99 protein-coding genes, 3 tRNA genes, 1 other RNA gene, 3 pseudogenes and 1 riboswitch are annotated in these 89,824 nt (G+C 36.1%); of the genes and pseudogenes, 8 read left to right on the forward strand and 98 right to left on the reverse strand.

The window, feature by feature from the left end:
• Positions 1-33 precede the first annotated feature (33 nt).
• The 44 genes and pseudogenes from THEBR_RS11110 to THEBR_RS11320 all read right to left on the reverse strand — a co-directional run bounded on the left by THEBR_RS11110 (position 34) and on the right by THEBR_RS11320 (position 34,105).
• The gene (locus THEBR_RS11110) at positions 34-297 is read right to left on the reverse strand and encodes a DUF1657 domain-containing protein (protein ID WP_003867368.1); all 264 of its coding nucleotides are present in this window, start codon (positions 295-297) and stop codon (positions 34-36) included.
• 80 nt (positions 298-377) lie between these two features.
• A complete protein-coding gene (locus tag THEBR_RS11115; protein WP_003867369.1) occupies positions 378-650 on the reverse strand; it encodes a pro-sigmaK processing inhibitor BofA family protein in 273 nt (90 codons plus the stop codon).
• Between the two features lie 55 nt (positions 651-705).
• Positions 706-978, reverse strand: coding sequence for a DUF2508 family protein (locus THEBR_RS11120; protein WP_003867370.1), 273 nt, complete (start codon positions 976-978; stop codon positions 706-708).
• A gap of 49 nt (positions 979-1,027) precedes the next feature.
• Complete coding sequence (locus THEBR_RS11125) at positions 1,028-2,200, reverse strand: HD-GYP domain-containing protein (protein WP_012269786.1); 1,173 nt, start codon at positions 2,198-2,200, stop codon at positions 1,028-1,030.
• Between the two features lie 54 nt (positions 2,201-2,254).
• Positions 2,255-2,638, reverse strand: a complete 384-nt coding sequence (gene crcB, locus THEBR_RS11130; RefSeq protein WP_012269787.1) for a fluoride efflux transporter CrcB — start codon at positions 2,636-2,638, stop codon at positions 2,255-2,257.
• A complete protein-coding gene (gene crcB, locus THEBR_RS11135) occupies positions 2,635-3,039 on the reverse strand; it encodes a fluoride efflux transporter CrcB (RefSeq protein WP_009052031.1) in 405 nt (134 codons plus the stop codon). Before crcB (THEBR_RS11135) ends, crcB (THEBR_RS11130) begins: the two co-directional genes overlap by 4 nt.
• A 61-nt stretch (positions 3,040-3,100) precedes the next feature.
• A riboswitch (Fluoride riboswitch) is annotated at positions 3,101-3,160 on the reverse strand.
• Between the two features lie 48 nt (positions 3,161-3,208).
• Positions 3,209-3,808 carry a recombination mediator RecR gene (gene recR, locus THEBR_RS11140; RefSeq protein ID WP_003869947.1) on the reverse strand — a complete coding sequence of 200 codons (600 nt, stop codon included), beginning with the start codon at positions 3,806-3,808 and terminating at the stop codon, positions 3,209-3,211.
• 9 nt (positions 3,809-3,817) lie between these two features.
• Positions 3,818-4,153, reverse strand: coding sequence for a YbaB/EbfC family nucleoid-associated protein (locus tag THEBR_RS11145; RefSeq protein ID WP_004399453.1), 336 nt, complete (start codon positions 4,151-4,153; stop codon positions 3,818-3,820).
• A 66-nt stretch (positions 4,154-4,219) separates the two neighbouring features.
• The gene (gene dnaX, locus THEBR_RS11150; RefSeq protein ID WP_012269788.1) at positions 4,220-5,776 is read right to left on the reverse strand and encodes a DNA polymerase III subunit gamma/tau; all 1,557 of its coding nucleotides are present in this window, start codon (positions 5,774-5,776) and stop codon (positions 4,220-4,222) included.
• Between the two features lie 62 nt (positions 5,777-5,838).
• Positions 5,839-7,737 carry an HD domain-containing phosphohydrolase gene (locus THEBR_RS11155; protein ID WP_012269789.1) on the reverse strand — a complete coding sequence of 633 codons (1,899 nt, stop codon included), beginning with the start codon at positions 7,735-7,737 and terminating at the stop codon, positions 5,839-5,841.
• Between the two features lie 133 nt (positions 7,738-7,870).
• Positions 7,871-8,137, reverse strand: an RNA gene (gene ffs / locus THEBR_RS11940) — signal recognition particle sRNA large type.
• Between the two features lie 19 nt (positions 8,138-8,156).
• Positions 8,157-8,250 (reverse strand) — tRNA-Ser (locus THEBR_RS11160).
• 14 nt (positions 8,251-8,264) lie between these two features.
• Positions 8,265-8,355: transfer RNA gene (locus THEBR_RS11165), tRNA-Ser, on the reverse strand.
• Between the two features lie 4 nt (positions 8,356-8,359).
• Complete coding sequence (gene tadA / locus THEBR_RS11170; protein WP_003867379.1) at positions 8,360-8,806, reverse strand: tRNA adenosine(34) deaminase TadA; 447 nt, start codon at positions 8,804-8,806, stop codon at positions 8,360-8,362.
• A gap of 118 nt (positions 8,807-8,924) precedes the next feature.
• Positions 8,925-9,134, reverse strand: a pseudogene (locus tag THEBR_RS11945) (DUF1646 family protein); the annotation flags it as partial.
• Between the two features lie 15 nt (positions 9,135-9,149).
• Positions 9,150-9,875 carry an SGNH/GDSL hydrolase family protein gene (locus THEBR_RS11175; RefSeq protein WP_003867381.1) on the reverse strand — a complete coding sequence of 242 codons (726 nt, stop codon included), beginning with the start codon at positions 9,873-9,875 and terminating at the stop codon, positions 9,150-9,152.
• Between the two features lie 306 nt (positions 9,876-10,181).
• Positions 10,182-11,594, reverse strand: a pseudogene (ltrA, locus tag THEBR_RS12180) (group II intron reverse transcriptase/maturase).
• 448 nt (positions 11,595-12,042) lie between these two features.
• The gene (locus THEBR_RS11190) at positions 12,043-12,846 is read right to left on the reverse strand and encodes an Rpn family recombination-promoting nuclease/putative transposase (RefSeq protein WP_012269794.1); all 804 of its coding nucleotides are present in this window, start codon (positions 12,844-12,846) and stop codon (positions 12,043-12,045) included.
• 65 nt (positions 12,847-12,911) lie between these two features.
• Positions 12,912-13,307, reverse strand: a complete 396-nt coding sequence (locus tag THEBR_RS11195) for a prepilin peptidase (RefSeq protein ID WP_012269795.1) — start codon at positions 13,305-13,307, stop codon at positions 12,912-12,914.
• Positions 13,304-16,573, reverse strand: a complete 3,270-nt coding sequence (locus THEBR_RS11200) for a peptidoglycan-binding domain-containing protein (protein WP_012268852.1) — start codon at positions 16,571-16,573, stop codon at positions 13,304-13,306. Before THEBR_RS11200 ends, THEBR_RS11195 begins: the two co-directional genes overlap by 4 nt.
• Positions 16,574-16,664: 91 nt before the next feature.
• Positions 16,665-17,333 carry a hypothetical protein gene (locus tag THEBR_RS11205; RefSeq protein WP_012268851.1) on the reverse strand — a complete coding sequence of 223 codons (669 nt, stop codon included), beginning with the start codon at positions 17,331-17,333 and terminating at the stop codon, positions 16,665-16,667.
• Between the two features lie 79 nt (positions 17,334-17,412).
• The gene (locus tag THEBR_RS11210; RefSeq protein ID WP_012269797.1) at positions 17,413-17,994 is read right to left on the reverse strand and encodes a type II toxin-antitoxin system MqsA family antitoxin; all 582 of its coding nucleotides are present in this window, start codon (positions 17,992-17,994) and stop codon (positions 17,413-17,415) included.
• A gap of 13 nt (positions 17,995-18,007) precedes the next feature.
• Positions 18,008-18,361, reverse strand: a complete 354-nt coding sequence (locus THEBR_RS11215) for a type II toxin-antitoxin system MqsR family toxin (protein ID WP_012268849.1) — start codon at positions 18,359-18,361, stop codon at positions 18,008-18,010.
• Between the two features lie 85 nt (positions 18,362-18,446).
• On the reverse strand, positions 18,447-18,635 hold the full coding sequence (locus THEBR_RS11220) for a hypothetical protein (RefSeq protein ID WP_244261808.1): 189 nt from the start codon (positions 18,633-18,635) through the stop codon (positions 18,447-18,449).
• Positions 18,636-19,024: 389 nt separating this feature from the next.
• On the reverse strand, positions 19,025-19,843 hold the full coding sequence (locus tag THEBR_RS11225; RefSeq protein WP_009052209.1) for a CpaE/TadZ family protein: 819 nt from the start codon (positions 19,841-19,843) through the stop codon (positions 19,025-19,027).
• Positions 19,843-20,250 carry a hypothetical protein gene (locus tag THEBR_RS11230; RefSeq protein WP_009052208.1) on the reverse strand — a complete coding sequence of 136 codons (408 nt, stop codon included), beginning with the start codon at positions 20,248-20,250 and terminating at the stop codon, positions 19,843-19,845. The genes THEBR_RS11225 and THEBR_RS11230 overlap by 1 nt, the downstream gene beginning before the upstream one ends.
• Positions 20,247-20,630 (reverse strand): TadE/TadG family type IV pilus assembly protein, encoded by a 384-nt coding sequence (locus THEBR_RS11235; RefSeq protein ID WP_244261807.1) that lies wholly within the window; start codon positions 20,628-20,630, stop codon positions 20,247-20,249. The genes THEBR_RS11230 and THEBR_RS11235 overlap by 4 nt, the downstream gene beginning before the upstream one ends.
• 16 nt (positions 20,631-20,646) lie before the next feature.
• Complete coding sequence (locus THEBR_RS11240; protein WP_012268847.1) at positions 20,647-20,868, reverse strand: hypothetical protein; 222 nt, start codon at positions 20,866-20,868, stop codon at positions 20,647-20,649.
• A 33-nt stretch (positions 20,869-20,901) separates the two neighbouring features.
• Complete coding sequence (locus THEBR_RS11245) at positions 20,902-21,651, reverse strand: type II secretion system F family protein (protein WP_012268846.1); 750 nt, start codon at positions 21,649-21,651, stop codon at positions 20,902-20,904.
• Positions 21,648-22,553, reverse strand: a complete 906-nt coding sequence (locus THEBR_RS11250; RefSeq protein ID WP_012268623.1) for a type II secretion system F family protein — start codon at positions 22,551-22,553, stop codon at positions 21,648-21,650. Before THEBR_RS11250 ends, THEBR_RS11245 begins: the two co-directional genes overlap by 4 nt.
• Position 22,554: 1 nt before the next feature.
• The gene (locus THEBR_RS11255) at positions 22,555-23,712 is read right to left on the reverse strand and encodes a TadA family conjugal transfer-associated ATPase (protein WP_009052203.1); all 1,158 of its coding nucleotides are present in this window, start codon (positions 23,710-23,712) and stop codon (positions 22,555-22,557) included.
• Positions 23,681-24,397 carry a CpaE/TadZ family protein gene (locus tag THEBR_RS11260; protein ID WP_012269799.1) on the reverse strand — a complete coding sequence of 239 codons (717 nt, stop codon included), beginning with the start codon at positions 24,395-24,397 and terminating at the stop codon, positions 23,681-23,683. Before THEBR_RS11260 ends, THEBR_RS11255 begins: the two co-directional genes overlap by 32 nt.
• 5 nt (positions 24,398-24,402) lie before the next feature.
• On the reverse strand, positions 24,403-24,948 hold the full coding sequence (locus tag THEBR_RS11265; RefSeq protein WP_012269800.1) for an SAF domain-containing protein: 546 nt from the start codon (positions 24,946-24,948) through the stop codon (positions 24,403-24,405).
• Positions 24,932-25,465, reverse strand: coding sequence for a hypothetical protein (locus tag THEBR_RS11270; protein ID WP_012269801.1), 534 nt, complete (start codon positions 25,463-25,465; stop codon positions 24,932-24,934). Before THEBR_RS11270 ends, THEBR_RS11265 begins: the two co-directional genes overlap by 17 nt.
• 14 nt (positions 25,466-25,479) lie before the next feature.
• Positions 25,480-26,544, reverse strand: coding sequence for a hypothetical protein (locus THEBR_RS11275; protein WP_013570863.1), 1,065 nt, complete (start codon positions 26,542-26,544; stop codon positions 25,480-25,482).
• 10 nt (positions 26,545-26,554) lie between these two features.
• Complete coding sequence (locus tag THEBR_RS11280) at positions 26,555-28,180, reverse strand: peptidoglycan DD-metalloendopeptidase family protein (protein WP_012269803.1); 1,626 nt, start codon at positions 28,178-28,180, stop codon at positions 26,555-26,557.
• A gap of 100 nt (positions 28,181-28,280) precedes the next feature.
• A complete protein-coding gene (locus tag THEBR_RS11285; RefSeq protein ID WP_009052197.1) occupies positions 28,281-28,556 on the reverse strand; it encodes a hypothetical protein in 276 nt (91 codons plus the stop codon).
• Between the two features lie 96 nt (positions 28,557-28,652).
• Entirely contained in the window at positions 28,653-30,221 is a 1,569-nt protein-coding gene (locus THEBR_RS11290; protein WP_009052196.1) for a hypothetical protein, read from the reverse strand.
• On the reverse strand, positions 30,184-32,019 hold the full coding sequence (locus THEBR_RS11295) for a VirB4 family type IV secretion system protein (protein WP_012269804.1): 1,836 nt from the start codon (positions 32,017-32,019) through the stop codon (positions 30,184-30,186). The genes THEBR_RS11290 and THEBR_RS11295 overlap by 38 nt, the downstream gene beginning before the upstream one ends.
• Positions 32,006-32,614, reverse strand: a complete 609-nt coding sequence (locus tag THEBR_RS11300) for a hypothetical protein (protein WP_012269805.1) — start codon at positions 32,612-32,614, stop codon at positions 32,006-32,008. Before THEBR_RS11300 ends, THEBR_RS11295 begins: the two co-directional genes overlap by 14 nt.
• Positions 32,587-32,907 carry a PrgI family protein gene (locus THEBR_RS11305; RefSeq protein ID WP_012269806.1) on the reverse strand — a complete coding sequence of 107 codons (321 nt, stop codon included), beginning with the start codon at positions 32,905-32,907 and terminating at the stop codon, positions 32,587-32,589. Before THEBR_RS11305 ends, THEBR_RS11300 begins: the two co-directional genes overlap by 28 nt.
• A 22-nt stretch (positions 32,908-32,929) precedes the next feature.
• A complete protein-coding gene (locus THEBR_RS11310; RefSeq protein ID WP_012269807.1) occupies positions 32,930-33,184 on the reverse strand; it encodes a pilin in 255 nt (84 codons plus the stop codon).
• Positions 33,181-33,513, reverse strand: a complete 333-nt coding sequence (locus THEBR_RS11315) for a DUF7768 domain-containing protein (RefSeq protein WP_009052191.1) — start codon at positions 33,511-33,513, stop codon at positions 33,181-33,183. Before THEBR_RS11315 ends, THEBR_RS11310 begins: the two co-directional genes overlap by 4 nt.
• A gap of 157 nt (positions 33,514-33,670) precedes the next feature.
• On the reverse strand, positions 33,671-34,105 hold the full coding sequence (locus tag THEBR_RS11320; protein ID WP_009052189.1) for a hypothetical protein: 435 nt from the start codon (positions 34,103-34,105) through the stop codon (positions 33,671-33,673).
• A gap of 252 nt (positions 34,106-34,357) precedes the next feature.
• On the opposite strand from THEBR_RS11320, the gene THEBR_RS11325 reads away from it, so the two are divergent.
• On the forward strand, positions 34,358-35,023 hold the full coding sequence (locus tag THEBR_RS11325) for an ABC transporter ATP-binding protein (protein ID WP_009052188.1): 666 nt from the start codon (positions 34,358-34,360) through the stop codon (positions 35,021-35,023).
• Here the strand turns inward: THEBR_RS11325 and THEBR_RS11330 are convergent.
• From THEBR_RS11330 to THEBR_RS11350, 6 genes are all read right to left on the reverse strand, one after another.
• On the reverse strand, positions 35,000-35,548 hold the full coding sequence (locus THEBR_RS11330; RefSeq protein WP_012269808.1) for a stalk domain-containing protein: 549 nt from the start codon (positions 35,546-35,548) through the stop codon (positions 35,000-35,002). The two genes, THEBR_RS11325 and THEBR_RS11330, sit on opposite strands and share 24 nt — an antisense overlap.
• 54 nt (positions 35,549-35,602) lie before the next feature.
• On the reverse strand, positions 35,603-35,944 hold the full coding sequence (locus THEBR_RS11335) for a hypothetical protein (protein ID WP_009052186.1): 342 nt from the start codon (positions 35,942-35,944) through the stop codon (positions 35,603-35,605).
• Between the two features lie 44 nt (positions 35,945-35,988).
• Positions 35,989-36,429: a helix-turn-helix domain-containing protein gene (locus THEBR_RS11340; RefSeq protein WP_012269809.1), complete on the reverse strand. Its 441-nt coding sequence runs from the start codon at positions 36,427-36,429 to the stop codon at positions 35,989-35,991.
• A 59-nt stretch (positions 36,430-36,488) separates the two neighbouring features.
• Positions 36,489-36,617, reverse strand: a complete 129-nt coding sequence (locus THEBR_RS12665) for a hypothetical protein (RefSeq protein ID WP_013570865.1) — start codon at positions 36,615-36,617, stop codon at positions 36,489-36,491.
• Complete coding sequence (locus THEBR_RS11345) at positions 36,617-36,946, reverse strand: helix-turn-helix domain-containing protein (RefSeq protein ID WP_012269810.1); 330 nt, start codon at positions 36,944-36,946, stop codon at positions 36,617-36,619. The genes THEBR_RS12665 and THEBR_RS11345 overlap by 1 nt, the downstream gene beginning before the upstream one ends.
• A gap of 142 nt (positions 36,947-37,088) precedes the next feature.
• Positions 37,089-37,313 carry a helix-turn-helix transcriptional regulator gene (locus tag THEBR_RS11350; RefSeq protein ID WP_012269811.1) on the reverse strand — a complete coding sequence of 75 codons (225 nt, stop codon included), beginning with the start codon at positions 37,311-37,313 and terminating at the stop codon, positions 37,089-37,091.
• 175 nt (positions 37,314-37,488) lie between these two features.
• On the opposite strand from THEBR_RS11350, the gene THEBR_RS11355 reads away from it, so the two are divergent.
• The 4 genes from THEBR_RS11355 to THEBR_RS11370 are packed head-to-tail and all read left to right on the forward strand — an operon-like array spanning position 37,489 to position 40,176.
• Positions 37,489-37,878, forward strand: a complete 390-nt coding sequence (locus THEBR_RS11355) for a helix-turn-helix domain-containing protein (protein ID WP_012269812.1) — start codon at positions 37,489-37,491, stop codon at positions 37,876-37,878.
• A gap of 5 nt (positions 37,879-37,883) precedes the next feature.
• The gene (locus THEBR_RS11360; RefSeq protein ID WP_013570866.1) at positions 37,884-38,237 is read left to right on the forward strand and encodes a hypothetical protein; all 354 of its coding nucleotides are present in this window, start codon (positions 37,884-37,886) and stop codon (positions 38,235-38,237) included.
• A gap of 25 nt (positions 38,238-38,262) precedes the next feature.
• The gene (locus THEBR_RS11365; RefSeq protein ID WP_012269813.1) at positions 38,263-39,030 is read left to right on the forward strand and encodes a phospholipase D family protein; all 768 of its coding nucleotides are present in this window, start codon (positions 38,263-38,265) and stop codon (positions 39,028-39,030) included.
• 27 nt (positions 39,031-39,057) lie between these two features.
• Positions 39,058-40,176 (forward strand): site-specific integrase, encoded by a 1,119-nt coding sequence (locus tag THEBR_RS11370; protein WP_012269814.1) that lies wholly within the window; start codon positions 39,058-39,060, stop codon positions 40,174-40,176.
• A 75-nt stretch (positions 40,177-40,251) separates the two neighbouring features.
• Here THEBR_RS11370 and THEBR_RS11375 read toward each other — a convergent pair.
• From THEBR_RS11375 to THEBR_RS11420, 10 genes are all read right to left on the reverse strand, one after another.
• Positions 40,252-40,327: transfer RNA gene (locus THEBR_RS11375), tRNA-Thr, on the reverse strand.
• A gap of 91 nt (positions 40,328-40,418) precedes the next feature.
• Entirely contained in the window at positions 40,419-42,212 is a 1,794-nt protein-coding gene (locus THEBR_RS11380; RefSeq protein ID WP_009052094.1) for a S9 family peptidase, read from the reverse strand.
• 96 nt (positions 42,213-42,308) lie between these two features.
• Positions 42,309-43,589, reverse strand: coding sequence for an adenylosuccinate synthase (locus THEBR_RS11385; RefSeq protein WP_009052093.1), 1,281 nt, complete (start codon positions 43,587-43,589; stop codon positions 42,309-42,311).
• A 15-nt stretch (positions 43,590-43,604) separates the two neighbouring features.
• On the reverse strand, positions 43,605-44,987 hold the full coding sequence (locus THEBR_RS11390; RefSeq protein ID WP_009052092.1) for an NAD(P)/FAD-dependent oxidoreductase: 1,383 nt from the start codon (positions 44,985-44,987) through the stop codon (positions 43,605-43,607).
• A gap of 205 nt (positions 44,988-45,192) precedes the next feature.
• Positions 45,193-46,440 carry a methyl-accepting chemotaxis protein gene (locus tag THEBR_RS11395; RefSeq protein WP_012269815.1) on the reverse strand — a complete coding sequence of 416 codons (1,248 nt, stop codon included), beginning with the start codon at positions 46,438-46,440 and terminating at the stop codon, positions 45,193-45,195.
• 57 nt (positions 46,441-46,497) lie between these two features.
• On the reverse strand, positions 46,498-46,668 hold the full coding sequence (locus THEBR_RS11400) for a XapX domain-containing protein (RefSeq protein WP_003871185.1): 171 nt from the start codon (positions 46,666-46,668) through the stop codon (positions 46,498-46,500).
• 166 nt (positions 46,669-46,834) lie between these two features.
• Positions 46,835-48,193 (reverse strand): FAD-dependent oxidoreductase, encoded by a 1,359-nt coding sequence (locus THEBR_RS11405; RefSeq protein WP_012269816.1) that lies wholly within the window; start codon positions 48,191-48,193, stop codon positions 46,835-46,837.
• Positions 48,194-48,489: 296 nt separating this feature from the next.
• Positions 48,490-50,298, reverse strand: coding sequence for an oligoendopeptidase F (pepF, locus tag THEBR_RS11410; RefSeq protein ID WP_013570867.1), 1,809 nt, complete (start codon positions 50,296-50,298; stop codon positions 48,490-48,492).
• 203 nt (positions 50,299-50,501) lie between these two features.
• Positions 50,502-51,020, reverse strand: a complete 519-nt coding sequence (locus tag THEBR_RS11415) for a chromate transporter (protein ID WP_012269818.1) — start codon at positions 51,018-51,020, stop codon at positions 50,502-50,504.
• Positions 51,017-51,601, reverse strand: coding sequence for a chromate transporter (locus THEBR_RS11420; protein ID WP_013570868.1), 585 nt, complete (start codon positions 51,599-51,601; stop codon positions 51,017-51,019). Before THEBR_RS11420 ends, THEBR_RS11415 begins: the two co-directional genes overlap by 4 nt.
• A gap of 279 nt (positions 51,602-51,880) precedes the next feature.
• Between THEBR_RS11420 and THEBR_RS11425 the strand changes: the two genes are divergently transcribed.
• Positions 51,881-53,062, forward strand: a complete 1,182-nt coding sequence (locus THEBR_RS11425; protein ID WP_012269583.1) for an ISL3 family transposase — start codon at positions 51,881-51,883, stop codon at positions 53,060-53,062.
• A 302-nt stretch (positions 53,063-53,364) separates the two neighbouring features.
• On the opposite strand, the gene THEBR_RS11430 is transcribed toward THEBR_RS11425, so the two are convergent.
• The 10 genes from THEBR_RS11430 to THEBR_RS11475 form a co-directional block, all read right to left on the reverse strand.
• Positions 53,365-53,994: a V-type ATP synthase subunit D gene (locus THEBR_RS11430; protein ID WP_012268796.1), complete on the reverse strand. Its 630-nt coding sequence runs from the start codon at positions 53,992-53,994 to the stop codon at positions 53,365-53,367.
• Complete coding sequence (locus THEBR_RS11435) at positions 53,994-55,373, reverse strand: V-type ATP synthase subunit B (RefSeq protein ID WP_012269820.1); 1,380 nt, start codon at positions 55,371-55,373, stop codon at positions 53,994-53,996. Before THEBR_RS11435 ends, THEBR_RS11430 begins: the two co-directional genes overlap by 1 nt.
• A complete protein-coding gene (locus THEBR_RS11440; protein WP_012269821.1) occupies positions 55,366-57,138 on the reverse strand; it encodes an ATP synthase subunit A in 1,773 nt (590 codons plus the stop codon). The genes THEBR_RS11435 and THEBR_RS11440 overlap by 8 nt, the downstream gene beginning before the upstream one ends.
• The gene (locus tag THEBR_RS11445) at positions 57,135-57,464 is read right to left on the reverse strand and encodes a V-type ATP synthase subunit F (RefSeq protein ID WP_003867836.1); all 330 of its coding nucleotides are present in this window, start codon (positions 57,462-57,464) and stop codon (positions 57,135-57,137) included. Before THEBR_RS11445 ends, THEBR_RS11440 begins: the two co-directional genes overlap by 4 nt.
• Positions 57,457-58,461 carry a V-type ATP synthase subunit C gene (locus THEBR_RS11450; RefSeq protein ID WP_012269822.1) on the reverse strand — a complete coding sequence of 335 codons (1,005 nt, stop codon included), beginning with the start codon at positions 58,459-58,461 and terminating at the stop codon, positions 57,457-57,459. The genes THEBR_RS11445 and THEBR_RS11450 overlap by 8 nt, the downstream gene beginning before the upstream one ends.
• 5 nt (positions 58,462-58,466) lie before the next feature.
• The gene (locus THEBR_RS11455) at positions 58,467-59,069 is read right to left on the reverse strand and encodes a V-type ATP synthase subunit E (RefSeq protein WP_012269823.1); all 603 of its coding nucleotides are present in this window, start codon (positions 59,067-59,069) and stop codon (positions 58,467-58,469) included.
• A gap of 12 nt (positions 59,070-59,081) precedes the next feature.
• Positions 59,082-59,564: a V-type ATP synthase subunit K gene (locus THEBR_RS11460; protein ID WP_012269824.1), complete on the reverse strand. Its 483-nt coding sequence runs from the start codon at positions 59,562-59,564 to the stop codon at positions 59,082-59,084.
• Positions 59,565-61,538, reverse strand: coding sequence for a V-type ATP synthase subunit I (locus tag THEBR_RS11465; protein ID WP_012269825.1), 1,974 nt, complete (start codon positions 61,536-61,538; stop codon positions 59,565-59,567).
• Entirely contained in the window at positions 61,525-61,848 is a 324-nt protein-coding gene (locus THEBR_RS11470; RefSeq protein ID WP_012269826.1) for a V-type ATPase subunit subunit G family protein, read from the reverse strand. The genes THEBR_RS11465 and THEBR_RS11470 overlap by 14 nt, the downstream gene beginning before the upstream one ends.
• A gap of 264 nt (positions 61,849-62,112) precedes the next feature.
• Positions 62,113-63,342: a uracil-xanthine permease family protein gene (locus THEBR_RS11475; RefSeq protein ID WP_009052081.1), complete on the reverse strand. Its 1,230-nt coding sequence runs from the start codon at positions 63,340-63,342 to the stop codon at positions 62,113-62,115.
• 305 nt (positions 63,343-63,647) lie between these two features.
• Between THEBR_RS11475 and THEBR_RS12185 the strand changes: the two are divergent.
• Positions 63,648-63,814 (forward strand): annotated as a pseudogene (locus tag THEBR_RS12185) (ISLre2 family transposase); the annotation flags it as partial.
• 131 nt (positions 63,815-63,945) lie between these two features.
• On the opposite strand, the gene THEBR_RS11480 reads toward THEBR_RS12185, so the two are convergent.
• From THEBR_RS11480 to mscS, 11 genes are all read right to left on the reverse strand, one after another.
• A complete protein-coding gene (locus THEBR_RS11480; RefSeq protein WP_009052067.1) occupies positions 63,946-64,623 on the reverse strand; it encodes a Crp/Fnr family transcriptional regulator in 678 nt (225 codons plus the stop codon).
• Positions 64,624-64,659: 36 nt separating this feature from the next.
• Positions 64,660-65,988 carry a replicative DNA helicase gene (gene dnaB / locus THEBR_RS11485; RefSeq protein ID WP_012269827.1) on the reverse strand — a complete coding sequence of 443 codons (1,329 nt, stop codon included), beginning with the start codon at positions 65,986-65,988 and terminating at the stop codon, positions 64,660-64,662.
• A 22-nt stretch (positions 65,989-66,010) separates the two neighbouring features.
• A complete protein-coding gene (gene rplI, locus THEBR_RS11490) occupies positions 66,011-66,454 on the reverse strand; it encodes a 50S ribosomal protein L9 (RefSeq protein ID WP_003867437.1) in 444 nt (147 codons plus the stop codon).
• Positions 66,451-68,418 carry a DHH family phosphoesterase gene (locus THEBR_RS11495; RefSeq protein WP_012269828.1) on the reverse strand — a complete coding sequence of 656 codons (1,968 nt, stop codon included), beginning with the start codon at positions 68,416-68,418 and terminating at the stop codon, positions 66,451-66,453. Before THEBR_RS11495 ends, rplI begins: the two co-directional genes overlap by 4 nt.
• An 18-nt stretch (positions 68,419-68,436) precedes the next feature.
• Positions 68,437-69,345 (reverse strand): YybS family protein, encoded by a 909-nt coding sequence (locus THEBR_RS11500; protein ID WP_009052064.1) that lies wholly within the window; start codon positions 69,343-69,345, stop codon positions 68,437-68,439.
• A gap of 4 nt (positions 69,346-69,349) precedes the next feature.
• On the reverse strand, positions 69,350-69,658 hold the full coding sequence (locus tag THEBR_RS11505; protein WP_003867433.1) for a MazG-like family protein: 309 nt from the start codon (positions 69,656-69,658) through the stop codon (positions 69,350-69,352).
• Positions 69,659-69,738: 80 nt separating this feature from the next.
• A complete protein-coding gene (gene rpsR, locus THEBR_RS11510) occupies positions 69,739-70,005 on the reverse strand; it encodes a 30S ribosomal protein S18 (protein WP_003867432.1) in 267 nt (88 codons plus the stop codon).
• Between the two features lie 15 nt (positions 70,006-70,020).
• The gene (locus tag THEBR_RS11515) at positions 70,021-70,473 is read right to left on the reverse strand and encodes a single-stranded DNA-binding protein (protein ID WP_003867431.1); all 453 of its coding nucleotides are present in this window, start codon (positions 70,471-70,473) and stop codon (positions 70,021-70,023) included.
• A gap of 31 nt (positions 70,474-70,504) precedes the next feature.
• Positions 70,505-70,792, reverse strand: a complete 288-nt coding sequence (gene rpsF, locus THEBR_RS11520; RefSeq protein ID WP_003867430.1) for a 30S ribosomal protein S6 — start codon at positions 70,790-70,792, stop codon at positions 70,505-70,507.
• 67 nt (positions 70,793-70,859) lie between these two features.
• Complete coding sequence (locus THEBR_RS11525; RefSeq protein WP_003867429.1) at positions 70,860-71,066, reverse strand: DUF951 domain-containing protein; 207 nt, start codon at positions 71,064-71,066, stop codon at positions 70,860-70,862.
• Positions 71,067-71,145: 79 nt separating this feature from the next.
• Positions 71,146-72,000 (reverse strand): small-conductance mechanosensitive channel MscS, encoded by an 855-nt coding sequence (gene mscS, locus THEBR_RS11530; protein ID WP_003867428.1) that lies wholly within the window; start codon positions 71,998-72,000, stop codon positions 71,146-71,148.
• A gap of 149 nt (positions 72,001-72,149) precedes the next feature.
• Between mscS and yyaC the strand changes: the two genes are divergently transcribed.
• Positions 72,150-72,713: a spore protease YyaC gene (yyaC, locus tag THEBR_RS11535; protein WP_012269830.1), complete on the forward strand. Its 564-nt coding sequence runs from the start codon at positions 72,150-72,152 to the stop codon at positions 72,711-72,713.
• Positions 72,714-73,294: 581 nt separating this feature from the next.
• On the opposite strand, the gene cphA is transcribed toward yyaC, so the two are convergent.
• The 17 genes from cphA to rpmH all read right to left on the reverse strand — a co-directional run bounded on the left by cphA (position 73,295) and on the right by rpmH (position 89,400).
• Positions 73,295-75,925 carry a cyanophycin synthetase gene (gene cphA / locus THEBR_RS11540; protein WP_012269831.1) on the reverse strand — a complete coding sequence of 877 codons (2,631 nt, stop codon included), beginning with the start codon at positions 75,923-75,925 and terminating at the stop codon, positions 73,295-73,297.
• The gene (locus THEBR_RS11545) at positions 75,922-76,743 is read right to left on the reverse strand and encodes a cyanophycinase (protein ID WP_003870009.1); all 822 of its coding nucleotides are present in this window, start codon (positions 76,741-76,743) and stop codon (positions 75,922-75,924) included. The genes cphA and THEBR_RS11545 overlap by 4 nt, the downstream gene beginning before the upstream one ends.
• An 83-nt stretch (positions 76,744-76,826) precedes the next feature.
• A complete protein-coding gene (locus THEBR_RS11550; protein ID WP_012269832.1) occupies positions 76,827-77,699 on the reverse strand; it encodes a diacylglycerol/lipid kinase family protein in 873 nt (290 codons plus the stop codon).
• A 19-nt stretch (positions 77,700-77,718) separates the two neighbouring features.
• Complete coding sequence (locus THEBR_RS11555) at positions 77,719-78,222, reverse strand: DUF4446 family protein (protein ID WP_012269833.1); 504 nt, start codon at positions 78,220-78,222, stop codon at positions 77,719-77,721.
• Between the two features lie 19 nt (positions 78,223-78,241).
• Positions 78,242-79,384: an aminotransferase class V-fold PLP-dependent enzyme gene (locus tag THEBR_RS11560; protein WP_012269834.1), complete on the reverse strand. Its 1,143-nt coding sequence runs from the start codon at positions 79,382-79,384 to the stop codon at positions 78,242-78,244.
• Between the two features lie 476 nt (positions 79,385-79,860).
• Positions 79,861-80,721 (reverse strand): ParB/RepB/Spo0J family partition protein, encoded by an 861-nt coding sequence (locus THEBR_RS11565; RefSeq protein WP_012269835.1) that lies wholly within the window; start codon positions 80,719-80,721, stop codon positions 79,861-79,863.
• Between the two features lie 23 nt (positions 80,722-80,744).
• Complete coding sequence (locus THEBR_RS11570; RefSeq protein ID WP_012269836.1) at positions 80,745-81,512, reverse strand: ParA family protein; 768 nt, start codon at positions 81,510-81,512, stop codon at positions 80,745-80,747.
• 119 nt (positions 81,513-81,631) lie between these two features.
• Positions 81,632-82,438: a nucleoid occlusion protein gene (gene noc, locus THEBR_RS11575; protein WP_012269837.1), complete on the reverse strand. Its 807-nt coding sequence runs from the start codon at positions 82,436-82,438 to the stop codon at positions 81,632-81,634.
• Positions 82,439-82,540: 102 nt separating this feature from the next.
• Positions 82,541-82,987 (reverse strand): NUDIX domain-containing protein, encoded by a 447-nt coding sequence (locus THEBR_RS11580; RefSeq protein ID WP_003867417.1) that lies wholly within the window; start codon positions 82,985-82,987, stop codon positions 82,541-82,543.
• Between the two features lie 335 nt (positions 82,988-83,322).
• Entirely contained in the window at positions 83,323-84,045 is a 723-nt protein-coding gene (rsmG, locus tag THEBR_RS11585) for a 16S rRNA (guanine(527)-N(7))-methyltransferase RsmG (RefSeq protein ID WP_012269838.1), read from the reverse strand.
• On the reverse strand, positions 84,026-85,927 hold the full coding sequence (mnmG, locus tag THEBR_RS11590; protein ID WP_003867415.1) for a tRNA uridine-5-carboxymethylaminomethyl(34) synthesis enzyme MnmG: 1,902 nt from the start codon (positions 85,925-85,927) through the stop codon (positions 84,026-84,028). The genes rsmG and mnmG overlap by 20 nt, the downstream gene beginning before the upstream one ends.
• An 8-nt stretch (positions 85,928-85,935) precedes the next feature.
• Complete coding sequence (mnmE, locus tag THEBR_RS11595) at positions 85,936-87,318, reverse strand: tRNA uridine-5-carboxymethylaminomethyl(34) synthesis GTPase MnmE (RefSeq protein ID WP_012269839.1); 1,383 nt, start codon at positions 87,316-87,318, stop codon at positions 85,936-85,938.
• 93 nt (positions 87,319-87,411) lie between these two features.
• Positions 87,412-88,032 (reverse strand): RNA-binding cell elongation regulator Jag/EloR, encoded by a 621-nt coding sequence (jag, locus tag THEBR_RS11600; protein ID WP_009052056.1) that lies wholly within the window; start codon positions 88,030-88,032, stop codon positions 87,412-87,414.
• A 1-nt stretch (position 88,033) separates the two neighbouring features.
• A complete protein-coding gene (locus tag THEBR_RS11605; RefSeq protein WP_009052055.1) occupies positions 88,034-88,654 on the reverse strand; it encodes a YidC/Oxa1 family membrane protein insertase in 621 nt (206 codons plus the stop codon).
• 18 nt (positions 88,655-88,672) lie between these two features.
• Positions 88,673-88,882 carry a membrane protein insertion efficiency factor YidD gene (yidD, locus tag THEBR_RS11610; protein WP_009052054.1) on the reverse strand — a complete coding sequence of 70 codons (210 nt, stop codon included), beginning with the start codon at positions 88,880-88,882 and terminating at the stop codon, positions 88,673-88,675.
• A complete protein-coding gene (gene rnpA, locus THEBR_RS11615) occupies positions 88,879-89,229 on the reverse strand; it encodes a ribonuclease P protein component (protein ID WP_009052053.1) in 351 nt (116 codons plus the stop codon). Before rnpA ends, yidD begins: the two co-directional genes overlap by 4 nt.
• 36 nt (positions 89,230-89,265) lie before the next feature.
• Positions 89,266-89,400, reverse strand: coding sequence for a 50S ribosomal protein L34 (rpmH, locus tag THEBR_RS11620; RefSeq protein WP_003867410.1), 135 nt, complete (start codon positions 89,398-89,400; stop codon positions 89,266-89,268).
• Between the last annotated feature and the right edge of the window lie 424 nt (positions 89,401-89,824).

Genomic DNA, 89,824 nt, shown 5'->3' on the forward strand with positions numbered 1-89,824 from the left:
ATAAATTGATTGGAGGCACAAGGCCTCCACAAACTATTTTTTATTGGTAAGAACATTTTGTTGATTCTGCTGAGTTGCTTGTTGAGTAGCTTGAGACTGTTGATTGAGTTTGTTGTGGGTATTTATATAATTTAACCTATTAGTGAGCATAGTAACATGTCTCTGCATGTCTTGTTGCATCTGTTGAAACATTTGTTTTGCAGCAGGGTCGTCTGTAGAGCTTGCAAACTGCGCATAAGTTCCAAGGGCAGCTTGCGCTGCTGCAATAGCCTTTTCCATATCGCTCTTGACAGTCATAAAAATCCTCCTTTTATTTGTTTTACATAATTATTATTTCAAAAAGGAGGATTTTTAAACTGTTTATTTTTGTTGAAACTTCAAACAATATACTGAAGAATTATCAAAAGAATAATCCCAGGGATGCCTAAAAAACCCGCAACAAGAGCAGTAAAAGGATTTATAGCTATATATAAGCCGATGGATTTTCCTAATAAATTGATAATAAATAAAATCAATCCACCAATAATTCCATTTATTATAATTCTTAACAAAAATTTTCTTGGCACAATTAATAACCAACCTAAAAAGTAGAGGAGAAATAAGCCTATTAAATAAGCGATAATTATATTGTATTCAATGCTTATGTTCATATAAAAACCCCCTAAGAGTTTATACTGTTATATTTATACTTAGGGGGAGGACAAATTATGATAGGAGAGACGAAAAATTATCAAAATTTATTCCCTCTTCTTTTGCTTTTTTCAATAAATATATGTACTTTCTCTTTAAACTCTCTAACCGATATATAGCATAATCTACTAAGTCAGGGTCTGTTACATTTTGAAAATAAATTTCTGCATCTTTCAATTCTTTTATCGTTTGTCTCACTTCATTTACCAATTGATAGTTCTCACTATTGTAGTCATATATATTTTTTGTTACCGCAATCTCTTTTAAATAATCGAAAAGCATTCCCATAATATACCTCCTCAACCGTATTATTTCCTAAAATACGGTTGAGTATACATCAAAGTACCACTTCTTTTAAAATTTCTAAAGACTCTCCGCTTACTTTATTATCTTTCACCGATTTTGCAATAATGTCTATCGCCTGCTTCGGTTCAAGTCCCTTTCTATAAGGCCTGTCTTCTGTCAATGCTTGATACATGTCACAAACCGCCACATGTCTATCAATCTCTCCAATTTCGTCACCTTTTAATCCCTCAGGATACCCGCTTCCATCTAATTTCTCGTGATGATTTGCGGCCCATTCTGCTATATCATCTATTCTTCCTATTTCTTTGAGTATTTCTTTAGTATAATAGGTATGAGATTTTATAACCATAAACTCCTCTTCAGTAAGCTTGTCCGGTTTGTCAAGAATAGAATTAGGTATGGCTAGCTTTCCAAGGTCATGAAGCAATCCCGCAATTTTTATTTTTCGAGAAGTTTCTTCATCATATCCTATCACCTTAGCCATTTCATAAGCTAACTTTGAAATACCTTTAGAATGGTTATAGGTAAAACGGCTTCTATTATCGATAATCTGTGCGAAAGCTTCTGCTATATCCTCTAATTCCTTAATTCCTATGATAATTGTGTCTTTAGGTTCAATCCTTTTTAATAAACTTTTTATATCAAAAAATTTATAATCAAGCCAAAATTTTTCTTGTCTTGTAAGGTCAAGTAATGCATTTGCAACCACGGGATTAAACATCTTGCCAGTACCACTTTTTATACCTTCTTTGATATTATTCCGAATATTATACTCACTTTCTTTCCCAACCGATGAGGTGTACCGTATATCAAATTGATCAGATATAAAAACAATTTGAGCTCCTAAAGGAATAGAGTCCCCATTTAGTTTAAAATGTCCGCTTCCATCGTAATTTTCATGATGATATCTTATAATATCCGAAAAATTTTCTCCAAAAGGCAACTTCTTTACAATCTCACTTCCTCTTTCACTGTGTTTCCACCATTCGTCTTTGTTAAAATCTTCGTATACATCTCCTTGTCCTATATCATGTAACAAAGCAGAATAGTACACTTTTTTTGTATCTTCTTCATTTAAATTTAACATCTCTGAAATCCTTAAAGAAATATAAGCCACTCTTCTTGCATGTCCCATGTTCTTATACTCTTGCACGTCAAGGGCCAAAGATAAAGCAGACAGCAGATTATTATAATTCAAATTCACATTTTATTCCTCCTAACTGATATTTATTTTCAACTAATATATATTATACACTAACTAAATTAAATTTCCTATATAAAATCCGACATAATATCCCAATATTCCCCCTATTAGTCCAAATATAATTGTCAATGACATGTATATAAAAGCATGAAAATATTTTTTATCCTTGATTAAGTATACTGTCTCATGTGAAAAAGTTGAATATGTTGTAAAAGCACCTAGAAATCCCGTTGTCAGAAAAAGTTTAACATCATAGCTTAAATTTACATTTATTTTAGGACTTGATAAGAAATTTAATAAAAACGCACCTAATACATTTATAATAAAAGTTTCGATGGGAATAATTATCTCTCGGTTTTCCTTTATATGCCGCGACATTTCATATCTCAATATTGCTCCAAAAATTCCTCCAATCCCCACATACAGTATATTTTTCACTGTTCTTCCTCCCGTTTCTTTAATAAGTCAAAAATTTTGTCAGCAAATTCAAATCCTAAATAAGACATCAAAAGGCCTCCCATTATCGATAAAATCATATAACTTAGAGCAATATAATCTTTCCCTGCTTTTAATAAATTTATTGTTTCCATACTAAACGTGGAAAATGTTGTAAAAGCTCCAATAAATCCTGTTGTTATCGCTAACCTCAAATTAGTATTTACCTTGTACTCATCCATAGCAAAATTAGCAATAAAACTTAACAAAAAGGAACCTAAAATGTTTATTATAAAAGTTTCAAAGGGAAATACAGTGTGATACATTTTTGTAAAGTAAATTGTTATTAAATATCTCAGTACTGCTCCAAAAAATCCTCCAATCCCTATATAGATGTATTCCATGAAAATCTCCTTTCCGTTTACATTTTGGGGCAATAAAAAGGCCCCTATTAGGCCTTATATCCTCCTAATAGGAGCCATCAGCGTTTCCGCATTTATGGCGAGCTCCATCACCTTATGGTATTTATCACAAATTTATTATAATAAACTACAAATGAAAATGCAATACCTTTTACAATTCCCTTCTACCTTCAAGAGCCCTTGAAAGAGTTACAACATCGGTGTATTCCAAGTCACCACCTACCGGCACCCCATGAGCAATCCTTGTGACTTTTATTCCTAACGGTTTTAATAGCTTAGCAATGTACATTGCTGTCGCTTCTCCTTCTATGTCAGGATTTGTAGCAAGTATGACTTCTTTTACATTTCCATTTTTTACTCTGTCTAAAAGTTCTTTAATTTTTATATCTTCAGGGCCAACGCCCTCTATAGGAGAAATAACACCATGAAGTACATGATACACTCCTTTATACTCTCGTATTTTCTCCATTGCAACAACATCCATAGGATGAGAAACAACACATATAAGAGAATGATCTCTTTCTTTATCACTACATATGTTACAAACCTCTGTGTCAGTTATGTTATAACAAATTCTACAATACTTTATCTTTTCTTTTGCATCAATAATCGCTTGAGACAAGCTTTTTACCTCTTCCAAAGGCATATTTATTATGAAAAAAGCAAGCCTTTGTGCTGTTTTAGGACCTATACCGGGCAACTTTGACAGTTCTTCTATAAGCTTCGCTATAGAAGTAGAATAATAGTTCATTTTTTCACCTCAAAACAGTCCAGGAATGTTTAATCCTCCGGTTATCTTTGCCATTTCAGAAGCAATCATTTCTTCTGCATTCCTTAACGCTTGATTAACCGCAGCTAATACAAGGTCTTCTAACGTTTCTACATCATCTTTATCTACAACATCAGGATTTATTTCAATACTTACAAGTTCTTTTCTGCCATTAGCAACTGCTTTTACCATCCCACCACCAGCAGTAGCTTCTACAGTCTTTTGCATTAGCTCTTCTTGCATTTTCTTTATTTCTTCTTGCATCTGTTGGGCTTGTTTAATCATGTTATTTATATTAAACCCGCCCGGAAATCCGCCTTTTGCCATAACACTATAACCTCCTAAATTTTATTCTAAAAATATTTATATGCTTTTTTGAATTATTTGTGAAAATTATATTATCTCTATATCTTCACCAAAAAACTCCTTAACTTGCTGTACAAGTAATTCCTCTTCATTTTTTCTTAATTCAAACTTCAAAGGAATTGCCTTCCCAACTAGTTCTTTTAATATTCCTTCAATAAAACTTTTGTTTTCCGCTTTGCTCAATTCCTCCTTTAATAAAGCATACTCTTCAGGATATTCTACCACAATTGTTCCTTTTTTTAAATAAGGAATCCCTTTTTCTATAAAGGCATACAAAGCTATTCTTTCTTTTTTTATCATTTCTTTTACTTCAGCCCACACCTTTTCTAGATCTATATCCTCTTGCTGTACTATTTGCGATGCCACGTTTTCTTCTTTTCCTTCTTCTGGCGAATTTATTTTTTTATTTTTCTCTTCTTTTTCTTCCCTCAAAAAAAATTGTCCTTTTTCTAATTTGTCTTCTATTTGTTCTACTCTTGCTAACAAACTCATCATATCGTAAGAAATTTCCGGCTTTATCAACCTCAAAATAGTCACTTCTAAAAGGGTTAACGGAGATATAGCATATCTAACTTCTTTTTGTAGATTTATAAATTTTTCTAAAGCGTTAGTCAAAAAAGCTGTACCAAAGTTTTGCACTCTTTCTTTTACAGTTTCTACATCGCTATACAAAATTTCTTTTAATTCTTCTCCTCCTGTTTTGTAAAGCACCATATCTCTCAAAATATAAGTTAAGGACTTTAAAAAATTCCCCACGTCTATTCCATAAGACAAAATTTTATCTAATTGTTTCAATGAAGCTGCTACATCTTTAGCATTCATGTAATCTAAAAGAGAAAATAACATTTCATCATTAGCTACACCCAACATTTCGCATACATCTTCATAGGTTATAAGGCCTTCTTTGTAAGAAGCACATTGTTCTAGTAGACTTATCGCATCTCTCATAGAACCATTTCCATAGATGGCAATAGTTTTAAGTCCCTTTTCTTCGATTTTTATTCCACTGTCATTGCAAATTCTATCAAGATTTTGAGCAATTAACCGCGTAGGTATTCTTTTAAAGTCAAACCTTTGACACCTTGATAAAATAGTATCAGGCAATTTGTCCGGTTCAGTAGTAGCAAGAATAAAAATCACATGAGGAGGAGGTTCTTCCAACGTTTTTAAAAGAGCATTAAAAGCCCCTGTAGAAAGCATATGCACTTCATCAATTATATATACTTTGTACTTAGCTTGAGAAGGAGCGTAAATTACAGACTCTCTCAATTCTCTTACATCATTTACACTGTTATTAGACGCAGCATCAATCTCTAAAACATCCATCGTAGTGTTGTTATTTATAGCTTGACAAATCTCACAAGAATTACAAGGCTCTCCATCTTTATTATTTAAACAATTAACTGCTTTTGCAAAAATCTTAGCTACACTGGTTTTTCCTGTTCCTCTTGTACCTGTAAAGAGATAAGCATGTCCTATCTTTTTTAACTTTATTTGGTTTTTTAAAGTTCTTACAATATGTTCTTGCCCCACCACTTCTTTAAAACTTCTTGGCCTATACTTTCTATACAAAGACTGATACATGTTTAACACCTCGTTATTTTCAATTGTAACAAAAAAAAAGATATATTTCTACATCTAAAATTTTAAGAAACACTTTCAAATATCTGATTTTTTACTTCCTCTAGCTTTTGCCTCGCATTCATGTAAATTGAGATAAATACATCTACTATTTCAGGATGAAATTGAGTACCTTTATGTCTTAAAATTTCATTTACTGCTTCTTCAATAGTCATTCCTTTTCTATAAGCTCTATCAGAAGTCATTGCATCAAAGGCATCAGCCACACCAAGAATTGCTGCTTCTATAGGGATTTCTTCGCCTTTTAAACCATAAGGATAGCCTTTCCCATCATATCGTTCATGGTGTTTGGAAATAGCTTCTAATATTTCTTTCGGCAGATCTATAGGCATTAAAATTTTTCTTGATATCTCTGGATGACTTTTTATAACGTTATACTCTTCTTCCGAGAGTTTGCCTTTCTTTAGAAGAATAGTATCAGATATACCTATCTTTCCTATATCATGTAATATCCCTGCAATCCTTAATTGTTCTATTTTTTCCCTTGAAAAGCCCATATATTCCCCTATTAAAACAGCATATTGAGATACTCTCATAGAATGTCCTTTCGTATATAAATCCTTTGCTTCCATTGCATAAGCTAAAGCTTCTATAGTCTTTATATAGACTTTTTTAATCTCGTCATACAGTTTGGAATTTTCAATTGCCACAGACACTGCGCTGGCAATAGATCTCAATAAACTCATATTTTTGACCGTATTTGCTGCAGTCCAAACTGTTAAAATTCCCTTAGTTTCATTTCTAAAAATTAAAGGCACTATCACAACTGAATAAACATCTTTAGCTGCAAAAATAGGTGTTATTTTTTCACTATGAGAAAACTCTTCTACATCTTTTATTTTTATTTCTTTTTGATTTACTAATTCATTTATGTCCTCTTCTGATAATTTAATTTCTTCATAGACAGGATAATCTTTTAATTCTCCCCCTTTTACAAGTAAAACAAACTTATGAAAATACGGATTATATTCTCTTATAGTGCACAAAGGTGAATTTAACAATTCAGCAACTTTTTCTACTATGTTATTCAATACCTCTTTTATGTCACTTCCCGATGTAAGTAGCCTTCCTACATCACTAATAGCCAATATTTCATTATTCTTTTCAGCTATCTGTTTTTTTACATAATACATTTCTGTAATATCTCGAGAAATGCCTTGAATGCCTACCACTTTTTCATCAATTTTTAGCCTTTTAACATGGGTTTCTGTTATAACCAATAAGCCTTCTTTGTTTTTAAAATTGATTTCTGAAAAATTAATTTTACCTTCCATCATGTTTTTCAAGATTTCTCTGCTGTCTTCATCTACAATTTCAAAAATGCTTTTTCCTATCAATTCGTGAGGAGTATAATTTAAATACCTTATAACTCGTGAATTGACAAATTCAATAATAAAATTTTTATCAGTCACCCACAAAATATCCCGAATATTTTCTACTAACAATCGATACTTTCTTTCAGAAATTTCTAATTCATGAGTCAAAGCCTCTAATTGCTCGTAGGAAGCTTCTAATTCCGCGTTAAACTCCTGTAATTCTTCATTTTGTTGTATTAAACTTTCTGTTTGTTCTTTTAATTTTTTATAACTTTGAGATAAGTCTCTAGCCATGGAATTAAAATTCTCTGAAAGTTCCCTAAGCTCTTTTGAATCAGTAATATTTAACTGATAATCAAAATCCCCCCGAGAAATCCTTTTAACAGCTTCGTTTAATTTTTCAATAGGTTCAGACAATTTTTTAGATAAAAAACTCGATAACCCCAGCGAAATTAATAAAATTATTCCCCCTATAAAAACTCTATTTTCAAACCCTGACAAAAAATAAGCTAATGACAATGAGTAAACAATTACAGAAATTCCAAATAAAGTAAAAAATATCCGTGTATTATAATATCCTTTAAACATACTATCCTCCATCTCTTTTCTTTTGTAAGAATAAGTTCCCTATATTTATTTCGGCTAAAAGCCTTCAAATTTTAAGTAAAAGTTATAAAAAATAATAAGAAATATTTTCCAGTAAAAGAGCAAAAATAAAAGGCCGTACACCCAGCTTCGACCTGCCACCATAAGCGTTACATAAGCAGTTAGCTCCACTCAAGCTCCCCTGCGGCACACGGAAGTGTTTGCTTACCGCTGCTTCCTTCCGGACCTGACGGGGTTCGCAAATTTCCGTTGCGCAGGACTCAAGTATCAACGCCACTTACTTATGCCAGACCTTACAATGGTCAGGCCTCAGCCTGGGAATTCGACCCTGCTATAGCGGGTTGCAGGTTATAGGGCACCGCTACCTCCCCATCTAGTACGGCCAAGAATTACCTTTTTCATGGCGGAGAGAGAGGGATTCGAACCCTCGGTACCCCTTTTAAAGGGTACACACGATTTCCAGTCGTGCACCTTCGTCCACTCGGTCATCTCTCCACATTTATTTTTCATGGCGGAGAGAGTGAGATTCGAACTCACGAGGCGAAAAATTCGCCCACTCGCTTTCGAGGCGAGCGCTTTCGACCACTCAGCCATCTCTCCGCACCTATTCCCTTAAATTTTCAAAGAAGTCTTTTAAAAGAGTTTTGCATTCTTCTTCCATTATTCCAAAATACACTTCTGTTTTACTTCCTAAATAGCTGTTATTTAAAATATCAACTACTGTACCTGCAGCACCAGATTTATCACTTTCTGCCCCTATATACACTCTTTTTATGCGAGCTTCTAAAATAGCTCCCGCACACATGGGACAAGGCTCTAAAGTCACATACATGCTACAGTCATCAAGTCTCCAACTGCCAAGAGTTTTACAAGCTTCCTTTATCGCTATAATCTCTGCATGGGCTGTAGCATCATTTGTAGACTCTTTTTGATTAAATCCTCTTCCAATTATTTGTCCCTCTTTTACAATGACAGCTCCAACAGGTACTTCACCTAATTGGTAACTTTTTTTCGCCTCTAAAAGAGCTGCCTCCATAAACTTATTAATCATATACTCCACCGCAAGCAAAAGTAACTACACTCTTATTTTTGCTTTTTATTTGTCCTCTGCATAAAGGTATTTTATCAGAGAATTATTTAAGTGTCAAGTATGCTCCTCCTTGACTTATTTAAATCACAAACAATACAATATAATACACTATCAAAAGTATTGCACCTAGAGGAACAGCAATTCGTGCCCTTTCAGTACTTTTTATTTTTAATTTGCCCGCTGAAATGATGTTTGGGATATTACCTTGAATTAACATTCCTCCACTAATAAGCATTCCCATTAAAATAGCCCTTATCTGTTCCGGCGTCATTGAGGAAAAAATTTCGGCTTAATCTTTATATGCTCACTCTTTTAAAAGATATGCATAATTTCTTTGCAGATATTCATATATCTTATGTGCTATTATTTTATGTCCCTTCTCATTAGGATGAATACCATCAGTGCAAATAAATTGCCTAAAATCGGGATAATCTAAAAAAGCGCTCCTTATATCAATAAGCCTTGTCTTTGTTTCTTCTGCTATACTTAATATAGCTGAGTTATACTTTTCCTGCCACCAATATATTTTAGTAACACTGCCTAACCACTTTAAAATGTTTTTGCCCATCTCTTCACTGTTTTTGCTTATCCATTTAAAATATCTGTCAGCATCCAAAGGAGGTAATGTCATTAACACAGGAATTATGTTTGCATCCTCTAAGGATTTTATCAATTCTTTGAGCTTTTCTTTAAAAATATAAAAATCTGTTTTGGGGCTATGCTCATCATAAGGATTCTTCGCAATTTCTTCCCAATCGAAATCACAGTCATTTCCTCCAAATTCTATCAGAACTATATCAGGTTTATCTTTTAACAAATACCTCTTTAAAATGTCAATACCTTTTAAAAGAGTATTTCCAAACTTAGCAATATTTTTTACTGTTCCTTTTATGTTGTCCTTTAGTAAATTTACATAATTTACGTCTGATATAACGTATTTACTTTTTTCCTTACTATATACTACACCCTTTGAAATAGAATCCCCTGCTACAACGATATCATAATAATTTTCCAATGTCATGCCGGCCATTTTTATCACTTCCCCATAAATTTTTTATTTACCAAAACATTAATGGGCATCAACCTACTTGTAAGCAAAAATTAGTTTTTAACTAAATTTCATCATCATTATACCACTAATAATCTTTTACACAAATAGAAAAAATTTTTACCAAAATATCAATTTACATTAATACTCAGCCTTCACGTTAAAAAACAATAAAAAATTAAGTTAAATTAGAGCTTTTTATAGTAAAAATCGAGTAGGAGCTGAATAATTATTTTATTCAGCGTCCTCTCACACCACCGTACGTACCGTTCGGTATACGGCGGTTCATTAGGAATTGTGTACAATTAGATATCTTTGGGATAAACTCTTATAACCTATGCTTTCAAAGTATTTATTTGTAAGAGTCTTATTTAGGATTGGGCTATTGGATATTCTCCAGTAGCCTTTCCTTGTATTGGCGTATTCCCAGGCTTTTTGTTCTTCTACTCCTAGTTTTACTAGGTTATCATGCTTCGTTTTTATCTTCTTCCATTGTTTCCATATACATGCCCTTAGTCTTCGCCTTATCCATTCGTCAAGGGTTTTCATTATGCTTTTTCGCGTCTGCTAATCCAAAATAGTTGACCCATCCTGTCGTTATTTGATTTAGTCTTTTTATTCTGTTTTCCATGCTTATTCCCTTGTTCCGATTGGTTATTTCTCTTACTTTTTCCTTAAACCTTTTGATGGATTTTTCATGGATTCTTATTCTTACTTCGTTTTCTTTTGTATAGAATGAAAATCCAAGAAATTTTCTTCTCCATGGTCTATCTACAGCACTTTTTGCTTCGTTGACTTTTAGTTTAATTTGCTTTCTATGAATTTCTTTATGCTCTTCATTACTCTGTTTCCTGCAGACCTGCTTTTTACATATATGTTGCAGTCATCTGCATATCGGCAGAATTTATGCCCTCGTTTCTCAAGTTCTTTGTCTAGTTCGTCCAACATTATGTTTGCTAATAGGGGACTTAATGGCCCTCCTTGGGGTGTCCCTTCTTCTGTTGATACTTTGACTCCGTTTATCATTACTCCTGATTCTAAGTATCTTCGTATTAACTTTAGTACCCTTTTGTCTCCTATCCGCTTTTCTAGTTTGGACATTATTATGTCGTGGTTTACTCTGTCAAAGAACTTTTCTAAGTCCATATCTACAACCCATGTATATCCTTCATTTATATATGCTTCTGCGGCTTTTATTGCGTCTTTTGCACTGCGTCCTGGTCTAAATCCATAACTGCTATCAGAAAATGTATGGTTGTAGACTCTATTTAGTATTTGGGCTATTGCTTGTTGTATTAGCCTATCTAGTGCTGTAGGTATTCCTAGTAGTCTTACTCCTCCATCTGGTTTGGAAATTTCTACTCTTCGCACTGGTTGTGGTTTGTATTTCCCCTCCAGCAGTTGTTGTTTTATGGTTGCCCAGTTTTCTTTGAGATACGGTAGAAGTTCATCTACTTCCATCCCATCGACTCCATGGCTTCCTTTATTTGCAACAACGCGCTTGTATGCTGCTCTCATGTTTCCTCGTTCTACTATCATTTCAAGCATCTTGCTGGTATATCTTTGTACCTCGTTTCTTCCATCTCTTGACGCCGATGATATACTATGCACTTCCGTTGTCTTTTGAAATTCCATTTCTCTATCCAACGGATAGCCTCTTTGTTGAGTTGTCTGCAGTCTTTGCATATCTTTCGAGTCCATAAGATTTCCAAAACCTCCTAACGTTCGGTCCTTCCTTATCTATTCATGTCTAGATAAGTACTATGACCTCTGCTGACTTCTCAAGGTTCAGCCATACATCACTGCATGGGTTGTCACTTCAGATTTTACTCCCATGACTTATCCTTGAGACCTCCCCGGGTAAGAACGATAACTTTCATCTCATATATCTGCCAGATTTACTATATGGGATTCGGGTAGTGTTGGACTTCGTTTTGTTACGCAAACTCATCCATCCCAATTCAGCCTCTTATCTGGTTCTTGTTCATCAGACCGAGATTTTGCCTTAAGCTTCCTTCAGATTCCACCTCACGATGGACACCCTTGCTCTTGGCTAGTGGTTCCCACTACCAAGCCCACAGCGGACTTTCACCGCCTAGTTATCGCCCATGCCGGGCGCACATAAATAAAAAGAGCCTTTTGTGGCTCTTTAATTTAACAACTTCTTTATTTCTTCTACAGATAACTTTGTAATTTGGGCAATCTTATTAATATCCATTCCTTCTTTTAGAAGTTCTCTGGCTATTTCTATACTTTTTTCTTTTTTACCCTTTTCTAAAATATTTTTATATACCTTTGATTCCTCAAGTATTGACATACCTATCACCTCTGAAAAAATTTTCTCTATGACTTCCTCATCATAGATTATTCCTGCCAGAATTTCGGCTGTTGTGACTATATAACTTTTCTTTGCTTTATCCACTGGCATATCTCTTATTACCTCAGCACATTTTCTAAGATATGCTTCTTTTTCTTTTTGTCTTTTATCTTTATCAGCCACGGGTAAAAAAGTGTATAAATCGTAATATTTAGTTTTAACAATATCCTCAAATTTTATTTTCCCTACATCTATTATTCTATAGCGAAAGTTTAACAAATTTTCTTCTCCTAAATGATAGTTCAAATTATTTTCCATTTTTAACTCATTTTTACTGCAATAAACTACCACTTGGTAAGGTAGTAAATTATGCTTTTCCATTATTTCTGTAGCGTATCTTAGCATTCTATAAGGCATTTTGCTGTCATTATAAGTTTGAAATTCTATATGTAGAGCTATATCTCTATTTTCAGTAGTACACTTAAATACCATATCACTTTCTCTGCTTTCAATCGTGGTAAATTCAATGTTTAGTTCATCAAGCTTTGTAAATTTAAGACCCAAAAAATATGATGCTATGTCATCGGCAAGATTTGAAAAAATATTTTTAGCTGTAATGTCGTATTCTTGTGACATATGAAAATCCTCCTTTTACTTCTACTGTAATTATAGCATTTTTGAAAGCTGTAAAACAGGTCTTTTTAAAAATTTACAAAAAAACTTATTATTGTTCCAGCAACAACGGCAGGCATAAAAGGTATCTTTGCTTTGAATTTACGAAGAGCAAGGGAGTACAGGAGAAAAATTAAAGAAGAAAATAAAAGGATATCCCATATCTTAAAACCTGCATAGAAAGCCAGAGCAGTCAAAATTTTTACGTCCCCTCCGCCTATTCCTCCTAAAAGCCAGAAAAGAAAAAGAACAATGAATATTAAAAGAGAATTAAGCAGCATAAAATTTAGATTTATATAAGGATTTAATAATACATTTATAAAAGAAAGAATTAAGATGGAGGCAGGGTAGATGTATCCTACCTCCATCTTTTTTATGTCTTCTACAGCTGCAAAAAATAGAATTAGTAAGATTAGTATTTTCATTTAAAAATCACCGTCCAGTTATCTTGCTCTGACTTTTTCCACTGTGGATCAGGAAGATTAAATTTTGAGTCTGCATAAAAGCCATTTACAGGGATTTTAAGCTGTACTTCGGCTGTTTTTCCATCTTCAGCAGTGAAGTAAATATACAGTGTTGAATTCTCATCTCCTGGTTTATCATACTGGAACTTCATTACTGCGCTTCCTGTAACGTCACCTATATTTTTTATAACCGAATAAGGCTCTACATAAAGTACACCCTTATTTTGATACCTGTTTATCACGTGTACTGCTCTTATGCTGGTGATTTTTTTGTTAAAGGTGTATGAAATGTTCAGAGTCATATCGCAGACAGAGCCGTCTTCTCTCGTGTGCTTGTTAGTAAACACATATTGAGGTGTTTTTGATATTGTTACAGTACCTCTTAGCTTATCCATTTCTGACGAATAAGGCACTGTAACTTCCTTTTTGTTGTTGCTTAAGTCTAAATCATATTTATTTGTATCTGTTAATTGTATTTCAGCTACCAGAGTAATGTCAGTATTTTTTCCAGGATAGCTGAAGCTGAATGTCTGTGTGGAGTTACTGTTAAACTGCACAGATTTTGTTAAAAACACAGAAGAATCAGCTTTGTCATAAACTTTTACAACACCATTAACAGGGAATGCATAGCTTTTCTGCAGTCCCACTGTTACAGAGCCTGTGTAGGTTTCATCAGGGACTACATAGGTAGTTCCCGGATTTATGCTTGCAATATATAAATCCACTCCATTGTTCGCTTTAACAAGTGTTTGTATCTTATTATTGGAAAGGTTAGTCTCATAATATTTATCAGCACTTGCTAATGATATTTCTGCTACTAGTATCATATCAGACGATTTTCCTGTGTAGTTAAAACTGACTGTCTGTGTAGTATTGCTTGTAAATGACACTGTTTGAGTTTTGAATGGCGAAGATGGATTAGCTGCATCATATATCTTTAATGTTCCCGTAACTGGATATCCTGATATAAAAGAAGCATTTTGGAGTCCTACTACTACTGAACCTGTGTAGGTGTGCCCTCCTACCATGTTTGAAGTTCCTGCATTAAGATTAGTGACATATAAATCCACCAACCTTTTTGCAGGTGCAGTAAACTGCCTTGTATTGTTTGTTTGATTATAATCCCAGTACTGCAAATAAGAGTCTGGATTTGATGGTGGATTGGGCTGTACTACTGCTATTAAGTTTCTATCTGAACTTGTCCCTGTAAAGCTTAAATTGACTGTTTGAGAACTGTTGGGACTTAAAGTGATTTGTGCACTTGCTACAGCATTTGCAGTATTGAGTCTTACAGGGTCTCCGGTTATAACTGTATTGAAATTAAAACTTCCTGCATCATATAAGGCTACTGTTGCAGGAATACTTGTTGAACTATTACCTAAACTTACTGTGACCTGCACAGTGTAATTTTTATTTGGCTCCATATAGCCTATTGGATTTACGTTTGTAATTGCCAAATCTATACCATTTTTCGCAAGGTAATATACGTATATTCCATCAGAAGTTTCTGTTGCAACTAAACCGTGTGCTATAGAAACTTCTCCTGTAGCTGGAGCATTTAATTGTATTGTTCCATCTCCATCTATTGTCCAGTCAGATTTTTTGATCGTGACAAAATAATTTCCTACATTAGCATATATTCTGTCTGCTCCGACAGAAACAGCAGAATATACGATATAGTTTGGAGAATTAGGTAGTTGAGATTTTAAACTGGAGGAAGAAAAATCTATTTGTTTTATAACATTTAAATTATTTTTATCTAAAACAACAATTTTTCCGTGTTGTTTTGAACTATCTGAATAATAATATGGAATGTATAAATATCTATCGTCTACAGCTGGGGAATGGTTAACAAGGTTGTTTGTATTCCTAAGGTTTCCGTTTACTGTAAGATTTAAGGTGCTGCTGAAGATATTATTTATTTTGTAGATACCACCAAGCACATCAGTGAAGTAGGCGTTTGAGCCGTCTACTGAAAAACTTGCTGGAATACCTATGCCTGCACCAGCATAGGCTTTTGAAATATTTATTCCCCATGCATAGTTCCATTGATATACAGGTCTTATATAAGTTCTTGTTAATTTACTCCCAAGCTTTTGCCACGTTTGTGGTCCGACTATTCCATCTACCGTAAGCCCATTTTTACTTTGAAAATCTCTGACTGCTGCTTCAGTTCCTGAACCAAATTGTCCATCTTCAACAAGAGAATAGCCTATAATATTAAGCGTTTCTTGAAGTATCTTAACTCCATTTCCTGTGCTGCCTAATTTTAAGATGTCTGTTCTTGAAGATATTGTTGAAGATGAAATGACATTGAATAAATCACTAAATCTAATTCTGTAAAGATAGCCATCTGCGGTTTTGTTAGGCTCATGTGTTGTACCGATTATAAAGCCTGTTTCAGGTGATGTTTCTCCTGCGTTTACTGGTGCTGCTGATGAGCTTATACGTGTATAAGTGGTGCCTAATGCGATATCTGTAATTCCAACATCGCTAAAATCATCGGTAAAATAGCCTATTGAAACATGTCCTCCGTTCCCATCTCCTACCACCACAATATTATATCCCTGCCATCTCATCATAAGTGGAGCAGAAACTATATCAGTACCGCCTCCCGTTGTTGTATTGATTCTTACTTTTAAAACAGGCGAGCCATTTATTATTTGGTATATAAAAACATATCCATCCTTTGAACCTGCTGCAATGTACTTGTTACCGTTTGGTGATACATAATAGGTTGGATGGCTGCCAGATGGATTGGCTGGTACTGTGGAAGACCCATATACAGGCAAAGGCCCCCATTTTTTATTGCTGTTTGGAACAATTTTGGGTGTAAATGTGTAGGGACTTGTGCTTGTATTAAAATCGTATAAACTTTTTGAGTATGGAGATATACTTTCATAAGCATACAAATTATTGCCATTGAACGCTATAACTATTGGCTGAGAAGCATTGATACCTAATTCTTTTGGGCTTATTATCAAAGGCTGGCTTAAGCTTTGCCCTAAGCCAGTAACATACCATCCCAGCTTAGCCCTTGTTGTGCTTGTGACCTGTGTTGCTGCTATTCCACCGTACATCTCATAATTATATCTCGTTCGGTTTTGATTGAAACCGAAAGATATAATATCCATATATGCCAAGCCTTTTAGTATAAAGGCTAATAATAAAATTCCTATAACAGTAAAAACAATTATTTTGCGTTTGTTTACTTTAATTTTTGACACAGAAAAATCACCTCCAAAAAAATAATAAAAAAAGAGATGCGGATAACATCTCTTTCTGTTATTCTATATTAAGTTTTACCTTATTTATTATTTATGGCGGTGGTGGAGGACCGGGTATATCTCCATCATATTCAGATTCTTTTACACCATCATCTGAAGTATTTGAACTACCACTACCCGAACTACTTCCACTTGAACTGCTTCCGCTACTTGAAGTTGTTCCACTGGATGTAGTTGTTCCACTTGAAGTTGTATTTTCTGATGATGTAGTAGTGCCTGATGACGTCGTATTAGACGTTGTATTAGACGTTATAGTTGTAGTTGTCGGTGTCGTTGTTTCCGTTGTGGTTGTTGATGTTGTTGTTTTGGTTGTAGTCGTTGATTTTGTACTTGTAGTTGTGCTGTTCTTAGTTGTTGTATTAGTTGTTGTAGTCGTTTTTGTATTTGTTACTGCTGTTTTGTTTTGCTCTTGCTGTTGTTTTTGTTCCTGCTGTTGTACTTGTTCTTGATTTTGTACCTGCTCCTGTTGTTGCTGCTGTACTTCCTCTTGAGTTTGTTCTTGTTTTTGCTCTTCTTGTTGTATTTGTTCTTGTTGTTCTTGCTGCTGCTGTTGTGTCTCTTTCTGCTCCTGCACTTGTTCCTGTACCGCAGCAGCTTTCTTTTCTTTGTATGTCTCTATTAATTTCGGCGCTGCTATTGTAGCAGAGCCTACCAATAAGCCTATGCCTACTATTGCTATTGTTCTTTTTATGTCTATCATGGAATCATCTCCTTTCCGTTAATATAATTATAACATAAATTAGAAAAATATATGGAAAATTATATCAACTTCATTCTATTTAAATCACTTTAATTAAAATCTCTTCAACAAATTTATCGGTAGTTTTTCCTTCTCTTTTAGCTTTCTCTTTCAGTAATTTATAGAGCTCTTCAGAAATTTTAAGAGTATTTTCTCTCTCTTCTTTCATCTCTTCTATCCTCCGTATCAGTCTTGCTTTTTCTCTCTGGCTTAAAACATCTTCATTTTTCTCAAGAAGTTTTTCCATGTTTTTTGGGTCTTTTAAGAGCATTAGCAAGTTACTTAAAGACTTTTCAGGTAAAGCTCCGGTCTCATACCTTGCAATAGAAGCTTCGCCTATGCCCAAAAGTTTCGCAAAAGCCCTTTGACTTAAGCCGTAATTTTCTCTAATATTTCTTATTTCCTTTGTTGAAAGTATGCCGTGCTTTTCCCTATATATGTCGTAAACTCTCTTTATGTTTCCTTCCTCTAATTCCTCATCAAACAGCTCCTCACCACACACACTGCATACCCTTATTCTTGCTAAAGCCTTTATTTCATCTCCTCTGACGTTCGATGCTTCTTCTTTTTCAATTATCTCTGTTTCTTGCTCTATCCCGCAAACAGGGCAAAACTTTTTCACACTTTCCACCTCCTCATTTATATGGATAAATTAACGGATATTCTGCTATATGGAAAGAAAGACACACCAAACATTCTTTTTCTCCCCTTTGTTCAATTTTAAGTTTTATGTAAAAGTCCGTTCCTTCAATATCATACCCAAATTCCCATATAGAACCCTGTCTATTACTGCCTACATCTACACTAGGACCTCTATAATAATTTTTGTACGTTAAATCCATAATAATCTCTTTAACATGTTTAATTGTTAGGCCAGCTTCTTTAATTGAATCCATATTTTTCTTTCGTGGGACAAAGTCGAAAGTACCTGCTTTCATCAATTCTTTAGCATCATTGAGGAATTTTTTAATTTCCTCAATTTGGGCCATAGTATATACTCCTTTCATTTAATATTTTATCATATCTTAAATAATTTTACAATCATTTGATAGTATTTTTTATAAAATTCTCTAATTATTTTTCATCTCCAAACCAGTAGTCCACTTTATCTTTTTTAAAGTCGTAAAAAAACAGCATACTTTTGCCCTCTCTATCCTTCACAAAAACACCTCCCGGCATAAAATTACAGTCTTCTAAAGTAAACTCATCAATCTCCAAATGTTCCCTCAAAAACTCCATAACTTTGTCTCTCATCTCTTTCATGCTCACTTACAAGCACCTCCCTAAAAATTCAAAATCAAATTTGCCTCCCGGCAGTAAACAGGAAAAACAGCCTGCGAATTGGAGGTCAAGGTGGAGTCGAGGGATACCGGACCGAGTGCAGCGAGGGAGGATATGCTCGAAGGCACCTTAACCGGAAACAGAGCAGGCGTATAATCTTAAAAGCGGGAGGCAAATTTTAAATATACTTACAAGAAAAGACCCGAAAATATAAAAAAAGCACGACCGCTGCGGCGTATGCCGTCTGCGGTGGTGCTCTATTAATTCGGATTTTTGTTTTGAGCAAAGCGAAAATGAAAAATCCGGACCGCTAAGGAAGATAAGAAAAAATAGTCCGAACAAAAAATAAGCAATTTTTTTCTTGCATTTTACTACAATAATATAAAATCATATACTCTGTCTATCTCTTTTTTAATATTATCAATAATTTCATATTTTAAATTAAGCATTTTTGCATACTTTCCAAACCCTTTTTCAGGCTTTATAAAAAGTGTTAGATACTCATAAGGAAACTCCTTCATCCTTGCCAATTCTCCTTTTGTACCTTGAGATAATACAATTATTTTTGAAGCATTATCAAGCGCAGCCTTAACAATTTCGTTAAATTCATCCGGGAGGTCAAAAATTATCACATCAAACTTACTTCTTGCAAATTTCACAATTGTATCAATATCATTTCCGCTAATATCTTTTACAAGACTCACTTTAGGAGGGGACTGAAGTATAAATACATTTGGACTATACTCAATTAAATTTTCAAAAAAACTCTCTTTTATTCTTTCTCTAAGCCACATTCCGATATGAGGAAGTACAGGAAGGTCCAAAGCAAAACTTAAATCAGAACCTCCATCCTGAAAATTCAAATCTACTATAAGGACTTTTACATCTTTATTGAAGTTTTCAAAAAGTGTTTTCACAAGCGTAGTTTTCCCTACCCCACCTTTGAAAGAATAAACAGCAATAACTTCCTGCTTTGTAGTTATAAAATTTTTACTTTTATACTCTTCTATATCTTTTACTTCTATATTGTTAAATTTCTTACCTAACATATTACTTACAATAAAATCATATCTATTTTTTCTAACAATAATTTCTGCGCTCTCTGTAGAGAAAACTACATCAGCATCTACATAATTTTTTTTTGCTCTTTTAATATATTCCCTATCATTTGATATAATTAATACCTTCATCATATATCCCTCACTTTAGCCATTCCTGTTATAACAAAATCAGTTGTGGTTTTGTAATAGCTTCCATCGACAACAATAGTTACATAAACGTAATTGTTTTTTATTTCTACAATTATATTTTTTGTAGGTATATTTAAGTTTTTAAATGTATCTTCTGCGTATTTATTAGCTTTTGTAATATCAATAACTACTTCTCCTTTTTCTGCACTATTTATATCAAGGGCATTTAAAGAGATATTGTAGGCTATTTCATCACATACCTTGACAAGGTATTCCCTTGCACTTATACCATTTGTGACATAGTAGACTACCTGCATAAAAAGAAGTGATAAAAAGACTAAGAAAATTAAAAAAAGAAGGACAGCATCTCCTCTTTTGTCCTGAAAAAATCTTTTTAGAATACTCACGGCGTATCACCTATCCTTAAAGAGCTTCTTCCCACAAGAGTCTTCTGCTGCCCTCCTAAAAGGTAAAAAGTATATCTAACTTCTACTGTGAGCATGTCATTTTTTAGTGATGTACTAACAGCAAGCCTGTCTCCCATTTTCCATCCAGTTATTCCATCCCCAAAATTAAGTACAGCCATCTGAGCAGTCTGCTCTGGAGTGTCTGACTTTATTCCTATCCTCGCTCCTTCAAAGGCTGCTTCATTGACCAATGTCTGCATGTTGCTTACAACAGAAATATTAACTATAGAAGCCATGATAAAAAGGAGGATAGGGAGCAGGGCAGCTGTAGAAATAAGCTGCGAAGCTCCCCTGTTGTCTTTTAAAAATCTTCTTATCATCTTTATCACTTGTTTATCACTTGCCTTGAACGGCATTGGAGAAGAAGCCAGAAGCAGTATTGAGAGCATTTGTAACCATATTTGAAACATTTGTCCTTATAGTAGGTGATACCACAACAAGTATTCCTACAACTATTGCTATCATCCCTATAACAGACAAAAGATGACTCTCACCCTTTCTGTCTTTTAAAAATTTTCTCACCATGTTTTGAACTTTCATTAACATATTTCTAATCATTAAAATCTACCTCCTTGAAATTTTTGTTATTTTTTAAAACAAATTAAAAAAGCCTTTTAAAGACAGAACAAAAGGCAGTGCAAAGATTATTAAAATTGGGATAAAGTACCCTAAGAAAATAGGGAAGAATAAGCTGTTGTCAAGCACAGATGCACTTTCCGTCTTTTTATTGTAATTTATTTCTCTTACTTCATCTAAAAGTTCTTCTAAATTTTCTTTAATATCTTGTTCAGATGCAAATTCTCCTGTAATAATTTTTACAAATCTTTTAAAGTGGTCATTTAAACTTTTAGAAGCTGCATAAGTGAGTGCATCTTTTAAAGAGCTTCCTGTGTCGAGCCTTACCTGTGCCTCATGTAATAAATCTCTTACCACCCCCTCTCTAGTTCTAACAATGTAGCTGATAATATTTTCTTTATTCATTCCCACCTCCAAACCATTTATAAAGATTTCTATAGCAGCAGGGAGCTCTTCTTCTTTATAGAAGCTCTCCCTGTAGCTGTCTATTGGTTTTTTCCAGTATTGATAGAACATAATAATTGAACCTGTAACTACAGATAAAAGAGCAAAAATATTTGCCCCGTTTACTGTTCCTACTACTGACAAAACTATAAGGCCTCCCAAAATTAGAACTCCAAAAGAAAAAAGCTCAAGTACATCATGAGCTTTAAAAAAAAATATTTTCACTCCTCCGACTGCTTTAATTTCCTTATCCCACTTTTCTATCATGTCCTGTCTTATTCCAAGTTTTTGAAGGTGTTTTTCTGAAACAATCTTTCTCATAGTTCCATCTCCCTGTCTATTCTTTTTAGAATATAAAGTGTTGATATAAAGTAGCTCAAAGCAGCATAAGCAATTACTAATTTCCCTATAGGAGAAGAAAAAGTCCTGATAAAATCAGGGCTAACTGACACTGTTGAAACAATCATAAAAGCCATAATGCCTACCAGAGAAACCATTAAAGATTTTGCCTGCACAGTCATGGCAGCAATTCTGTTTGACATTTTTATTCTCTCATAAAGTTTTTTAGCTGTCCTCTCACACACTCTCGATAAATCAGATTTCATCCTCACTGCAAAAATAATGCTGTCAATCCATACTTTTATATATGTGCTTTCTATATTTTTAAATTCTTTTAATGCTTCTTCTAAATCTTCTCCTAACTGAAATCTCCTTAGAACTCTGTCTGTGTGCTCTTTTAAAGGATTTTCAGCTTCCTCAGCTGCCTTTATAAAAGCTCCAGCAAAGCTTGGTACCATTTTAAGATATGCTCCTAGCATTTTAACAAAATCTCTAAACTGCTCTTCAGTTTTTCTTATTTTTCTTCTCCCTAAATAGTCTAAAATATAGTCTATAAGATAATAAAGCATAACAGGAAGTGTAAAACCTAATAAAGTAAAACCTTTAAAGCTCAAAAATACAAGTATCACAATAGTAAAAAGTATAAACCACAAAAACACTTCCTCTGCATCTACCTTAATACCGCTTTTTTTAAGCTTTTTCTCTAACTTCTCAATAAAGCTTCCTAAACCAAATAAATCCACTATACTAAACTCATTCTTTTGTGATATCACTAAATGCCTCTCCAGCCTTCTTTTAAGTTTGAGCCTTTTATTTTCCCTAATACTGTACAAAAGAACTACCACCATAAAAACAGCTGCGCCGAATAAAAAAGAGACTGCCACATTAATCACCTACCACATGCTTTAAAATGTAGTCTCCGTTTTCATCTATGCCCTCAATTTCAATAACTTCAGCAAGCTCTCTGCCTTTTAAATTTCCTTTTTCATCCTCCGTAAGCCTCAAAAACACGACAATGTCGACTGCTCTTGAGATGAGCTTTCTTATGATTCTGTAGTCAAGGTTTTTAAACTCCTGAATTAGCATTTCAAGCCTTAACAAAGCATCTAAGCAGGAATTTGCATGTATTGTTGTCATAGAGCCTCTGTGGCCTGAATTTAAAACGTGGATAAGCTCATAGGCGCTTTCAGGTGTTCTTATCTCAGTGAGAATTATTCTATCAGGGTCTGCTCTCAAGCAGTCGTTGAGTATGTCAGAGTAAGTTACGCTTCTTGCTTCAGCCGTTCCTTTTCTCGTTTTGAAGTAGTAGACATAGGGTATATGAAGTTTAATCTCTCTTGTATCCTCTAAAACTGCTACTACATGCTTTTCCTGAATCTCAAAGCCTAAAGAGTTGATAAAAGTCGTCTTTCCAGCGCCTGTTTCTCCTGCAACTATGATGTTTTTTCTGTCTTTTACCGCCTTTTTGAAGTACTCCTGCATTTCTTTCGTAAGACCTATTGTAGTTTTTACTAGTTCTTTTAAAGGTACATTTAAGAGATTGTGCTTTCTGATAATTATGACAGGCTTATCAGACTCTGGAGGTATAACTAAAAGAGCACGAGAGCCGTCATAAAGCTCTGCATCCTGTGAAGGATTTGCTATGTTGATTGATTTATTTAAAGGTGCAAGGATTCTGTCCTGTATAACCCTCACAGCCTGTTCGTTTGGAAACTCTTCTTCTGCGTCTATTTTTACTCCTGCTTTCTTGTACATTATTTTTGTGCCGTTCACATGTATGTCTGTAACTTCCGGGTCCTTAAGGTACTTCTCTATAATTCCCAATCCGTAAAGAGAAGAGTAGAGCATTTCCGTGTATTCTATAAGTCTATCTAGTGCAAAAGGATATTTCTTTTTGAGATACTCTTTCACTTCTTCTCTCAGTATATCCTTGATGTTGGGCTTTCCGTGGTGCTTCATCATAATTTCCCTTATCTCATCTGTCATTTTCTCAACATCCACTGCTCCATCATTAATTCTTCTGCTTAACTCTCTTAAAGCCATTCACAAGCCTCCTCCACAAGGATTTTTCTTTTTTTACTCCAAAAAGAGCATCTTTTAAGTTTCTGGCATGCTTCAGCATTTTCTTATCTTTGTACTCATTTAATTTTCGAAGATAGGGGATGTGGTAAATAACCGGTATCCCTAGGTCTACAGCAGTGATGTACTTCTTTTTCCCTCTCACTTTATTAACTACTGCACAGGTCCTGCCTGCATCTAAAAATCCATGCAGTCTTAAATACTCAAACATTCCAACTGTTCTTGAGACTGCGGATATATCATCTTCCATTACAAACAAAACTTTGTCAGCTTTTAAAAGTGCTGCGACAGTAACCTCAGAAATCTGAGGCTGTAAGTCTATCAGCACATAATCATATTCATTTGAAAGACTTTTAATAAGCTTTTCCATATCCGCATACTTTAAGTTTTCCTGCATGTCTGGAAAGCCGCCGACTATGACGTCAAATTTTTCTCCCTGAGGCCTCTGAAGGCAGGCTCTGTAGTCTCCTAAACATGCATTGACTATGTTTTTCTCTTTATCTAAATCAAGTAAAGACACAAAATCACCGGGAGAAAAATCACATTCTAAAACACATACTTTATTTGTTTCGCTTAAAGCTTTTGCAAGAGCTAACGCAAGTGTAGTCTTTCCCACACCGCCTTTGGGGCTGAATACTGTAATTACCATTCTCATCACCTTCTTACTACTTTGAATGAATTAAGCTTCAAATACGGCACAAGCTCAGCAGCAGAGTTTAAATCTGCATTGAGAATTAAGCTTGCTTTATCAGAGTCTTCCTTCACAACTGAGATTACCTTAAAGCCATCAAGAACTTTAGAGCCTGTCTGGTCAAAGACTATAAAGCTTACTGTATCTCCTGACTGAAGTGTCTTTGCTTCTACAGAAGTTACAGAAACTGTCATTACAGCATGGTCAGGGCCCAAGGGTTGAGAATCTTTTGAAGTTAAAATTTCAACTGGAATGAAGTCTCCTCTTACTCTTCCTTCCTTCACAACTTTCCCTACAACATTGGATAGGCTTCTGGCATAGTTAGGTTTAACTGCTGAAGCAGGTACATCAACAACCTTTACTGCATCCTCTGAGATAACAGTGCCTGCAGGTATGTCTTTTTCCACAATGACCACTTTTTCTGTCTTCTGGATGTTCTGCATAAACACAAGCATAAAAGCTGCAGAAACAGCAGCTGTTATTAAGGCAATTTTAATAATCTTGCTCATAAAGGACCTCCTTTACTAGAAGTTTTTCAATCTCTAAAAGGCCTTCATTTAAATCGGTACACCGGTAGCTTTCGCCTAAAAATTTAATTATGCCCTCTATCTGCTTTTTTGCGGTTTCTATACTTTTTGCAAAGCTTTCAATTTTCAGTTCACTGATAGTTAAATCCGTCAGCAGATAGCTTACATCTCCAAAGTTTCTGGGCTTTTCAAGGACCTCTTTTACTTTCTCAGCTGTTACAGGCTCAAATACTAAGTCATATATTCCCATTATGAAAAGTTTGGCTGTGAGGTCTTTATTAATGCTTTCTCCTGCAAGGAAAATAACCCTCCTTCCTCTTTTTCTCACCTCAAAAAGCAGATTTTCTGCTGGTAAGCTGCCTGTAAGAGCCTCGGAAAAAATCAGGGTGTCAAAATTAAAATTAAAAACAGCTTCCCTGTAGTACACCGCTGCAGTATTAGGAAGTACATCAGAAAGCTTTTTGTCCAGCGCTTCGATTCCGGTTGCAAGAAGTATCACACTCATCTCCTCCTTCATCCATCGTCTTCTCTTTTCATTGACCGCTCCAGCAGTTTTTTCTCCAGTTCTTCTACGTCATATTTTCTCTGTGAGTAGCTGTTAAAGTAGTTTTTAGGTACAGAAAAGGTACTGCTGTCTCTATCTGCCTTTTTTACAGCATCTATTACCGATTTTTCTTTGATATAGTTTTCAATTGTTTTCTCTAAAAAATTAACAGGGCTTCGTATGTTCCGCCCTTTCATTTTCCTTAAACAGACTTTTATATCTTCATCTGTTAGCATGTACTTTTCTTTAAGTTCCTTTATAACCTCACTGTCAAAATCATCTGACTGATTGACTGACCGATTTAAAGTCTGTCCGTCAGTCAGTCCATCCTGCTCCATCTCCATATTTTTTGACTGACTGACTGATGTAATCTTATGATGTAATCTACTGATGTAATCTATTGATATAGGGAGGTCGGGATTTACCATCTCGGGAGATGGACTTTCCCTATCTCCAGAGATAGACTTTCCCCATCTCGGGAGATTGGGATTTCCCATCTCTGGAGATTGACCACCCTCCTTTTTCACTAAAATATCAGGATACACAGCCTTTTCATTTTTTATCTCCGGCTTTATAAACTGAGGTTCTCCTTCTACTTCTTTGTGAGTGAGTTCGTCCAGCAGTCTATCCACCACCTCATTGTTTCTTACATAGTAGGTTACATTTTTCTGCTTGTCTATAAAGCTGCAGTACAGCTTTTCTTCTCCGTTTTTGATGAAAAGCCTTCCCTCCTCCTGGGCTTTTAAAAACTCTGTCTTTGAATTGTACCTTACACCAATCTTATCAAAAGCAGTTCTAAACTCCTCAACAGAAAATCCCAGCTCTTCTACCCAGCTATCGCCGGGAGCATAAGAAGGATGGTCTGGTGCTGGCTCAAGAAATTTATAAAAGCTGTTGTAGTTATACCTGTCAAACCAGTACTCCAGCTGCTCAAATAAAATTGCGGCTGTTACAGAACCCGTTATTTTTCTGTATTCCGGATGATAAGGAATTATCCTGCTCGCTAAAGCAGCAGCTCTATTTCTCCTCTCCATAAAAAACACCTCACGGGTAATTATTTTTATACTTTTCTCCAATAGCCATTACCTGGTCTACATACCACCATGCGTGATTGTAGTGCCATACCGCATATCTTAAAGCCTCATCTTCATTAAACCCTTTCCTTAAATAAACATCTCTATTTGCCGCTAAATATCTCGCAGCAGTGAAAACTGCATCTTCGGGCTCAAAAGGACTTTTTGTTCCATTGTTGTTGCCGTCTACAGCATACTCGTCAAATGTACTTTGCAGGAACTGCATCATACCCACAGCCCTTGTTTTCAGCTCAGGCAAATATGGACCTATTGCGTTTGGATTAAAACTTGATTCTCTAAAAGCTATTGCTGCAAGCACATACCACGGAATACCGTATTCTCTTCCTGCTTCTTTAAACACAGGGAGCAAATTTTCCGGTATTCTGCCGGGTTTTGCCGCATATTCTTTGCTCGCACCAATGCCCAGCAGCCACTCCAAGTTTTGATCACCTTTCATAAAAGCAATTCCCGTCTCCAGAATAAACTTTCTGTCAATACTGTCATTTACTGCAACACTCCCTGCCGGCACATTTATATCTCCTAAAGGATTTACAGGAGTTCCGCTTACTCTCACCTCAAAGTGAAGGTGAGACCCTGTAGCAATACCTGTGCTTCCTGCCAGTGCTATCTTCTGTCCCTTCTTTACAACATCTCCAACCTTAACAAGCACCTGTGAGTTGTGTGCATACAAGGTTGAAATGCCTCCGCTGTGGTCTATCACCACTGTATTCCCATACCCTCCATAAGGCCCTGATGTTGTCACGACACCGTCAGCTGCTGCAACTATTTCATCTCTTGTGTTTGCCGCTATGTCTATTCCCGTGTGCATTTTGTATGTTCCTGTCACTGGATGAAACCTCATGCCAAAAGGCGATGTTACTGTATGACTTGAAGGAACAGGCCACAAAAGCTTTCCTCCAGAAAGCTCAATGGTTTTAGTTTCTCGTTTATAACTACTGTAAAAGCTTGTTTTAATTTCTCCTGCTATTACTGCATCCAGTTTAGAATAGTCCTCATAAAACTCCATCCCTTTTAAAGCCATATATGTGCGTGATTCATTTCCTTTTACATCGGTCACTTCTTGATACTCAAACACATAAATCCCTTCATAAGTTCTTACCTGAGTAAGCAGTTTAACAGGCACATAAGCAACTTCCTCCTTAGCAGTCACATTTCCCTCAGCATTAACTTCAAATCTAACTGTTACAATCTTCTCCGTATAGTCCATATACTCAAACTCCGGCTTAAGCCCTTCAGCTATTCTTCTGACTCTTGTCATATCAACATCTTTGCTCCAGCCGTTTGCATACTCCTCAACTGCATAAACTATACCCCACGGCAGCTGAAAATTTTCTTCCTGCCTGTACTTTGATATTACTTCCGGCTTAATGCTTTCCACATACTTCTTCACCTTTTCTTTTCCTTCAGCCATCTGTTTAGGAGCTGCACCAAAAATTGAAAGAAGTATAAGTATTACCAGACCCATTATTATCAAGTAGGGCAAAAAAGTGAGGAGCACAGGTTTTACAGCTTTCCACAGGTATCTTGATATTATGTTTTTAACTCTGTTTTTAAGAATCATAACCTGGTTATCCATATATATCCTCACCTAAAGCTATATTTTTATTTAAAATTCCATAAGATTTACGCCTGAAAAATTCCTGATAGGTTCCCGAAGGGGTTCTATCGGGAATTTTTCAGGACAAGTTAAACAAATGAATGTATCCTAACACCCAGTTCAAAAAAGACATAAGCTCTTTAAAATAGGGCCTTATCACCATCTCTGCTTTAATTAAAAAATTCACTACTTTGTCGAGCAGATAAAAAATTGCTAAAAAACCAATAATACCAAAGCCAGCTCCTTCATATACTTCTGCATTTTGAAATGATATGGGTTCCTCCCACTCCTCAGCAGCTCTCATAATAACTGCTTTTTTAAAGTATTCTCCATATTCATCTCTTTCATCAAGCACATTAAACCCTCCCATATTCCCTTTTTAGCGTCTAAAAAAACAGGCAGGAAGATATATCCCCTGCCTTTTTTCAAAACTTAAAAAGCCTTTTAAAGCCTAGTTTCTCCACCTGAACATATCAGTATTTGACGTCAGGACAGTCGGAGCAATGAAGGAGGCCATATGAAATCCATATCTTCCAATTGCTCCTCCTATTTTTTTACCTACCTCACTTCCTTTGTATCCATAGGCAGAGCCCAAAATCATTCCTCCAGCTCTCCCTACTGCTTCCGCTGCATCCTTCTCATTTAAAATTCTTTCTATTCCAACAGACTGTGAAAGGCCTCCAATAAAGCCAGTACCGGTATCTCTGCCTTTGTCATATGCCTCTTTTATTAAGGCAACAGCTGTTGCAGCAGGAGCTGCTGTGCTCCTGCCTATTACGCCACCGGCACTCCTGAAGTGCTCTGTCACATCCACACCCATAGTCCTTAAAGGAATAGAAGCTGCAGAGCCTATAAGGCTGCCAACAGCACTTCCTATTGTGCCTGCAACTGATCCTGCTTTAACACCCGCTGATACAGCACCTGTTCCTGCAGGTCCAGATGGAAGGGTCCCCGAAAAAGTGCTTGAAGGAAAAGAAGCTTTTGGAGCTGCTGTAGTCTTTGCAATATTTGCAAGCCCCAAAAGGCCAGTAAGACCCAAAGTTGCTGCTCCTGCCCACTTCTCTTCATTGACTCCCAAGAATTTGAGCCAGCCCTGAAGCAGGTCTCTAATAACATTTGCAGTAGGTATTAAGCACACCATGCCGAATATCTGCGCCCACCAGGGAGAAAAATCCGTTGAAACCCCAGCCTTTATGAGCACCAGATACAGTGATAAAACCAATGAATGGGCTGCCTGCATGAAAGCGTTGGAAGCAGTTTCACCTATTATAACGCCTATTCCTTCTTTTCTTCCTGATATTGTCCAGCTCCATGCTACAATGGGTGTCAGTATAAACATTGAGGTCAAAACAAATTTTCTTATCAGGTACAGAAAATTAAAATAAAGCAAAATCCCAATGTAGCCCAGCTTGACAATTGCTGTAGCAAGCACATTTCCCGTTTTTATATCATTTATATCAAAAGTACTTCCCACTGCTCCCATGCTTTGCGCAATACTGTGAAACAGATCCACAAGAGCATTGTTCGCCTGAAACATAATCCTCATAAAGTACGGCATAAACAGAATTATGAAAAAGGCATATATCACACTTGAAACACTCTGCATGAAGTTTATCCTTTTTGATGGATTGACACTGGATGTCATAAACCTGTATCCCTGTGCCGCTACTGCAATTAAAAGGAGCACCCACACAGCATCTCTTATTCTTCTATACCACGTCATCACAATATCCCACTCCTGCGGGCTGTAAGGTGCCAGATCACCGTAGGAGGTGTTGAATATAAGCTCATCAAAGTTTTTAAGCCCTAAAATCTGAATTGCCGAATAAAGCCCATTGATTGGTGCGGCAATAAGCTCTTCAATAAGACTGCCCTGGTCCTCCTGCGGCTGCGGAGAATTACTTGGGCTTGTAACAGAAGGTGTTTCAGCAAAAGCAGTTATACTGAATAAAAGAGCCAAAGCCACAGCAAAAATAATCAGCCTACTCATTCGGATTTGTAGAAATGAGCTTCTTCTCATAATCACTTGCCACCACCTTAATGGCAGTCTTGTTCCTGCCGACTAAAAATAAAGCCTCACCAACCCCACAGGAGGTTAAAAAATCTCTTTCACCCTGTGAAAGGTGAAACACCTCCTGAACAGAATCTATATCTGTAGCAGCCTGCTTCATTAAAAACACTGCTGCAGAATTTGTAAGCACTGCTTTTCCTTCCTGTGAATTTGAAAACTCAATAAAGGACTGACTAGCAACAGTAAGGGAGGTGTTTCTTTTTCTTGCCCTTCTCGATAAATTCTCAAGAAAGTAAGCTGTGTCTTTGTACTTCATAAACATCCACGCCTCATCCACTACAACCCTCTTTTTCTGCTTAACATCCTTCTTAACGAACTTCTCCCATATCCAGTTTGTTATGACATACATTGCATACGTCCTCAAAAACCTATCCCTTATCTCTGATACATCAAAATTAACTAAGTAAGAGTCTTCTAATGAAACATTTGTCTGTCCGTCAAATATACCTAAAGTACCTCCTTTTAAAAAAGGCTTCATAACTGCAGCAATTCTCTCTCCCCTTGGATTTTTCTTTAGCCTTTCTACAAAGCTTGACAGTGTGGGCATTTCTTTTTTCTTTTTAAAATAAAACTCTTCACTGTCTGCAATATTCTTCTCATATAAAGACTCCGGGCTTTTGTTTATTCCTCTTGCCTCATACTCATCTCTTACCGCTTCTTCCACAGCAGCTAATTCTTCTGCTGAAATTTTGTCCTTCATAACTCCTTCCACTATCATCCCGACCAAAGCTTTTATCTCGGCTATTTTCTGAACTATGTCCACATACCTTATTTCATTCTCATCTTCCTCTTCTTCCACATCAAAGGGATTAATTATGTTCTCAGTCTCTGTGCTTATCTTAACAACGCTTCCTCCCATCTTCTGAACCATGCGGTTGTACTCGCCGTCGGGGTCCACAAAAACCGTTTTTATGCCCAAAAGCGCTCCCCTCATGGACAAAAGCTTTATGAGAAACGACTTTCCTGCTCCCGATGTAGCAAATATACCTAAGTTGTAGTTTGTCATAAAAGGTGGACCTATGAAGTTGTCAAAAATTACAGGGCTTCCGGTAAAAAGATTTATTCCAAGCGGTATGCCTTTCTTGTGCGAAAACTCCGGAGATGCAAAAGGAAAAAGTGATGCAGCAGCACCGCTGTTGAAATTTCTTGATAAATCCTCACAGTGATTTTCTAAAATCGGCACAAAGCTTTTAAAAGCTTCGCTCTGCCTCAGAAACATTCTTCTTGCTCTTATGCTTTTACCTGCTAAAACCTCTTCCAGAATTTTTGAGCTTCTTTCAAGCTCTTCTACTGAGTCTGCAGAAACTGAAACAACCGCTGTAACATAATAAAGCTTATCTCTGTTCATCTGTATGCTTTCTCTCAGCCTTTCAAGGTCCTCCACCGCCTTTCTCAAAATTCCCAGCTCATATATGTTTCCTCTCTGGTCGTCCAGCATATACTGCGACTGGTACTGAGTTATCTTCCTTGTAAGCTGATTTACAGCATCTCTTGCATCTACAGGCGTAAGATGGACTGACACATCCACATTGCCAAGAAGCTTAATATCCTCCAGCCACCCTACGTAAACGGCCTGAGGGAAATCTGTAAGCACATAAAGCCTGTAAAATTTCTTCCCAACCCTTATATAATCTTTCTCTATCAAGTATCCGTCAGGTGAGATTACTTCCACTACAGTAGGAACCTTTTCAAAAAGCTCCGGCTCTTCTTTAACAGCTTCTTCTTTATTCTTTTTAAGCTTCAGCACCTAGTTTAACCCCCTTTTTATAAAGCTCAAAGGCTCCAGCTTTAATAAGATTGTTCACTCTTATGTTTCCGTCTCTGTTCAGCACAAAAAACATAAGCTCCAAAAGCTCATCAGTACCCAAAATTCTCGGCATGAGTCCGCATTTGGCAAGCCCCTCTACAATCATGTGGACTCGCCTCATTATTTCACTTCTCGCCCTGTCATATCCTCCTGCAGTGTCATCATAAGGAACAACCACATAAGACTCTGTCGTAATAGTTTGCTTTGAAAAATATCCAAGAAACTCTTCTAGCTCTTTTTCATACTCTCTCATTCCTTCAGGAAGAAACTGAAGCCTTTCTCTAAATTCCTCTATTGATTCAGAAACATCTACAGGCTTAACTATTGTGAAAAACTGAAGCGGAAAAGACAGAGATAAAAGAAGGCTTATAAAAGCTGCCTCAACCGCCCCCTGCTCTTCTTCTGAAAGAAGAGAAAAATTTACAGGGTCGGCTGTTACAACCGCCCTGTACCTATTACCTTTTAAAATCAAAAGCCCATCTTTTATATCTTCAATGCTTAAAAAATCTATGCTGCTGTTCTTTTTAAAAAGCACTGCTTTCCACCTCCAATAAAAAGGTACTCCTTTGGAGAAACCAAAAACTTTAGGTACATCACAATATACTTATCTATTTCTATCTCGTCCTTTTTAAAAAAAGCCAGAAATGCTCCTGCAGCCGAAAAAGCTGCCCAAACCACTAAAGCAGTAAACAAATCTTTTGAAAAATATTTTGTAAAGAAAACTGCGCCAATTCCTACACCAACAATAACAAATATCATCTGCCTAACAGAAAAATTCCCGCCGAATATCTTTTCTTCTCTTTCTAATTGAATAGGCACTTCAAACATTCTCACACAAATCACATCCCTATTACGGCTTAAAGCCGAGGATTACACCGGCGAAAAATTTTGCACCAACTACCACTATTCCTCCAAGTATAGACCAGAAAAGTCCCATCATAGCTTCTGTTCTTCTTCCGGGGTTGTGGCCTGTAGTATAAAATCTGTACCCGTTTACTGCGATAAAAATCACAGCAACAACAATACCTACATCCATCACAAAGTTTGCAATTTTCCACAAAAATGAGGTTATCTGAGCCTCACCAACAGGCGTAATGCCGTTCATAAACCTACCTCCTCATCATTAAAAAATCTCACTTTAATTCCTTCATTCTCTGCTGTTTTTACTTCCAATCTGCAGCCTTCACTGCTCTGCCAGTTACCAAACACCCACACCTCGTCGCACCGCTTTAGAACATCAGTACACAGCTTTAAAACTTCCCTTCTATCCTCCTCCTTTCTGTCATCATAAAATTCGCCAAATGCATGAACAGGAGAAAATGGCACTACTTCTTTAAAGTTGTTCTTTATGAACCTAAAAATTTTGTAAAACTTAACCTTATTTGCTGAAGGATTAGCGCTGTAAGGATGACAAATATACACAAACTTACTCAATTTTGCACCTCCTTTAATATGCTTAAAATAAGTCCAATTAAAGCTCCCAAAACTATGCCAAAGAAAATACCGGCTGCTAGGCCGGCAGTGTAAAGCATATTCAAGTTTTCATCTCCTTCCATAAAAACACTCAATAAAATAGAAAAAACCGGGCTTATTAAACGCCCAGTTTTTTGCTTAGCTCTTTTATGCGGTTATCGTGATATACTGTCTTAACTGTTAGATTATTTACATCCAGCTGAAGCATGTCAATTTTTCCACTTATCTCATCAAGTTTTTCATGCAAAAGCTGTCTGTCATCGAATAATGCCCTTACTTTATCACTAATTTCGGTATCCATCTTAGTGCCTAACTTCTTTACATCGTCTTTTACTTCGTTTACTTCGCTTTTTAATCCGTGGATTTCTTCTTCTACCACTTTTAGTTTTTCTTCTACAATGCCAATTCTCTTTTCTACTACAGTCATTCTCTCTTCTATGGTACCTATTCGTCCTTCTACAGCACCTATTCTTTCTTCTACCACATCAAATCTGACATTAAAGTCATTATAAATTTTCTCTAAAAGTCCTAGAATTTTATCTTCATTATTCATAAATAATTCCTCCACCTGCTTTACATGGTTTTTAGATACGTTTTAACCATTAAAGTTTTATATTCTTGCTAACAGTTTTTATACACACTTTACTCGTTTTTTATGCTCTTGCTTTTATTTTATGATATTTTTAAAGGCAATTCAAGGTTTGATTTAACAATTTTTGCATGATATTTTTGCTACTTTAATTCTCTAAGATATATACCGAAAACACATATATGACAAAAAGTTACGTAAAGGAGGAACTACCACATGAAAGATTTGTGTACCCTTTTTAATCCGTTTCATCCATTCGAGCCAAAATACACCTATTTCTCAACCCGCAGAAGAAAGCTATATGTTTTTACATTATTCTTACTCTTTGGAATAGAAATTGCCATTTTTATTTTAGGAGTTATAATTTTGGGCGGTATTTTGCACTCAGTCTTAAGTAATAAAATAATGATTACAATTGTAGTTTTTCTTTTAATACTTTTATTTGTTGCCATTCACAGACTCGAGAATTTTTCTAACTATTTAAAGGAACAAGATAAAAGAGAAATAAGGAAAAATCTAAAACGTAAAATTAAGAAGATAAAAACAGGTAAATTAAAAAATAATGATGTAATACATTTTCTCATAATGCTAAGAGAAGAAAATAAAATAGTAAAAGAGACATTGGAAAACAGCAAAGAACCCACTCTTACAATGAATCTTGTAAATACCTCATTAGGGGGTATAGTAGGATACTACCTAGCTGATATTAAAAGTTATGAAGAAGCAAGGATTTCACCACTGATCTTCCTGCTTATTATATTTGCGATTTTGTACTCATATTTTATTTTAGATATTAATAAAGCGTCAAGATTGTATTTAATTGAACTATATAACTACCAAATCAGTTATGCTAATCGATTAATTAAAAGGTATTGGAAATAAATTGTGTCTTAATATTACTTCGTTTTTATTTGTTTCTATTTTTACTTTAAAAATTTTTTCTATATATTGTGTAGCTAAAAAAATTTCGTCATCTCTTATTAATAAGGCACCGCCGAGGTGTATTTCCTCTTTAGCTGTTACAGCTATTTTCTTCTTTAAATCTAAACAGATATCATTATTTTTCTCAATTTTTATTCTTATCTTATCTTTTTCTTTTACAATATTTTCTTTTTTGATTCCGCTTGCCAATATTACAGCTTCAAGTGGTAAATAAATTTTTGAATCATAAATAAAAGGCGTTTCTTTGAGGTACACCCTTTTTGTAGATTGGCCTAAAATAAAATTTTCATTGCTGATAGGCCTTATTCCTATATCTGCAACATTAGAGTTAAGATAAAAGTAGCTTGGTGTAGGAGTAGTAAAAAAATACAACGTCCATATAACAAACAATAGAAAAGTAAGTGGAGCAACTATTATAGCAATAGGATCTGTAATATTAACATGCAATTTTTTTGCTTTTTTCATATGTTCACCTCTTTTTACTTTACTTGTAACGTCAAATTAAAGGGGAGATAAAGATTAAAAAAATCTCATAATAAGGAAAATAACAAAAGGTACTATAAAATACAAACCGGAAAATACTAAAAAATCTGTAACATTAACTATTTCAATCTCTTTTAAAGTAATTTTGTGCACTAGATAAGAAAATAGTTCCGATACAGGTTCAATTGTAAAAATTCCAATAAGGGAAATAGTTATATATGCAATGAATAAAAATCCCGTACCTTTTATAAAAGATAAATTTGAAATTATCACCTTGTAATCAACAAGAATAAACATTACATGAGATAAAGTAAAAAGTCCAACTGAAACTAAAGCTATCATAAAGTCCCATATAGAATTACTAATTCTATTTAACATTTTATTGTCCTCCTAAATCTGCAAATTTTTAATATTACAGTGCACTATACTCTAAACTGCTTCAAGATATTTTTATGAACATACACTGACCCAGGGAGATCCGCCGGCCTTTTGCCAGCACTTTCGTTGAAGATAAGACGTTCCTTCTTTTTATTATAATCGTAATGAATTATACACAATTTTATAAGAACATCATTGCTGAGCTTGCCTTTTCTTGAAAGTGCTGCTGCAGCCTGTTCGTGGTCTCTTATTACTAGCTCGTATTCCTCATCGTACTGCTCCCTTTTCTGCTTTTTATACTCATTTCTCCATTGTCTGGCCTTTTCTTGATTTTCTTTTTTTCTCTGTTCTTTTTCTTTATGGTATTCTGGGAACTGCTTTAACATTTTAGTAACAGCCGGTTGTGAAACACCAAGTTTTTTAGCTATTTCTATTATCTTATACCCTTGAAGGTATAACTCTATGGCTTTACTTTTTCTATCCACAATATCACCCCTCAGGTTATATTTTTTGTTCCGCATTTTGGGCATACTACGGCTATATACTATGTTTTTATCATCAATTTCCAGCCTTCATCGGCTTTTTCTATTCTTATAGGTACTACTTTCATAAGCTCTTCAGCTATTCTAATAAGTAGATCTTTATTTTTCATGGGTTTAAATTCAATCCACATTATTTTCTGCCTCCCATGGCAATTACTTTACCGCTGCCTTTCTCTTCTTCGAATTTCTTCTGCATCCACTCCTCTAAGCCTTTTTTAGGAATTATTATTTTCTTGCCGTGTACTTTTAGTGAGGGGAAGTCTTTATGCTTTGCAAGCTCATACATATAGCTTCTGCTTACACCCAGCACTTTTGCTGCTTCATCTATTGTATAAGCATCAAGTAAGGATAAGGGTTTTTGCTCTTCTTTATCTTTTTCTACAGTACTGAGCGCCTGAATGATTTGATTTATAACGTCCGTAATGTCAACTTCAAATTTTATGGTTATTCTGTTATCCATGATTCTTTACCCTCCTTATGAAAATTAATATTGTGGTAGTTTTTACAATTACTATTTTCATGGGATTACTTCCTTTTATTAAACTTTTAATTGCCAAAAGTTTGTTTTATAATAATTTTAGGGTAATAATCCATATCTTGGACTAAAATGATTTGTTTTTTGCTCGCAAAGTGTGATTAATATCTCCAAAAAAAATTTTTTCTACAGGGACATTAAAAAATTTTGCAATTTTTTTAGCTCTACTTAAAGATGGCACCCTTTGGCCTGTTTCGTACATTGCGATAGAACTTTTACTTATTCCTAATAATTTGGATAACTGCTCTTGTGTTAATCTTCTGCTTTTTCTTAATTCAGCTAAAGAAAACATTGTTGAGTCCTCCGCTTACAATATGTGATATATTCTGATTTTATTTTATCACATTCTGTGAATTTGTCAACAGTTTTTAAAAATATTTTTCACTTTTCGTGATAAATATTGTGCAAATTCACTCCTTGTGATATTTTAAAAACAACACAAATAACAACGATTAGGAAGTGATTCAATGTTAAAAGATAGATTGAAAACACTTAGAAATGAAAAAAACTTGACGCAACGTGAGCTTGCTAGGTTACTAAACCTTTCACCCAGTACTATAGCCATGTATGAAACTGGGCAACGTTTTCCTGACCCAGAAACTCTCAAGAAGATAGCAGATTTTTTTAACGTTTCTATTGATTATCTTCTGGGTAGAACAGATATTCGCTCTCCAGTTGACGAGATTACTGAGGCTGTTTCTGATGACCCAGAGTTGTTTGAGTTTTGGAACACATTAAAAGAACGGGAGGATTTAAAGCTTTTATTCAAGCAAACAAAAAAACTGTCTCCTAAAGACATAAAGCAAATAATTCGAATAATAAAAGCAATAGAAGATGAAGAAGATAAGGGGGAATGATTTAATTGAGTAATATTAACTTGCTTGATACATCTCTTATGAGAGCTTTGATGGATGAAACAATCCCTTTTCACGATATTATGAATGCATTTGGTATAAGGACACATATAGTGTTTAATTTACCCGCATCGGTGCTGGGGTTTACATATGTAAGCAGAAGAGGAAACTATCATCTACTCCTTAACGGAAATATAAACTACAACACGCAGGTTAAAACTTTCCTCCATGAGATACAGCATATACTGAATGACATGCCACGCTGTGGATACATTATAGGACTTAACATGGAGCATTTAAAATTGGAAGATGAAGCAGATAAAGTATCGAGACAACTGTTTAGATATTTAGTAAAGAGTTAATCTTTGTAGAAAAAGGGGGGCTTCTATGAATGGAAACTATATTAAACCTTTTATTAGTGACAATGTAAGTTGTTCACTTTACCTTGGAAGAAATGCAGGCGAAAGGATAAAAAATTATATTAAAAACGCAAAAAAGTCAATAAAAATTTTTTCTCCTTATTTTAGCGAGGAATTAATTGACTTATTATTAGAAAAAACAGAAAGTATAAAAGATATAAAGTTAATTTCTTCATTTAAAATTAGTGATTTATATAACCCTATGAATTCCAACTTATTGAGAAAGATAATTTTACAGAAGCGCCATATAGACGAAGATTCTGTAAATAAGCGAAAAAGCCTGTATTATTTTACAATGGCTATAGCTATTATACTTGTTCTCTATATTATAGTTTCTGCTGTTCTTTTAAGTACTAAAAATATTAATCTCTTTACTTCAACTCCATTAATTTATTTTTTACTTGCAATCATAATTTTATTTCTAAGAAAAAAAATTATTTCTACCAGAATATATACTTACACGTATTATACCCCTTTCTTTGTTAAATTTATAAATGATAGTAATATTTTCTTACACTATAAACTTTACATAATCGATGATTCATATGCCTTCTTGGGATCTTTAAATTTTACGTCTTCCGGATTTTTTAAAAATTATGAATCATGTATAACTATAAGCGATGAAAATATAGTAAAAGCTCTTTCCGAATACTTCGAATATATAGCTAATAGTCAAATCAATGAAATTGATATTTCATCTTTAGGACACAGGCTTTACAATGAACCTATTAATTAAACTTTAAATCTATAGGGAGGTATTACCATGAGGGGACATATAAGAAAAAGAGGATCTACATATTCAATTGTTGTAGATATAGGAAGAGATGAAAATGGAAAGAGGAAGCAGAAGTGGATAAGCGGGTTTAAAACAAAAAAAGAGGCTGAAAAAGCGCTAGCAGAAATTATAGCTAAAATTGAAAAAAACGAATTAGAACTTACGAATCTGACATTAGGACAGTTTTTGAATAAATGGTATGAAACGCATTGCGAACTAAAGCTTGCACCTAAAACTTTAAAATCGTATAAAGAGCTTATTGAGCTGTATTTTAAGCCTTATTTAGGAGATATAGAGCTTACTAAACTAAAGCCTGTAATGATCCAAAACTACTACAATAAACTAAAAGAGTTAGGACTATCTGACACCACAATTAATTATCACCATAGAGTTTTAAAATCCGCTTTAAAAAAAGCTGTAGTGTGGCAGCTTATCTCTAAAAATCCCTGCGACTATGTTGAACCTCCAAAAAAGAATAAAAACGAAATAACAGTATGGAGCATAAATGATGTAAAAAAAGCAAAAGAAATTTTTAAAGATACACCAATTTATTTACACTTTATGCTAGCTCTATATACAGGAATGCGTATTGGTGAGATTTGCGGTTTGAAATGGGAAGATATTGATTTCAATAATAAAACGTGTACTGTAAAAAGGCAGTACCAGCAAGTAGGGGGGAAAGAAATTATAAAAGAACCTAAAAGTGAAACAAGCATAAGAGTTATTCCACTGCACAGCGATGTCATAGAAGTCTTAAAAGAAGAAAAGAAAAAGCAATTACAGAATCGAATGCTGTTAGGAGAAAAATATAATAAGAAGTACGAGGGTTATATTAGTGTATGGGAAGATGGAAGAATGAAAACACCCGAATATGTAAGCAAGAAATTTAGTAAAATACTAAAAGCATACCCTGAACTGCCTCAGATAAGATTTCACGACCTTAGACACAGCTGTGCAAGCTTTTTGGTACAGGCTGGCGTACCAATGAAAGTTGTATCTGAAATTTTGGGACATTCACAGATAGGGATTACAATGGATTTATACTCACATGTTCTACTGGACAGTAAAAAAGAGGCAATAAAAAAATTGGAGGAATACCTCCAGTAATTTTTTTATTTACTTTCTTACATTTATTGGATGTTTGCAAAATGTTTGCAAATCACAGTATTAAGATTAAAAAAATGGAGCTGGCGAAAGGACTTGAACCTTCAACCTGCTGATTACAAGTCAGCTGCTCTGCCTATTGAGCTACGCCAGCACCTTTATTAGCTATCCAATTGTCCTGACATTTATATATTATACTTAGAGCAACAGTATATGTCAAGCTTTTTAAAAAATTTTTTTGCCCTTTACTTATGGCGATCGAGAAAATCCAAAATAGCTGTGTACACCTTTATTTCATTAGCTTTTTTGGAAAAGCCATGGCCTTCATCTGGTAGTACAATGTACTCTACATCCCTACCCTTTGACCTTAAAGCTTCTACAATTTGGTCTGACTCTGCTTTCACTACACGAGGGTCATTAGCCCCCTGCACCACTAACATAGGTTTTGTCATGTTTTCTAAATAAGTGATGGGGGAATCTTTAATTAAACGTTCTTTGTCTTTTACAGGGTCTCCCAACCATCTTTCCATCATAGGCTTCCAATGGGGTGGCACAGATTCTGCGAAAGTAATTAAATTGCTGACTCCAAAAATGTCAACAAAGGCTTTAAATTTGTCTGCATGCCTTCCGTGTAACAGAAGGGTCATATACCCTCCATAACTTCCCCCAACTACAAATATTTTATCTTTGTCAATTTTCCCTGTCTCAATAAGCCAATCTATCCCTGCAATTATATCCTTTCGTGGTCCTTCTCCCCAATCTCTTTCTACTAGTTGAGTAAAGGTTTTACCATATCCTGTGCTCCCTCTGAAATTTGGAGCAAATATGCGATACCCATAAGCTAATAAGAGTTGGAAAAATGGGCGGAAAAACTTTCTTTCAGCAGCTTGCGGTCCACCATGTGGCCAAAGAACTGTGTATCCATTGTCTATATCAGCTAGAGGTTTAAAAAACAATGCCTGTATCCTTTTGCCATCAAAACTTGTATATTCTAAAACTTCTGGCTCCACCAATAATTCTTTTGGGATACCGGGCAACCTATTTTGGGTAATAGGTTCCCACTCTCTACCTTCTACCAGTCTGTATATGTTGTGAATGGTTGTGGCACTTCGGCCTAATACGTATATCGTGCCTTTTTTAGAAACCTCCAATTGGTCTATTACCGAAACTGGCAAGGGTATTTTTTCTAACCTTTGGTCATCTAAATAAAAGCGATACAAAAGGTCTTCAACACCTTTTTCTGCTTGAAGTATGATACTGCTACTTTCTCTGTGAAACTTTGCTTCCACAAAAGAGACATCGGGTATTTCTAAAATTTTGCGAAAAGCTTTGTCTTTTATTGAAAACATCGCAAGATATGTAAAATCAGACTCATAGTCTGTCAAAAAATATATTGTGTCCTTGTCTACAAAAAGAGGACTTCTGGTTATGTGAATTTTTTGTGGATCAGGAACAAGTGGCAAAGTTTCTGTCTCAGTCATCACCATTGCTACAGCATAGGTGTTGGCAAAACCTTTTATTATCACAAATCGGGTGTCGTCGTCAGACACTGCAGCAAGGTATGTAGCCCCTTCTGATCCTTCGTACAATCTTCTTTCTTGCTTTTTTTCAATATCGTATACATATCCATTCAAATAAGTAGGATTTTCCTTGCTTGAAACGTAATACAAAAGTTTTCCTTTTTCATTTAAATGTGAAAAATAGTATTTGTCCTGATCTTTAGATTCCTCAAACAAAGGCGTAAGTTCTCCCCCTATTAAAGGCAATGCGTATATTTTGTAGTTTTCATCCCCATCTTTATCAAATCCCGCAAGTATATATCTCCCTTTTGGGTCAAATTTAATAAAGGAAGTGCTTTGCCCGATGCTCGTTAATGGATACGGATAATAGGAAGTTTCAAGGTCAATAGCCCACAAATTAAAAGCACCGTTTAAATTGGCACTCATTACAAGCTTAGAATCGTCGGGCGAAACCTCAAAAGCTTGAATTATGTATGCCCCCAAATATTCCTTAGCAGTAGGCTTTTTAAACTCAAACAATTTGCAATCCCCCTTTTAGTTAAACCTTTATATTTAAAATATACCATTTAAGGTTGTTACAGTCAACAAACAAAAAGGGATTTTGATGAAACTTCATCAAAAATCCCTTAAAACAATAGTCTGATTTCTTTCTGGTCCTACAGATATTATTGCTGCTTTAATGCCTATCAATTCTTCAATTCTTCTTATATATTTTTGAGCATTATAAGGTAAGTCGTCAAAAGTTTTTGCTCCTTGTATATCTTCTTCCCACCCGTCAAATTCTTCATATACAGGTTCACATTGAGCCAAATCCTCAAGACTTGCGGGAAAATCTGTTATTATTCTGCCATTAAATTTATATCCTGTACAAATTTTTATTTTTTTAAGCCCTGTCAGGGTATCAAGTTTTGTCAAAGCAAAATGTGTTATGCCGGATACTCTTACAGAGTATTTAAGAATCACAGCATCTAGCCAGCCACATCTTCTGGCTCTTCCCGTTGTAGTACCGTATTCATGGCCTTTTTCTCTTAAAAATTCACCATTTTCATCAAAAAGCTCTGTAGGAAATGGGCCTTTTCCAACCCTCGTAGTATACGCCTTCACAACTCCCATAACTTCATCAATCATCGTGGGTCCTATGCCAGCCCCCACTGTAACACCGCCTGCTATAGGATGGGAAGCAGTAACATAAGGATAGGTACCCAAATCTAAATCAAGAAGTGTCCCCTGTGCTCCTTCAAATAAAACTTTTTTGCCACTTTTAATTAAATCGTATAAAAGCACTGTTGTATCAGTAACAAAGGGTTTTATTTTTTCAGCATACTCCAAGTATTTTTGGTACATTTCTTCAAAGTCAAATCCTTCTGCTCCATATAGCTCCTTAAAAAGTTTGTTTTTCTTTTCCACATTTCTTCTAAGTTTTTCTTCAAAAACTTTGGGTTTTAGAAGGTCACAAACCCTTATCCCTATTCTTTCTGACTTATCCATGTAACAAGGACCAATTCCTCTTTTTGTTGTCCCTAAGTCGTTTTTCCCTTTTGAAATCTCTTCAAGTTCATCTTGCTTTATGTGATAAGGAAAAACGATATGGGCTCTATCGCTTATCTTTAAATTATCCACGCTAATTCCTTGTTTTTGTAAATTTTCTATTTCCTCAATCAAAGAAGCAGGGTCAACCACTACCCCATTACCTATTATGCAAATTTTTTCGGAGTACAATATTCCAGAAGGAATTAAATGAAGTTTATACTGGACACCTTCTTTTTCAACAGTATGCCCTGCGTTGTTCCCTCCTTGGTATCTTACGACTACATCTGCCTTTTCCGCAAGATAATCAGTAATTTTCCCTTTCCCTTCATCTCCCCATTGGGTACCAACTATAACTAATGTTGACATAATTATTCTCCTTCCTTATTTAACTCTTTCCAATATTTCTCTTGCAACTACAACGCCAGATACAGAGGCTTGTGCCAGTCCCCGTGTAATGCCTGCTCCATCTCCCGCCGCAAATAGATTTTGAATTTGCGTTTCAAATTTGTCAGTAAGCTTTACTCGTGAGGAATAAAACTTTACCTCAACACCGTATAAAAGTGTATGTTTAGAATATACCCCTGGAGATACTTTGTCCAAAGCTTGCAACATCTCAATAATTGACTGCAAAAATCTATAAGGTAACACCAAGCTTAAATCTCCTGGCGTTGCATCTTTTAAAGTTGGTTCCACAAGGCCTCTCTTAATCCTTTCTGGAGTAGAACGCCTTCCCGCTAGTAAGTCCCCTAATCTTTGCACAATCACTCCATCTCCTAACATATTGGCAAGTTCTGCTATATAACGACCATATTCTATGGGTCTATTAAAAGGATGGGTAAATTCTTTGCTAACAAGTATTGCAAAATTTGTATTGTCTGTTTTTATATCTTTGTAGCTATGTCCATTTACTGTTTTAATTCCATTATTATTTTCTATCACAACTTTACCATAAGGATTCATACAAAAAGTCCTTACCCTGTCATCAAAAGACTTAGAATAATATATAAATTTCGATTCGTATATTTCCTTTGTTATATCTTCCATGACAACAGCAGGAATTTCTACTCTCACTCCTATATCAACAGCGTTATTTTTTGTTTCCAATCCGATTCTGTCAGCTTCTCTTTTGAACCATTCAGCACCTTCTCTTCCAGGTACAACAACTATATATTCCCCGTAATATTTTTCTCCTTTTTCTGTAACTACCCCTTTTGCCTTGCCATTTTCTACAATTATCTCAGCAACAGGTGTCTCTGTTTTAATCTCCACCTTTTGCCCAATATAATCTCTCATGTTTTTTATAATGTCAAAGCATTTTTCTGTACCTAAATGTTTTATCACTGCAGGAATCAATTTTAAATCTGCAGCTTGAGCTCTTTTTTCTATTTCTCTGATTTTTTCTCTATCTGTACCGTGAACTTCTGTTGTCCCTCCAAATTTTACGTATATCCTGTCGACATAATTTATAAGGTCGTTAAGCTGCGACTTAGACATGTATTCATCTAAAACCCCACCAAACTCTGATGTCAAAGTCAGTTTCCCATCACTAAATGCCCCTGCGCCCCCTATTCCAGAAGTAATAGCGCAGGGTTTACAATTAGCACACTTTGAGCCATAGACATTAATAGGGCAAATTCTTTTTTGTATATCTTTCCCTTTTTCTAACAGCAATATATTTAATCCATCTTTTTTATCGATTAGTTCTAAGGCAGTGAAAAGTCCCGCAGGACCTCCTCCAATGATAATGACGTCGTACACTCTCATAAAGATAACCCCTTTTACTTAGTATATGAAAAACAAAAGCCCGTAATATATATTACCAGAAAAAAAAGCACAAATCAATTAAAATGCGAATTTTATTTTTAAAATTATATTAAAAGTTCGCCTTTGTCCACAAAAATTTTTATATATTTTGTAAACAATAAAAAATAAAAAGACAGGCTTTTTTAGCTCTGTCTTAATTTCATTTTTATAATGAGACAACAAATTTTGACAATATATTTTCAAGAGCAGTAACTGACTTTAATAGATTTTCCGAACTTTCCTTTATCTCATTTATAAACTTCATGTGCTCTTCTGTAGATGCGGCAACTTCTTCAGTGGACGCAGCAGTCTCTTCTGACACTGCTGTAATATTTGCTATAGATCCTATTATTTCATCTTTATACCCTGAAAGTTCCATCATCGCATTATTTAACATATGTATATTTTCCGTAATAGTATCTATTGAACTCTTGATCTCATTAAAAGCAGCATATGTAGTTTCCACATGATGTGCTTGGTCCTCCGCAATTTCCTTTACCAAATTTGCTTTTTCAACTGTCTTGTCTGTCTTTTGCTCTATTTCACTTATAATCTTGGCTATTTCACTTGCAGCTTGTCTTGATTGTTCTGCTAAATTTCGAACTTCTTCTGCAACAACTGCAAACCCACGACCTGCCTCACCAGCTCTTGCTGCCTCAATAGCAGCATTTAAGGCAAGCAAATTGGTCTGGTCTGCAATTCCCGTTATCACTTCTATAATCTTTTCAATATGGTGAGAATTTGCTTGCAATTCATTTATCGCACTAACAACTTCATCAATTGACTCTTTTGTAACATCAGTTTTTTCTTTCAAAGAATTTACTGTGTGCATGCCATTTTGACTAAGCTTATCAGCATTTATAGTAGACTCTTCTACGGCTTTGAAAAATTTAGCGGAATTATCAATACTATTCCCAATATTCTGCACCATATCGGCTGCATTAGAAGTATCTTTTGCTTGTTCAGAAGCTCCATTTGCAATCTCTTCCACTGCCTGAGAAATTTGTTCAAAAGTCATATTCCCTTGTTCAATAGACTTAAAAAGAGCATTTGCTGTATCTTTAGTGCTTTGAGCAAAAGTAGAGACGTCTTGTAAAATTGCTCTTACATTTTCCATCGTCCTATTAAAAGTCGTTAGTAATGTACCAATCTCATCTTTTCTCATTAAATCTACCTTAGCTGTAAAATCTCCTTCTTGTGCTTTTTTAAGTTCTTCAATTAATTTTTTAATAGGTCTTGTAATATTTAATGAAATAATTACTGATAAAATTAATGACAAAGCAAAACTAACACTTGCTACTGTAACAAAGACATGCATAACTTTATCGTCAACCGCAAAATAATAAATAGCCCCCACCGGTATGGTCGCTACTATAAGAAATGAAATAACAAGCCGCCAAAATATGCTTCTCATATGTGTTCCCCCCTTTATAGATTATATTTTCACCCCACCACCCTGCTACTTTACACCTCACCTACCAATCAATTTAAGGATGTATTCAAACAATACTCCTCCAAGGTAAATTCCTATAATGCCAGCTATTCCTGGTAATACATTTGGAGCAGGAAGTGGCAATTTCAAAGATGAAAAAATTAACCCTACAATCATTCCAGTAACTAATGCTAACAATGTTTCTTTCACATTAACACCTCACTTTATTTTTATCGGTATTTTTATTATTTACTTTAACCAATTTTATATTATATCACAATTTTTTGTTATTTGTCAGACGTCTAATCACTTTTTTAGTGAAAATAATATGATATAATAAAAAGGCCTTACCGTTTATTGTAAGGCCTTGGTGCTATCATTCTTTCCCTCTTTGTACTACTGTTGCAGCTTGCTGGAGAGGATCCCACACTGAGTTATATGGAGGTGCATAGGCAAGGTCCAAAGCTTGAAGGTCATCAATAGTCATACCGTGGAAAAGAGCTGTAGCAAGAACATCAATTCTTTTGTCTACACCGCCACCCCCTGCAATCTGACCTCCCAAAAGCTTGCGATTATCTCTATGGAAGTGAAGGCGAAGAGTCAAAACTTCATCTTCCCAAGGATAATAATGGCTTATAGGTCGTGCTTTAATAGAAACAGTCTGATATGGCACACCTAAAGCATCGCATTCCTTTTCACTTAAACCACTTCTAGCTATTGTGCGATCAAAAACTTTTACAATAGCCGTACCGACAATGCCTGCAAATCTTGCATATCCACCCGCCATGTTCACACCGGCAATACGCCCTTGCTTATTAGCCGTAGTACCTAATGGCACATAATCTGGCGCATTTTTTATGCGATGAAAATGAGTAGCGCAATCCCCTGCGGCAAAAATATCTGAAATATTTGTTTGTAGGCGTTCATTTACAAGAATCGCATTTCGAGGGCCTAACTCTATACCAGCTTCTCTGGCAAGCTCACTAACTGGGCGAACTCCTATAGAAATAATGACTAAATCGGCTGGGAAAGAACCATTTTTTGTCACAACTGCCCGTACTCCCTTTTCATCCCCTTCTAAACCTACAACTTCTTCATTTAAGTACACTTCCACGCCGTGTCGCTTAAGAGTATCCTGTACAATTTCAGCAATAGGAGCATCAAAAGTCGGAATAAGCTGAGGAGCTAAATCCAAAACTGTAACTTTAAATCCCCTTGTATGTAATGCTTCAGCTGTTTCTAAACCAATATATCCTCCACCAATGACTACTGCTTTTGTAGGAGTATGCTCTTCAAGCCAAGCTAAAAGCTTTTCTGCATCTCCCATAGTTTTCAATGTGAAAACTCCAGGCAAATCGCGCCCTTCCCAAGGTGGAACAATTGCTGCACTTCCGGTCCCAATAAGGAGAACATCATAGGGAACTATAATCTCTTCTTTTTCTTGCCTACGATATACACGAACTTGTTTGTCTTGTGGCTTAAACTGCAAAACCTCATGATACAACCGCACATCAATATTGTAGCGAGAATGAAAATCCTCAGCAGTACGAGCGATAAGCTTCTTTTTCTCAGCTACTACTCCCCCTACAAAATAAGGAAGTCCACATTGGGCATAGGAAATAACTCCTTCTTTTTCAAAAACAATGATTTCCCCTTCCGGGTCTTGTCTTCTAATTTGTGAGGCAGCACTCATTCCAGCAGCATCGCCGCCCACAATTACATATCGTTTTGCCATGGTTTCCCTCCTTTTATGTACTCATGTCCACATCTTTATTATACTCTCATACCTTATATTTTTTCAAACTCTTTAAAATTGTGAACTATATCGCCAATAAATTGGCAAGCTTAGTGGTCCCGATAAAACCATGTTGAAATTCCCATCATACGCAACTGGGGTGTCCAACCCCACTACTGCTGTGGCAGGTTCCCCTACCCTTTTATTTTAACTATCAAGAATAAGTAGTTGTAAGTAATAACTTATGAGGAGGAATTGAGATGGATTACAGCATAAATTTTATTAATCTTAATCGGCTACTTTCCTAACTCCTCTGTTAATTCAATTATTTCATCTATTACACTGCCAATATACTCAATTGTATCCAATAATGGCTTTTCTGTAGTTATGTCTACACCCGCCATTTTAGCCAGTTCAACTGGTGTCTTAGTTCCACCTGCTTTTAATACCTCTTTCCAGTCCTCCAATGCCTTTTGCCCTTCCTGCAAAAATCTCTTATTTACTTGAGTGGCTATAGTAAGCCCTGCGCTGTAAGTGTAAGGATACAAACCCATGTAATAATGAGGCTGTCTCATCCAAGTAAGCTCTGCTCCTTCATTAATTTTTACTGCGTCTCCCCAGAATTTTTCTAATACCTCTCTTTTTATTTTATTTAAAGTAGGAGCTTGAACAGAGCCACCTTTGTCGATTATTCTGTATACCTCTCTCTGATAGGCTGCTTCTAATAAGTGAGTTACAAAATTATGGTAATAGGTACGAGATATCAAAGTAAAAAGCACCCATCTTCTCATCCTTTTATCTTGTGTATTTTTCATTAGATAATTAGCCATAAGCAATTCGTTCATAGTAGAAGGGGCTTCTATGAAATAGAGAGAAGGCCTTGAATCAAATATATTTTGGTACTGATGAGCTAAATAAAAATGCCCTGCATGCCCTAATTCGTGAGACAGTACAAATACTTCTCTCATTCTATCAGTCCAATTAATCAATATAAAAGGATGAGCTCCATAGGGAGTAGAACAAAAGGCCCCTGTAGATTTGCCTTTGTTTTGAGGAAAATCTATCCACCTTTCCTCGAAGGCCCTTCTTACCATTTCTCTATAATCTTCTCCAAAAACCGATAGTCCTTCTTCTATGTACTTTTTCGCCTCTTCAATCGTTATTTCCGGTTCAAACTCAGGGTCTACCTCTAATTTTAAATCTGCAAAAGTCATTTCCTCTAATCCGTGTATTTTCTGCAAAAGTTTTGCAAACTTTCTCATATGAGGTGCCAAATGTTCCATTATCAAATCAATCTGCCTATCATATAATTCCCTATCTACTTCTTGATGAAATAAAAGGCTGTCAATTACAGAATCAAATTTTCTCAAAGTCGCTATTGTCTTCTCCTTTTGCACTTGTGTCTGGTAAACCGCAGCTATAGTATGCTGATATTCTCTTAATTTTTTAGAAAAAGCCTCAAAAGCCGCTCTCCTAACTTTTGTATCGTTTTCATACTCCCATTTACCTTCAAATAGTGCAAAACTTAAGGGATAATCTTTTCCGTCAACTGTAAAGGTGCCAAAATCCATATCCGCTAATTTTGCCATATTGTAGATATGATAAGGTGCTTCTAAAACACTCGAAAGAGCAGATAAAGTTTTTTCTACTTCTGGAAGAAGAGCATGTTTTTTCTTTCTGATTATTTTTCTGAGGTAATTGGCATTCTCCTTTGATTCTTCTATAGCTTGATTTATTATTTCTTCATCTAATTCTATAATTTCTGATTCTATAAAACTTATCCTGCTTTCAATATCAGAGGCTATGTTTGAAAGTATTGTCCGTCTTTGTAAATTTTCTGTATTAGTCTGGTCAACTGAAACAGCAAGATGTGCATAAGAACCTGCAAGAATCATTAGTTGAGCTAACTTTTTTAGCTTATCCAAGCAGTTGTTAATCATTTGAGGAGCATCAAGCTTTCCTTTAAACTCTTCTTCCAACTCTTTTGCGAGTTTTTGAGCCTCCTCTACTGCCTCCTCATATTCCTTTTCCGTTTTAAAAATTCCCGACAAATCCCACGTCAACCTTTCATCTACGTCTTTTCTTTCTAACAATTGCGTACTCAACAAAATTTCCCCCTTCTAATATTTTTTTTACATCTAAACAAATTATAATATTCTTACAAAACTATTGCAATAAAACCTCCTAATCAGATAGCACTCTAAAGTGTTAAGGAGTTTTTACCATATACAGTTTTATTTATTCTTTACTCATATAATATATGGTAAATAAAACAAATTCAACCCGAATTAATTCGGGTTGTGAGGTGTTAGTAGATGACAATACCTAAAATCGCAGCCATAACTATTATTATGAGCGGGTTTATTTTCAACAGGTACAGCCCAACAAAGACCACCGCCGCCACCAGCATATCTTTAATGCCGGTAAAAGAGCTCTTTCCCACGGAATAAGCCGCCTGGACGATAAGGGCGATAACCGCCGGCCTGACTCCCTTAAAAAAGGCATCTAGCCAAGGTAAGTGACGGTACCTAATTATCAAGAGGGCAAGGATGATTATAATCAGGAAAGAGGGGGACGTAACTCCAATGGTGGCCGCCGCCGATCCCCAGAATCCTCCTACTTTATACCCCACAAAGGTAGCCGCATTTATGGCTATGGGACCGGGGGTCATTTGCGAAATGGCTATTATATCTAGGAATTGGTCCACCGAGAGCCAGTGGTGGATGTCTATAATCTCTTTTTTAATGAGGGGAATCATCGCGTAACCACCGCCGAAGCTGAAGGCTCCCACTTTAAAAAACGCCCAGAAAAGGCTTAAATATATCATTTATCTCCACGCTCCTCCGGATCCCGAAGTCTGTTTTGCAAGAACATTCCGGATATTCCTGATGCTAGGATCACTATTATAGGATGAAGGTCAAAAATCAAGAGGGCTGCCAGAGAAAGGACTGCTATTATTACGCCCACAGGAGTTTTAAAAGCGGCTTTGCGAAGGTTAAAAGCAGACGCCAGTATGAGCACCACTATGCCCGGGTATATCCCCTTGAAGGCTTTTTTCACGTAGATGCTGGATTTAATGTCGTCGTAGAACAAAGCAACAAATAGTATTATCAGAAACGACGGGAGTATGGTCCCCAGGACGGCTATGCAGGAGCCCAAAAACCCGTACAGTTTATAGCCTATGTATATGGAAGTATTTATGGCCACTGCCCCCGGGGCCGACTGGGTCACAGCAATTATATCCAAAAATTCCTCTTCCTTTATCCATTTCTGCTTATCCACCATTTCTACCTTCATAAGGGGTATCATGGCAAACCCACCGCCTAGAGTAAAAGCACCGATTTTAAAAAAAGCCCAAAACATGAGCAAAAGTTCCCTCGGCTCCAGCTTTTTTATTTTCCCATTCAATGGATATCACGTCCTTTTTTAAAATTTCTCTTTCAATCAATTATATCACGATTTTTTACCTTACCAGATGGTATACTTAATATAAAAAAGAGTATCAGTATATATCAGTATAAGTGTTAATTATAAAATTTGAAAACCAAGGAAAGTATGAAAAATTAAGGTTCTATAATAAATGTTGGGGTGGGGAAAAAGAAATCTATAAAAAGAGAGCACTTATTCTGAATGCCTGCTATAATAGAAGTGGTTAAAATAACCCAACAAAAGGAGGCATCAGAATAAGTGCAAGGTAATTATATCACAAATTTCTTAAAATCTGAAGATACAATTTTGGAAGGTGTTGTAGAGAATGACAACAGGATAGAGCTTCATATTAAGATGAAACAGAAACCACATATTTGTCCAAGGTGCGGGGAAATAACATCTAAGATTCATGATTATAGAGTACAAAGAATAAAAGATGTACCGCTATTCGGGAAACCAACAGTGATAGTACTAAAAAAGAGGAGATACGTTTGTAAACACTGTGGCAAGAAATTCTATGAACATGTAGACTATTTACCACGTTACCATAGAATGACCAACAGATTATCTATTTACATACTACAACAACTAAAAAAACAACAAAGCATGAAAGATATATCTGAAGTTACAGGGGTATCAATTACGACTGTGATGAGACTTTTAGACACAATAGGAGTAGAACCTGATTATAAAACATTACCGGAAATTATCAGTATAGACGAATTCAAAGGGAACTCTGGAGGCAGGAAATATCATTGCATTATTGTAGACCCAAAAGAAAGAAAAATATTAGATATTTTAAAAGACAGAAAACAAGAGAATCTAAGTGAATATTTCAAAAGATTTAAAGACAGGAATAAAGTAAAGTGGGTTATTATAGACATGTGGAGGCCTTTTTCAGATACAGTAAAAACATATTTCAAAGGAGCTAAAATAGCAATAGACAAATTTCATTTTACAAGATACATATATTGGGCGATAGAAAATGTAAGAAAGAGAATACAAAAAGAGCTACCAGACAATAAAAGAAAATATTTCAAAAGAAGCCGTAAGCTTCTTCTTGCAAAATATGATACTTTAACAACAGAACAAAAAGAAGAATTGGAAGTAATGTTCTGGTACAGCGACGACTTAAGAATAGCATACCTTTTAAAAGAAGAATTTAATGATAAAGTATTAAAATGCAAAAATTCAAAGGAAGCAAAAATAGAATTAAAAAGATGGATACAGTTAGCTAAAGAAAGCAAAATTGATGAATTTAAAAGATGTGTGCAAGTATTTAACCGTTGGTTTGAAGAAATAACAAATGCCTTTGATATACCATATACTAATTCTGTAACAGAAGGTTACAATAATAAAATTAAGGTGCTAAAAAGGCTTGCATATGGCTATAGAAATTTTCATCGATTTAGAAAGAGAATATTATATTGTAATGCTTAATGTTCTAACTTAATACTATTTTTAGTGATAAAGGATATTCAAGGATATTATAGAGCTTTGATGAAAAGGCATAGATAAATATCCACCCATACTTCTAGCTATATCTCTTATCACAACTAACAATTTACAAATATTACCATATTATGTGATAAGATTTATAGGTGGGCATTCAGAAAAAATACCCACCCCAACTATTGACAAAGAGCCAAAATTTGAAAACCAAGGAAAGTATGAAAAATTAAAATAAAGGGCGGGCATTCAAAAAATACCCACCCTAACTTTTAACAAAAGAAACATGCACTTTATCCCTTCATCACCATTTCCTTTATCTTCATAAGTCTTGTGCGGCTTGAACGTTCGTTTTCGTCCAACTTCATTGTGATGTACTTTATAGTATTTTCAAGCTGCGGTATTAAGACATATTCTAGGGCGTTTACCCTGCGGCGAGTTTTTTCAATCTCATCGGCCATGAGTTGACAAGCCTTTTCAAGCTCAGCCAATTTTAGCATCTTTGGAAGCATGGTCGCCAAAGTACGTATGGCTGCGTCCATTTCCGCTGACGTGTTCGCAAAACCGTAAGGGTAGAGATTTTTACTCTCCTCCTGTAATATCTCTAACTTTGGTACGTTGACGCTCATGATGTTCTCCTTTTTGACGTTTATACTGACCTTAGCAGAGGGAATCATGAGACTCTCTTCAACAACGTTGGCGGACATTTGGCTTCTTGCCATGGTGAAACTTTTAAAAGCACCGATGAGTTCAGCCTCAACCTCCTCCCGCAGAGCTCTATTCTGTTTTACCATGTCCAAAAATTTCTTCACAAGCTCATCCTGCTTGTCTTTCAAAAGCTTGTGGCCACGCTTTGCGGTCACAAGCCTTTTTTTCAAGCTGGTAAGTTCCATTCGGGTAGGATTTACATGTATCATTGTCATTATTCTCCTTTTTCAGGAAGATATTTGTCAATATATTCATCTCTTACTCTTTTAAGCTCGGCTCTCGGCAATATCGTCAATAGATCCCACCCTATCGCCAGAGTCTCCTCAATACTCCTATCCTCGTCTTCTCTCTGGGCCACGTACCTGGCCTCAAACTCATCGGCGAATTTTGCATAAAGCTTATCGGTATCGGAAAGAGCGGCCTCACCCAGGATTACCGCCAGCTCCTTCGCCTGCTTCCCACGTGCATAGGAGGCAAATAGCTGGTTCATAAGGTCAGCATGGTCTTCCCGAGTCTTGCCTTGGCCAATACCTTTATCCTTAAGTCTTGACAGAGACGGAAGCACATCTATCGGCGGATAGATACCCTTCCTGTAGAGATCGCGACTTAAGATTATCTGACCTTCAGTAATATACCCGGTGAGGTCGGGTATCGGGTGGGTCTTGTCGTCTTCAGGCATGGTCAAAATGGGTATCTGAGTAATAGACCCTTTTCTCCCCTTTATTCGGCCTGCCCTCTCGTATATCGTTGCAAGGTCGGTATATAGGTAACCGGGATAGCCTCTTCGACCAGGAACTTCTTTCCTTGCAGCCGACACTTCTCGCAAAGCCTCGCAGTAATTGGTCATATCAGTCATGATAACAAGCACGTGCATCTCTTTTTCGTATGCCAAGAATTCCGCGCAAGTCAACGCCATACGAGGAGTAGCTATACGCTCAATAGCCGGGTCGTTAGCCAAGTTGATAAATAATACACTTCGGTCTATCGCACCGGTACGCCTGAAATCCGATATAAAGTAGTCAGCTTCCTCAAAAGTTATGCCCATCGCTGCAAATACTACAGCGAACTTACTGTCACTACCAAGTACCTTAGCCTGTCTTGCTATCTGCGCTGCTAGCTGGGCATGAGGCAGACCTGAACCCGAAAAGATCGGAAGTTTCTGTCCTCTTACCAAAGTATTCAGCCCATCGATGGCAGATATCCCTGTCTGGATGAACTCAGAAGGATAATCTCGGGCCGTCGGATTAATAGGATTACCGTTAATATCCAGCCGCTTTTCTGGTATGATCATTGGTCCTTTGTCCCTTGGACGACCCAAACCATCGAAAACCCTGCCCAACATATCGATAGAAACCCCGAGCTCGATGCTTTTTCCGACAAACCTTACTTTACAGTCGTTTATATTAAGCCCCGTAGAACCTTCAAACAGCTGAACAAGTGCTTTATCCCCGTTGACCTCAAGCACCTGTCCCCTACGAATTTCTCCCGTTCCAGTCTCAATTTCCACCAGCTCATTGTATTTGACACCTTCCACTTTTTCAACCAGCATTAACGGGCCGACAATTTCTCTAACGGTTTTATATTCTCTAAGCATCGGCTGCACCTCCCTCGATGAGGCCTTGCATAGCCTTTTTTATCTCCTTCTCTATTTCGTCGAAAACAGTCAACTTCGACTCTTCAACATATTTAGCACGGGCAATTTTCTCGCGTACTGGGTGCTTCTCTATTTCCGAAAACGGGACACCTTTTTCAAGAGCTTTCTGCGCTTCTTGGTAGAATATCATTATAAGCTTAAGCATTCTGTACTGCTTTTCCATTGACGAGTATGTGTCCACCTCGTGAAAAGCGTTCTGGTGTAAGAAATCTTCCCTGATGGATCTGGCAACTTCTAGCACTAGGCGATCTCTGGTGGAAAGAGCGTCGATACCCACTAATCTTACGATTTCCTGGAGGCTTGCCTCTTCCTGTAGTAGCCTCATAGCCTCACTGCGCAGCTCTCCCCAGTCACTGCTCACGTTTTTGTTCATGTAGTCTTCCACAACATCGGAATACAACGAATAGCTCGTCAACCAGTTAATAGCCGGGAAATGGCGCGCATAGGCCAGCTCCGAATCCAGTGCCCAGAACACCTTCACCACGCGAAGGGTTGCTTGAGTAACCGGCTCTGACAGGTCGCCCCCCGGTGGGGATACAGCACCTACTACCGTCAAAGCTCCCTCCCGATTGTCACTGCCCAGGCATATGACTCTGCCAGCTCTCTCATAAAACTCCGCAAGCCTCCTTGCAAGGTAGGCTGGATAACCTTCTTCCCCCGGCATTTCTTCAAGCCTTCCGGACATTTCACGCAATGCCTCGGCCCAGCGGGACGTTGAGTCTGCCATCAAAGCCACGCTGTAGCCCATGTCCCTGAAGTATTCGGCGATGGTTATGCCAGTGTATATAGACGCTTCGCGCGCTGCCACAGGCATGTTAGAAGTGTTGGCAATAAGCACCGTTCGTTTCATGAGAGGTTCCTCTGTTTTGGGGTCCTTAAGTTCTGGGAATTCAAGGAGTACGTCGGTCATCTCGTTGCCCCGCTCACCGCAGCCGATATATACCACTATTTCAGCATCGGCCCACTTGGCTAGCTGGTGCTGAACCACAGTTTTGCCGCTACCAAAAGGTCCAGGTATGCACGCCGTACCTCCCTTAGTAACCGGAAAAAGGGTGTCAATGACCCTTTGTCCAGTGGGCATCGGAATTTCGGGGGGCAGCTTCTCTTTGTATGGCCTAGCCTTTCGAACCGGCCATTTCTGCATCATCGTGATTTCCACTATCTGTCCAGAATCGGTTTTTATTCTGGCAATAGGCTCGGTTACTGTATATTCTCCTTCCCTGATGTCTTCGACAATACCTGAAATAGCAGGAGGAACCATTATGCGATGTTCAACTATAACTGTCTCCTGCACTGTGCCGATAATATCGCCACCACTGACCTTGTCGCCAGACTTAACTTTAGGCGTAAATTTCCACTTTTTCTCGCGGTTCAGAGAAGGCACATCTATGCCTCTTGTTATAAAGCTGCCGACTTTTTTTTCTATAACGTCAAGAGGTCTCTGGATTCCGTCAAAAATGCCTTCCAGCATTCCCGGTCCCAGTTCGACGCTGAGGGGTTCCCCTGTGGACACCACAGGGTCCCCAGGGCCCAGTCCAGAAGTTTCTTCGTATACCTGAATTGATACCCTCTCTCCGCGTATTTCAATGATTTCACCTATAAGACCCTGATTACCCACCTTTACCACGTCGAACATCTTGGCTTCAGGAAGTCCCTCAGCTACCACAAGGGGGCCGGAAACTTTGGTTATTATACCCTGGCTCATTCCCTTCCCTCTCTTTCAAAAATGATATCTGCTCCAATAGCTTTTTCCACAGATTTTCTCACGTCATTTATACCGATTCCCAGAGTACCTCGGTTGCTGGGAATCAAAGTAATGATTGGCAAGATTTTATTCCTGAAAAAGTCTATTTTATCCCTTATCTTTTCTGCTAGATGTTCAGTTATGAAGATAACGGCGTAATTCTCCCGAGCTAGTTTCATGAGTGTATCCGATGCTTCTACCTCATCAATGGCCCGGAAAGTATCAATACCCGTTGACTTAAACGAAAGCACTGTATCGTGGTCTCCAATTACTCCTATTTTATACATAGACATCCCTCAGCCTTTCCCTTATCATGTCTTGAGAAATTCCATTAATTTTCCCCACAATTAAAACCCTCAATATTTTGAGTTCGTTCTCTTTGGCCCCAAGATAACCCACAACGGTTTCTAAACCAAAAGGCTTATATAGCCCCCTTCTGAGCATATCAAGTAGGAAATCGTCGGCCAACTTCTCGTAGGCCGCTGGACTACCTGTTGACATCCAGTTTTCCAAGCCTTCTTTAACAACCATAAAATACTTGGAAGATGCCAGTGCCTCAATTAGCACTGGCACTGGTTCTTGAAACATTTTCTCGAAAAACTCTGGATCAATACTGCCACCGGGCAGGAGAGATTTCTCCAGGGCCCTTAAATCGGCCTCCATATATTTCAACCTGACCATCGTTTTTATATTTGTGAGATCTACCATCGCGGCCAAATAACTTTTAAGAAAATCGTGGCTTATGTCTTGGACCAAAAGATTGAGTTCTTCATATAAAGCCCTGTCCAGTATGAGGTCCACCTGTTGCGGGTCCAGGGTTTCTTCGTAAACTTCGGCAGCCCTCTCAAAAGCGGCCCGCATCAACTTCGGGAGGGCTACATCCTTCTCTCCTTTATTCAACCTTAAAAGCTCATCGACAGGGACTTCTCCCAAGGTCGAAAGATTTTTCGGCACATCAATGCCGAGTATTCTACTTTTTAAAAGGACTTTTAGATTATGATAGTCGTACTTTAAGGTAAAAAACCTTACGGCCCTATGGTCTTTCAAAGAGCCTTTTATCATCTCCAAAGTTTTTTTCATGCTATTTTCTAAAGCCTTTTCGAAATCATATATATTTTCCAATTCTTCAAAATCTGAAGCATAATCTGTCTCGCTGAGGACCCTGATGACTGCATCCATGTCCTCTACCTCAAGAATCCTCTCGACAATGGCCCTGCTCAACAGCTTGTTTTCCAGAGACCTTATTCTGCCCGATGCATATAAAAAGTCCTGTTCTACAACCATCGCAATCACTCCTCAAAAAGTATTCGGGCCACTTCAGTCTCTAGTTCTTCCCTTTGAACCTTGAGCAGATAATCAAAGGTACAGTTTATCTCGACCGTCGCCGATTTTAATATGAATCCGCCTTTTATGGCTCTTTTTTCTCCCGAAAACCTAATATTGCCTGCTTTCCCTTGCTTTTTCAGGGCTTCGTTAACTCTCTCAAGTAATTCAGGAGTTATCTTTTCCTTATCAGCCTCGGAAACAATAATTTCCTCATTACCGTCAACGGCAGCGGCCAAAATCATGCGGTAAACCAGGTCCCTGTACTTTTCTGGTTCTAGATTTAGAAGTTTATTTTCCGCCCTGACGAAGGCTTCGTTTATCAAAGCCTGTTTCGCTTCCAAATAGCGCTTTCTCTCTTCCAGTTCGGCAATAGACAGGATTTTCCTCTTTTCCTCTCTGGCCACCTTCTTGGCCTTTTTCTCGGCTTCGGCTTCTAGTTGTACAGCTTGTTTCCTCGCCTTTTCCAGGATTTCAGCTGCTTCTTTTTTTGCTTTTTCGATTATCCGATTTTTTTGCTCTGTGGCCTCTTCAAAAATTTTTTCTTTAATCTTTGCAATACCCTGCATTATAAGCACTCCTTATGCCAGCTTTAAACCGAAGAGCATTAGTATCGAAGCGAGCAGTGCTAGCACCGCGTAAGTTTCCACCATAGCGGAATAAGTTATACCTTTAGCTAGTTCTTCAGGTCTTTTGGCTACTATTCCTACACCAGCAGCCGCAGCTCTGGCCTGGGAAATAGCTGAAAGCAAGCCTACTATAGCTATAGGAAGGCAGGCTGCAAAAACTAGCAGTCCTTGATAGGTGGTAAGAGGCAACAAATTTCCTCCCAAGATTCCTATCCTTTGCATCACCACAAAACCTGTAAGCAAACCATAAATTCCTTGAGTTCCAGGCAATGCCTGTAATATCAGAGTCTGGCTAAATTTACTGGGGTCTTCGGTAACTACTCCCGCGGCAGCCTCACCCACCATACCGACTCCTTTGGCTGAACCAATTCCTGGCAGAAAAACCGCCATAGCAGCTCCTAACAGTGCAAGAACTTGACCAAGTGTAACTTCCATTTAAACTCCTCCTTCAAAAGTTTGATTTTTTAAATTAACTCTACCAATATCTTCTAGATCCACATATTTCGTGTCTATCCTCAAAGGTTGGAAGGGTTTGCCTCCACCCTCGTAGAACTTACCGAAAAATTCAATATACTGCAGTCGGCTGCTGTGGACATAAGCGCCCAAGGCATTTACTGCGACGTTGAAAAGGTGACCTCCTATCAACACCAGCAGCATCGCTATATACCCGAATATATTTACTCCTAGCATTCTTGCCATGGTATTGATGACAGTAGCTATAACGCCTGTTGCAAGGCCCAACGCCAGCAGACGGGAGTAAGAAAGCACGTCGCTTAAATAACTAGTGACATTGTAAAGGCTTAAAAGCCCCGACATGAACTTTTTTAAAATATTTTTCTGAGATCTCCCCTGCGTCAGCACAAGGCCTATTGCGCCGGCGGCAGTTACATATTTTGCTATTCCTGCTAAATTCGGAAAAGCCATCATCACGAGCCCTGTCAGTAGCACCAGCCACAGTCCCTGATCCATGAAAGCATCGGCTACCCTTCCCTTTTTTATATTTTTATAGGCGCTCAAGATTATACCAGTGTATATCTGTATCAGACCAAAAGCAAAACTCAAAAACAAAACAGCCAACGGATTGTCAAGAGGATTCAGCCAGAGCGGCTTGACCTTAATAAGGTCACCAAACCAGCTACCAAAAATCATCCCCCAGATAAAAGTCGATATTCCTCCTAGGAACAAAAGCTCCGCCAGCTTTTTACCCATCCCTTTCAATTTGAGCTTCCAGAGAGCAAGGCCTGACAGCAGGGACAGCACCAGACCATAAGCCGCGTCACTAACCATCATACCAAAGAACACAAAGTAGAAAGGCGCCATGAACACATTAGGGTCTATCTCCCTTGGATTTGGAAGACTGTAGAGCTCGGTTATTATCTCAAAAGGCTGCACTAACCTCGGGTTTGACAAAACCACCGGTATGTCATCATCTTCCGACGGTTCGGTAAAAACTATGTAGGCAGCACTGGTGACGGAGGTAATCGCTTCTTTTACGGCTCCCACCGAAGGCTCGGGAACCCAGGCTTTCATCAGGAAGACTTTTTCAGTACCTGCCATTTTCATGAAGTTCTCTTTTTTCTGTCTTTCCACAAACCAGTAATCGTAAAGAGCCTTTATGTCTAGTAGCCGATTCACTAGCGTAGAGATTTCTGCCTTTATTCTTTGCCTTTCGGTTTCGATGGCTTTTAACCTTTCCTGAAGCTCGGCAAGTATCTTCGCCGGAGTCCCTGTAAATCCCTCAAATCTCTCTGTATCAACGGAAAATTCCTTAAATACTTCTTGAATATCCGATTTTGCCGAAACGTGATAGACTATTAATAAAAAGCCCTCTTCCCGACCTTCCTCTACCGGGATTATCTCCACGGCTAGTTCTTTTTCAGCCATTTTATCCCTGAATGCTTTAAAATTCTTTTTTGAAACTACCACAGCTCGTGCTTCCACACTACCGGTTTCACCTAGTTCCTCTACAGGGATATCCAATCGCTCCCAAGGTTTAATTAATTCAACCTGGTTTCTTATTCTGGATTCTTCCGTTTTGAGCCTAGAAAGTTTCTGGTCAAGGCCAGAAAGTGAGTCTATTAGATCAAAAACTTCCCTCTCCCGATTAAGGAGATCTTGCAATTTCTCCCTGCTTATCTTGGGTCTACCGTAGATTAATGGATTTAACTCCTTGCCATAAGGTTTCAAAAAATCAATAGCATATTTTAGTCTACTAAGCTTTAATTCGAGCTTCGATAGCTCGTTACCCACTTGCTCTGGAAATTTATGTTCTGTAATGTCTATATCAATATCTTCTTCTTTCAAATCTGCAATTTCAGCTGCTCCCAATTTCTGCAGGACACCAACTATTTTGTCCCGCTCCTCGTTCAGACCAAAGAGATACATTTTTTTCATCTTAACTATTGCCATGGAAAGTCACTATCCTCTCCACAATTAAGTCTACAGCTTTTTGGATACGGCCTTCCGCCTTTTCACGAAGTTTTTTAATTTCGTTTTCATACTGTTCCTTTAAAGCCATCGATTCTTTTTGCGCTTCTTTTTTTGCATCTTCTATAATATTTTTAGCAATTTCTTCCCCTTTTTTGCGAGTTTGAGAAATCAATTCCTCGGCTTCGCGGTTAGCTTCAGCCAATATAGACCTTGCTTCACGCTCGGCCTCTTCCACCATTGCCCTGGCGCTGTTTTCCGCATCTTTGATATCCTCCAGGATTTCTTTCACCCATCCGCCACCTCCATGGTAAGAAAAAATTATTTCTTTACAATGATGTATGTAATATCAAATCCTGCTTGTATTAAAAGTGTAACATATTGCTTTAATATTATGCCTTTATACATACGGTATTATACAATATTGATAAAAAAAAGTCAAGATAATGAATCAATACTTAAAAATAATACGGTAATTTCACACCCATAGGAAATCAATTTTTATTATATCATACCAAAAAATAAAAAGCAGGGAAATATATTCCCCCGCTCAAAATTATTCTTTAGGCAGCACCTGGTTTAATATTATGCCGATAATAGCAGCCAGACCTACACCTCCCAACTGAATGCCACCCCACAGGTTCACTACAGCACCACCTATGCCAAAGACTAGAATAGCGCTAGATATTATAAGGTTTCTTGACTTTTTGAAATCTACGGCGTTCTCCACAACGGTCCTGATGCCGATGCTGGCTATCATGCCAAACAGGATTATAGATATGCCGCCTATGACTGGCTCTGGCACTGTCCTTATTAGGGCAGTAAGTTTCTGACAGGTAGAAAGTATCATAGCCATGACTGCTGCCACCCTCATCACCTCGGGTTTCCAGACTCCAGTCAACGCTAAAACGCCAGTGTTTTCAGAATAGGTGGTGTTGGCCGGGCCTCCAAATAGACCCGCCAAGGATGTGGCTATACCATCGCCTATTAGAGTCCTATGAAGGCCTGGGTCTTTTACAAAGTCCTTCTGCACCGTAGCTCCCACAGCAAGCACATCGCCCACGTGTTCCACTATAGTAGCCACCGCCACAGGCGCAATAAGGCCAATGGCCGCCGGGTTGAATTCGGGTTTGGTAAAGGCCGGCACGGCAAACAACGCCGCCTCCTGCACAGGTTTCAAGTCCACGATTCCGAAAATCAAACTCACCCCATAACCTACAATTAATCCCACGAGCACCGGTACCAGTTTGAAAAATCCCCTGCCATACATGCTGACAAGTATTACCGTAGTAAGCACTATCAAGGCAACCATCCAGTTTTGAGAGGCGCTTTTGATTGCTACCGGTGCCAGGTTGAGACCTATGACCATTATTATCGGACCGGTCACCACCGGTGGCAGAAGGTTTTCCATGAATTCGCGCCCCAGAAAGTAAACCAGCACCGCCATCAACCCGTAAAGCAAGCCGGCCACAATGATGCCCCCCTGGGCCGCCGGAACTCCCCACTGTTTTACCACTAGTGCCACTGGTGCAATGAAAGCAAAGGAAGAACCTAGAAAAATGGGAACTTTTCTTTTTGTAACCAAGTGAAACCAGAGAGTCCCAATCCCCGCAGTAAAAAGAGCTACTCCCACATCAAGCCCGGTAAGCAGTGGCACCAATACTGTGGCACCGAACATCGTAAAAGTATGTTGTAATCCTAGAATAAGAAGCTGTAGCAGAGAAATTTTGTCTCCCTCCTTTATCGGACCTGACAATTCTTTTGTACCTACAGTAAGTACTTTCATAATTTTCCTCCTCTCAAAAATTAAGCCTCTGCTGTGAGTAGCAGAGGCTTTTCCTCATCAAAAAAGCCTTTCCCATCAGGCGGAGAAAGGCTTTCTCTCTTGTTTACGTAAATCCCTCTTCGCCTTACTAGCCTCACAGGACCAGTTTAAAGGCCAACTCTATTCACTTTCGCTTTTTTAATATATTACCATGGGCAGAGAAAGTTGTCAAGAGGAAAAAATTATGCATAGTGTAAAATTATCGTAGGATTTTTAGGTGATAAAAAAGACAAGAGACAACCTCTGTGATAACGTAATAAAAGCTAAATAACGAGGAAGGTTACAAATTAACGAAGAAGCAAATAAAAGAGGCAGTAAAGAGAATTAAAACGTCTACAAACAAGGAATAAACAACATTACGGTCTTGAATATGGGTAAAGTAACACCAATATACAGAATTTTAAAGGCAATAAAATATGAAAGTGTGATATAAAAAAACATATAAGGCATGGAAACCTTGATTTAAGAGATTTCAGGGGTTGTCTTTAAAAAATATCCTACAGTATGTTGACACTATCAAAGAAAAGTGAAGGGTTGAAAAATAAAACTGGGAGAAAAATATCACTACAACATCTCTTTAAGCCTTTCTATATCTTTAATTATTATTTTCTGCCTATCAAGATGTATTATCCCCTCTTTGTCCATTTGGCTTAAAATCCTTGTGACGTTTTCTCTTGATGTGCCGACTATGTTGGCAAGGTCTTGTCTATTGAGATTTAAGTTTAATAAAATTCCTTCTTTTGTGTTTATTCCTCTCTCTTTTGCAAAAGTGAGAAGGACAGAAGCCGTTCTGCCAATGGAATCTCTTAAAGCAAGATTTTCTATTATGACAGCTACATTTTTTAGCCTTTTTGCCATAAGTTTAATAATGCTTAAGGCTATTTTGCTGTTTTTTAGTATCAAGTTTTCTATGTCTTGGTTTTTAAGCATAATCACTTCGGAGTCCTCTATAGCCTCTGCAGTTGCAGGATATTCTCCACCGACAAATAGAACAGATTCAGCAAATATGTCCCCTTCTTCCATGATTTTAATAATGTGTTCTTTCCCGACAGAAGAGGTTTTTGATATTTTAACTTTGCCGGATTTTACAAAATATATGGCTTCTCCCTTTTCCCCCTCCATGAAAATAATAGAGCCTTTTTTAAAAGATTTTATGATTAAAATCTTATGTATCTCTTCAAGGGATTTGTCCTCCAGTTCATTAAAATAAGGGACTTTTTTAAGATAATCGAAATTGCCCATAATAACTTTCATCCCTTCATAAGAGTAAACTAAAGATTATTCCATTCTATATTTATCAAGACTTACAAATTTTGTATACTGTGCAAGCCACAAAAGTTCCACTGTACCTGTGGGTCCATTTCTGTGTTTTGCAATTATAACTTCTGCTATGTTTTTCTTTTCAGAATCTTTATGATAGTAATCATCTCTGTACAAAAACATTACTATGTCAGCGTCCTGCTCTATTGCTCCAGATTCTCTCAAATCGCTCAAAATAGGTCTGTGGTCTGACCTAGACTCAGGTGCGCGAGACAACTGTGAAAGGGTAATTACAGGAACATTGAGTTCTCTTGCTAAACTTTTAAGAGACCTCGATATTTCTGAAATTTCTTGTTGCCTGTTTTCTGCCCTTCCTCTTCCCTGCATAAGCTGCAGATAATCTATCATCACCAAGCCCAATCCTTTTTCTAGTTTAAGGCGCCGGCACTTCGCCCTTATGTCCATTACGCCAATTCCAGGGGTATCATCAATATAGATAGAAGCTTTAGAAAGAGGAGTCATCGCAGCTGCCAGTTTCATCCAGTCATCTTCATCAAGGTTTCCTGTCCTAAGCTTTTGGCTATCTATATTGGCAGTAGAACAGATAAGCCTGTTTACCAACTGCTCTTTTGACATCTCTAAGCTAAATATGGCAACAGGAAGGCCTGTCAAAAGAGCTGCATTTTGAGCAATATTTAAAGCAAAAGAGGTTTTTCCCATTGAAGGTCTTGCTGCGACTAATATAAAGTCAGAGGGCTGAAAGCCAGCAGTTTTTAAGTCAAGGTCAGGAAAGCCAGAGGGAATTCCCGTAAGCTGGCCTTTGTTTTTGTAAAGTTCTTCTATTTTATAAAATGTATTCATTAAGACATCTTTTATAGGTGAAAAATTAGTGGTGTTTCTTCCTTGAGCTATATCAAATATTTTTTGTTCTGCTATGTCAAGGACAGTCTCTACATCATCCCCTTCGTAACTTAACTCCATAATCTCTGAAGAAGCCTCAATGAGTCTTCTCAATGTAGCTTTTTCCTTTATTAGCTTTGCATAGTAAGATACATTAGCAGTGGTGATGACATTGGAAGACAAACTTGCTATATAATCGATTCCGCCAACAGCCTCCAGCATGTTGCGCTTTCTGAGTTCATCAACCACTGTCACAAGGTCAACGGGGATGTCTTTTTCAAACATCTCCATCATTACGTCAAATAATTTTTTGTGGGATTCTTTATAAAAGTCATCAGCTTTTATTATTTCAGACACATCTATTATAGCATCTCTAGATAAAAGCATTGACCCTAAGACGGATTGTTCAGCTTCTATGTTTTGTGGAGGGATTTTGCTCCACTCCATCCTTATTCCCCCTTGATTTAAATTACTCTGCCACAACATCTACCTTCACTTTTGCAGTAACCCCTTGATAAAGTTTTATGTCTACATAATATGTCCCTGTAGTCTTGACATTTTCATTAAAGACTATTTTCTTCTTATCAATGTCAAAGCCTTTTTCCTTTAAAGCCTCTTCCACGTCTTTTGAAGTGACAGAGCCGAAAAGTTTACCATTTTCTCCTGCTTTTACTTTTAAAACTAAGCTTAAATTTGAAAGCTTTTGTGCCATTTCTTTTGCTTCCTCTAATTCTTGCTGTCTCTTTTTCTCTTCTGCCTTTTTCTTTTCATTAAGTGCTTTTACGTTAGATTCTGTAGCCTCTATGGCAAGTCCTCTTGGAAGGAGATAATTTCTCCCATAGCCGTCACTGACATTTACAATTTCTCCTGCTTTTCCTACATTTTTAACATCTTTTACTAATATAACTTTCACTTGTCTTCACCTTCCTCCTCAAAATATTCTTTAATAGCATTTTTTAAGTCTTGCAGTACTTCCTCTATAGGTTTTTTGACCTGAGCTCCTGCAACAGTTAAATGTCCTCCTCCACCGAGCTTTTCAAGGATAACTTGAACATTTATGTCTCCAAGAGAGCGTCCGCTTATGGCTACATCTTCTTCTCTTTTTAAAAGGACAAAAGAGGCTTGTACTCCCTTTATTGTAAGGAGCTCATCAGCAGCCTGGGCTATGATGAGATTGTTGGCATTTGGAGGGCTAACTGCTATTGCAATGCCGTTATCCAGTATTTCGGCATTTTTCACTATTGAAGCCTTTATAATATAAGAGTCTAAGTCATTTTGGAAAAGCTGCTTAACAGATGTTGTATCTGCGCCTTTTCTTCTTAAAAAAGAGGCTGCTTCAAAAGTCCTGGAACCTGTCCTGAAAGTGAAATTTTTTGTATCCACTGATATTCCTGCCATTAAAGCCTCAGCTTCTATAGGTTTTATGTCAATCTTGTCTACTATATACTGCAAAATTTCTGTGACTAATTCGCTAGCAGAAGAAGCATAAGGCTCTAAATAGACAAACAAGGCTTTGTCAATAAACTCTTTCCCTCTTCTATGGTGGTCTATTACAACTATTCTATCTATAATATCTACAATTTCGGGATAAGTAAGATAACTTGGTCTATGGGTATCAACCACTATTAAAAGGCTGTTTTGGTCCACCTTGTTTTTAACTTCACTGCTTTTTATAAATAAATCTTCATAGCCTTTTGTATTTTGTATTTTCTTTACCAATTCATCTATCGCTACATTAGACTTATCTAAGATTATATAGGCTTTTTTGCCTAAAGACATGCAAGCTCTATACATGCCAATTGCAGCACCTAATGAATCAAAGTCCATAAAGTTGTGACCCATTATGAAAATGGTAGAGGATTCTTTTATGAGCTCTTTTATAGCGTGGGCAATTACTCTCGCCTTTACTTTTGTCCTCTTTTCAACAGCTTGTGTCCTTCCTCCATAAAATGAAATTTTATCTCCTCTTTTTATTACTGCTTGGTCTCCGCCTCGCCCTAATGCTAAATCTAAAGCGCTAGAGGCGTATTCATTTAAGGTTAAAAAGTCATTGGCATCTGCTCCAATTCCTATGCTTAAAGTCAAAGGGATTTTTATCTCTTCTCCAATTTCTCTTACTTTATCCAATATTTCAAATTTATTTTCTTCTAAGCTTTTTAATCCTTCCTCTTTAAATACGACAAAGTATTTATCATCATCATATTTTTTCATAAAAGCTTTTATTGAGGAAGCCCATTCTGAAAGTTTTTTTTCTATTTCTGAAGAAACCACCGCTTTTTTAATGTCTTCTATTGCCATCATCGCTTCTTCGTAGTTGTCAATTATTATATGCCCTACCACCGGTCTATCGAAAGCTAAAGATTTCTTAAGCTGAATGTATTCAGTGTTATCAAGGAATAAAAGAGTACAGCTTAGATCCTTCCCTTTTTTTCTTTTTGCTTGAGAATCTACTTTTAACGTGGAATAGTACCGACCATTGAACTCTATTTGGTTTTTTTTGTCATCTATTTTGTTTCCAGCATATTTCTTTATCAATTTCTTTATCTCTTCATTTTCATTAAAAACCTGAGAATAGCTTAAGTTATACCACAGGATTTCTCCGTTATCATTTAAAATAACGGCGGGAATTGGCATTTTTGCTAAAACGCTTTTTGATGCCTTGTCAACATTGAAAAATATATCTTCTATATATTTATCTAACTCTAACCGTTTTTTCTTTACGCCGTAGTATTCACTTAAAAGCACATAAAGAAAGATGATTAATGAAATAGAAGCAATTATCTCGTTGTAGTAAAACATTAAAGCTATTAATAGAGCTGATAGCAAAATATTTATCACATTGACAGAAGAAATTATTTTATAAAATTTCTTATCCACAAAAACACCTCTCGTTTTCTAACTCATGTATTTTCTTAAATCCATGCTAGTATCCACAATACCTATTACGGTAAGTAGCCAAGAGGTAAGAGGAAAAAGAAATAAAAATACAAGGATTAAGTTAGCAGCCATTGATTTCATCTTCAATCTATGAATTAAATAATATCTTACTACTGCCAAGCCTCCTAACGTAAAACCTAGAGAAAGCAATACTATTATATTAGTAGTTATTGCTTCAGGCTGCTTTAGAAAATATTGATATAACAACACTCCAATAAAAATCCATCCTGTGACATAAGGCATTTTCCATTCTTCAAAAGAGGGAAGTGCATCTATATAAACCCTTTGAGTTTTCAAGATTTTGTATATAATTATATAATTAATTAAAATGACAGCCACAACTGTAACTAGTATGGATGCAGGTAAAATCATCTTTAATATTTCTTGAACCGCTAATAAATTGCTTTTTATAACCGAAAAGTTTGGAAGTCCCTGATAAATAGATAATACTTCTTTTGTGCTCATATCAATTGCCTTAAAAAACTGATCGACTACATTTATTTTGAAGGCCGCTTTTATGAAATAAAATATTACAACTACACCAAATATTGACACAATAGAAGTATCTATAAGTGTCTCACTAGCTTTACGTTTTTGCGATATTAAATACCCCATAACAAATCCTTGTAAAGCAAAAAATAAACTTGTAAAAGCTGTACCTATGTCTGTAAAAATTACATTTACAATAAATACAGCAAAAGATGATGCAATAGCATAAGATTCAGAACTTCTTATACAAGTTATAGCAATGGGAGCTGGTACTAAAAAAAATAGCACAAATAGGGGTGGAATATACACGCCTATTAATGTCATTACTACAGCCATTGCTGTCATCATTGACGCATTGGTAAGTTTTCGTAAATCCATTAAATCACTCCCGTTTTCTACCCTTTATGTATCTTTCTAGCTCAGAAAAATTATATTCTCCTTCAAAGTTTTTATCAATAATTTGAAGCTTGAGTTTTTTTTGAAGCGCTTCATCTATTTCTTCAAAGTCATAACCTAATTTCTCTCCTAATAAATAGGCAAAAATTAAAATATCACAAAGATTATCTATTAATACTTCTCCATCTTCATCTTCGTTAAAAGCTTTAAAGAGAGAATATACTTTCCCTAAAAGGTTTATTTTTAAATTTTCAATGCTCATAATATTTTTGGCAATCTCAAGATTATTTTTCATACTTTTATTCCACCTTTATTTTTGACAGCTATTTTAAATAGTAAACTAAAAGAGGGCATCGCCCTCTTATAATTATATCATTATTCTACTGTATATGGTAGTAGTGCAATCTGTCTTGCTCTTTTAATAGCTTTTGTAAGCTGCCTTTGATGCCTTGCACAGTTTCCTGTAATTCTTCTCGGCAGAATTTTTCCTCTTTCTGTGATGTACTTGCGCAACCTTGCTACATCTTTGTAATCAATTTTGTCTATATTATCTGTGCAAAAAGCACAAACGCGCTTTTTCGCTTTTCTGCCTCTTTTTTTGGTAGCTGCGTTATCTTTTGCAGTAGTATTAGCTGTTGTCATTCTCCAACCTCCTTTTTAAAAAGGTAAATCATCTTCACTCTCTATAGGTGTAAAACCCTCAAACTCTTCCGGTATATCTTCAAATACACTGTCAAAGTCTTCATCAAAATCTCTATTTTCTTCAGCATTGCCACTGCTGCCAAAACCAGATTTCGGCTCTAAAAATCTCACGTCATCTGCTACTACTTCAGTAACCCAATGTCGATTGCCGCTATTATCATCCCATGTTCGGGTTTGAATGCTTCCAGTTACCGCTATTAACCTGCCTTTTTTTAAATTGTTAGCGCAAATTTCTGCAAGTTTTCTCCAAGTTACGATGGGTATGAAATCTGTAGGCCTTTCCCCGCTTTGAGTAACATAATTCCTGTTAACCGCTAATGTAAATGTGGTAACAGGAACCATGTTAGCACTATACCTCATCACAGGGTCTTTTGTAAGACGGCCTATTAAAATAACCTTATTTAACATTTTTAACCCACCTTTTTATATTAATAAATGATCATTCGTCAGTTCTTATTATTAAATATCTCAAAACGCCATCTGTGATCTTATAAACTCTCTCCAATTCCTGAGAAACCTTTGAGTCGCTGTTAAAGTTCATCAGTACATAATATCCCTCAGGCTTTTTGTCAATTAGATAGGCTAATTTTCTCTTACCCCATTCATCAAAATTGGTTATTTCTCCACCATTTTCAATGATGAGGTTTTTAAATCTTTCTATTAAGCCTTTTCTTTCCTCTTCACTTAAATCTGGAGAGAGAATGTACATTGTCTCGTATGACCTCATCTTTTCACCTCCTTTTGGACTAAACGGCCCCAAAAAGGGCAAGGCGGCAATCCATATCCATATTCTATCATTGTCCAGAGGGATTTTCAACTGTTTTTAAAATTTTTTTGATGCTCTTTTCAAATTTAGCTCTTGGCATCAAAACCATTCTTCCGCATTTCAAACATTTTATTCGAATATCCATACCCACTCTTAAAATTTCCCATTCATCAGAACCACAAGGATGCTTTTTTTTCATCTTTACAATATCTCCTACATGGAGTTCTTTTGGCAAAGCAATCACCTCTAACCAATCTATGAACTTAATAAATCAACCGAAAAGGTGCTTTGATTTTCACACATTACTAACCAAGTTATGTGTCAATATTTGTTATTGTAACATCTGTATGCGGATACGGGAATGTAATCTTTTCTCTATCAAATACTTTTTTTATCCTGTATCTTATATCCCTTTCAACTTCCCATTGTTTCATAGGCTCTGTTTTCGCAATAATCGTTATTAAAACTTGCGAGTCCTGAAAATCCGTAATTCCCAAAACTGTAGGGCCCTCTATCACATCATTCCTGGATTTTTTTATATCTTCACAAATTTGAGTGAGCACATTTATTATTCTATCAACGTCTTCCTCATAAGGAATACCTACATTTACAAGCGCTCTCATACTGCCTCGTGTATGGTTTGTTACAGTCTTTATTTCTCCATTTGGTATTATATGTAAATCGCCTGAAAAATCCCTTATTTTGCTTATTCTAAGTCCTACTTCTTCAACAAGACCCGAAAAATTATTTATCGTTATATAATCCCCAACTCCAAACTGATCTTCAAATATTATGAAAAACCCCGAAATCACGTCTTTGACTAGATTTTGAGCACCAAAACCTATAGCCAAACTGCCAATTCCGGCAACTGCCAATATTGATGTCATTTCTATGTTGAAAATTTTTAGTATTGAAGCAGCCGCAATGAAATAAATGACATATCTCAATATATTTTTGGTAAGGGACATTAAAGTGCCTATCTTTCTTTCAGGAAGCTGTATTTTTCCTTTTGTCTGTAATTTGTAAAACCTTGATATAAGTATGTCTCCTATTTTTATACCTATAAAAGCTATAACCAAAATTTTTATGATATCGAAAGTTACTTTTAATATTTTTATATCGTAAAGACTTGAAAATTTTTGGTATAGTTGAGCTATTGTCTCCATCATATCACCCGCTTCATTTCCTTTATATTTTATATATTACACAAGTAAGAAAGGTTTTTCAATAATTAAAACCGGAAATTACCTGTATTTAATTTTACATAGTTGACAAAAATATATTTGTAAGACTTATCAACTTAAGAAAGGAGAAACATATGGAGTTAATAAATATTGAAGACAAAAGTGCTGTAGGGCATTTTTATAAATTTTTCTCTAACTACCTGACAGAACTATATGATTATCGAAAAGAAATAGTTTTGCTGTGTATAGGGACTGATAGGTCCACAGGGGATAGCTTGGGACCTTTAATTGGTCATAAACTAAAGCCTCTTCTTAAAGGAAAAGCCCATGTCTTTGGTACTTTAGAAGAACCACTACATGCAAAAAACATACATCAGGTTTTAAAGTACATAAATTTAAATTATGGACGTCCTTTTATGATAGCGATAGACGCTTGTTTGGGTTCTTTAAACCACGTAGGTCATATCTCTGTTGGAAAAGGACCTATAAAGCCTGGAGCGGGGGTTTCTAAAGACCTGCCTCCTGTAGGAGATATGTTTGTTACAGGAATTGTCAATATCTCTGGTTTTATGGAATACATGGTGCTTCAAAATACAAGACTTAGAACTGTAATGAAAATGGCAGATATAATTTCTGTGGGAATATACAAGACAATAAATGAAATATATGAAGAAAGCAAAGTAAGGGCTCAGTTTTAAGCCCCTTCAGATTATAGACAAACCTTTTTATGAATAAAATGTGGTTGTTGGCGTTTTGCACAAGTGAAGCGACTGTGATAAAGTAGTTACTAAACTTAGCGAGACCGACAGACGAAGGCGAGGCCGCAGCCAAGGACGGCGGAGGCGGGCACCTGAGACAAGGAAGTCGAATGTGCCTGGAACCCCGCCTGAGTCCGAGGTCGAGTTTTAGTTTAGTCTACTTTATCACCCGGAGCAAACTGTGCAAAAATGCCAATAAATAATAATACTTTGTCAACAAACTGAGGGCTTAGTTTTAAACTCTCAGACTGTAGACAAACTTTCGTAAAGGAGATATTTTGCATAAGGAGCGACTTGTTACAAAGCGGTAACAAAACTTAGCAAGACCGAGGGTGGAGGCAGGGCCGAAGCCATGGATGGCGGAGGCGGGCACCTTAAGGCATGGATGCCGATTGTGCCCGGTACCCTGCCGGAGCCCGAAGGTCGAGCTTTAGTTTTGTCGCTTTGGAACATCGGAGCGACGATGCAAAATATCTCCTTTGAATATTTTTTAACTTTGTCAACAAACTGAGGGCTTAAACTCAAGCCCTTTCTAATTTTATTTCAATATTTTTCAAATCTTTGTTTTTGATAAACTCCTCTATCACCTCTATAATTGGCTGATATTTTTCATAAAAGACTACTATTAAATCTCCTGCTTCAGCATTGTACATAGCCGCCCTTAATGCTTCTGTCTCTTTTAAAATAGTCTTTATTTTTTTCCTATCTATACCCCCTTTTATTGCACCTTGTTCTAATAATTTAGCTACTTCTCCCGGTTTTCTACCTCTTAAATCTAAATCTTCTTTTATATATATAAAGTCAAATCCTTGACCACAAATTTCTCCTACTTTTAATATGCTGGAATTTATTCTATCTCCTGGAACTCCTATCACACCGATGAGCCTGTTCGCATCAAGTTTTTGTGCTGCTTCTATTACACTTTTTATTCCAGCTATGTTGTGGCCATAATCTACTAATACACGGAAATTACCTACATTAAATAAGTTAAACCTCCCAGGATTGTGTGTAGTATCGCAATAAAATGTCTTTATACCTTTTGCAATGATATTTATAGGCACTTTTACTCCATAAGAAGCAGCGATAGCTGCAAGAGCATTTTCCACGTTGTACAAAACTTTCCCTGACAAAGCTGCAGGAATCTCCTCTATCTTTACAACAGGAATTATTTGCCCATTCGCTATAACGATGACACCGTCTTTAACATATACTGCGATTCCGCCTTTTTCTATATGTTTTTTTACAGTGAGGTTATTATCATACATTGAAAAATATATTATTTTCCCTTTTGCCCTTTGGGCCAAATAAGTGGTCATCGGGTCATCAGCATTTAAAACACTATAACCGTCTTCCTTTACCGCTTCCACCACCAAAGCCTTAACAAAAGCCAAGTCTTCTAAAGTCTCTATCCCATCAATGCCAAGATGGTCTTCTGAAATATTGGTTATTACACCCACATCTGCCAAATCATAGCCTAAGCCTTCCCTTATAATACCTCCTCTTGCTGTTTCTAACACTGCAGCATCTATGTTTTTATCAGCAAGACAAGTTTTTGCACTTTTAGGGCCAGTATTGTCACCTTTGTAAACACAGGTGTCGTCGATATAAATGCCGTCAGTACAAGTCATTCCTACAGTATAGCCATAAGTTTTTAAAATATGAGCTGTCATCCTGGTGACTGTAGTTTTCCCGTTTGTGCCTGTAATAGATATAATAGGTATAGTAGCTTTGCTTCCTTTAGGGAAAAGCATATCTACAATCGCCTTTGCTACATTTCTAGGTTTACCTTTGCTAGGATAATGGTGCATCCTTATGCCCGGAGATGCATTTATTTCAATTATTGCTCCATTTTCTTTAGTTAGAGGCTTTTTTATGTCCTCCATTGTAATGTCTATACCAGCTATATCAAGGCCAATGGCTTTTGCCGCTCTTACAGCAATTTCTATGTTATATGGGTGAATGTCATCTGTTTTGTCTATTGCAATTCCTCCTGTACTTAAGTTTGCGCTTTCCCTTAAAAACACTTTTTGCCCTTTTTTAGGGATATCTTCTAGATCAAATCCTTGTTTTTTAAGGGTCATTTTAGAAATCGTATCTATTGTGAGTTTTGTGAGGGGTTTTTCATGGCCTTTTCCTCTTAAAGGATTTTTATTTTCCATTTCTACTAATTCTTCAATAGTATGAATTCCATCTCCTATCACATGGGCAGGAATTTTTTCAGCTACCGCTACTACTTTTTCACCTACAACTAATACTCTGTAATGTTTTCCCTTTATATGTTTTTCTACAATAACAAGGTCACTGTAAGCTTTGGCGTTTCTATAGGCTATACTTACTTCTTCTTTATTGGTTATGTTTAAATGAACTCCTTTGCCTTGATTTCCGTTGTAAGGTTTTATAGCGACAGGATATCCAATTTCTTCCGCAATAGCAATCGCTTCTTCTTCATTGTAAGCAACATCTCCTTCCGGCACAGGAAATCCATGGTCTCTTAAAATCTGCTTTGTCAAGATTTTATCTGATGCTATGTCTACAGCAATACAACTAGTATTTTGTGAAATTGTGCCTTCAATCATTTTTTGATATTTCCCATAACCTAGCCGCAAAATGCTTCCATTTCCCACCCTTGTAACTGGGATTCCCGCTTTTAAAGCTTCATTTTTTATAGCCATTGTGCTAGGCCCTAGTTCTATCTCAGCAATTATATTGCGTATTCTTTCTAGTCTTTCTTCTAAATCAAATTCTTCCCCCTGTATAAATTTATTTACCATTTCAACCGCTAATTTCCCCACTCTTATGCCACACTCTTCTAATCCATATTCATAAATTATATAATACAAATCCCCTTCTATATTTCTCGCTCTTCCAAATTTTACATCATACCCTAACATATTTTGTAGTTCCAAAATTATATGCTCTGTCACATGGGGTAAATAGGTGCCTTCCTCTAATCTCTTTAGAAATCCCCCTTCATATCCGTAAGAACAACTATGTTTTGATAGGCTAGGAAGCCGTTTTATCAATCTCTCATTAAAGTTGGGTATATCTTTTGTAGGAATATCCAATCTCTCTATATCTACTACCATTTTTATTACAGGTCTATGGCTGTATATATTTCTCCCTCGATATACCCTTATATCTTTAATAATCATACTTTATCCTCCTTGAGCTTGACTTTGGGTATCCATTTTTCTAAATCATAACCATAACCGGATGGCAATATGTGAAGTATAACATTGGTGAGGGCTAAAATTTCATTAGGACTTGATTCAGAAACATTAGAGTGTTTTAGCTTTCTTCCCTCCACTACTGTCACAGCATTTGACCCTATTACCCTAAATTCATTTTCTTCTACAACTATGGCAGTATCTTCATCAATCCCTATTCCGAGATTGTTTGGGTTTTGAGCAATTGCTGCAAGAAGCCTTCCAATGCGCCCTCTTTGTGCAAAATGTTGGTCAATTATTACATCTTTTAATAAACCTAATCCAGGAGCCATTTTGATAGTGCATTTCCTGGGAGAATCTTCATCATTTCCCTCCACAATCATAGTTTGTGACATCACCGAAGCCCCTGCACTTGTACCTACAATCAAAGTTCCTTCTTTGTGCAATTGTTTTAACAATTTATCTATGCCACTTCCTCCTAAAATACTGGTTATCCTCAATTGGTCACCACCTGTAAAAAAAACGCAACTGCAATCTTCAAGTACATCCCTTGCATAGTTTATTTCTTTGTCTTCCCTTGAATTTATGTTTACAACTTTTACATCATTTGCCCCTAATTTTTTAAAAATAGAAATGTACATATTGCCCACTTCCACAGGTTTTTCTGTGGCTGTTGTCATTACAACTATTCTACTCTCTCTTCCCCCAGCTAAACCTACAACTTCTCTCAATATTTCACATTTGTCCTCTTTGTCTTCTGCTCCTCCTATGATAATCAACTTTCCTTTTACTTTCTCCGCCATTTATCCGCCTCCAAAAAATAATAAACTCTCAGGTTTCATAATTTATTATTCCTGAGAGTTTAACGCAATATACTCTATTAAATTTACAGAGTGCATAATTTTATTGCATCTTTTTCCACTTTTATTTCCAGGTTTTTGATATATAATATTTCACCATCGACAGTAACAGGTACTTCTCGATCTGCCTCTATTTCTACTTTTTTTGCTCTATAAACTTCTACAATTTTAAGTTTAGTATGGGTTCCAAAAAGAACTAAGGGCAATAAAACCAATAATTTAATCTTACTTATTTTGTCAACAATCATGACATCTAAATAGCCATCATTAGGATCGGCACCCGGCAAAAGCTTTAAGCCGCCTCCATAATAGCTTAAAACTCCCGCTGCAAAAATTGTTATTTCTCTATTTAACTCTTTATCATCCATCTTTATCTTTACAGAATAGGGCTTGTACTTAAATAGGACATTTAAAAGGGCAGTCAAATAAACCCATATTCCAGATAAAAACTTTTTAAACCGCACAGCCATTGCCGCTGTTTCAGAAGCGATGCCTGTGCTTGTAATATTTCCAAAAGTTAATATATCGTTTATCACAGCTCCGTCTATAATTTTAATATTACCCATTATAAGCACATCAATAGCCTTTTCTAACTTTTTAGGTATGTGGAAAAATCTTGCAAAGTCATTTCCTGTCCCTACAGGAATAATTCCCAGTGCAGCCTGTGTACCTTTTATTCCATTTACTACTTCAAGTACAGTGCCATCTCCTCCTACTGCCGCCACAACTTTAAATCCACTAAGAGCTGCTTTTCTTGCTAATATTTTCCCTTCCCCTGCATATTTTGTTATAAAAATTTTGTAATCGATTAATTTCTTTTTCATGATCCTTCTAATTTCTGGAATCTTCCGATAGGCCCTTCCTCCACCCGCCACTGGGTTCACAATAAACGCAATCAAGGTTATCACTCCCTGTTTTTTACAAAGCTTTTCTTTTGGCTCTTTCTATAGCTTGTACTTCTTCAGCAGAAAGAGGATATTTAGATTGCCCTCTTTCAATAGGTTTTGCAAAAGTAGCCGTCTCATTCCTTCCGTATATTCCAGACAAAACAATACCATCATCATTGCTATCTAATAGGGCAATAGAAAAGCTCAAATCAGAGCCTACATCAGGAAAAGCATTATACCGCACCATTCCCACTTTTTTAATTGCTGTTTTTCCTTCTTTGTCTAAAGAATTTAAATCAATTCTTAACTTGTCTAATTTGTTTTTTATCTCTTCATTCTCTGTAAGGATTCTAGAAAAAATATCAAAGACATCTCCTTTTTCCAATGTTTTAATTACCTTATTATAAGTCCTGTTTAATCTTAAAAATTTCCCATTAATTATAAGTATGAAAATTAATTCTATAATTGATAAAACTGATAAAAACAGGATAATCATCGTAGCATTTTGAGAAATAATGTCTAAAAAGTTTTGCATAAGTTTCTCCTCCAATTCGTCAGAATGCTTTTTGCGAAATTATTTCAATAGCTTTTATAGCTTTTTCTACTTCTTCTTCAGTGTTAAAATATCCAATTCCAAATCTTAAAGTACCAGTCTTTAATGTGCCAATTGTTGAATGGGCTAATGGAGCGCAGTGTAATCCCGCTCGAGTGGCTATATCAAAGTCTCTATCCAAAATATAACTTATTTCTCCTACATCACTATCTTTTAATGTTATTGAAACTACTCCCACTCTTTCTTCAACTTTTTGAGGTCCATAAATTTTTACTCCTTTTATCTCTTTTAATCCCTCTATTAAAATTTTTGTAAGTCTTTTTTCCTGCTGATAAATATTTTTTATACCTACAGACTTTACAAATTTTACTCCTTCTTTAAGACCTGCAATCCCTGGAGTATTAGGAGTACCACTTTCTAATTTGTCTGGCATTAAATCAGGTTGATACATTGACTCTGACTTACTTCCCGTTCCCCCTTCTTCAAGAGGCAATATTTCTATACTTTTTCTTACATATAATCCTCCTGTCCCTTGAGGGCCGTACAATCCTTTGTGGCCAGGAAAAGCTAAAAGGTCAATGTTTTGTTTTTCTACATCTATAGGCAATACTCCCACCGTCTGGGCTGCATCCACCAAGAAAATTAAATTCATTTCCCGGGCAATATTCCCTATTTCCTCAATAGGCATTATTGTACCTGTCACATTGGAAGCATGGGTTATTGCAATCATTTTTGTTTTTTTTGTAATAGCTTCCTTTATATCCTCAGGGTCAATCTTTCCTTCCTCATTTGCTTTCACGATTGTAACTTCTATTCCCTTTTCTTTCAACGCCATAAGGGGCCTTATCATAGAATTATGCTCCATGCTAGAAGTTATTACATGATCTCCTTCCTTCAAAATACCCTTTAACGCAATATTCAAAGCTTCTGTTGTATTAGATGTAAATACCACTCTCATAGGGTCTTTAATATTGAAAATGCTGCATATCTCTTGCCTGGCTTCAAAAATAACCCTTCCTGATTCAAGTGCCATTTTGTGTCCGCCTCTCCCAGGGTTTCCGCAGTTTCTTAAAACTTTCTCTACTTCCCTATACACTTCCTCGGGTTTAGGCCAAGAAGTAGCAGCATTATCAAAATAAATCATAGTCCTATCTCCTTTAAATTAAATCTCCCGCTATTATAATATATGCAAACCTCCTTTTAGGGTTCTTAACTATATTTTATATTTATTTTTTCTCATTAGCAACAAAAAACTAATTAAAGTGTGTGTCAAAAGTTAATAGGTGAATAATATGCTGACATTTTGCACAGTTTGCTCCAGTGACATCGCAGGCTAAACTAACGCTCGACCTCGGACTCCGGCAGGGTTCCGGGCACATTCGACATCCTTGTATTAGTGCCCGCCTCCGCCCTCACAAGGCTCCGGCCCCGCCGACCTCTCTCAGTCTCGCTAAGTTTAGCTTCTGCTCTGTCAAGTCGCTTCTCTTGTGCAAAATGTCAGCAACATTACCTACTGAAATTTTACACGTACCTAATTAAATCTCTCGTTTTGCTTTAAAAATGGTAAAATTACTGCAAAATTGGATAAAATTAAAAGCCTCCATAAAAATAGGAGACTTTTTAGCCTTTTCCATAAATGATTTCAATAATTCTTGTCAAATCTTCTTCGCTATAATATTCTATTTGTATAATTCCTCTATCTTTACTTTTTTGTGATATCTTTACTTTTGTTCCTAAAAAACTACACAAATCATCTTCTATTTCTTTAATATGTACATCTATTTTGTTTGATTTTGTCTTTTGAGAGTTTTTTTCATTTTTTCGTAAAAGATTTTTCACCAAGTTCTCTGTTTCTCTTACGTTTAAATTTTCTTCCACAACTTTTTTTGCTGCCTCATACTGTAAACTTTTATTTGGCAAAGAAAGTATAACTTTTGCATGGCCTATTGTTATATCACCTTTCACTAACATTTCTTGTACTCTATCGTCGAGATTTAAAAGCCTTATGCTATTTGCAATTACCGAACGGCTCTTGCCAATTTTTTTAGATATCTCTTCTTGTGTAAGATTAAATTGTTCTATCAATGCTTTATATGCTTTTGCTTCTTCAATGGGATTTAAATCTTCCCTTTGCAAATTTTCGATCAAAGCTATTTCCATGACCTGTAAATCATCAAAATCCCTTACAATTGCTGGTATTTCAGAAAGTCCCGCAATTTTAGCAGCTCTCCAACGTCTTTCCCCTGCTACTATTTGATATCCAGAATCTACTTTTCTTACTATAATTGGCTGAATAACTCCATTTTGTTTAATAGATTCTGCTAATTCTTTCAAACTATCTTCATCAAATTGTTTTCTCGGTTGGTATTGATTGGGATGAATATAGGCTATATTTATCGTTTCTACCCCTTGTGGTTCCTCTGTTCGATATTCCGGTATAAGAGCTTGTAATCCTCTGCCTAACCCCTTTTTGCCCGCCATTTCACCACCACCTTCGTAATTTTTTATATTCCTGCCCTTTCTATCACTTCTACTGCCAATTCATCATATGCCTCTGCTCCTTTAGAACTAGGGTCATATATAGAAATTGGTTTTCCAAAACTTGGTGCTTCCCCCAAGCGAATATTTCGTGGAATAATTGTTCCATAAACTTTGTCTTTAAAAAATTTTTTCACCTCATCTACCACTTGTATAGATAAGTTTGTCCGAGCGTTAAACATAGTAAGAACTACACCCTCTATTTCCAATTCAGGGTTCAGACTCTTTTTTACAAGATTGATTGTATTCATAAGCTGGGTAAGTCCTTCTAAAGCATAATATTCACACTGAATTGGAACAATTACTGAATCAGCAGCAGTAAGAGCATTTATAGTCAAAAGTCCAAGTGATGGAGGACAATCTATTAATATATAATCAAATTCATCTTTAATTTGATTTACAGCATTTTTTAATTTATATTCTCGTGAAAGCATAGGGACCAATTCAATCTCTGCCCCTGCCAATTGAATACTAGATGGAACAATTGAAACTTTTAAATCCTTTAAAGGTATTATTGCATTTCTTATGTCTTCATCTTCAATCAGTACCGTATATGTAGTGTGCTTTAAAGAAGCCGGGTTTATCCCAAAGCCACTCGTCATATTACTTTGAGGATCTATATCTATACATAAAACTTTTTTCCCTTGTGTTGCTAAAGAATATCCTAAGTTTATAGTTGTGGTGGTTTTACCAACTCCACCTTTTTGATTTGCGATGGCAATAACTTTGCCCATTTTTTCACCCCCTTTTGCATGCAAATACCGGTTTAAGAGTTATCAATTTATATGTTTATTATATCATTGTTTATATCAATGTTCCACATGGAACATTATCAAGGGGGGTGAAAAAACTTTTACTTTTTTGAAATTTTGATTACAAACTCTATATACTCTTCCTTATCATTTTCAATATACTCTGCCGGCACACCAGATTTTTTCATCAAATCTACAGCTTGTTTCACTGTATTTACAAAAATTCTTATGTCCTTATAAAATTTCATCATTTTTTTGTTTTCTTTTTTAACTTGTTCCGGTTGCTTTGTTATTTTGTCTATCATGTCTTGTATCAATTTTTCTGTTTGACTCACGTTTAATTTTTTCTTTATAATTATTTCTAGTGCCTTTTTTTGTAGCTCTTCATCAGGAAGTCTCAAAAGTGCCCTGGCATGCCGCTCCGTTAAATCATTTTCCAATAGCTGTTCTTTTATCTCTTTGCTAAGCTTCAAAATCCTTAATTTGTTAGCAATAGTTGATTGGCTTTTACCCAAAATCCTTGCTAATTGTTCCTGTGTTAAATGGTGGTCGTTTATTAAATTGTAATATGCTTCCGCCTCTTCAATAAAATTGAGATTTTCTCTTTGTAAATTTTCAATTAAAGCTAAAACAGCCGAGTCTTCATCTTGCGCGTTTATAATTATCGCTGGTATCTCCGCAAGACCTGCCAATTTAGAAGCCCTTAACCGCCTTTCCCCCGCTACTAACTCATAAAAATTATTGTACACCATTCTTACAGTAATAGGTTGCAATACCCCATAAGCTTTAATGGACTCTGCTAATTCTTGTAAATTCTTTATATCAAAGTTCTTTCGCGGCTGATATGGATTAGGCCTTATTGAATCAATAGGCAAATAACAAATTTCTTGTGTTTTACTCGATACCACTTTTACACACCCCGCTCTTAAAACAATTAAAAAATTTTTCTACAATATATATTCGACAAATAATGTAAAATTCCTCCTTAAATTCAAATATATTGTTAAAAATTATAAAAAAGTTTCGGGAATTGGAATAAGGTTATTAAAAAAATTTTTTTGCTGTATAAGCTCTGCCAATTTTTGGGGATAAACTTGATAGTTTTTCAAATCCTTAAGGTCAATCCATTTTACCTCTTTTAAAATCTGTTTCTCTTTAGGAAATTCAGGGTCACTCCCTAAGGTCAAATTTCCCCCAATAATAGAAGAATAAAAATACGTCACATAGTAAATATCATATTCCTGAATATAACAGACACCTTTAAGTTTAATGTCATAGCCTGTCTCTTCTTTACATTCTCTTATAGCAGCTGCTGCTACTGACTCATTTTCTTCTACTCTGCCTCCAGGAAAAACCCATGCTATTTCCTCCCCATCTTGATGTTTTACTAAGAGAACTTTTCCTTCTTCAACAATGACCACTCTCGCAACTAAAAAGCTCGCTCTAAATTTTAACATTTTTTCTTCCCTCATTCCAAGATTGGTAAGTTATTTAGGATATTTATATTAAAATTATACCACAAAAAATTTTATAAAAATAAAAAAAACAGTCTAAAAGTAATTTTAGACTGCCAGACTGTAGACAAACCTTTTTTCATATAAAAGAGGCATTTTGCATTTGTGAAGCGACTTGTTACAAAGCGCCAACTAAACTTAGCGAGACCGAGGAACGGAGGCAGGGCCGAAGCCAAGGAGGGCGAAGGCGGGCATAAGGCAAGGACGCCGAATGTGCCCGACGCTACGGAGTCCGAGGGGAAGCTTATGTTTAGTCGCCGAAATTTTCTCCTTTAAGTTTATAAAGGAGATCTTTGTATAGCATTTGCCCTTCTAGGATACTTTGTAGGGCAATTGTCTATTTTTTTAATAATCACCAAATGATGAACTATATCACTATAAGGAAGTTTAATTTCCTTTACTTCCTCGATTTCCCCCTTTAATTCCTTCAAAGCTCTTTGACTATTTTCTATTTCCTCTTCAATCTCTCTTCCTTTTAAAGCAATAAAATAACCATCTACTTTTACAAAAGGAAGAGTGTACTCCAACAAAATATTTAAAGGTGCAACAGCTCTTGCCATGGATAAATCAAATTGTTCTCTATATTTTATGTCTTTTCCTATATCTTCTGCTCTTCCGTGAATTAATTCTATTTCATTTATACCCAATTTATTTATAACCTCTTCTAAAAAAGTAATTCTTTTTTTAGAAGAGTCTAAAAGAGTAGCTTTTAATTTAGGGAACACAATTTTTAAAGGAATACAAGGAAAACCAGCACCTGTACCAACATCTATAATTTTTTCTTCCTCTTTTATTTTTCCACTCTTAACCACAGATAAGCTATCTAAGAAATGCTTAATCACAACTTCACTTTCTTCTGTAATTGCCGTTAAATTCATCTTCTGATTCCATTCCAATAAAAGAGCATAATATTTTTGGAAATGTTCCACATGGAACATTTCCAAAAATATACCCCACTCTTTAGCGCCCTCAATTAGCATTTCAACCGATTTGTTCTTCATCTTCTTTATTTCTCCTTAACTGCTGCATGTAAATTAAAAGCACAGAAATATCAGCAGGCGAAACTCCTGAAATACGAGAAGCCTGTCCAATTGAAGTAGGTCTTATTTTTGTCAATTTTTCTTTTGCTTCATTGCTTAAACCATGAATTTGATAATAATCAATATCTTCTGGAATCTTTTTGTTTTCTAATGCTTTAAAGTGTTCAACTTGCCTTAGTTGTTTCATTATATATCCTTCATATTTAATATTTATGTCTATTTGTTCAGCAACACTGTCTAAAATATCATCGGGCCTGTTTTTATCCAAAAATTTAGTAGACTTATAATCAATTTCAGGTCGCTTTAGCAAAGTATAAAGGTCAACTCCTGTAACTAAAGGAGTACTTCCTTTAGATATGAGAAAATTGTTGACTTCCTCAGAAGGTTTTATCATAACGCCAAGAAGTCTTCGCATTTCTTTTTCTAACTGGATCTTCTTCTTTAAAAATTTTTGATATCTTTCTTCTGTTACAAGGCCGATTTTATACCCTAGTTCTGTCAATCTAAAATCTGCATTATCTTGTCTTAATAAAAGTCTATATTCAGCTCTCGAAGTAAGCATCCTATAAGGCTCATTTGTACCTTTTGTAACTAAATCATCAATCAACACTCCTATATAAGCTTGAGACCTATCCAAAATCACAGAAGGTTTGTTTAAAAGCTTCATAGCAGCATTTATTCCCGCCATCAAACCTTGAGCAGCCGCTTCTTCATATCCAGATGTACCATTGACTTGTCCTGCAAAGTACAACCCTTCAATTTTTTTAGATTCTAAAGTAGCTTTTAATTGCGTTGGGTCTATACAGTCATATTCAATAGCATAAGCTGGCCTCATCACTCTTACATTTTCAAGGCCAGGAACAGTCCTCAAAAATTCCAGTTGCACATCTTCAGGCAAACTAGAAGACATACCTTGTACATACATTTCATAAGTATTTAATCCTTCTGGTTCAATAAAAATTTGATGTCTTTCTTTGTGAGGAAACTTTACAACTTTATCTTCAATAGAAGGACAGTATCTTACTCCTACCCCTGTTATTTCACCACTAAAAAGAGGAGAACGGTGAATATTTGCCATTATTATTTCATGAGTTCTTTTATTCGTATAAGTGAGCCAACAGGGCAACTGTTCTATTTCGATTTTATCATGCATATAGGAAAAAGGAGTAATGACTTCATCCCCCGGCTGTATTTCCATTTTGGAAAAATCAATACTTCTTTTATCAACTCTCGCAGGAGTACCTGTTTTAAATCTCATCAATTTAAAACCTAATCTTTTCAAAGTCTCAGAAAGCTGATTAGCTGGAAAAAGTCCGCTAGGTCCACTGTCAAAACTTACATCACCAATTATAACTCTTCCTTTTAAGAAGGTACCTGTAGTAATAATACAAGCTTTACATTTATATATCGCACCTAATTTTGTTACAACCCCTGTAACTTTGTTGTCTTCTACCAAAATGTCTACAATTTCCGCCTGTTTTATATCAAGGTTTTCTTGTCTTTCTAAAGTGTACTTCATGTTCATCTGGTAAAGTTTTTTGTCAACTTGTGCTCTCAAAGACCTTACAGCAGGGCCTTTACTGGTATTCAAAGTACGAATTTGTAATAAAGATTTGTCTGTATTTATAGCCATTTCCCCACCTAAAGCGTCAATCTCTCTCACCAACTGAGCCTTGGCAGGGCCTCCAATAGAAGGATTGCAAGCCATCAAAGCAATAGAATCTAAGTTGACAGCAAAACCCACTGTTTTAAGTCCCAACCTTGCACAAGCGAGAGCAGCCTCACTGCCCGCATGTCCCAACCCAACAACTGCAACATCGTATTCACCAGCAATAAAATTCATACTTTCACCTACTTTCCCACACAAAATCTCTCAAAAATTTCATTTATTAAATCCTCAGTTGCCGTCTCTCCAGTAATTTTACCTAATTGGTCAAGAGCCGCATTTAAATCAATTGTAATTAGGTCTTCACTATACCCCCCTTCAATAGCTTCAACACAGCTTTCCATATACTTTTTAGCATTAATGAGCGCTTCTTTGTGCCGCGAATTTATGACTATTTCATCTTCCCTCAAACTTATGTCTCCTCTAAACACCAAATTATAAATAGTGTTTTCTAATTCTTCTAATCCAATTTTTTCAACAGTCGAAACCTCTATTATTATACCATCTTTGGTAAGATCTTTTAATTCTTTTTCATCAATTTTTTTAGGTAGATCTATCTTATTCAACACAAATATGATGTTTTTACCTGTTAAAATGTCAAAAATTTCGTAGTCTTCTTTAGTCAACTCTCTTGAGGCATCCAGCACAAACAATATTAAATCTGCTTCAGCCAGAACTTCTTTGCTTTTAGTAACCCCTATTTTTTCCACCAATTCATCTGTATCTCTAATTCCTGCTGTATCAATAAGCTTTATTGGAATACCTTTTACATTAACATATTCTTCAATAATGTCTCTGGTAGTTCCTGGTATATCTGTGACAATGGCTCTATTTTCTTTTAATAAGGCATTTAAAAGAGAAGATTTACCCACATTTGGTTTACCAATTATGGCAGTTTTAAGTCCTTCTCTTATAATCCTTCCACTTTCAGAAGATGCAATGAGTTTATCGATATCTTCTACTATTTCCTTAGCAGTTTCTAATATTTCTTTTCTCTCAAGTTCTTCCACATCTTCTTCAGGAAAATCTATTAAAGCTAAAAGATGGACTAATAGACCCATGATTTTATCTTTCATTTCCTTTATTTTACTTCCAACATATCCAACCAACTGTTTCTGAGCATATCTATTAGCAAGCATAGTTTTTGCCCTTATTATATCTATGACCGCTTCTGCCTGAGACAAATCAATTCTTCCGTTTAAGAAAGCCCTCTTTGTAAATTCTCCTGGCTCCGCTAGTCTCGCTCCTTGCTTTAATACTAGTTCAAGAATTTTGGAAGTAACTACTATACCTCCATGACAATTTATTTCAACTATATCTTCCCTCGTATAAGTATTAGGTTTTTTCATAATAGATACCAGAACTTCATCATAAACTTCTTCTGTTTCAGGGTCTACTATATGTCCATAATGTAAAGTATGACTTTTCACTTTTTTTATATCTTTAGACTTATAGGGTTTAAAAATTTTTGAAATTATTTCTAAAGCATCATCTCCACTTAATCTAACTATTCCAATTCCTGCTTCCCCTGGAAAAGTGGAAATAGCTGCAATTGTATCAAAAACCATTTTCATCACCAACCAAAAAATTGTCTTATAAAATAATATACCAATGTTTTCACTTTTTCAATCAGAAATATAAAAAAAACCCTTGACAGGGTATTATTTTAAAGCTATTATGACTCTTCTATTAGGCTCCTCTCCTTCACTATAAGTCTCTACATATGGATGGTCCTGCAAAGCCATGTGAATTATTCGCCTTTCATTAGGACTCATAGGCTCTAATTCAACGCTTTCTTTTGTCTCCATTACTTGTTTGGCTAATTTTTTCGCAAGCCTAATTAGAGTCTCTTCCCTTCTTTTTCTATAATTTTCTGCATCTAATATAATTCTTCTATATCTATCATATTCTCTATACTTGCTGGCAACAACATTTACAAGATATTGCAATGAATCTAATGTCTCACCCCTATGACCTATCAACAACCCCACATTTTTTCCATATAAATTAAACTTTATAGTATCCTCATCTTCTTCTATATCAAACTTAACATCTAATTTCATCGCCTCAATTACTTGCTGTAAAAAATTTTTAGCGCTCTCCTTTATTACATCTTTTAAAATTACTTTGACTATCGCCTGCTTGCTTATAAGACCTAGAAAACCTTTACCCCCTTCATCCAACACTTCCACTTGTACCATTTCCCTCGGTACGCCAAATTCCTGTAAGGCAAGATTTACAGCTTCTTCCACCGTCTTGCCTGTCCTTATAAGCTCTTTCAACTTATGATTCCCCCTTAGCAGTATTTGTCTCTCTCATAAAAATATACTGCTGCACTATCTGAAATATATTGCTTGTAACCCAATATATTCCTACTCCTGCCGGCAGAGAAACAGTTATCCATCCCATAAAAATTGACATCATTATATTCATAGAATTTTGACTTTTGTCTGTTGCTACCATGGCAGAAGATATATAAGTAGTCACAGCAGCTAAAATAGGAATTATATAATAAGGGTCCTTTTGTGCAAGACTATGTATCCATAAAAAAGAAGCAGTTGAAAAAGCTGGATAAGTTCTAAGCATTGTAAAAAGCGGCCACAATATTATCAAAGGCAAAAGCATAGGTAAACATCCACCAAAGGGATTTACTTTCTTCTCTTGATACAATTTCATTGTTTCCATGTTTAATTTTTGAGGGTCTTTAGCATACTTCTTTTGAAGCTCCTGCACAAGAGGTTGTATTTCTTTCATCTTTTTCATCGTATTCATTTGCTGTATATAAAAAGGCAAAAGAAGTATTCTTATTAAAATAGTAAAAATAATTATAGCGATACCATAATTTCCTACATAATGATGTATAAATTCTAACAACTGTCCTAAATACACAGCAATTGTTGTCATAATAATACCTCCAAAAATTTATTTTACAGGGTCATATCCCCCGGGATTAAAGGGATTGCACCTTAAAATCCGCCAAATTGACATAATTCCGCCCTTTAAAAGTCCATACTTTGATATTGCTTCTATAGAATATTGAGAACAAGTTGGGTAAAATCTACAGCTCCTTGGCTTCATAGGCGAAATATATCTTTGATACAACTTAATTAAAAAAATAACAACATTTTTCATTTTTCATTCCCCGCATAAAGAGGTGTTTTCATAATTAATTTTCTCATGGAATTTTTTAAAGTGTGAAAATCAGCCTCTACAATTTTTCCTCTTGCGACAAAAATTATATCAAAACCTGTTTTTATCTCAATATCTAAAAGTCTAAAACTTTCATGTAAAAGCCTTCTAACTCTATTTCTTACCACACTTTTACCTATTTTTTTACTCACTGAATAGCCAACTCTATTAAAACCTAAATTATTTTCCATATAATACATTACAACAAACTGATTAGCAACAGATTTTCCATTTGAATAAACCTTTTTAAATTCATAACTTTTTTTAATTTTTACAATCTTTCTCCTCATTTATACCTCCGGATTGTAAAAAAGGCCCTAAAGGCCTCACGCTGTCAATCTATGTCTACCTTTTTGTCTTCTTCTTTTTAAAACATTGCGACCGCTTTTGGTAGACATTCTCTTTCTAAAACCGTGCACTTTTTTTCTATGTCTTTTTTTGGGTTGATAAGTGCGAAGCATTGCCACACCTCCTAAAACCTAAAAAATGCTATAAAAATTATAACGTTAATTAAGGAGGATGTCAACAAGACTTTTTAAAATAAGAAAATTATCAACAACTTAAGAATCATCTACACACACCTGTAGACAAAATTATTTTTCTTATTGATAATCTGTTGATAATTTGCTATTATAAAATTAAACTGTTGATAACTTGAGTAAATTGTAGCCACAGAAATAACAACTTATTCACAAGTTGTTGATAAGTTTGTGGATAAGTTGTTATTTCAATGTTAGTTTCCTTATTCATCATATTTATAATCAAGGTATTTTAATTTTTTTATCAGTTTCTTTATCAAAATATTTTTTATCAACAATATCTGCACATGTGTTTTTGCAAAAGTTATCAAATTAAAAAATTCACAAAACTAAATTTAACTTATTA

It is taken from the genome of Thermoanaerobacter brockii subsp. finnii Ako-1, assembly GCF_000175295.2.
Taxonomy (GTDB): Bacteria; Bacillota; Thermoanaerobacteria; order Thermoanaerobacterales; family Thermoanaerobacteraceae; genus Thermoanaerobacter; species Thermoanaerobacter pseudethanolicus.

Excerpts from the sequence above, each read along its gene's own strand:
- THEBR_RS11370 (WP_012269814.1), top strand. The coding sequence starts at position 39,058 with ATGAGGGGACATATAAGAAAAAGAGGATCTACATATTCAATTGTTGTA.
- yyaC (WP_012269830.1), top strand. The coding sequence starts at position 72,150 with ATGGAGTTAATAAATATTGAAGACAAAAGTGCTGTAGGGCATTTTTAT.
- THEBR_RS12665 (WP_013570865.1), bottom strand. The coding sequence starts at position 36,617 with ATGTGGATTGAATTTAAACCCATGAAAAATAAAGATCTACTTATTAGA.
- THEBR_RS11215 (WP_012268849.1), bottom strand. The coding sequence starts at position 18,361 with ATGGCCCAAATTGAGGAAATTAAAAAATTCCTCAATGATGCTAAAGAA.
- THEBR_RS11330 (WP_012269808.1), bottom strand. The coding sequence starts at position 35,548 with ATGAAAAAAGCAAAAAAATTGCATGTTAATATTACAGATCCTATTGCT.
- THEBR_RS11405 (WP_012269816.1), bottom strand. The coding sequence starts at position 48,193 with ATGGCAAAACGATATGTAATTGTGGGCGGCGATGCTGCTGGAATGAGT.
- tadA (WP_003867379.1), bottom strand. The coding sequence starts at position 8,806 with ATGATTAATAAGTTTATGGAGGCAGCTCTTTTAGAGGCGAAAAAAAGT.
- THEBR_RS11545 (WP_003870009.1), bottom strand. The coding sequence starts at position 76,743 with ATGGCGGAGAAAGTAAAAGGAAAGTTGATTATCATAGGAGGAGCAGAA.
- THEBR_RS11430 (WP_012268796.1), bottom strand. The coding sequence starts at position 53,994 with ATGACAATGATACATGTAAATCCTACCCGAATGGAACTTACCAGCTTG.
- THEBR_RS11605 (WP_009052055.1), bottom strand. The coding sequence starts at position 88,654 with ATGACAACAATTGCTGTGTATTTAGGACAGTTGTTAGAATTTATACAT.
- THEBR_RS11450 (WP_012269822.1), bottom strand. The coding sequence starts at position 58,461 with ATGGTTGTAGAACAGGACTTTTTATATGCATCGGGCAGAATAAGGTCT.
- THEBR_RS11260 (WP_012269799.1), bottom strand. The coding sequence starts at position 24,397 with ATGGTAATTACAGTATTCAGCCCCAAAGGCGGTGTGGGAAAGACTACA.
- THEBR_RS11205 (WP_012268851.1), bottom strand. The coding sequence starts at position 17,333 with ATGATAGACATAAAAAGAACAATAGCAATAGTAGGCATAGGCTTATTG.
- THEBR_RS11110 (WP_003867368.1), bottom strand. The coding sequence starts at position 297 with ATGACTGTCAAGAGCGATATGGAAAAGGCTATTGCAGCAGCGCAAGCT.
- THEBR_RS11475 (WP_009052081.1), bottom strand. The coding sequence starts at position 63,342 with ATGAAAGTACTTACTGTAGGTACAAAAGAATTGTCAGGTCCGATAAAG.
- THEBR_RS11320 (WP_009052189.1), bottom strand. The coding sequence starts at position 34,105 with ATGAATAATGAAGATAAAATTCTAGGACTTTTAGAGAAAATTTATAAT.
- THEBR_RS11445 (WP_003867836.1), bottom strand. The coding sequence starts at position 57,464 with ATGTATAAAATAGGAGTAATTGGAGACCACGATACAGTGCTTTCGTTT.
- dnaB (WP_012269827.1), bottom strand. The coding sequence starts at position 65,988 with ATGGAGTGGAGCAAAATCCCTCCACAAAACATAGAAGCTGAACAATCC.
- THEBR_RS11365 (WP_012269813.1), top strand. The coding sequence starts at position 38,263 with ATGAATGGAAACTATATTAAACCTTTTATTAGTGACAATGTAAGTTGT.
- mscS (WP_003867428.1), bottom strand. The coding sequence starts at position 72,000 with ATGATGGAGACAATAGCTCAACTATACCAAAAATTTTCAAGTCTTTAC.
- rpsF (WP_003867430.1), bottom strand. The coding sequence starts at position 70,792 with ATGAGGTCATACGAGACAATGTACATTCTCTCTCCAGATTTAAGTGAA.
- THEBR_RS11515 (WP_003867431.1), bottom strand. The coding sequence starts at position 70,473 with ATGTTAAATAAGGTTATTTTAATAGGCCGTCTTACAAAAGACCCTGTG.
- THEBR_RS11455 (WP_012269823.1), bottom strand. The coding sequence starts at position 59,069 with ATGCAGGGTATTGCAAAGATTAAAGAAAAAATTTTTGAAGAGGCCACA.
- THEBR_RS11435 (WP_012269820.1), bottom strand. The coding sequence starts at position 55,373 with ATGCTTAGAGAATATAAAACCGTTAGAGAAATTGTCGGCCCGTTAATG.
- THEBR_RS11555 (WP_012269833.1), bottom strand. The coding sequence starts at position 78,222 with ATGCAAAACTTTTTAGACATTATTTCTCAAAATGCTACGATGATTATC.
- THEBR_RS11390 (WP_009052092.1), bottom strand. The coding sequence starts at position 44,987 with ATGAGAGTGTACGACGTCATTATCATTGGAGGAGGTCCTGCGGGACTT.
- THEBR_RS11415 (WP_012269818.1), bottom strand. The coding sequence starts at position 51,020 with ATGATATATTTAAGCCTTTTCTGGGCGTTTTTTAAAGTGGGAGCCTTC.
- THEBR_RS11335 (WP_009052186.1), bottom strand. The coding sequence starts at position 35,944 with ATGTTAAATAGAATTAGTAATTCTATATGGGACTTTATGATAGCTTTA.
- THEBR_RS11505 (WP_003867433.1), bottom strand. The coding sequence starts at position 69,658 with ATGAAAAATAATCTTGAGATTGCCAAAAATATTATGAGCATTGAAAAT.
- THEBR_RS11440 (WP_012269821.1), bottom strand. The coding sequence starts at position 57,138 with ATGAGCCAGGGTATAATAACCAAAGTTTCCGGCCCCCTTGTGGTAGCT.
- THEBR_RS11305 (WP_012269806.1), bottom strand. The coding sequence starts at position 32,907 with ATGTTTGAAGTGCCTATTCAATTAGAAAGAGAAGAAAAGATATTCGGC.
- THEBR_RS11120 (WP_003867370.1), bottom strand. The coding sequence starts at position 978 with ATGGGAATGCTTTTCGATTATTTAAAAGAGATTGCGGTAACAAAAAAT.
- THEBR_RS11500 (WP_009052064.1), bottom strand. The coding sequence starts at position 69,345 with ATGGATTTACGAAAACTTACCAATGCGTCAATGATGACAGCAATGGCT.
- mnmG (WP_003867415.1), bottom strand. The coding sequence starts at position 85,927 with ATGAATTTTATTGCTGGTGAATACGATGTTGCAGTTGTTGGGTTGGGA.
- THEBR_RS11265 (WP_012269800.1), bottom strand. The coding sequence starts at position 24,948 with ATGAGCAAGATTATTAAAATTGCCTTAATAACAGCTGCTGTTTCTGCA.
- THEBR_RS11280 (WP_012269803.1), bottom strand. The coding sequence starts at position 28,180 with ATGGATAACCAGGTTATGATTCTTAAAAACAGAGTTAAAAACATAATA.
- crcB (WP_009052031.1), bottom strand. The coding sequence starts at position 3,039 with ATGGAATACATCTATATAGGGATTGGAGGATTTTTTGGAGCAGTACTG.
- THEBR_RS11565 (WP_012269835.1), bottom strand. The coding sequence starts at position 80,721 with ATGGCGGGCAAAAAGGGGTTAGGCAGAGGATTACAAGCTCTTATACCG.
- mnmE (WP_012269839.1), bottom strand. The coding sequence starts at position 87,318 with ATGGTTTTTGATACAATTGCAGCTATTTCCACTTTTCCAGGGGAAGCA.
- yidD (WP_009052054.1), bottom strand. The coding sequence starts at position 88,882 with ATGAAAAATGTTGTTATTTTTTTAATTAAGTTGTATCAAAGATATATT.
- dnaX (WP_012269788.1), bottom strand. The coding sequence starts at position 5,776 with ATGTATCAGTCTTTGTATAGAAAGTATAGGCCAAGAAGTTTTAAAGAA.
- THEBR_RS11225 (WP_009052209.1), bottom strand. The coding sequence starts at position 19,843 with ATGAAGGTATTAATTATATCAAATGATAGGGAATATATTAAAAGAGCA.
- THEBR_RS11465 (WP_012269825.1), bottom strand. The coding sequence starts at position 61,538 with ATGGCAATAGTTAAGATGAAAAAAATGTATCTCTTTGGTCTGAACGAG.
- THEBR_RS11195 (WP_012269795.1), bottom strand. The coding sequence starts at position 13,307 with ATGAAAATACTAATCTTACTAATTCTATTTTTTGCAGCTGTAGAAGAC.
- THEBR_RS11345 (WP_012269810.1), bottom strand. The coding sequence starts at position 36,946 with ATGGATAACAGAATAACCATAAAATTTGAAGTTGACATTACGGACGTT.
- THEBR_RS11235 (WP_244261807.1), bottom strand. The coding sequence starts at position 20,630 with ATGATAAGAAGATTTTTAAAAGACAACAGGGGAGCTTCGCAGCTTATT.
- recR (WP_003869947.1), bottom strand. The coding sequence starts at position 3,808 with ATGAACTATTATTCTACTTCTATAGCGAAGCTTATAGAAGAACTGTCA.
- THEBR_RS11350 (WP_012269811.1), bottom strand. The coding sequence starts at position 37,313 with ATGTTTTCTTTAGCTGAATTAAGAAAAAGCAGAAGATTAACACAAGAG.
- rpsR (WP_003867432.1), bottom strand. The coding sequence starts at position 70,005 with ATGACAACAGCTAATACTACTGCAAAAGATAACGCAGCTACCAAAAAA.
- cphA (WP_012269831.1), bottom strand. The coding sequence starts at position 75,925 with ATGATTATTAAAGATATAAGGGTATATCGAGGGAGAAATATATACAGC.
- THEBR_RS11355 (WP_012269812.1), top strand. The coding sequence starts at position 37,489 with ATGTTAAAAGATAGATTGAAAACACTTAGAAATGAAAAAAACTTGACG.
- THEBR_RS11325 (WP_009052188.1), top strand. The coding sequence starts at position 34,358 with ATGAAAGATTTGTGTACCCTTTTTAATCCGTTTCATCCATTCGAGCCA.
- THEBR_RS11385 (WP_009052093.1), bottom strand. The coding sequence starts at position 43,589 with ATGTCAACATTAGTTATAGTTGGTACCCAATGGGGAGATGAAGGGAAA.
- THEBR_RS11220 (WP_244261808.1), bottom strand. The coding sequence starts at position 18,635 with ATGAAAGAGATGAGAGACAAAGTTATGGAGTTTTTGAGGGAACATTTG.
- rpmH (WP_003867410.1), bottom strand. The coding sequence starts at position 89,400 with ATGCTTCGCACTTATCAACCCAAAAAAAGACATAGAAAAAAAGTGCAC.
- THEBR_RS11275 (WP_013570863.1), bottom strand. The coding sequence starts at position 26,544 with ATGGAGAGGAGAAATAGAGCTGCTGCTTTAGCGAGCAGGATAATTCCT.
- THEBR_RS11145 (WP_004399453.1), bottom strand. The coding sequence starts at position 4,153 with ATGGCAAAAGGCGGATTTCCGGGCGGGTTTAATATAAATAACATGATT.
- THEBR_RS11175 (WP_003867381.1), bottom strand. The coding sequence starts at position 9,875 with ATGGCCGGCATGACATTGGAAAATTATTATGATATCGTTGTAGCAGGG.
- THEBR_RS11240 (WP_012268847.1), bottom strand. The coding sequence starts at position 20,868 with ATGATTAGAAATATGTTAATGAAAGTTCAAAACATGGTGAGAAAATTT.
- THEBR_RS11155 (WP_012269789.1), bottom strand. The coding sequence starts at position 7,737 with ATGTTTAAAGGATATTATAATACACGGATATTTTTTACTTTATTTGGA.
- rsmG (WP_012269838.1), bottom strand. The coding sequence starts at position 84,045 with ATGAAGAACAAATCGGTTGAAATGCTAATTGAGGGCGCTAAAGAGTGG.
- THEBR_RS11560 (WP_012269834.1), bottom strand. The coding sequence starts at position 79,384 with ATGATTTATTTTGATAATGCTGCTACTTCTTGGCCTAAACCCGAGGAA.
- THEBR_RS11460 (WP_012269824.1), bottom strand. The coding sequence starts at position 59,564 with ATGGAAGTTACACTTGGTCAAGTTCTTGCACTGTTAGGAGCTGCTATG.
- THEBR_RS11570 (WP_012269836.1), bottom strand. The coding sequence starts at position 81,512 with ATGGGCAAAGTTATTGCCATCGCAAATCAAAAAGGTGGAGTTGGTAAA.
- THEBR_RS11115 (WP_003867369.1), bottom strand. The coding sequence starts at position 650 with ATGAACATAAGCATTGAATACAATATAATTATCGCTTATTTAATAGGC.
- THEBR_RS11395 (WP_012269815.1), bottom strand. The coding sequence starts at position 46,440 with ATGAGAAGCATATTTTGGCGGCTTGTTATTTCATTTCTTATAGTAGCG.
- THEBR_RS11190 (WP_012269794.1), bottom strand. The coding sequence starts at position 12,846 with ATGTCACAAGAATACGACATTACAGCTAAAAATATTTTTTCAAATCTT.
- THEBR_RS11580 (WP_003867417.1), bottom strand. The coding sequence starts at position 82,987 with ATGTTAAAATTTAGAGCGAGCTTTTTAGTTGCGAGAGTGGTCATTGTT.
- THEBR_RS11245 (WP_012268846.1), bottom strand. The coding sequence starts at position 21,651 with ATGAGAAAGATTGTTTCAGAAAAACACCTTCAAAAACTTGGAATAAGA.
- THEBR_RS11480 (WP_009052067.1), bottom strand. The coding sequence starts at position 64,623 with ATGGGCAATTTCGATTATCTTAAAAAAGTCCCTTATTTTAATGAACTG.
- THEBR_RS11310 (WP_012269807.1), bottom strand. The coding sequence starts at position 33,184 with ATGAACGGCATTACGCCTGTTGGTGAGGCTCAGATAACCTCATTTTTG.
- THEBR_RS11255 (WP_009052203.1), bottom strand. The coding sequence starts at position 23,712 with ATGGCTTTAAGAGAGTTAAGCAGAAGAATTAATGATGGAGCAGTGGAT.
- THEBR_RS11290 (WP_009052196.1), bottom strand. The coding sequence starts at position 30,221 with ATGAGAAGAAGCTCATTTCTACAAATCCGAATGAGTAGGCTGATTATT.
- rnpA (WP_009052053.1), bottom strand. The coding sequence starts at position 89,229 with ATGAGGAGAAAGATTGTAAAAATTAAAAAAAGTTATGAATTTAAAAAG.